119 protein-coding genes (1 of these 119 cut by a window edge) are annotated in these 108,366 nt (G+C 64.6%); 66 read left to right on the forward strand and 53 right to left on the reverse strand.

Annotation, left to right across the window (positions count from 1 at the left end):
- Window positions 1-37, reverse strand: the 5' portion of a protein-coding gene (locus CK219_RS19245; protein WP_095768315.1) for an AraC family transcriptional regulator. 926 nt of this gene lie to the left of the window's left edge; the window shows 37 of its 963 coding nt (coding positions 1-37); it begins with the start codon at window positions 35-37; the stop codon falls past the left edge of the window.
- Window positions 38-293: 256 nt separating this feature from the next.
- Here CK219_RS19245 and CK219_RS19250 point away from each other — a divergent pair, with 256 nt between their 5' ends.
- Window positions 294-1,466 (forward strand): LuxR C-terminal-related transcriptional regulator, encoded by a 1,173-nt coding sequence (locus tag CK219_RS19250; protein ID WP_245340534.1) that lies wholly within the window; start codon window positions 294-296, stop codon window positions 1,464-1,466.
- 251 nt (window positions 1,467-1,717) lie between these two features.
- Window positions 1,718-2,407: an outer membrane protein gene (locus tag CK219_RS19255; protein WP_095768316.1), complete on the forward strand. Its 690-nt coding sequence runs from the start codon at window positions 1,718-1,720 to the stop codon at window positions 2,405-2,407.
- Window positions 2,408-2,569: 162 nt separating this feature from the next.
- Here CK219_RS19255 and CK219_RS19260 read toward each other — a convergent pair whose 3' ends face one another.
- Genes CK219_RS19260 through CK219_RS19270 form a run of 3 tightly spaced genes read right to left on the reverse strand, consistent with a single transcriptional unit; the run spans window position 2,570 to window position 6,341 of the window.
- Window positions 2,570-4,864 (reverse strand): xanthine dehydrogenase family protein molybdopterin-binding subunit, encoded by a 2,295-nt coding sequence (locus CK219_RS19260; RefSeq protein WP_095768317.1) that lies wholly within the window; start codon window positions 4,862-4,864, stop codon window positions 2,570-2,572.
- The gene (locus CK219_RS19265) at window positions 4,861-5,844 is read right to left on the reverse strand and encodes a xanthine dehydrogenase family protein subunit M (RefSeq protein ID WP_095768318.1); all 984 of its coding nucleotides are present in this window, start codon (window positions 5,842-5,844) and stop codon (window positions 4,861-4,863) included. Before CK219_RS19265 ends, CK219_RS19260 begins: the two co-directional genes overlap by 4 nt.
- Window positions 5,841-6,341 (reverse strand): (2Fe-2S)-binding protein, encoded by a 501-nt coding sequence (locus CK219_RS19270; protein WP_176477075.1) that lies wholly within the window; start codon window positions 6,339-6,341, stop codon window positions 5,841-5,843. The genes CK219_RS19265 and CK219_RS19270 overlap by 4 nt, the downstream gene beginning before the upstream one ends.
- A 464-nt stretch (window positions 6,342-6,805) precedes the next feature.
- Between CK219_RS19270 and CK219_RS19275 the strand changes: the two genes are divergently transcribed.
- Together CK219_RS19275 and CK219_RS19280 are read left to right on the forward strand one after the other, a co-directional pair.
- The gene (locus CK219_RS19275; protein WP_095768319.1) at window positions 6,806-7,402 is read left to right on the forward strand and encodes a TetR/AcrR family transcriptional regulator; all 597 of its coding nucleotides are present in this window, start codon (window positions 6,806-6,808) and stop codon (window positions 7,400-7,402) included.
- Window positions 7,403-7,550: 148 nt separating this feature from the next.
- The gene (locus CK219_RS19280) at window positions 7,551-8,381 is read left to right on the forward strand and encodes an aldo/keto reductase (RefSeq protein WP_095768320.1); all 831 of its coding nucleotides are present in this window, start codon (window positions 7,551-7,553) and stop codon (window positions 8,379-8,381) included.
- An 86-nt stretch (window positions 8,382-8,467) separates the two neighbouring features.
- Here CK219_RS19280 and CK219_RS19285 read toward each other — a convergent pair whose 3' ends face one another.
- Together CK219_RS19285 and CK219_RS19290 are read right to left on the reverse strand one after the other, a co-directional pair.
- Window positions 8,468-10,228 carry an alpha/beta fold hydrolase gene (locus CK219_RS19285; RefSeq protein ID WP_245340535.1) on the reverse strand — a complete coding sequence of 587 codons (1,761 nt, stop codon included), beginning with the start codon at window positions 10,226-10,228 and terminating at the stop codon, window positions 8,468-8,470.
- Between the two features lie 385 nt (window positions 10,229-10,613).
- Window positions 10,614-10,913, reverse strand: a complete 300-nt coding sequence (locus CK219_RS19290; protein ID WP_095768322.1) for a hypothetical protein — start codon at window positions 10,911-10,913, stop codon at window positions 10,614-10,616.
- A gap of 145 nt (window positions 10,914-11,058) precedes the next feature.
- Here CK219_RS19290 and CK219_RS19295 point away from each other — a divergent pair, with 145 nt between their 5' ends.
- Together CK219_RS19295 and CK219_RS19300 are read left to right on the forward strand one after the other, a co-directional pair.
- Window positions 11,059-11,958 (forward strand): VOC family protein, encoded by a 900-nt coding sequence (locus tag CK219_RS19295; protein WP_095768323.1) that lies wholly within the window; start codon window positions 11,059-11,061, stop codon window positions 11,956-11,958.
- A 22-nt stretch (window positions 11,959-11,980) separates the two neighbouring features.
- Complete coding sequence (locus CK219_RS19300) at window positions 11,981-12,583, forward strand: sulfotransferase family protein (protein ID WP_095768324.1); 603 nt, start codon at window positions 11,981-11,983, stop codon at window positions 12,581-12,583.
- A gap of 128 nt (window positions 12,584-12,711) precedes the next feature.
- Here CK219_RS19300 and CK219_RS19305 read toward each other — a convergent pair whose 3' ends face one another.
- Both CK219_RS19305 and CK219_RS19310 read right to left on the reverse strand, forming a co-directional pair.
- A complete protein-coding gene (locus CK219_RS19305) occupies window positions 12,712-13,494 on the reverse strand; it encodes a DUF2270 domain-containing protein (protein ID WP_095768325.1) in 783 nt (260 codons plus the stop codon).
- A gap of 103 nt (window positions 13,495-13,597) precedes the next feature.
- The gene (locus CK219_RS19310; RefSeq protein ID WP_095768326.1) at window positions 13,598-13,816 is read right to left on the reverse strand and encodes a hypothetical protein; all 219 of its coding nucleotides are present in this window, start codon (window positions 13,814-13,816) and stop codon (window positions 13,598-13,600) included.
- A 390-nt stretch (window positions 13,817-14,206) separates the two neighbouring features.
- Here CK219_RS19310 and CK219_RS19315 point away from each other — a divergent pair, with 390 nt between their 5' ends.
- Window positions 14,207-16,438 carry a cation:proton antiporter gene (locus tag CK219_RS19315; RefSeq protein WP_095768485.1) on the forward strand — a complete coding sequence of 744 codons (2,232 nt, stop codon included), beginning with the start codon at window positions 14,207-14,209 and terminating at the stop codon, window positions 16,436-16,438.
- Between the two features lie 47 nt (window positions 16,439-16,485).
- Here the strand turns inward: CK219_RS19315 and CK219_RS19320 are convergent, their stop codons facing one another.
- The gene (locus tag CK219_RS19320) at window positions 16,486-17,694 is read right to left on the reverse strand and encodes an MFS transporter (RefSeq protein ID WP_095768486.1); all 1,209 of its coding nucleotides are present in this window, start codon (window positions 17,692-17,694) and stop codon (window positions 16,486-16,488) included.
- 261 nt (window positions 17,695-17,955) lie between these two features.
- On the opposite strand from CK219_RS19320, the gene CK219_RS19325 reads away from it, so the two are divergent.
- Window positions 17,956-18,375 carry a VOC family protein gene (locus CK219_RS19325; RefSeq protein ID WP_095768327.1) on the forward strand — a complete coding sequence of 140 codons (420 nt, stop codon included), beginning with the start codon at window positions 17,956-17,958 and terminating at the stop codon, window positions 18,373-18,375.
- A gap of 3 nt (window positions 18,376-18,378) precedes the next feature.
- On the opposite strand, the gene CK219_RS19330 is transcribed toward CK219_RS19325, so the two are convergent.
- A complete protein-coding gene (locus CK219_RS19330; protein ID WP_095768328.1) occupies window positions 18,379-18,630 on the reverse strand; it encodes a hypothetical protein in 252 nt (83 codons plus the stop codon).
- A 167-nt stretch (window positions 18,631-18,797) separates the two neighbouring features.
- Here CK219_RS19330 and CK219_RS19335 point away from each other — a divergent pair, with 167 nt between their 5' ends.
- Window positions 18,798-20,240, forward strand: a complete 1,443-nt coding sequence (locus tag CK219_RS19335; RefSeq protein WP_095768329.1) for a LuxR C-terminal-related transcriptional regulator — start codon at window positions 18,798-18,800, stop codon at window positions 20,238-20,240.
- Between the two features lie 45 nt (window positions 20,241-20,285).
- Here the strand turns inward: CK219_RS19335 and CK219_RS19340 are convergent, their stop codons facing one another.
- The 5 genes from CK219_RS19340 to CK219_RS19360 form a co-directional block, all read right to left on the reverse strand.
- Window positions 20,286-21,179, reverse strand: coding sequence for a carbohydrate ABC transporter permease (locus tag CK219_RS19340; RefSeq protein WP_095768330.1), 894 nt, complete (start codon window positions 21,177-21,179; stop codon window positions 20,286-20,288).
- Window position 21,180: 1 nt separating this feature from the next.
- Entirely contained in the window at window positions 21,181-22,119 is a 939-nt protein-coding gene (locus tag CK219_RS19345; protein WP_095768331.1) for a sugar ABC transporter permease, read from the reverse strand.
- A 98-nt stretch (window positions 22,120-22,217) separates the two neighbouring features.
- On the reverse strand, window positions 22,218-23,543 hold the full coding sequence (locus tag CK219_RS19350) for an ABC transporter substrate-binding protein (protein WP_095768332.1): 1,326 nt from the start codon (window positions 23,541-23,543) through the stop codon (window positions 22,218-22,220).
- A gap of 37 nt (window positions 23,544-23,580) precedes the next feature.
- Window positions 23,581-24,657, reverse strand: coding sequence for a sn-glycerol-3-phosphate ABC transporter ATP-binding protein UgpC (gene ugpC / locus CK219_RS19355; protein WP_095768333.1), 1,077 nt, complete (start codon window positions 24,655-24,657; stop codon window positions 23,581-23,583).
- A gap of 451 nt (window positions 24,658-25,108) precedes the next feature.
- The gene (locus CK219_RS19360; protein ID WP_095768334.1) at window positions 25,109-25,708 is read right to left on the reverse strand and encodes a DUF922 domain-containing protein; all 600 of its coding nucleotides are present in this window, start codon (window positions 25,706-25,708) and stop codon (window positions 25,109-25,111) included.
- Between the two features lie 112 nt (window positions 25,709-25,820).
- Between CK219_RS19360 and CK219_RS19365 the strand changes: the two genes are divergently transcribed.
- The 4 genes from CK219_RS19365 (at window position 25,821) to CK219_RS19380 (ending at window position 28,346) form a co-directional block, all read left to right on the forward strand.
- Window positions 25,821-26,054 (forward strand): hypothetical protein, encoded by a 234-nt coding sequence (locus CK219_RS19365; RefSeq protein WP_095768487.1) that lies wholly within the window; start codon window positions 25,821-25,823, stop codon window positions 26,052-26,054.
- Window positions 26,055-26,139: 85 nt separating this feature from the next.
- Window positions 26,140-27,237: an NAD(P)/FAD-dependent oxidoreductase gene (locus CK219_RS19370; RefSeq protein ID WP_095768335.1), complete on the forward strand. Its 1,098-nt coding sequence runs from the start codon at window positions 26,140-26,142 to the stop codon at window positions 27,235-27,237.
- A 137-nt stretch (window positions 27,238-27,374) separates the two neighbouring features.
- Entirely contained in the window at window positions 27,375-28,004 is a 630-nt protein-coding gene (locus tag CK219_RS19375) for a glutathione S-transferase family protein (RefSeq protein ID WP_095768488.1), read from the forward strand.
- A 114-nt stretch (window positions 28,005-28,118) separates the two neighbouring features.
- The gene (locus CK219_RS19380) at window positions 28,119-28,346 is read left to right on the forward strand and encodes a hypothetical protein (RefSeq protein WP_176477076.1); all 228 of its coding nucleotides are present in this window, start codon (window positions 28,119-28,121) and stop codon (window positions 28,344-28,346) included.
- 39 nt (window positions 28,347-28,385) lie between these two features.
- Here CK219_RS19380 and CK219_RS19385 read toward each other — a convergent pair whose 3' ends face one another.
- Window positions 28,386-29,387 carry an aldo/keto reductase gene (locus CK219_RS19385; RefSeq protein WP_095768336.1) on the reverse strand — a complete coding sequence of 334 codons (1,002 nt, stop codon included), beginning with the start codon at window positions 29,385-29,387 and terminating at the stop codon, window positions 28,386-28,388.
- Window positions 29,388-29,518: 131 nt separating this feature from the next.
- On the opposite strand from CK219_RS19385, the gene CK219_RS19390 reads away from it, so the two are divergent.
- Entirely contained in the window at window positions 29,519-30,670 is a 1,152-nt protein-coding gene (locus CK219_RS19390) for a hypothetical protein (RefSeq protein ID WP_095768337.1), read from the forward strand.
- Window positions 30,663-31,415 carry an ABC transporter ATP-binding protein gene (locus CK219_RS19395; protein ID WP_095768338.1) on the forward strand — a complete coding sequence of 251 codons (753 nt, stop codon included), beginning with the start codon at window positions 30,663-30,665 and terminating at the stop codon, window positions 31,413-31,415. The genes CK219_RS19390 and CK219_RS19395 overlap by 8 nt, the downstream gene beginning before the upstream one ends.
- A 63-nt stretch (window positions 31,416-31,478) precedes the next feature.
- Here the strand turns inward: CK219_RS19395 and CK219_RS19400 are convergent, their stop codons facing one another.
- The 4 genes from CK219_RS19400 to CK219_RS19415 form a co-directional block, all read right to left on the reverse strand.
- Entirely contained in the window at window positions 31,479-31,976 is a 498-nt protein-coding gene (locus tag CK219_RS19400; protein ID WP_095768490.1) for an N-acetyltransferase, read from the reverse strand.
- A 133-nt stretch (window positions 31,977-32,109) separates the two neighbouring features.
- Complete coding sequence (locus tag CK219_RS19405; protein ID WP_095768339.1) at window positions 32,110-32,289, reverse strand: hypothetical protein; 180 nt, start codon at window positions 32,287-32,289, stop codon at window positions 32,110-32,112.
- 189 nt (window positions 32,290-32,478) lie between these two features.
- Complete coding sequence (locus tag CK219_RS19410; protein WP_095768340.1) at window positions 32,479-33,741, reverse strand: NAD(P)/FAD-dependent oxidoreductase; 1,263 nt, start codon at window positions 33,739-33,741, stop codon at window positions 32,479-32,481.
- The gene (locus tag CK219_RS19415; protein WP_095768491.1) at window positions 33,738-35,270 is read right to left on the reverse strand and encodes a formyl transferase; all 1,533 of its coding nucleotides are present in this window, start codon (window positions 35,268-35,270) and stop codon (window positions 33,738-33,740) included. The genes CK219_RS19410 and CK219_RS19415 overlap by 4 nt, the downstream gene beginning before the upstream one ends.
- A 239-nt stretch (window positions 35,271-35,509) precedes the next feature.
- Here CK219_RS19415 and CK219_RS19420 point away from each other — a divergent pair, with 239 nt between their 5' ends.
- A complete protein-coding gene (locus CK219_RS19420; protein ID WP_095768341.1) occupies window positions 35,510-37,603 on the forward strand; it encodes a Wzz/FepE/Etk N-terminal domain-containing protein in 2,094 nt (697 codons plus the stop codon).
- A gap of 1 nt (window position 37,604) precedes the next feature.
- The gene (locus CK219_RS19425) at window positions 37,605-38,978 is read left to right on the forward strand and encodes a VpsF family polysaccharide biosynthesis protein (protein WP_210200011.1); all 1,374 of its coding nucleotides are present in this window, start codon (window positions 37,605-37,607) and stop codon (window positions 38,976-38,978) included.
- A gap of 22 nt (window positions 38,979-39,000) precedes the next feature.
- Here CK219_RS19425 and CK219_RS19430 read toward each other — a convergent pair whose 3' ends face one another.
- Both CK219_RS19430 and CK219_RS19435 read right to left on the reverse strand, forming a co-directional pair.
- Window positions 39,001-40,272, reverse strand: a complete 1,272-nt coding sequence (locus CK219_RS19430; protein ID WP_095768342.1) for a cellulase family glycosylhydrolase — start codon at window positions 40,270-40,272, stop codon at window positions 39,001-39,003.
- The gene (locus tag CK219_RS19435) at window positions 40,269-41,456 is read right to left on the reverse strand and encodes a DUF1972 domain-containing protein (RefSeq protein ID WP_245340536.1); all 1,188 of its coding nucleotides are present in this window, start codon (window positions 41,454-41,456) and stop codon (window positions 40,269-40,271) included. Before CK219_RS19435 ends, CK219_RS19430 begins: the two co-directional genes overlap by 4 nt.
- Window positions 41,457-41,811: 355 nt before the next feature.
- Between CK219_RS19435 and CK219_RS19440 the strand changes: the two genes are divergently transcribed.
- The 10 genes from CK219_RS19440 (at window position 41,812) to CK219_RS19490 (ending at window position 54,090) form a co-directional block, all read left to right on the forward strand.
- Entirely contained in the window at window positions 41,812-42,996 is a 1,185-nt protein-coding gene (locus CK219_RS19440; protein WP_095768493.1) for a glycosyltransferase family 4 protein, read from the forward strand.
- Window positions 42,993-44,300, forward strand: a complete 1,308-nt coding sequence (locus CK219_RS19445; protein ID WP_095768344.1) for a hypothetical protein — start codon at window positions 42,993-42,995, stop codon at window positions 44,298-44,300. The genes CK219_RS19440 and CK219_RS19445 overlap by 4 nt, the downstream gene beginning before the upstream one ends.
- Window positions 44,301-44,309: 9 nt before the next feature.
- Entirely contained in the window at window positions 44,310-45,530 is a 1,221-nt protein-coding gene (locus CK219_RS19450) for a GNAT family N-acetyltransferase (RefSeq protein ID WP_245340537.1), read from the forward strand.
- 96 nt (window positions 45,531-45,626) lie between these two features.
- On the forward strand, window positions 45,627-45,851 hold the full coding sequence (locus tag CK219_RS19455; RefSeq protein WP_027165877.1) for a hypothetical protein: 225 nt from the start codon (window positions 45,627-45,629) through the stop codon (window positions 45,849-45,851).
- A gap of 265 nt (window positions 45,852-46,116) precedes the next feature.
- Entirely contained in the window at window positions 46,117-48,609 is a 2,493-nt protein-coding gene (gene ligD / locus CK219_RS19465; protein WP_095768346.1) for a DNA ligase D, read from the forward strand.
- 273 nt (window positions 48,610-48,882) lie between these two features.
- The gene (locus CK219_RS19470) at window positions 48,883-49,791 is read left to right on the forward strand and encodes a Ku protein (protein WP_095768347.1); all 909 of its coding nucleotides are present in this window, start codon (window positions 48,883-48,885) and stop codon (window positions 49,789-49,791) included.
- On the forward strand, window positions 49,788-50,906 hold the full coding sequence (locus CK219_RS19475; RefSeq protein ID WP_176477077.1) for a tetratricopeptide repeat protein: 1,119 nt from the start codon (window positions 49,788-49,790) through the stop codon (window positions 50,904-50,906). The genes CK219_RS19470 and CK219_RS19475 overlap by 4 nt, the downstream gene beginning before the upstream one ends.
- Before the next feature lie 211 nt (window positions 50,907-51,117).
- Window positions 51,118-51,771 (forward strand): alpha/beta family hydrolase, encoded by a 654-nt coding sequence (locus CK219_RS19480; RefSeq protein WP_095768349.1) that lies wholly within the window; start codon window positions 51,118-51,120, stop codon window positions 51,769-51,771.
- Between the two features lie 170 nt (window positions 51,772-51,941).
- Window positions 51,942-52,718: an exodeoxyribonuclease III gene (locus CK219_RS19485; protein WP_095768350.1), complete on the forward strand. Its 777-nt coding sequence runs from the start codon at window positions 51,942-51,944 to the stop codon at window positions 52,716-52,718.
- Window positions 52,719-52,899: 181 nt separating this feature from the next.
- Window positions 52,900-54,090 (forward strand): hypothetical protein, encoded by a 1,191-nt coding sequence (locus tag CK219_RS19490; protein WP_095768351.1) that lies wholly within the window; start codon window positions 52,900-52,902, stop codon window positions 54,088-54,090.
- 89 nt (window positions 54,091-54,179) lie between these two features.
- On the opposite strand, the gene CK219_RS19495 is transcribed toward CK219_RS19490, so the two are convergent.
- The 3 genes from CK219_RS19495 to CK219_RS32215 all read right to left on the reverse strand — a co-directional run bounded on the left by CK219_RS19495 (window position 54,180) and on the right by CK219_RS32215 (window position 54,677).
- Complete coding sequence (locus CK219_RS19495; RefSeq protein ID WP_095768352.1) at window positions 54,180-54,269, reverse strand: hypothetical protein; 90 nt, start codon at window positions 54,267-54,269, stop codon at window positions 54,180-54,182.
- 116 nt (window positions 54,270-54,385) lie between these two features.
- On the reverse strand, window positions 54,386-54,484 hold the full coding sequence (locus tag CK219_RS31295) for a putative RiPP precursor (RefSeq protein ID WP_140840615.1): 99 nt from the start codon (window positions 54,482-54,484) through the stop codon (window positions 54,386-54,388).
- 49 nt (window positions 54,485-54,533) lie between these two features.
- The gene (locus CK219_RS32215; protein WP_224710046.1) at window positions 54,534-54,677 is read right to left on the reverse strand and encodes a hypothetical protein; all 144 of its coding nucleotides are present in this window, start codon (window positions 54,675-54,677) and stop codon (window positions 54,534-54,536) included.
- 224 nt (window positions 54,678-54,901) lie between these two features.
- On the opposite strand from CK219_RS32215, the gene CK219_RS19505 reads away from it, so the two are divergent.
- From CK219_RS19505 to CK219_RS19515, 3 genes are all read left to right on the forward strand, one after another.
- On the forward strand, window positions 54,902-56,479 hold the full coding sequence (locus CK219_RS19505) for a transcriptional regulator (protein WP_095768354.1): 1,578 nt from the start codon (window positions 54,902-54,904) through the stop codon (window positions 56,477-56,479).
- Between the two features lie 150 nt (window positions 56,480-56,629).
- Window positions 56,630-57,307 (forward strand): hypothetical protein, encoded by a 678-nt coding sequence (locus CK219_RS19510; protein ID WP_095768494.1) that lies wholly within the window; start codon window positions 56,630-56,632, stop codon window positions 57,305-57,307.
- Between the two features lie 229 nt (window positions 57,308-57,536).
- The gene (locus CK219_RS19515) at window positions 57,537-59,534 is read left to right on the forward strand and encodes an amidase (RefSeq protein ID WP_095768355.1); all 1,998 of its coding nucleotides are present in this window, start codon (window positions 57,537-57,539) and stop codon (window positions 59,532-59,534) included.
- 35 nt (window positions 59,535-59,569) lie between these two features.
- Here the strand turns inward: CK219_RS19515 and CK219_RS19520 are convergent, their stop codons facing one another.
- Window positions 59,570-60,805 (reverse strand): MFS transporter, encoded by a 1,236-nt coding sequence (locus CK219_RS19520; RefSeq protein WP_095768356.1) that lies wholly within the window; start codon window positions 60,803-60,805, stop codon window positions 59,570-59,572.
- Window positions 60,806-60,902: 97 nt separating this feature from the next.
- Here CK219_RS19520 and CK219_RS19525 point away from each other — a divergent pair, with 97 nt between their 5' ends.
- A complete protein-coding gene (locus CK219_RS19525; protein ID WP_176477078.1) occupies window positions 60,903-61,802 on the forward strand; it encodes a LysR family transcriptional regulator in 900 nt (299 codons plus the stop codon).
- Window positions 61,803-61,822: 20 nt separating this feature from the next.
- On the opposite strand, the gene CK219_RS19530 is transcribed toward CK219_RS19525, so the two are convergent.
- On the reverse strand, window positions 61,823-62,350 hold the full coding sequence (locus tag CK219_RS19530; RefSeq protein WP_224544605.1) for a hypothetical protein: 528 nt from the start codon (window positions 62,348-62,350) through the stop codon (window positions 61,823-61,825).
- A 135-nt stretch (window positions 62,351-62,485) separates the two neighbouring features.
- On the opposite strand from CK219_RS19530, the gene CK219_RS19535 reads away from it, so the two are divergent.
- The 4 genes from CK219_RS19535 to CK219_RS19550 all read left to right on the forward strand — a co-directional run bounded on the left by CK219_RS19535 (window position 62,486) and on the right by CK219_RS19550 (window position 65,662).
- Window positions 62,486-63,037, forward strand: a complete 552-nt coding sequence (locus CK219_RS19535) for a cysteine hydrolase family protein (protein ID WP_095768357.1) — start codon at window positions 62,486-62,488, stop codon at window positions 63,035-63,037.
- A gap of 181 nt (window positions 63,038-63,218) precedes the next feature.
- Window positions 63,219-63,674: a GFA family protein gene (locus CK219_RS19540; RefSeq protein WP_095768358.1), complete on the forward strand. Its 456-nt coding sequence runs from the start codon at window positions 63,219-63,221 to the stop codon at window positions 63,672-63,674.
- A gap of 322 nt (window positions 63,675-63,996) precedes the next feature.
- A complete protein-coding gene (locus CK219_RS19545) occupies window positions 63,997-65,202 on the forward strand; it encodes an amidohydrolase family protein (RefSeq protein ID WP_176477079.1) in 1,206 nt (401 codons plus the stop codon).
- Between the two features lie 304 nt (window positions 65,203-65,506).
- Entirely contained in the window at window positions 65,507-65,662 is a 156-nt protein-coding gene (locus CK219_RS19550; protein ID WP_095768360.1) for a DUF1127 domain-containing protein, read from the forward strand.
- A gap of 56 nt (window positions 65,663-65,718) precedes the next feature.
- Here CK219_RS19550 and CK219_RS19555 read toward each other — a convergent pair whose 3' ends face one another.
- Window positions 65,719-66,459, reverse strand: a complete 741-nt coding sequence (locus CK219_RS19555; protein WP_095768361.1) for a sulfotransferase family protein — start codon at window positions 66,457-66,459, stop codon at window positions 65,719-65,721.
- A 276-nt stretch (window positions 66,460-66,735) separates the two neighbouring features.
- On the opposite strand from CK219_RS19555, the gene CK219_RS19560 reads away from it, so the two are divergent.
- Together CK219_RS19560 and CK219_RS19565 are read left to right on the forward strand one after the other, a co-directional pair.
- Window positions 66,736-67,905 carry a PLP-dependent aminotransferase family protein gene (locus tag CK219_RS19560; RefSeq protein WP_176477088.1) on the forward strand — a complete coding sequence of 390 codons (1,170 nt, stop codon included), beginning with the start codon at window positions 66,736-66,738 and terminating at the stop codon, window positions 67,903-67,905.
- A gap of 278 nt (window positions 67,906-68,183) precedes the next feature.
- Window positions 68,184-68,729 (forward strand): YbhB/YbcL family Raf kinase inhibitor-like protein, encoded by a 546-nt coding sequence (locus tag CK219_RS19565; protein ID WP_140840635.1) that lies wholly within the window; start codon window positions 68,184-68,186, stop codon window positions 68,727-68,729.
- Between the two features lie 37 nt (window positions 68,730-68,766).
- Here CK219_RS19565 and yghU read toward each other — a convergent pair whose 3' ends face one another.
- Complete coding sequence (gene yghU, locus CK219_RS19570) at window positions 68,767-69,636, reverse strand: glutathione-dependent disulfide-bond oxidoreductase (RefSeq protein WP_095768495.1); 870 nt, start codon at window positions 69,634-69,636, stop codon at window positions 68,767-68,769.
- 202 nt (window positions 69,637-69,838) lie between these two features.
- Here yghU and CK219_RS19575 point away from each other — a divergent pair, with 202 nt between their 5' ends.
- The gene (locus tag CK219_RS19575; protein ID WP_095768364.1) at window positions 69,839-70,741 is read left to right on the forward strand and encodes a S1C family serine protease; all 903 of its coding nucleotides are present in this window, start codon (window positions 69,839-69,841) and stop codon (window positions 70,739-70,741) included.
- Between the two features lie 13 nt (window positions 70,742-70,754).
- Window positions 70,755-71,705 carry a LysR family transcriptional regulator gene (locus tag CK219_RS19580; RefSeq protein ID WP_095768365.1) on the forward strand — a complete coding sequence of 317 codons (951 nt, stop codon included), beginning with the start codon at window positions 70,755-70,757 and terminating at the stop codon, window positions 71,703-71,705.
- Here CK219_RS19580 and CK219_RS19585 read toward each other — a convergent pair.
- Window positions 71,656-72,384, reverse strand: coding sequence for an SDR family oxidoreductase (locus tag CK219_RS19585; RefSeq protein WP_095768496.1), 729 nt, complete (start codon window positions 72,382-72,384; stop codon window positions 71,656-71,658). The two genes, CK219_RS19580 and CK219_RS19585, sit on opposite strands and share 50 nt — an antisense overlap.
- A 183-nt stretch (window positions 72,385-72,567) precedes the next feature.
- Between CK219_RS19585 and CK219_RS19590 the strand changes: the two genes are divergently transcribed.
- The gene (locus CK219_RS19590) at window positions 72,568-73,164 is read left to right on the forward strand and encodes a YdeI/OmpD-associated family protein (protein ID WP_095768497.1); all 597 of its coding nucleotides are present in this window, start codon (window positions 72,568-72,570) and stop codon (window positions 73,162-73,164) included.
- Window positions 73,165-73,319: 155 nt separating this feature from the next.
- Here CK219_RS19590 and CK219_RS19595 read toward each other — a convergent pair whose 3' ends face one another.
- Window positions 73,320-73,607 carry a hypothetical protein gene (locus CK219_RS19595; protein ID WP_095768366.1) on the reverse strand — a complete coding sequence of 96 codons (288 nt, stop codon included), beginning with the start codon at window positions 73,605-73,607 and terminating at the stop codon, window positions 73,320-73,322.
- 351 nt (window positions 73,608-73,958) lie between these two features.
- On the opposite strand from CK219_RS19595, the gene CK219_RS19600 reads away from it, so the two are divergent.
- From CK219_RS19600 to CK219_RS19625, 6 genes are all read left to right on the forward strand, one after another.
- On the forward strand, window positions 73,959-74,666 hold the full coding sequence (locus tag CK219_RS19600) for an SDR family NAD(P)-dependent oxidoreductase (RefSeq protein ID WP_095768367.1): 708 nt from the start codon (window positions 73,959-73,961) through the stop codon (window positions 74,664-74,666).
- Window positions 74,667-75,034: 368 nt separating this feature from the next.
- The gene (locus tag CK219_RS19605; protein WP_095768368.1) at window positions 75,035-76,243 is read left to right on the forward strand and encodes an ABC transporter substrate-binding protein; all 1,209 of its coding nucleotides are present in this window, start codon (window positions 75,035-75,037) and stop codon (window positions 76,241-76,243) included.
- Between the two features lie 44 nt (window positions 76,244-76,287).
- Window positions 76,288-77,040, forward strand: coding sequence for an ABC transporter ATP-binding protein (locus tag CK219_RS19610; RefSeq protein WP_095768498.1), 753 nt, complete (start codon window positions 76,288-76,290; stop codon window positions 77,038-77,040).
- Window positions 77,033-77,737 (forward strand): ABC transporter ATP-binding protein, encoded by a 705-nt coding sequence (locus tag CK219_RS19615; protein ID WP_095768369.1) that lies wholly within the window; start codon window positions 77,033-77,035, stop codon window positions 77,735-77,737. The genes CK219_RS19610 and CK219_RS19615 overlap by 8 nt, the downstream gene beginning before the upstream one ends.
- A gap of 7 nt (window positions 77,738-77,744) precedes the next feature.
- Window positions 77,745-78,632, forward strand: a complete 888-nt coding sequence (locus CK219_RS19620) for a branched-chain amino acid ABC transporter permease (RefSeq protein WP_095768370.1) — start codon at window positions 77,745-77,747, stop codon at window positions 78,630-78,632.
- 1 nt (window position 78,633) lies between these two features.
- A complete protein-coding gene (locus CK219_RS19625) occupies window positions 78,634-79,617 on the forward strand; it encodes a branched-chain amino acid ABC transporter permease (protein WP_095768371.1) in 984 nt (327 codons plus the stop codon).
- A gap of 33 nt (window positions 79,618-79,650) precedes the next feature.
- On the opposite strand, the gene CK219_RS19630 is transcribed toward CK219_RS19625, so the two are convergent.
- Window positions 79,651-80,343, reverse strand: coding sequence for a helix-turn-helix domain-containing protein (locus CK219_RS19630; protein WP_095768372.1), 693 nt, complete (start codon window positions 80,341-80,343; stop codon window positions 79,651-79,653).
- A 174-nt stretch (window positions 80,344-80,517) separates the two neighbouring features.
- On the opposite strand from CK219_RS19630, the gene CK219_RS19635 reads away from it, so the two are divergent.
- Window positions 80,518-80,844 (forward strand): DUF1330 domain-containing protein, encoded by a 327-nt coding sequence (locus CK219_RS19635; RefSeq protein WP_095768499.1) that lies wholly within the window; start codon window positions 80,518-80,520, stop codon window positions 80,842-80,844.
- 191 nt (window positions 80,845-81,035) lie between these two features.
- Here CK219_RS19635 and CK219_RS19640 read toward each other — a convergent pair whose 3' ends face one another.
- Complete coding sequence (locus CK219_RS19640; RefSeq protein WP_095768373.1) at window positions 81,036-81,509, reverse strand: Lrp/AsnC family transcriptional regulator; 474 nt, start codon at window positions 81,507-81,509, stop codon at window positions 81,036-81,038.
- A gap of 106 nt (window positions 81,510-81,615) precedes the next feature.
- Here CK219_RS19640 and CK219_RS19645 point away from each other — a divergent pair, with 106 nt between their 5' ends.
- From CK219_RS19645 to CK219_RS19670, 6 genes are all read left to right on the forward strand, one after another.
- The gene (locus CK219_RS19645; protein ID WP_095768374.1) at window positions 81,616-82,818 is read left to right on the forward strand and encodes a diaminopropionate ammonia-lyase; all 1,203 of its coding nucleotides are present in this window, start codon (window positions 81,616-81,618) and stop codon (window positions 82,816-82,818) included.
- On the forward strand, window positions 82,815-84,050 hold the full coding sequence (locus CK219_RS19650; protein WP_095768375.1) for a Zn-dependent hydrolase: 1,236 nt from the start codon (window positions 82,815-82,817) through the stop codon (window positions 84,048-84,050). Before CK219_RS19645 ends, CK219_RS19650 begins: the two co-directional genes overlap by 4 nt.
- 202 nt (window positions 84,051-84,252) lie before the next feature.
- Window positions 84,253-85,449, forward strand: a complete 1,197-nt coding sequence (locus tag CK219_RS19655) for a diaminopropionate ammonia-lyase (RefSeq protein WP_095768376.1) — start codon at window positions 84,253-84,255, stop codon at window positions 85,447-85,449.
- A gap of 337 nt (window positions 85,450-85,786) precedes the next feature.
- Window positions 85,787-87,901 carry an EAL domain-containing protein gene (locus tag CK219_RS19660; RefSeq protein WP_095768377.1) on the forward strand — a complete coding sequence of 705 codons (2,115 nt, stop codon included), beginning with the start codon at window positions 85,787-85,789 and terminating at the stop codon, window positions 87,899-87,901.
- A gap of 90 nt (window positions 87,902-87,991) precedes the next feature.
- A complete protein-coding gene (locus CK219_RS19665) occupies window positions 87,992-88,390 on the forward strand; it encodes a hypothetical protein (protein WP_095768378.1) in 399 nt (132 codons plus the stop codon).
- Between the two features lie 166 nt (window positions 88,391-88,556).
- Entirely contained in the window at window positions 88,557-89,060 is a 504-nt protein-coding gene (locus CK219_RS19670; RefSeq protein ID WP_095768379.1) for a hypothetical protein, read from the forward strand.
- A 5-nt stretch (window positions 89,061-89,065) separates the two neighbouring features.
- On the opposite strand, the gene CK219_RS19675 is transcribed toward CK219_RS19670, so the two are convergent.
- Both CK219_RS19675 and CK219_RS19680 read right to left on the reverse strand, forming a co-directional pair.
- Window positions 89,066-89,365 carry an AzlD family protein gene (locus CK219_RS19675; RefSeq protein WP_095768380.1) on the reverse strand — a complete coding sequence of 100 codons (300 nt, stop codon included), beginning with the start codon at window positions 89,363-89,365 and terminating at the stop codon, window positions 89,066-89,068.
- Window positions 89,362-90,105, reverse strand: a complete 744-nt coding sequence (locus CK219_RS19680; protein ID WP_095768381.1) for an AzlC family ABC transporter permease — start codon at window positions 90,103-90,105, stop codon at window positions 89,362-89,364. Before CK219_RS19680 ends, CK219_RS19675 begins: the two co-directional genes overlap by 4 nt.
- Between CK219_RS19680 and CK219_RS31735 the strand changes: the two genes are divergently transcribed.
- Together CK219_RS31735 and CK219_RS19685 are read left to right on the forward strand one after the other, a co-directional pair.
- Window positions 90,104-90,280, forward strand: coding sequence for a hypothetical protein (locus CK219_RS31735; RefSeq protein WP_176477080.1), 177 nt, complete (start codon window positions 90,104-90,106; stop codon window positions 90,278-90,280). The two genes, CK219_RS19680 and CK219_RS31735, sit on opposite strands and share 2 nt — an antisense overlap.
- Entirely contained in the window at window positions 90,277-90,735 is a 459-nt protein-coding gene (locus CK219_RS19685; RefSeq protein WP_040981044.1) for an Lrp/AsnC family transcriptional regulator, read from the forward strand. Before CK219_RS31735 ends, CK219_RS19685 begins: the two co-directional genes overlap by 4 nt.
- Window positions 90,736-90,776: 41 nt before the next feature.
- Here CK219_RS19685 and CK219_RS19690 read toward each other — a convergent pair whose 3' ends face one another.
- The 5 genes from CK219_RS19690 to CK219_RS31740 all read right to left on the reverse strand — a co-directional run bounded on the left by CK219_RS19690 (window position 90,777) and on the right by CK219_RS31740 (window position 92,369).
- The gene (locus CK219_RS19690; RefSeq protein ID WP_095768382.1) at window positions 90,777-91,097 is read right to left on the reverse strand and encodes a plasmid stabilization protein; all 321 of its coding nucleotides are present in this window, start codon (window positions 91,095-91,097) and stop codon (window positions 90,777-90,779) included.
- A 36-nt stretch (window positions 91,098-91,133) separates the two neighbouring features.
- Entirely contained in the window at window positions 91,134-91,331 is a 198-nt protein-coding gene (locus CK219_RS19695) for a hypothetical protein (protein WP_095768383.1), read from the reverse strand.
- A 50-nt stretch (window positions 91,332-91,381) separates the two neighbouring features.
- On the reverse strand, window positions 91,382-91,600 hold the full coding sequence (locus CK219_RS19700; protein ID WP_095768384.1) for a hypothetical protein: 219 nt from the start codon (window positions 91,598-91,600) through the stop codon (window positions 91,382-91,384).
- A 27-nt stretch (window positions 91,601-91,627) separates the two neighbouring features.
- Entirely contained in the window at window positions 91,628-92,122 is a 495-nt protein-coding gene (locus tag CK219_RS31305; protein WP_141245381.1) for a hypothetical protein, read from the reverse strand.
- Between the two features lie 145 nt (window positions 92,123-92,267).
- On the reverse strand, window positions 92,268-92,369 hold the full coding sequence (locus CK219_RS31740; RefSeq protein WP_082056318.1) for a KGG domain-containing protein: 102 nt from the start codon (window positions 92,367-92,369) through the stop codon (window positions 92,268-92,270).
- A 263-nt stretch (window positions 92,370-92,632) separates the two neighbouring features.
- Here CK219_RS31740 and CK219_RS19715 point away from each other — a divergent pair, with 263 nt between their 5' ends.
- Entirely contained in the window at window positions 92,633-93,031 is a 399-nt protein-coding gene (locus CK219_RS19715) for a hypothetical protein (RefSeq protein WP_141245382.1), read from the forward strand.
- 53 nt (window positions 93,032-93,084) lie between these two features.
- Here CK219_RS19715 and CK219_RS19720 read toward each other — a convergent pair whose 3' ends face one another.
- The gene (locus tag CK219_RS19720) at window positions 93,085-93,978 is read right to left on the reverse strand and encodes an alpha/beta hydrolase (RefSeq protein WP_095768387.1); all 894 of its coding nucleotides are present in this window, start codon (window positions 93,976-93,978) and stop codon (window positions 93,085-93,087) included.
- 39 nt (window positions 93,979-94,017) lie between these two features.
- On the reverse strand, window positions 94,018-94,248 hold the full coding sequence (locus CK219_RS19725) for a hypothetical protein (protein ID WP_095768388.1): 231 nt from the start codon (window positions 94,246-94,248) through the stop codon (window positions 94,018-94,020).
- Window positions 94,249-94,411: 163 nt separating this feature from the next.
- Here CK219_RS19725 and CK219_RS19730 point away from each other — a divergent pair, with 163 nt between their 5' ends.
- Window positions 94,412-95,131, forward strand: a complete 720-nt coding sequence (locus tag CK219_RS19730; RefSeq protein WP_095768389.1) for a Crp/Fnr family transcriptional regulator — start codon at window positions 94,412-94,414, stop codon at window positions 95,129-95,131.
- Between the two features lie 4 nt (window positions 95,132-95,135).
- Here the strand turns inward: CK219_RS19730 and CK219_RS19735 are convergent, their stop codons facing one another.
- Complete coding sequence (locus CK219_RS19735) at window positions 95,136-95,435, reverse strand: DUF982 domain-containing protein (RefSeq protein ID WP_095768390.1); 300 nt, start codon at window positions 95,433-95,435, stop codon at window positions 95,136-95,138.
- A 208-nt stretch (window positions 95,436-95,643) separates the two neighbouring features.
- Window positions 95,644-95,820, reverse strand: coding sequence for a hypothetical protein (locus CK219_RS31745; protein WP_176477081.1), 177 nt, complete (start codon window positions 95,818-95,820; stop codon window positions 95,644-95,646).
- Between the two features lie 160 nt (window positions 95,821-95,980).
- On the opposite strand from CK219_RS31745, the gene CK219_RS19740 reads away from it, so the two are divergent.
- Window positions 95,981-97,000 (forward strand): SDR family oxidoreductase, encoded by a 1,020-nt coding sequence (locus CK219_RS19740; RefSeq protein ID WP_095768500.1) that lies wholly within the window; start codon window positions 95,981-95,983, stop codon window positions 96,998-97,000.
- Between the two features lie 19 nt (window positions 97,001-97,019).
- Window positions 97,020-97,325, forward strand: a complete 306-nt coding sequence (locus CK219_RS19745) for a hypothetical protein (RefSeq protein WP_095768391.1) — start codon at window positions 97,020-97,022, stop codon at window positions 97,323-97,325.
- A 23-nt stretch (window positions 97,326-97,348) separates the two neighbouring features.
- Here the strand turns inward: CK219_RS19745 and CK219_RS19750 are convergent, their stop codons facing one another.
- Window positions 97,349-97,534: a hypothetical protein gene (locus tag CK219_RS19750; RefSeq protein ID WP_095768392.1), complete on the reverse strand. Its 186-nt coding sequence runs from the start codon at window positions 97,532-97,534 to the stop codon at window positions 97,349-97,351.
- A 267-nt stretch (window positions 97,535-97,801) separates the two neighbouring features.
- On the opposite strand from CK219_RS19750, the gene CK219_RS19755 reads away from it, so the two are divergent.
- On the forward strand, window positions 97,802-98,905 hold the full coding sequence (locus tag CK219_RS19755; protein WP_095768393.1) for a flavodoxin family protein: 1,104 nt from the start codon (window positions 97,802-97,804) through the stop codon (window positions 98,903-98,905).
- A gap of 9 nt (window positions 98,906-98,914) precedes the next feature.
- Complete coding sequence (locus CK219_RS19760) at window positions 98,915-99,973, forward strand: YihY/virulence factor BrkB family protein (protein ID WP_095768394.1); 1,059 nt, start codon at window positions 98,915-98,917, stop codon at window positions 99,971-99,973.
- A 26-nt stretch (window positions 99,974-99,999) separates the two neighbouring features.
- Here the strand turns inward: CK219_RS19760 and CK219_RS31310 are convergent, their stop codons facing one another.
- From CK219_RS31310 to CK219_RS19780, 5 genes are all read right to left on the reverse strand, one after another.
- Window positions 100,000-100,212: a hypothetical protein gene (locus tag CK219_RS31310; RefSeq protein ID WP_141245383.1), complete on the reverse strand. Its 213-nt coding sequence runs from the start codon at window positions 100,210-100,212 to the stop codon at window positions 100,000-100,002.
- 373 nt (window positions 100,213-100,585) lie between these two features.
- Entirely contained in the window at window positions 100,586-100,873 is a 288-nt protein-coding gene (locus CK219_RS19765) for a DUF982 domain-containing protein (RefSeq protein ID WP_095768395.1), read from the reverse strand.
- Between the two features lie 26 nt (window positions 100,874-100,899).
- A complete protein-coding gene (locus CK219_RS19770) occupies window positions 100,900-101,202 on the reverse strand; it encodes a DUF982 domain-containing protein (protein WP_095768396.1) in 303 nt (100 codons plus the stop codon).
- Between the two features lie 286 nt (window positions 101,203-101,488).
- Window positions 101,489-102,001: a ferritin-like domain-containing protein gene (locus CK219_RS19775; RefSeq protein ID WP_095768397.1), complete on the reverse strand. Its 513-nt coding sequence runs from the start codon at window positions 101,999-102,001 to the stop codon at window positions 101,489-101,491.
- A 203-nt stretch (window positions 102,002-102,204) separates the two neighbouring features.
- A complete protein-coding gene (locus CK219_RS19780; RefSeq protein WP_095768398.1) occupies window positions 102,205-103,515 on the reverse strand; it encodes a divalent metal cation transporter in 1,311 nt (436 codons plus the stop codon).
- Between the two features lie 404 nt (window positions 103,516-103,919).
- Between CK219_RS19780 and CK219_RS19785 the strand changes: the two genes are divergently transcribed.
- Together CK219_RS19785 and CK219_RS19790 are read left to right on the forward strand one after the other, a co-directional pair.
- A complete protein-coding gene (locus CK219_RS19785) occupies window positions 103,920-104,129 on the forward strand; it encodes a cold-shock protein (protein ID WP_095768399.1) in 210 nt (69 codons plus the stop codon).
- A gap of 106 nt (window positions 104,130-104,235) precedes the next feature.
- Window positions 104,236-104,430 (forward strand): hypothetical protein, encoded by a 195-nt coding sequence (locus tag CK219_RS19790; RefSeq protein WP_095768400.1) that lies wholly within the window; start codon window positions 104,236-104,238, stop codon window positions 104,428-104,430.
- A 94-nt stretch (window positions 104,431-104,524) separates the two neighbouring features.
- Here CK219_RS19790 and CK219_RS19795 read toward each other — a convergent pair whose 3' ends face one another.
- A complete protein-coding gene (locus CK219_RS19795; protein ID WP_095768501.1) occupies window positions 104,525-104,725 on the reverse strand; it encodes a hypothetical protein in 201 nt (66 codons plus the stop codon).
- A gap of 349 nt (window positions 104,726-105,074) precedes the next feature.
- Window positions 105,075-105,278 (reverse strand): CsbD family protein, encoded by a 204-nt coding sequence (locus tag CK219_RS19800; protein WP_095768401.1) that lies wholly within the window; start codon window positions 105,276-105,278, stop codon window positions 105,075-105,077.
- Window positions 105,279-105,824: 546 nt separating this feature from the next.
- Between CK219_RS19800 and CK219_RS19805 the strand changes: the two genes are divergently transcribed.
- The gene (locus CK219_RS19805) at window positions 105,825-106,238 is read left to right on the forward strand and encodes an HD domain-containing protein (protein WP_095768402.1); all 414 of its coding nucleotides are present in this window, start codon (window positions 105,825-105,827) and stop codon (window positions 106,236-106,238) included.
- A gap of 33 nt (window positions 106,239-106,271) precedes the next feature.
- On the opposite strand, the gene CK219_RS19810 is transcribed toward CK219_RS19805, so the two are convergent.
- Window positions 106,272-106,778, reverse strand: a complete 507-nt coding sequence (locus tag CK219_RS19810; RefSeq protein WP_141245384.1) for a hypothetical protein — start codon at window positions 106,776-106,778, stop codon at window positions 106,272-106,274.
- Between the two features lie 96 nt (window positions 106,779-106,874).
- On the opposite strand from CK219_RS19810, the gene CK219_RS19815 reads away from it, so the two are divergent.
- Both CK219_RS19815 and CK219_RS19820 read left to right on the forward strand, forming a co-directional pair.
- Window positions 106,875-107,120 (forward strand): hypothetical protein, encoded by a 246-nt coding sequence (locus CK219_RS19815; RefSeq protein ID WP_095768404.1) that lies wholly within the window; start codon window positions 106,875-106,877, stop codon window positions 107,118-107,120.
- 111 nt (window positions 107,121-107,231) lie between these two features.
- The gene (locus CK219_RS19820) at window positions 107,232-108,236 is read left to right on the forward strand and encodes a PAS domain S-box protein (protein ID WP_245340538.1); all 1,005 of its coding nucleotides are present in this window, start codon (window positions 107,232-107,234) and stop codon (window positions 108,234-108,236) included.
- Window positions 108,237-108,366: the final 130 nt, after the last annotated feature.

Consider the following 108,366-nt stretch of genomic DNA (forward strand, 5'->3'; position numbering starts at 1 on the left):
GCAACTGAGCCGATGAAAACACCGTCTTTCGCGACAATCGAACACCTCGAAAAGCTACAGCTTCAAAAATTGTCGAACGCGATGCTTTCCAATCCGGGAATAACAAGCGACATTGATCGCTCGGCGTTCGACCGATCGCATTAGACCCTTAATCGAGTTCAACCAGGCGTGGCGTCACCCCAAAGTATGACGTCGCGAAATCCTTCAAGACGGATCGGCGTTTTTGCGCCGGGCGGCTGTCAATTTGTTGCTGTATTCATCGTTTTTCGCTCATCCCTCATGCGGGGCAGGGCATGTCAGGGGGCGTGGTGGAGAGGCTGGGCAGCGAAGTACTTTATTCGATTATCGGTGAAATTTATGATTGCGTCTTGAATCCGGAAGGCTGGACCGGAGTGATGACCCGGATCACCGAAGCTGTCGACGCTGCCTATACCACTGTCGCGCTGGCCAGCACTGCTGACAATCAGGGCCGTTTCGCGGCTCAATCAGCTTGGGATCCGGTGCAAATGCGCGCGCTCCAGGAGGATTATGACTTTGACGAAATTCCCGGATTGAAGGCCGCGGTCGTCGGCGACATCGACACGCCTGTTGCGACGCTGTCGCATATGAGCGAGGCCGAGCTCCAGCAAACGCCGTTCTTCCAGAATTGGGCCGGACCGCAGGGATTGCGCGAGGCTTGCATCACTAAATTCGTTCACACGCCGGACCGGATTGGTCTCATGGGCTGCACCACGCGTGCCAACAGGGGTATCATAACCGTTGAAGAGCAGCGGTTCCTGGCATTGCTCTCGCCGCATCTGCGTCGCGCTTCCCTGATTGGAGATCTGCTCGATCAGACCCGCATTACCGCCAATTTCTATCGCGAAGCGCTCGACCATCTCGCCGTGCCTATCGTTTTTGCCGGCGCCGACGGAGCAATCCTCCATGCGAATGGGGCTGCCGACCGGATGTTTTCCGGGCAGGGTCCCATTCTTTCCAGGAAGGGCCTGCTCCAACCGCAGAATCCGGTGGTCGCCCGCGCTTTGGCGGAAGCATTAGCCAGCGCTGCCGGCGCAGATGCTTCGCTTGGCTCTCGCGGCATAGGGCTGCCCGTTTCAGCGCCGGGTCAACCGCCCGCCGTAGCCTACGTGTTGCCGCTGACCGAAGGAACTGCGCGCGCGGCTTTCCGGCCCGCCTGCGCTGCCGTCTTCGTATCGACCACGACGTCCTCTTCTCCGCTGCCGGAGGCCGTTCTCACGACGCTGTTCGACCTTACTCCCGCGGAGGCCCGGGTCCTCCTGCGGATCGGCAGCGGATTGCCCGCGTCCAGGAGCGCCTCGTCGCTCGGCATCAGTGAAAACACGTTGAAGACCCATCTCAACCGGATATTCGCCAAGACCGGCACGAGGCGCCAAGCCGATCTCGTCAAACTGATTTCGGACATAGGCATGCCTTTCGTGACTGATCAGGCTGCCGCTCGCCGCTGAGCTGGCCGCGCCGAATTCCTCGTCGGCGCCGGGCGGTGCCAGGTAGACTCACACCCAATCGCTGCGTCCAGACCGGCAATCGACTGAGGCTGTATGGCCACACCGACCGGGAAAGCGTTGCGGCGCTCTCCAGGACAATTCAGGTGCGGTCCAGCCCAAGACGCCGCTGGCGAACAATGCAAAACCTCGACGACACCCGGATCGCCGCCGAGCATTTCGCGGCTGGGGAAGCAACATTGGGGTAGCAAACAGTGAAAACGGTTCTTCTCGCCACAGCCTTCATTCTGGCGCCTGTCGGCATCGCGTCGGCGGCGGACATCAATGAAACCTTGCCCGTTGCCGCCGACTATGACTGGTCCGGCCTCTATGCTGGCGCTCACTTCGGCTACGTCGCCGGAAAGTCCAATCTCTTCATCGCCGACGCTGGCCCTGGGGGTGCCGACGTTAACGCGCCCCTCGACCCGGACGGGTTCATTGGCGGCATCCATATCGGCTTCGATCAGGAAATGGCGAACCGCTTCGTGCTCGGCGCCGAGGCGGACATTGCTTACAGCAATGTGGATGGGGTGGGGACCTTCACCGGTGCCGGTGCGTTGCTCAAGACCGAACTCAAGTGGTCGGGTTCGGCGCGGCTGCGGGCCGGCTACGCTTTCGATCGGACCTTGCCTTACATCACCGCGGGCGTGGCCGCGGCCAAGTATGAAATGACTGTGATCGCCACCAGCGGTTCAATACCGATCCACGATGAAACCCATCTTGGCTGGACGGTTGGAGCCGGCGTCGAGCACGCTTTCACCGACAGGTGGATCGCGCGCGTCGAATATCGCTACTCCGACTTCGGCAAAAAGGATGTTTCGGTGCCGCTGTTCGGTCCTGGCACGGTTGCGAACATCGATCTCAAGACGCACGATCTGCGGGTCGGCCTCAGCTACAAGTTCTGATCTGGCAGGCCGAGCAAAACCCCGGCCTCGCGCCGAGGTTTTGCTCGTGCCGTAAAGGCATTCACGTCCGCCGGCGCGGGCCGAGACGATGACGACGCGCGCTCGGCCCGTCGGCGCGACACCTGCCGCCGGCTAGGGCGGAGGCCGTCGCTGGCGTCGACCTCAGATCAGCTTCTCCAGCGTGATCGGCAGATCCCGCACCCTTTTCCCTGTCGCGTGGAACACTGCGTTGGCAATCGCCGGCGCGATGCCGACGATTGCCAGTTCGCCCACGCCCTTGCCCCCAAGGGCGGAGGAGTGCGGGTCGGGGATGCCGACCGAGATGGTCTGGATGTCTGGGATATCGGCATTGGTCGGCAGCATGTAGTCGGCGAAATTGCCGTTGACGATGCGGCCGTGGCGACGATCGACGATGCCTTCCTCGAGCAGCGCCTGGCCGATGCCCATGATGATGCCCCCCTTCCACTGGCTTTCCGCCAGCTTCGGGTTGTAGAGCCGGCCCGAATCCAGCGCCGACACCACGCGCGACACGCGCACCGTGCCGAAATCCTCGTCGACGCGCACCTCGACGAAATGCGCGCACCAGGAATGGCGCGAATAGTCGCCCTCGGTGTGCGGGATCGACATGGCTATAGTGGTGTAGTTCTTGTAGCGCTCTTCCGGCGTCGTGCTGGCCGGCAGCGTGTCGCCCTTGGCTTCGATTTGGTCGCGGCCGATCGCCATCATGAAGTCGGCGATCGACAGGTCCGGCCCTTCGCCGCGCGGCGAGGCGATGCGGCCGTCCCTCACTTGCAGCGTGTTCGCCTGCAGCTTCTGGAACGGCGAGCGCGGGTCGGAAAGCGCGAGCCCGATCAGCTCGTCCAGCGCCTGGCCTGCCGCCTTGTGGACGGCGCCGGTCATGACGCCGGCAAGTCGCGAGCCGCCGGTGACGCCGGCGCGGGCGAAATGCGAGTCGCCGAGCTTCACCGACACCCGCTCCACCGGCACGCCAAGCGTCTCGGCCGCGGTCTGCGCCAGGATCGTGTAAGTGCCTTGGCCCATGTCGATGGACGAGCTTTCGACTTCGACCGAACCGTCGGAAAGCAGCTTCACCACCGCCTCGCCATGCGCGCGCCGCACCGGATAGGTGCCGGCCGCGACACCCCAGCCGATGAGCTGGCGGCCGTCGCGCATCGAGCGCGGCGCGTTGCTGCGCTTCGCCCAGCCGAACGCTTCCGCGCCGGCGGCAAAGGCCTCGCGCAACTGGCGTGTCGACCACGCCTTCTTCGCATGCGGGTCCTGCTCGGCATAATTGATCAGCCGCATCTCCAGCGGATCGATACCGAGCTCATAGGCAAGCTCGTCGATGGCGCTTTCGATGCCGAAGGCGCTCGGGTTCTCGCCCGGCGCGCGTTTTGCTCCCGGCACCACCGTATTGACCCGCACCACATTCTGCTTCGAGGAGAAGTTGGGCGTGGCATACATGATCGAGGTGACCGACCCGAGCGGCTCAACCCACATGCCGTCGACCGCTGTCTCGTTGACGCCGCGATGCACGATCGACTGGATTTTACCATCCCTGTCGGCGCCGATCGCAACGGTCTGACGCGTCGCCGCGCGACCGCCATAGGACGTAAAATTCTGCGGGCGGGTGAGCACCAGCTTCACCGGCCGGTCGAGCATCCTGGCGGCAGCCGCAGCCACCGCGCTATGCGCCAGCGCCAGCGCTTTGGAGCCGAAGCCGCCGCCGATATAGGGCGAGACCAGCCGCACATTCTCGAACGGCAGGCCGAACCACTCGGCATAGGTGCGCGCCATGCCGTCGAGCCATTGGCTGGGCTCCCAGATGGTCAGCTCGTCGCCCTCCCAGCGCGCGATCAGCCCATGCGGCTCCATCGCGGCTTGGAATTCGCGCGGCGTGTTGTAGGCCGCGCAGATGCGCACAGGCGCTTCGGCGAAGGCGGCTTCAGCGTCGCCCCATTCCTTGGTCATGGCGTCGATCGGGATGCCGTCGCCCGCCTTGCCGTCGCTCAGGTCGACGATGGCCGGCGTCTCGTCATACCATACCTTGACCAGCGCCGCGGCGGCGACCGCCTGCTCGAATGTCTCGGCCACCACCGCCGCGACATGCTGGCCGGAAAAGGTGACCTCGCGCACGAGCGGCGCGTAGGTCGGCTGCGACGGCGGGTTGCCGAGCCAGTCCGATGCGCCCCTCAATTCCATGATGGTGTCGGGCGTCAGCACGGCGAGCACGCCGGGCGCGGTCTCGGCTGCGCGGGCGTCGATCGCCGTCACCTTGCCGGCGGCAATCGTTGCGCCGACCAGCACCGCATGCGTCAGTCCCTCGAGCTGCTGCTCGAAGGCATATTTCGCCGCGCCCGTGATCTTGGCCGGTCCGTCGACGCGCGACAGCCGCCCGCCGACCGCTTCGAGACGCGCGCTGTCGGACGCGGCGTGTTTCATGTCATGAACGGTCATGCCGTCTCTCCCAATTTGAGGATGGCGCGCGCTATCACGCGCGGCGCCAGCGCAATCCTGTAGTGGTTGGCGCCATGATCGACGGCGCCCTCCATGGCGAGCTCGCTCGCCTCGCGGATCATGGCTTCGTCGAGCGGCTTGCCTTTCAGCGCCTCTTCGACGGCGCGCACCCGCCACGGTTTCGTGGCGACGCCGCCGAGCGCGACGCGGATGTCGCGCACGGTGCGGCCGTCGCCTTCAAGCTCCAGCCCGACCGCCGCGCTTGCCGCAGCGAACTCATAGGACTGGCGGTCGCGCACCTTGATGTAGGTCGAGCGTCTGGCCGCGGCCGAGCCTGGGATCTCTACTGCGGTGATCACTTCGCCGGGGCGGATGTCGTGCTCCTGCTCGGCGGTGGCGCCCGGCGCAAGGAAGAAGTCCTCGACCTTCAGCTTGCGCCCGCCAAGATCGACCTCGGCGTCGAAGGCGACGAGCGCCACGGCGAGATCGCCCGGATAGGTGGCGATGCAGGCCTCGCTGACGCCGAGTACCGCATGGCTGCGCGTCGCCCCGCCGATCGCCGAGCAGCCGCTGCCGGGCGCGCGCTTGTTGCAGGCCGGGAAGTTTTGCGGATCGCGGAAATAGGGGCAGCGCGTGCGCTGCATCAGGTTGCCGCCGATGGTCGCCATATTGCGCAACTGCGCCGAGGCCGCCTGCCACAGGGCTTCCGATACGGCCGGGAAGCAGCTCTTCACGGAGGTGTGGTCGGCGACATGGCTCATCTTGGCCAGCGCGCCGATCACGGCGCGGTCGGCGGCGACATCGATGGCGTCGAGCCCTTCGATGTGGCTGATGTCGATGACGGTCGAGGGTTCGGCGACGCCGCATTTGGCGAGGTCGATGAGCGTGGTGCCGCCTGCAAGCAGCATGGCGCCGGGAAGAGCGGCGGCGTTGCGCGCGGCCTCGACGCTGTCGGCACGTAGATAGGAAAAATCTCTCACGAGCGCAGCTCCTGTGCGGCTTGGCGAATGGCGGCGACGATGTGCGGATAGGCGCCGCAGCGGCACAGATTGCCGGCCATGTATTCGCGGATCTCCTCGTCGGAGCCGGCATGGCCCTCGCGGATGCAGGCCACCGCCGACATGATCTGTCCCGGCGTGCAATAGCCGCACTGGAAGGCATCCTGCTCGAGGAACGCGGCCTGCACGGCATGCAGCGTGCCGTCCTCGCCGGCAAGGCCCTCGATAGTGGTGATCGAGCGCCCTTCGACTTGGGCCGCGAGCGTCAGGCAGGCCAGCACGCGCTCGCCGTCGACATGCACGGTGCAGGCGCCGCACTGGCCCTGGTCGCAGCCTTTCTTGGTGCCGGTGAGGTGGAGCCGTTCGCGCAGCGCATCGAGGAGCGTCACGCGCGGTTCGATTTCCAGCGCTTGGGTCCGGCCATTGATGGTGAGATTGAGGGAAAGGGTGGTGGGACTGATGGTGACTTGGTCATTCATGGGGCGTCGGGCTCCGATTGCTGGACGCTTGAGCGGATGGAAATGGGGCTTGGGAGGACAGGGGCAACGCGTGGAAGCTGCCAATCTCCCCCCTCGTGGGGGAGATGCCCGGCAGGGCAGAGGGGGGCGCGAAGGAACGAGGCGTTTTGCGATTTATGTTCGCGAAGAGAAATCTGCCGGAAGGGAGCGCTTGTTATCGATTGATATGACGGCGGGACAGCACCCCCCTCTGTCCTGCCGGACATCTCCCCCGCAAGGGAGGAGATCAGCAGCCTCATCGCCGCGCTCCACCAACCAGGGTGCGCTTCCCGTCCTTCTCTACGTGACATACCGCTTCCCCTAGTTATATGATAAAAGCACTCCACTAAAACGGAGGTGCCTCCGTTTATTTACGTGGGATCTGGCCGGTCATGGTTCAACCCCCCATATTGCGTTCGGTGGAGAAAAAAGTGCCTGACCAGGAAATGACCGCTGAAGCGAAGCGCGACGCGCATGCGCCAAAGCCGCTGCGCGCGGATGCGCAACGCAACCGCGACAGGCTGGTCGAGGTGGCGGCGCAGGCTTTCGCCACCGATGGCGTCGACGCCTCGCTGGAGGAGATCGCCAAGCGGGCAGGGGTCGGCATCGGCACGCTTTATCGCCATTTCCCAACCCGCGAGCATCTGGTCGAGGTCGTCTATCGCCGCGAGGTGGAAGGACTTTGCCACGCCGCCGAGGAACTTGCTCGTGAGCATCCTGCCGATGTCGCGCTGGAGCTCTGGATGCAGCGCTTCGTCGACTACATCGCCACCAAGCGCGGCCTCGCCACCAGCCTGCGCCTATTGCTCACCACCAACTCGACGCTGTTCTCCGACACGTCCGGCCGCGTCTCGGGCGCCATGCGAAGCCTGATCGAGGCCGCCGCCGCCGCGGGAAAAATCCGCGCCGACGTCGACGCCTCCGATGTGATGCATGCGCTGGGAGGCATCTACTCGGCGCCGAACACGCCAGACTGGCGCGAGCGGTCGGGGCGGCTGGTGAAGCTCTTGATGGATGGGCTGCGGTTCGGGGCGAGGGGCTGAGGCGCGGGAACTGCTAATCTCCCCCCTCGTGGGGGAGATGTCCGGCAGGACAGAGGGATTGCTGTCTCGCCAACCTCTCCCCGGCTGGCATTCCCCAACCCGTGGCCTACATAGTCGGCACCACCCTCCCTTCCAAAAGGAACCTCCCATGCCCGAAAAGCTCAAATTGAACGACGGCGCCACCATCCCGCAGATCGGGCTGGGCGTCTGGCAGGTCGATCCGGAGATCACGGCCAAGGTCGTGCGCTGGGGCATCGAGGCCGGCTACCGGCTGATCGACACCGCCGAGGGTTATCGGAACGAGGAAGGCGTCGGCGAGGCGATCGTTGCTGCCGGCGTCCCGCGCGCCGAGCTGTTCATTACCTCCAAGCTGCGCAACGGCGCGCATCAGCGTGACGCGGCGCTGCGCGCCTTCGACGATACGATGCAGAAGCTGGGCATTGACCAGATCGACCTTTTCCTCATCCACTGGCCGGTGCCCAGCCAGAACAAATATGTCGAGGCCTGGAAGACGCTGGTCGAACTGCGGAAGGCCGGCCGTATCAAGTCTGTCGGCGTCTCGAACTTCAACCAGGACCATCTGGAGCGCATCATCGGCGAGACCGGCGTGACGCCGGTCGTCAACCAGATCGAATTGCATCCGCGCTTCCAGCAGCGTGACAAGCGCGATTTTCACGCCAGGCACAACATCCGTATCGAGAGCTGGAGCCCGCTGGGCAGCGGCCGGCTGCTGGCCGATCCGACGCTGGAGAAGATCGCGAAGAAGCACGGCAAGTCGGTGGCGCAGGTCATCATCCGCTGGCACCTGCAGGAGGGGCTGGTCGTCATTCCGAAGTCGATCCACCGGGAGCGCATCGCCGGCAATTTCGACGTCTTCGGCTTCGAGCTGGATGCGGATGACATGCAGACCGTTCACGGTCTGGATTCGGCCGACGGCCGGACGGGACCCGATCCGGCCACGGCGGCGTTCCTGTTCTGAGAGCTGCGCTCCTTTTGGCGCGGCGTCGGAACCGCCAATCTTCACGGATGGGGAAATGAGCAGTTCTGCCGACGACATGCCGCCGCTCATCCGGTGAGCGCAGAGACGGTCTTTCGGGATGTGGATCCGGTGACGAAGCTTCGTATCTCGTCAACCAGACTGTCGCAATCTTCACCCCAGATCACGTGGTCTCTGCCGGCCAGCTCGACGTATCTGGCGCCTTGGATGTGGGTTGCCAAGTAACGCCCTTCCTCTGGGCGCACCCAGCGATCGCCCGTCCTCTGCACGATCAGCGTCGGCACGCGGATCGCCGGCAGGATGTCGCGAACGTCGACTTCGGTACCCCAGCGCCAGAGCGCGATTGCATCGGCGGGCGACGCCGAATTCCTGAGATAGGCGGCGAACCATTCGCGTTCGACCATGTTTTCGGTCAGGCTCGGCGCTGCGTTGCTCATGTCGGCTGGCTTGCCCCATTGTCTCTCGACGGCCGCTACGTCGTCGTCCACCTGCGCCACAGTTCTGGCCCACGGATATTCTTTTGACCAAGTGCCCTTGGCGTAGGTTCCGTTAAGCACCAGCGCGGACGTACGCTCGGGATAGGTGGCGGCGAAAAGCATGCACATCGGACCGCCCTCCGAGCTGCCGAACAGCACCGCTCGTGTGGAGCCGACTGCGTCCAGCACCGCACGCACATCCTCCATGCGCTCTTCCAGCGTCGGCAGGCCGACATTGCGGTCGGATAGACCGGTGCCGCGTTTGTCGAATCGGATCAGGCGTGAAAAGGTGCCGAGCCGCTTGAGCACATGCGCGAAGCGCGGCGAGCCCCAGGCAAGGTCGAGATTGGAGACCCAGCCGGGCACGTATAGGAGGTCAATCGGCCCTTCGCCGGTCACCTGATAGGCGATGTTGATTCCTGCCGATTTGACGTAGTGGGTGGTCGGTGGCATCGGCTCGCCGCCGGAAAGGCTCCCACCGGCATTTGCCCCCGAACCGGCCGCCGGCTCGGCGGCCGCAACCGGACGTGTCGAGTGAGGCGATGAACTCATCCGGCGTGTCCGAAGAGCCTCGTATAGTTGGCGCGTTTCCAATTCTGGCTGCAGCCCAAGATCTCTCTCCAGCGCCTCACGGCAGAGCTCATACTGTTTAAGAGCAAGGTTGATGCGGCCCTGCGCGGCATAGGCCCTCATCAATGCCCGGTGGATATCTTCGCGCAGAGGCTCCATTGCGAGCAGTCGCGCAGCCGTCCGCGCACAGGATGAAAGGTCCTTCGACGCGCTGTAATGCGCCACCAGCCTGTCCAGCGCTGCAACCGCGATCGTTCTCAGGCGCTCGCGTTCAATTCGAAGCCAATCTTCGAACGGCTCCTCTTTCACGCCAAGACCGTCGAGCAGGTCGCCGCGGTAGACGGCGAGTGCCTGCTCGAGGCGTTCGGGCGAGGATCCTGTCGCAAGCGTCTCGAACCGGGCGACATCGAAGTCGATCTCGTCGAGATACAGGCCGACACTGACGCCGTTTGTCAGAAACCGTCCGCTGCCGCACTTGTGCATGGCCTTTCGGATGGCCGAAACGGCTTGCCTGAGGCTCATCCGGGCCTGGGTTTCGCCATTCAGGCTCCAGAGCAGGGCGGCCAGCTTCTCGCGCGATTGTGCCTGTCCGGCTTGCAGCGCGAGATAGGCCATCATCGCCCGTGCCTTGCGGCTCAAGGTTGGAGCAGCCGCGCCAGTACCGGCGAGATCAAATCCGCCCAGAAGATAAAGATGAGGCCCTTTCATTGAGTTTCGGCCCCGGCCACGATTATGGCAATTCTTTCGCTTCGCCCCTGGTAATTCAACCGCTATCTGTCCCAAGCGGTCTTTTTCACGTTTCGATCACGCTGCCATCTCCAGCTTTATCACGGTCGCGCCAGAGAGTTGGCCGAACCTGAAACATGGGAGAACCTCAATGCTGCCATTCAGCCCGACCGACTGGCCCTTCCGGCAAGATGACGGTTTCTACCGGCTCCAAGGCCCACCCGCAATCTTTCGTCACGACATCGCCCAGGCGCGGTACTTGGAGCAGCAGTTAGCGCAACGGTTGCCCGGCGCTCCCAGGATAAGTCTACCAATGCTCGTGAGCAGGCTTTTTGCCGTGGCAGCGTCGGCCCGTGCAGCGCTCTCTCGCCGGCGTGCCGGGCGAGGACCTGCCTCGTTTCGGCTTTGAAAGCCGGCCTTCCGAGCCACGGCGGGCTTGACCTTAAATTCCCTCGCCGTCCACCAGCGGCACGTCATCTCCCTCCCACGGGCTGGGCATTGTCCCGCGTCCTGCGGTCGGCAGCGGCATCCAGCATCTGAGTTCCGGTTCTGCATATTCGACGATGCGGCCGGGCGAGGAGTCCGACGCCCGCCAGCCTTCCTCGCCGAACTGGTCGGCGCGCGACCAGTAGGCCATGTCGACCTCGGCCGGCCCCTGCTCGGAGGAACGCACCGTCACCAGGATGCGGCTGCCGTCCCGCGGCGCGCTCGCCATATTGCGCCACTGTTCGGTCTCGTCCATGCGATCTCCTCCTGCTGAACCAATTCCAGAAAACCGGCCGTCGCAATAGTCGCCGCCCGCCGGGAAGGGGTCAACCCGAACTTGGAGCGCGACAGGCAATTCATTCGAAGCTAATATGTCATTGGCCGCAATCGGACAGACGACGATGGATGATGGATTGCTGTCTCCGGTGACCCGTCTCGGGCCGGTCCATCTCAAGGTGACCGACGTGCCGGCGGCCTTGAATGTCTGGCGCGACGCGCTTGGGTTGGCGCTGCTTGGCGAGGACGCCACCATGGCGAAGCTTGGCGCCGGCGGCCGGACGCTGATCGTGCTCCATGCCGGCGCGGAGGCACCGCTGCCGCAGAAGGCGCGCGATCTCTTCCACGTCGCCATCCATATCACCAGCCGCCGCGATCTCGCGCATACGGCCGCCCGCCTCAAGGCATCTGGCCTACGGTTCAGCGCCCAGGATCACCTGGTTTCGGAATCGCTCTATGTCTCCGACCCCTCCGGTAACGGCATCGAGATTTGCTTCGACACGCCGCAGCGCTTGCTGCGCCGCGAAGTGTCGCCCAATGGCCGCGTGACGCTGATTGCCACCGACGGCAGCGCGCATTCGGGACTCGAGCCGCTGGACGTATCGGGCCTGCTGCGCGACCTAGGCAACTCCGGCGATGTCGAGCCGAAGATGGCGCAGGATGCCTTTATCGGCCACATCCATTTGCGCGCCCGCGCGCCCGAGATGCTGATGAAATTCTATCTCGGTGTGCTCGGCTTCCGGCCGCATATCCAATCCCGGACCTTCGGTATGTTCGACTGCGGCACGGCGCGCCGCGCCCATATGGTGGCCTTCAACATCTGGGCGCGCGACGAGCTGCGCGAGCCGCCGCCGGGTGCAGCCGGCCTCGACCATTTCACCATCGAGCTTGGCTCCGCGCAGGAGCTCGCCGCCGTGGAGCGCAGGCTCGAAGCGGCCGACATACCGGTGAAAAGGGACGGTCGCATTATCTCGACCGCCGATCCGGAAGGCAACCGCCTGCGGCTCGTGGTCCAGGGAGATTGATCGCAACGAAGGAGGAGGGGAAATGTCGCTCAAGGTGATTGGAACCGGCTTCGGCCGGACCGGGACGGATTCGATGCGCGAGGCGCTGACCATGCTGGGTTTCGGCCCTTGCCATCATATGTCGGAGGTGATGGCGCATGAGGAGCAGAAGCTGCTCTGGCGGGCGCTGGCCAAGGGCGCCGCGCCCGACTGGGACAAGCTCTTTGCTGGTTATAAATCCTGCGTCGACTGGCCCTCGGCGCATTACTGGCGCGAGCTGATAGAAATCTATCCGCAGGCGCGCGTCATCCTGACCTGGCGCTCGCCCGAAAGCTGGTGGGAGAGTTTCGAAAAAACCATCCTGCCGGCGATCGTCGGCAGCACGGACCAGGAGTCGCTCGGCGTCGCCCTCGTCTCGAAACAGGTCTTCGGCGGCCGCCCGCAGGACCGCGCGCATGCAATTGCCGTTTACGAGGCCAATGTCGAGGCGGTGCTCACCACCGTGCCGGCCGAGCGCCTGCTGATCCACAAGCTCGGCGACGGCTGGGCCCCGCTTTGCGCCCATCTAGGCGTTCCCGTGCCGGAAGAGCCTTATCCCAGCCGCAACTCGACCCGGGAGTTTCGGACGGCGCTGTCGCTGCAGTGAAGGGAATAGGGGAATAGGGGAGTAGGGGAGTAGGGAGTACGTCAAGAATATCAGGCCGCGTAGACTCCGCGAACTCCCATCGCTAACTTTCTCACTACTCACTACTCACTACTCACTACTCCCCTCCCTCACACATGCACGTCGCCGAAGGACAGCTCGCCGTCATCGGCGCGGACCAGGAACGCCGCGGCGAGCAGCGCGAGGTAGCAGCCGGCCACGCCGCACACGACGACGACGCCGGGGATTGGGCCGAGCGTCGCCACCCGGAACGTGTCGACGAGCGAGGCGCCGAAGCCGATGGGAGAGCCTTCGCGCGACAGGCTCGGCGTGGTGATCTTCAGGATCCAGGCAAGCAGCAGGATCGTGTACATGAAGATGTAGTTGCGGCGCAGCCGGCGGATCAGCGCCGCGCGCTGCGTGATCAGGAAACGCGGCGAGCGCAGGCCTTCGCCGAGGATCGCGAGCCAGTTGGAAGCATAGTCCGGCTGCGGCGAAAAGATCTGCGCGAAGTAGTAGCGCTCGAATTGCCGCACACGGGCGCGGTAGACGTCGAAGAAGCGGTAGCGCCTCGCCTCGATCCACAACAGCAGCGTGATCAGGAGCATGGCGAACAAAAGGACGCCATGATGCGCGCTGGGCGTCGACAGCGATACCGACAGCATCGCCGCCACCACCGTGATCGCCCAGTTGCTGGTGCGGTCGAGCCGGTCGCGCCAGCCCGCCATGCGCGCGATCTCGGCGCGATGGAAATGCGACAGCGTCGTGGTGAATTCAGGGGAGCTGAGCTTCAGCGCCAGCGTGTCGGAAGCGCGCGGCGGCGCGGCCTTCTCGGTGGATCTTGCCGGCGCAGCCGCTTCTGTCGGCCTTGCCACAGCTGCATCTGTGGATTTTGCGGCATTCGTCTGGGCCATTCTGCCGGGCGCCTCCCGCCGCCATGGCCAGTCCTCGCCTTGACATCGACCGGCCACACCCCTGTCGCTTCAACGTGCGGCCGGCCGGAATGTTCCCGCTTTTTCAGGCGGATAAGTCAGGTTGCAAGCAGGGGACACCACCATTCGCGCGCCGCGGAAAGGGCAGCACATCGGCCATCGGCCTGGCATGCTGGGCTGCCGCCACTGCCTCGATCACAAGGTCGAGCGCCGCAAGCGCCGCGCGGCTCGTTTCATCGTCGCCGCGCAGGTAATGGCAGGCCCGGTCGAGGTGCAGGTGGGCGGCGGCAAAGTCGCTTTTCATTAGCTTCTCCTTATTGCCCGCCACGGCGCGAACATCGCCGAGTCGCTTTACCGGGAAGCAAAAATCCGCGGTGGCATTTGATTAGAATTGTAGGAAACGGCGCCGGAACTGCTGATCTCCCCCTTGTGGAGGGCAGAGGGGCGCCGTCTTGCTGCATGTCGCACGCCGGACCTGCAGATGTTAACGCTTCTGGCTGTGAAGCCGCGTTCCTTCGCGCCCCCCTCTGTCCTGCCGGACATCTCCCCCACGAGGGGGGAGATTGGCAGTTCCGACGCCGTGCAACCGAACCACCGGCCAAACCGTTATGACGCGAAATCGAGGGGAGACAGCTTGTCCAAAATACTCAATCGGAGCCGGTCGGTCGTGTTAGCCGCCGCTGCGCTTCTGCTGATGCCCGTCGTCGCCTTCGCCGCCGAGAAGACCGGCATGTCCTCGGAAGGCATTTTCGTCGCCGAACTCATCCTGCTCCTTGTCGTCGGTCGTGGCATCGGCGAGGTTCTGGAAATACTGGGCCAGCCGGCGGTGATGGGACAGCTGATCGGCGGCATCCTGCTTGGGCCTTCGCTGCTTGGCTGGGTCTGGCCGGCGGCCGAGCGGCTGGTCTTTGCCGGTGACGCCTCGCAAAAGTCGATGATTAACGCCATCGCCCAGCTCGGCGTGTTGATGCTGCTCCTGCTCACCGGCATGGAAACGGATCTGCGGCTCGTGCGCCGCGTCGGCCGCGCCTGTTTTTCCATTTCGGCGGCCGGCGTGGCGGTGCCCTTCGCGCTCGGCTTCGTCGCCGCCCAGTTCATGCCGACCACGCTGCTTGCCGCAGGCAGCGAACGCATCGTCGCCGGGCTGTTCCTCGGCACCGCGCTCTCCATATCCTCGGTCAAGATCGTCGCCATGGTGGTGCGCGATATGAACTTCATGCGCCGCGACCTCGGCCAGATCATCGTCTCGTCGGCCATCATCGAGGACACGATCGGCTGGGTGATCATCGCCATCACCATCGGCATCGCCACCCAGGGGCGGATCCAGATCGGCAACCTGGCCTTCACGGTTGCCGGCGTCGCCCTCTTCATGGCGTTTTCCTTCACGCTCGGGCGCCGCATCGTCTTCGACGCCATCCGCTGGACCAACGACACTTTCCGCTCCGAATATGCGGTCGTCACCGTCATCCTCGCCATCATGGGCGCCATGGCCTTGATCACCGATCTGATCGGCGTGCACACCGTGCTCGGCGCCTTCGTCGCAGGCATCTTGGTCGGCGAGTCGCCAATCCTGTCGCGCCACATCGAAGGGCAGCTGCGTGGCATCATCACCGCCCTTTTCATGCCGGTGTTTTTCGGCGTCGCCGGACTATCCGCAGACCTCACTGTGCTTCTCGATCCTCAGCTTGCGCTGCTGACGGTGGCGCTGGTCATCATCGCCAGCATCGGCAAGTTCGGCGGCGCCTTCATCGGCGCCGAGTTCGCCGGCATGAGCCGCGCCGAGGGCGTCGCGGTGGGCTGCGGCATGAATGCGCGCGGTTCCACGGAGGTCATCGTCGCCTCGATCGGCCTGTCGATGGGCGTGCTGTCGCACAACCTCTTCACCATGATCGTCACCATGGCGGTCATCACCACCTTGGCCATGCCGCCGACATTGCGCTGGGCGCTGCGCCGCCTGCCGATGGGCGAGGGCGAGCAGAAAAGACTGGAGCGCGAGGAGATCGACCAGCGCGGATTCGTCGCCAATCTGGAGCGACTGCTGGTTGTGGTCGACGAGGGCGTCGTCGGACGCTTCGCCGCCTATCTCGCCGGCGTCATCGGCGCCGGCAAGCCGACGACGGTGCTGCATTCGAGCGGCGAGACCGATGCCGAGCCGACCGAAGGGTTGCATCTGGAGGAAATCGAGAAAGGCGCCGAAGACAGCCGTGAGGCGGCGAAGCAAGGTGACGAGACGCCGGTGCGCGAAGCCCCGGTCACCCGCCGCCAGCATGAGGAGCTCTCGGCCGAGGCTGTCACCAAGGAGGCGCGCAAGGGCTACGGCATGCTGCTCGTCGGCCTCGGCCGCGCGGTTACTTCCAAGGGGGCCTTCTCGCATCGGCTGAACGAGGTCGCCGGCGCTTTCGACGGGCCGCTCTGCCTGGTGTTGAAGCCGGCTACCGCCGGCCGCCAGATGCCTCGGCTCGGCCCGCGATCGGGCAAGATACTGGTGCCGGTCAACGGCACGGCCGTTGCCCGGCGCGGCGCCGAGTTGGCTTTGGCCGTCGCCGCCGTCACCGGCGCGCCCGTCAAGACGCTCTATGTCGCACGGGCCGGCCGCGACGAGCTGCGCGACACCGTCTCACACCGCCGCAGGGAAGCCGTGCTGAAGGACATCGTCGCGCTTGCCGACCGCTACGGCGTCGAGATCGAGACGGCGATCCGCAGCAGAGCCGCCGCCGCCGACGCCATTGCCCGCCAGGCCGGCCGCAATGTGGCGTTGATCGTCATGGGCGTGGCGCGGCGCCAGGGCGAGGAGCTGATCTTCGGCGAGACGACGACGGCCGTCCTGCGGCGCAGCCCATGCCCAGTGGTGCTGATCTCCGACGAGCGGGTAAAGCGCGACGAGAGCGACCGCGAGGCGGTACGCACGGGCACGGGGACCGGATGAGAGGACTGGCTAATCTCCCCCACAAGGGGGGAGACCATCAGCAGTTCTCAAGCCATCTGCAGTTTCTGCCGGCTCGGCTGCGGCGGGAAGGCGATCGCGATACCGGCGGCGCCCAGCCCAATCAGCGCCGAGCCGATGAACAGCCAGCGATAGCTGGCAGTGGCGTCGTAGATCATGCCGCCGGCGAGCGGCCCGAGCGACATGCCGAGGCTGGAGAGCATCGTGGCCGCGCCGAGGACGGTGCCGATGATGCGCAGGCCGAAATATTCGCGCGCCAGCACCGCGTAAAGCGGCATCACGCCGCCATAGGTGGCGCCGAAGATGACGGCCAGAAGGTAAAACTGCTCGAGCTGGCCGACGGTGAGATAGGCTGCGATCACCAGGCCTTGGATAGCAAGCCCGGCGACCAGCACAGGCTTGACGCCCAGCCGGTCGCCGAGCACGCCGTAGAGCACGCGCCCGCCAAGGCCGGCCAGCCCCTCGACGCTATAGATCGTCACGGCCGCCATCGGCGCCACACCGCAGGACATGGCATAGCTCACCATGTGGAAGATCGGGCCCGAATGCGCCGCGCAGCAGGCGAAGAAGGTGAGGCCCAGCACGATGAATTGCGGCGAGCGCAGCGCCTGGCCGACGCTCATGTCGGGATCGTCGGTGACGGGCGCCGGCGTGCCGTCGCTGGCTGCGACCGCCGCCGGTGGCTGGCGCACCAGCAAGACGGCGGGCAACAAGAGCACCCAGGCCATGACGCCGATGTCGAACATGGCGGTGCGCCAGTCATAGGCCGTGATCAGCCAGCGGGCGAAGGGCGAGATCGTCATCGGCGCCACGCCCATGCCGGCCGAGACTAGTGAGACGGCAAGGCTTCGGTTGGTGTCGAACCAGGCGGTGGTGAGCGCGATCATCGGCGCGAAGAAGGCGCTGGCCGCCAGCCCGACGATGACACCGTAGCTGAGCTGGAAGACCAGCAGCGAGGTCGCCCGGCTCGCCACCACCAGCGACAGTCCAAGCAGCACCGCGCCCGCAAGCACCACGGGCCTGGCGCCGACCCGGTCATAGATCGCGCCCCAGGCGAAGCCGCCGAGGCCCATCACCAGGAAATTCAAGGTCATGGCGCTGGAGATGCCGGTGCGCGACCAGTTCGTGTCGAGCGACATCGGCTCCAGAAAGATTGCCAGCGAAAACATAGCGCCGAGCGCCACGCAGGTCATCAGCGCGCCGGCCGCGACGATGACCCAACGATAGGAATGGTTCATGGTTTTCTCCATGCCGTAAGGCATCCTGTTTGATGCGGCACGGTTTTTCCAGTCCACCGGGCCGCTTGCGTCCGAAGGACGCCGGAGCGGGAGCCGATCCTACAATCTGGTTGCATTTTTTATCCGGATTTTTTTTTGAGGGCCGATTTCGTTGTCCCAGGCGCTGTCCCGCGAGTGGCTGAAGTGTCAGCAGCCGGCAGTACCCCTCATTGACCGCACACCCGTCCCATCTAGATTTACCCTCTCAACCAGGAGCATCCCATGGAACTCTATCGCGGCCGGCTCATCGATCACCTTCACCTGGTGGTGCGCGACATCGAGGCCAGCCGGCGTTTCTACAGCAGCCTATTCGAAGTGCTGGGCATCCCCATCGGCGGTGGCGCTGAGGACCATTTCTGGGCTGACGAGCTGTTCGTCTCGACCCCCGACAGCCGTTCCGCCCAAGGCGTGCTCACCGGCCGTCACCATCTCGCCTTCCAGGCGAAGGACCGCGCCATGGTCGACGCCTTCTACCAGGCCGGGCTCGCCGCCGGCGGCAAGGACAATGGCGCGCCGGGCGAGCGCCCCTACCACCCCGGCTACTATGCCTGCTTCCTGCTCGATCCCGACGGCAACAACATCGAGGCGGTGTTTCATGGGCCGGCGAAGCGGAACGCGGATGCGGTGGTGGTGAGTTTCTGAGGCCTATCGGCGCCAGAACGGTTTAGCGAGCTCCTCCCGCACCTCGTCCATGGTCAGACCGACATCGCCGATCAGATATGGCGTATAGCGCGCCTTGAGCGCCAGCTCCTCGCGGAAGCAGGCTCGTTCGTGCCACACGGCTAAAAGGCCCAACACCCCGGGATGACGCGTCAAGCTTTCTCCGGCCGGCGGGTCGCGGAGGTCGAGCTGCACGGCGCCGTAAAAATCGGAAATCGTGTTCAATATGGGTTTCATCGTTGGCTCCTCGGAAGAACGGCCCTCATCGAGGGCACGCCGGGAGCCTGAACCGCCACGCTCGGTCGATCCATCGGCTGCATGCAGTGTTTTGGGTCCTGCATTTGTAGTATTTTGCGGGGGGCGGGGCGTTGATAATGTCGCCGTCCGCGGGGCAGGGAATTGAGATGAATCACGACGCTGCGTCCATACCGGCCGCGCTTTCAGCGCGCCAGCCTGTGCCGGCCTTGTCCGAGCGCGAGCGTGCGGTGGCGGAAAGGTTCGCGGCTGGCCTGACCTATCGCGAGATCGGCGAGGCGCTGTTCATCGCGCCATCCACCGTGCGCACCCATCTCGCCGCGATCTACGAAAAGCTCGGCGTTCGCAGCAAGATCGCGCTTGCCATGCATATCAACCCCGTCACAGCCATGCCGGCCGTGCCCGACACTTCGCCGGTCCTTGCGATATTTCCCATCGAATGCCTGAGCGCCGACGAGCAATGGCGCCGCTTTGCTCGCGGGCTGTCATCCGACATCACCATCGACCTTGCGCGCTACGCGGATCTGCCGGTCATTGCCTTCCACACCATGAAGGCGCTGGGCAGCAAGCCGGCCGATTTCACTGCCGACGGCAAGGCCCTGGGCGCGGCCTATCTTCTGTCCGGTCAGTTGCGCGCCGACACCCAGCGAGTGCGGCTCACGATGGAGCTGGCCGATACGCGAACCGGCGTCAGCCTGTGGAGCGAACGCTTCGACCGGCCCGTCGAGGACATCTTCGCGCTGCAGGACAGCTTGACCGAAAGCGTGATCAACGTGCTTGCCGGCTGTTTCGGAGCGATCGCCACGGTCGGCCGCAATGCAATCCTTCGCAAGCCGCCGGCCAGCCTGCGTGCCTATGACTGCTATCTGCTGGGCGTCGAGCAGCACAACACCTTCAGCCGCAGCGGCAACAGAGAAGCCATCAGGCTGTTTTCACGCGCGCTCGAACTTGACCCGACCCTGGTCAAGGCCTGGACCGAACTTGCCTACGCCTATTCGATCGAGGCATGCAACGGCTTCGGAGACAATCTGAGCGCCTCGATCGCCAAATGGCGCTGGGCGGCCGAGAATGCGCTGCGGCTCGATCCGAGCGACAGCACTGCGCACAACTGCTTCGGCGACCTCATGGGTTGCCTGGGCGATTTGGAGGCAGCTGAAAGGGCGCACCGGCGCGCCTTCGAATGCGGTTCCAACCATGCCGACACGCTGGCGCTGCTTGCCGGCAGCAAGGCGCTGGTCGCCGGCGATCCGGCGGAAGCCATCCCGCTCATCGAGCGCGCCATGCGACTCAACCCGCTTGCCCCGCCCTGGTATTTCGGCATGCAGGGGCGCGTCCTGTTCACGGCCGGCAGGCACCGGGAAGCCATAGCCGCGCTGCGACGGAGCACGCCGGATTCGCCGCACGTGCTGATCTTCCTGATGCTTGCCCACGCAACACTAGGCGAAGCTCGCGAGGCCGCAGCCATCGCGGACCGTCTGCGCACCGAATTCCCCAGCTTCTCGGTCGAGGGCTTCATCTCTGGCTATCCGGTCAGCAATCCGGGCGCCGCGCGAGCCATCCGCGAAGCAGCGAAGTTGGTGCCGCTCTGCTAGCCCCGGTCACAAGCCCGACGCCACGTGCCAGGCGCTGATGCACGTCTATTCCTTCACCGCGCCCGTCATCGATGAAACATAGTGCTCGACGAAGAAGGAATAGAGCACCACCACCGGCAGCGAGCCGATCAGCGCGCCGGCCATGAGCGCGCCCCATTCATAGACGTCGGAGCGAACGAGTTCGGTGAGCACGCCGACCGGCACCGTCTTCTTCTCCGAAGACTGGATGAAGGTCAGCGCATAGATGAACTCATTCCAGGACAAGGTAAAAGCGAAGATGCCGGCCGAGATCAGGCCGGGCACCGACAGCGGCAGCACGATCTTGGTGAGGATCTGCCAGCGGCTTGCGCCGTCGATGAGCGCGCATTCCTCCAACTCGAAGGGAATCGAGCGGAAGTAGCCCATCAGAAGCCAGGTGCAGAACGGGATGAGGAAGGTCGGATAGGTGAGGATCAGCGCGAACGGCGTGTCGTAAAGACCGAGATTGAACACCATCACCGATAGCGGAATGAACAAGATAGAGGGCGGCACGAGATAGGCGAGGAAGACGGCAAGGCCAACCTGCCGCGCGCCCGAAAACCTCAGCCGCTCGATCGCATAGGCAGCTAGCACTGCAGCCGCCAGCGACAGGAAAGTAGCGGCGGTCGAAATGATAATCGTATTGAGCAACCAACCTGGATAGGAAGTCTCCAAGAGCAAATAACGTATGTGTTCCAGCGTCGGATGAACGACCCAGAACGGATTGTAGTTCACATAGTCGGTCATCTCGATATTGGGCTTAACCGCCGTGATCGTCATCCAGTAGAAGGGGAACAGGAGAACGATCAGAAACACCAGCAGCGGCAGGTAGACCGTCACCACCCGTCGCGGAAGGCTTTGCAGGTAGCCCATGCCGCCTTCGTCGGTCTCCAGGCGCTCGACTTCCTTGATCGCGGCCATGTCAGTCTCCGCCGCCTTGCTGCCATCTGCGCCGTTGCAGCCCGAAATAGCTGAACAGGATCGCGGCCAGCAGGAAGGGAATCATGGCGACCGCGATTGCCGCGCCTTCGCCCAGTTGGCCGCCCGCAATACCGCGCTGGAAGGACAATGTCGCCATCAGATGCGTGGCGTTCACCGGCCCGCCGCGGGTCAGCACATAGATCAGCTGGAAATCGGTGAAGGTGAACAGGACCGAAAACGTCATCGTGATGGCTATGATCGGCGTCAGCAACGGCAGGGTCACGTAGCGGAACAGCTGCCACCGGCTGGCGCCGTCGAGCGTAGCGGCCTCGTAGAGCGATTGCGGAATGGTCTGCAGTCCGGCAAGCAGCGTGATGGCGACGAAGGGAATGCCGCGCCACACATTGGCCGCGATGACCGAGGCGCGCGCATTGGTCGGGTCACCGAGAAAATTGATGCGGTGGTCGATCAGGCCCATCTGCTGCAACGCCCAGGACAGGATCGAAAACTGCGAGTCGTAGATCCACCAGAAGGCAATGGCCGACAGCACCGTCGGTACGACCCAGGGCAGCAGCACGACGGCGCGGAAGAACGACTTAAAGGGCAGCTTCTCGTTGAGGATGAGAGCCAGCCAGAGGCCGAGCACGAATTTTAGGATCGAAGCGCTGACCGTGTAGAGCAGCGTGTTGAATACCGAGAGCCAGAAGACGCTGTCGCTCCACAGATATTCGTAGTTCTCGACGCCGATGAAGATGCCCGGCCGGCCGATGCGCGTGTCGGTGAAGCCGAGCCAGACACCGAGCCCGAGCGGATAGGTGAGAAAGACCAGGAGCAGCGCCGCCGCCGGCAGCATGAAGCCGAAGCCGAGAGCGTTCCTGCTCTCGGCGAGCCTCGAACGGATCGACGGGCGCGTCTGAACGGCAACGGACGGCACGGCCATGGCGCGGGCTCCTTCTTATGCGGGTGGAACTGTGGCTGACCGCGCTTGGCTCGAGTAAGCCGCAAAGCGCGGTCATCCTGCTTCAAACTGCGCCAGGATCAGACGCGGTAGTAGCGATTGGCGCGTTTTTCGGCCTCCTCCATCGCTTCCTGCGGCGTCGCCTGGCCCGTCACCGCCTTGGCGAACATGTCCACCAGTACGTAGTCAGCCATTGTCGCGGCGGATGCATAGCCGAGCGGCCCGGCATAGCCGTTGGGGCGCAGCGTCGCCGAGGCTTTCGCGTAGGCTGCATTGTTAGGATCGGCCTTCCAAACCGGGTTGTTGTCGAAGGCTTTCAGCGTTTGGCAGCAATAGCCTGCCGACGAGGTGATCCAGTCGGACATTTGCGGGTCCTCAAACATGAACTGCAGATAGGCTTTGGCGGCATTGGGGTAGGGCGTGTAATTGAAGATGACGGCCGTGGTCACCTGGAAAAGCTCGACCGATTTCCCTACCGGACCGATCGGCATGTTGGTCGTGCGGATGTCCTTGGCGATCTCGGCCAGCTTCGGGTCCTTGTCCTTGTTGATCTTTGCTGTGTTGTAGGCCGAGATGCCGTTGGCGATCACGCTCACTTCCCCGGCCAGGAATGCGCGGTTGTTGTTGACGTCGAGCCAGCTTTCGGTGCCGGGGATGAAGGTCTTGTAGAGCTCCTGCGCATACTGGATCGCCTTGAGCGTCTCCGGACTGTTGATCGTCACCTTGCCGGCTTCGTCGACCATCTGGCCGCCGTGGCTCCACAGCAGCCAATGCGCGTAATTGTTGCCGTCGCCGACGCCGTGGCCATGGGTGAAGCCGGCGGGATGGCCTTTCGCCTTCAATGCCTTGCAAAGTTCCAGGAAACTGGCCGTGTCCTTTGGGAATTCGGAGAAGCCTGCCTCCTTGACCCAGCTTTCGCGGTAGACGATGGCGTTGCCGATGGTGGCCAGCGGCAAGCCGATGAACTTGCCCTCGCGCGTCGCATATTGTTTCGGGCCGTCGTACCAGCCGCCATACTTCTTGCCGAGATGATCACCCAGTTCCGTCACATCGAGCAGCTTGTCGGGATACTGGTGCGGGTCATCGAACCAGACGAACATCAGGTCGGGGCCGGAGCCGACATTGGCGGCGACCGCCGCCTTGGGACGGATGTCTTCCCAGCTTTCCTTGTCGACGCGCACCTCCACGCCCGTCGCCTCGGTGAACCGCTTGGTATTCTTCAGCCACTGGTCCTCGTCGCCCTGCACGAAGGGCGACCAGCGCAGCAGCCTGAGCTTGGCGCCTTCCTCGGGCTTGTAGGTCACGCCTTCCTGGGCGAAAGCGCTCGAGCCGACGAAGCGGCTGCCCAGGGCTCCGGCCGCCGCGGCTGCGGTCGTGCGGATTACATCGCGTCTGGTGAACTTCATACTCGTTTCCTCCTGTTGCTCTGTCGTTGCCTGGTTTTTATCGCGCCGTCTCGATTCGCTTGCCGGTCTCGCCGTGGAACAGGTGGATCGGACCGGGGTCAACCGACAGCCGAATGGTTTCTCCCGGCGCGAAGGAATGGCGCTCGCGGAAATTGGCGACGATGTCCTCCCCGCCGACCGTGCGGCCGATGATCTGCACTTCCGACCCGGTCGGCTCGATCACCGCCACCTTGACTGGAATGCCGTCGTCGGCCAGCCGCAGATGCTCGGGTCGTACTCCGAGCACCATGGCTTCGCCGTTGCCGATGGAGGGAGGCTTCCGTAAAGGCACGGAAATGCCTCCTGCACCCCTGAACGACGGTGGGCCATCATTGGCGAATGCGCCCTTGAGCAGGTTCATGGCGGGCGAGCCGATAAAGCTTGCCACGAACAGGTTGTTTGGCCGGTCGTAGAGCTCGAGCGGCGGTCCGATCTGCTCGACGAGGCCGTCATGCATGACCACGATCTTGTCCGCCATGGTCATAGCCTCGATCTGGTCGTGCGTGACATAGACCGTCGTGGTCTTCAGCCGCTGGTGCAGTTCCTTGATTTCGGCCCGCATCTGCACCCTCAGCTTGGCGTCGAGATTGCTGAGCGGCTCGTCGAACAGGAACACCTGCGGATTGCGCACGATTGCCCGGCCCATGGCGACGCGCTGGCGCTGGCCGCCCGAAAGCTGGCGGGGATAGCGCGACAGAAGCGGCACCAGCCCGAGGATTTCGGCCGCCCGTTTCACCCCGGCATCGCTTTCAGCCTTCGGGACACCCTTGAGCATGAGCGAGAACGCCATGTTCTCGGCAACCGTCATATGCGGATAGAGCGCGTAGTTCTGGAAGACCATGGCGACGTCGCGCTCCTTCGGCGCAACGTCGTTGACGATACGGCTGCCGATCGAGATATGGCCGCGCGAGATTTTTTCCAGGCCTGCAACCATCCTGAGAAGGGTCGATTTTCCGCAGCCTGAGGGCCCCACCAGCGTGACGAACTCGCCGTCGTCTATGTCGACGCTGACGCCATGCAGGATCTGGGTGGCCCCGAACGATTTGTAGACATCGCCAATCGCGACAGACGCCATCGAACTCCTCCCGATGGTCCCTGCGAATCTCGCGGGGAGCCGTTCCAATCAAGGTGTGGCTGAAACGGGTGCCGGCAAGCACCCACCACTGGCGTCGGCGACGTTTGCCCTACTCCCCCGGTCACGCGACTGTGAGACGGTAGCGCTACCACATCCACCTGTAAAGCGGCGGCGCGCCTTGCTTACTACCATCGTTGAAGACAGTTTGAGCGAAGGCTGCGCTGAAGCGAAGTGGATCCAGCCAGTCGCCGGAGGGCGGCCGATTGATCTTCAAACGCCACCGATGGATATTAGGCATCGTTAATGTAATAGATTTCAGCGTGTCCGAGAAAAGCCGAATCCTGCTGATTTACATCGCCAACGGGATTGGTCGCTATCCATCCAGGACGCGCGCATTACTTCCGCCATGGCGCAGGGAGCGGGGCTGTCGCTGCCGCTCTTGCCTTCGTTCTCAGCCTCCGCCCAGAAACGCCGCGATCAGCTTCAGCATGTTGCCGTCCTGCCCAAACTCGATCTTGTCGAAATCGCGGCTGCCCTGGCGCTGCGCCTTGGAGAGTTGGTCGAGATAGGCTGTCAGCTCCGCCCGGACCTTCTTGCAGCCGGGATCGTTCTGGGCTGTGAGGCCGGTGCTGAAGGCGACGATCTTGTCCACCATGTCGATGATGCCGGCGCCATGCACCTTCTCATGCGCGATCAGCCCGGCGGCGAAGGCGTCCCAGCGCGTTTGCAAGGCTGAGCCAAGTTTCCCCGCCGGCTTGGGCAGCGTGTAGGTGATGATCAGCTTCGGCCGCGCCGTCCTCAGCACGCAGGCGCCGCCTTGCGGCTGGTAGTCGCGCTGCCAGGTCAGCTTGAAGAAAGTGTGCGCGATGACACGCCGTTCGTTGCCGGCCGAATCCTTGCCGATCACCGGGCCTTTCTTGCCGATCGAGAGATAGAGCTGCTCCGCGCTTTCGCCCGAGACGGCATAAGTCTCGATTTTCTCGATAGGTTTCCAATCGGCGACCGCCGGCGTGGACGAAAGCAGGGCGGCGAGGAGGAGGGCGGGCTTCATGGGCGAGCCATAGCATTGGGCCTCGTTTGGTAGAAGCCGGCCCGCGGATTTTCGGAACCGGCTTCACCGGTCGATCGTTTTCCTGGGCAATCGACCCATGGGGAAGGACAAGATGACCCGCAACGAGATCATTTCCGTGCTTGGACCGGTCGACGAGGCCGTCATCGCCGATATCGCGCTCACCGGCGCCAGCCTCGAGGAATTGCGCGAGGCCTTCGCCTGGATCGGCGCCGACGAGGCGCTGGTCAATGAAGGCCGCGCCATGCCCGGCGCCCGTGTGGCGAAACTGATCGAGATCCTCGAACCGCCCGAGGATGAGCCCGAGACGCCGGGCGCGATGGAGTAGGGCGGCTGCCCATAGGTGCTTCTCCCTACTTGCCGCTCGAACCCCTCCTGTCATAGCTTTTGCCGCCTTGGCGGGAGGAAGCCATTTGGATACCAATGTCGTCATCATCGGCGCCGGTCCTGCCGGGCTCGCCGTTGCTGCCTGCCTCAAACAGGCGGGGCAGGACTTCATCATCCTTGAAAAGGCCGATGAGGTTGCGCCGTCCTGGCGCCGGCATTACCGGCGACTGCACCTGCACACGGTGAAATCCTTCTCGTCGCTGCCGTTCGTGCCGTTCCCGAAAAGCCACCCGCGCTACGTGCCGCGCGAGAAGGTGGTCGCCTATCTCGATGCCTATGCCGGGCGTTTCGGGCTCAAGCCGCGCTTCGGCGTCACCGTCAAATCGGTCCGCCGCGAAGGCGAACGCCTGCTGGTCCAGACTGATGCCGGGCTGTTCAATGCCCGCAAAGTGGTGGTGGCCACCGGCAACAATTCCGAGCCGATCACACCAAACTTCCCGGGCATCGAAGCCTTCAAGGGCAAGGTGCTGCACAGCGCCGCCTATACCGAGGCCGCGCCTTATGTCGGCAAGGACGTGCTGGTCGTCGGCATGGGCAATACGGGCGCGGAGATCGCGCTCGACCTGGCTGAAAGCGGCGCCAGGCCCACAATCTCGGTGCGCAAGGGCGTCCACATCGTGCCGCGCCAGCTGTTCGGCGTGCCGATCCAGATGGTGGGGATCGCCAGCCGGGCAATGCCGCAGGCGCTGAACGACTGGGTGTTCCCGAAGATCCTCGATCTGGCGCTGGGCCGGCTGGAGAGATACGGCATCGTGCGGCCGCGGCAGGGCATCATGCAGGGGATCGAAGCCGGCCGCATTCCGGTGATCGACGTCGGCACGGTGGCGGCGATCAAGGCCGGCCGGATCGGCATCGCACCGGATATCGCAGGCTTCACCCGGGACGGTGTGAAATTCGCCGACGGGGTGGAGAAGAAATTCGACGCGGCTATTTTCGCCACCGGCTACCGCCCGGCCTATGACGGCTTCCTGCCGGCGGAGCTCAGGCCGGACAAGAGCGGCGTGAACGCCCGCGCGACGGAGCTCGGCGTGTATCTCGTCGGCTTCTACAATCCGGTCACCGGCCTGTTGCGCGAGATCGGCATCGAGGCGCAGGCGGTGGCGAAGGATATTGCGAGACGGTGAGGGTTCACGCGGCCATTGTGATGGGCCGAGTTCCGTCACGGCGCAGACCTTTCTGCGTTGACCTGCGCCCCGCCTGAATCGGGTGGCGCCGTCATTCGCCGCATGGCAAGCCAATCCACCAGCGAGGAATGCACTCCATGCTCAAGCTCTACGATTATCTCCCGTCGCAAAATGCCTGGAAGGTTCGCGTCCTGCTCGGGCTGCTCGGCATCGCCTACGACACCCGCATCATCTCGATCTTCGAGGGCGAGTGCCGCACCGAGACGTTCCTGAAGCTCAACCCGGCAGGCGCAGTTCCGGTGCTCGGGCTGGACAATGGCGAGGCGATCGCCGAGTCGAACGCGATCCTCGCCTATCTCGCCGAGGGCACACCCTACCTTCCGTCGGACCGCTTTGCCCGCGCCAAGGTGATGCAATGGCTGTTCTTCGAGCAGTACCATATCGAGCCGGTCATCGGCTCGTTGCGCTACTGGACGCTGACCGGTCGGCTGGAGCGTAACCAGGCGATGGTTGCCGGCAAGCGCGAGGCGGGCGTGCGCGCGCTTGGCGCGCTGGAGCGCAGCCTGGCCGACACGCAATTCCTGGTCGGCAACGCGCTCACCATCGCCGACATCGCCGTCTACGCCTACAGCCACCGAGCCGAGGACTGCGGTTTCTCGCTCGCCGACTATCCCGCTGTCGATGCTTGGATGGGACGCGTCAGCGAGACGATCGGCCCGGATTATCCTGTGCATCCTTACAGCATCGATCCCCATTCGCACGCCTGAGCGCCGGAACACAGCGGCGGACAGGGCGTTTTCCAAAGGCAGCGTGTCGTGCGTCGCCCAATCGGCGCCCGCCTGTTTCGCGTTGCGTTCCAACCAGAGCCATGGAGGTCCGCAATGGTTCGCACCATCCTCGCCGCAATCCTCGCCACCGGCATCATGAGCCTATCGGTCATGGCAGCCGAGCAATACTGGGTCGCCAGGGACGCGGTGTCGAAGCAATGCGAGATCGTGCCGAAGAAGCCCGACGGCACGCTTGTGGTCGATCTCGGCAAGAAGAAATACGCCAGCGAGGGTGAGGCGAGGAAGGCGATGGAGGCGATGTCGGACTGCAAGAAAAAATAGGGCCGTTGCCCAATCCTCCCGAGGGAGATTAGCCAGCTTCTACCGGTCCACCAGAGACATCGTCCGCTCGTTGTAGCGCGGCCCTGACACCTTGTCGGGCGTCAGTGCCATGTCGAGCCCCAGCATCTCGGTGGCGTCGAGCGCGATATCGGCCGCCGCGACGTTCTCCTCCAGATAGATCCGGCGCTTGGTGCCGGGGATTGGCACGATGTCGATGCCGAAATCCGGGCCCTTGGCGAGCAGCCAGGCGATCGCGATCTGGCCGGGCTTGACGCCCTTCGCCGCGGCGATGTCGCGCACCGTGGCGGCCGCCGCGACATTCAGGTCGAAATTCTCGCCCTGGTAGCGCGGATCGCCGCGGCGGAAATCGCCTTCGGGATACTCCTCCGCGCGCCTGACGTCGCCGGCGAGGAAGCCGCGGCCGAGCGGAGCGAACGGCACCAGGCCGATGCCGAGCTCCTTCAGCGCCGGGATGATCTCGGGCTCGAGGTTGCGCTCCCAAAGCGAATATTCGCTCTGCAGCGCCGAGACCGGATGCGCGGCATGCGCGCGGCGGATGTTGGCAATGCCCGCCTCCGACAGGCCGAAGAAGCGCACCTTGCCCTGCGCCACCAGTTCGCCGACCGCGCCCGCGACATCCTCCATCGGCACTGCGGGGTCGACGCGGTGCTGGTAGAGGAGGTCGATGCGGTCCGTGGCGAGCCGCGAGAGCGAAGCGTCGACCACCTCGCGTATATGCTCGGGCCGGCTGTCGAGCCCGGCCTGCTTGCCGTCGGCGATGCGGAAGCCGAACTTCGTCGCGATCGTCACCTGATCGCGCCGACCTTTCAGCGCGCGTCCAAGCAGCTCCTCATTGGCGAAGGGGCCGTAGACCTCGGCCGTGTCGAGAAAGGTGCAGCCGAGCTCGATCGCCCGGTGGATCGTCGCGATCGACTCCGCCTCGTCGGCCGGACCATAGGCCTGGCTCATCCCCATGCAGCCGAGGCCGATGGCAGAGACTTCGAGTCCCTGGCTGCCGAGTTTCTGTTTGCCGAGGCTCATGCGTCTTGCTCCGCCGAATTTTCGATCCGGCTAAATTATAGGGCCGGGCATGAATGCGTCCAGCGCTGGCCCTATTGGCGGCGCAATCGTCGCCATCCTTGCCGGTGGCGATTCCACTGTGGTGACGGCCAATGCGGCACGACAGGCTTGTCCTAATATTGCTCTGGCGCGAGTTGGTCGCCGGCCTATGCGCAACGCGGCGCCGCGATCTCGCCTGGATTGCGCTCGGCGGCGGTGGACTTCTGGCCTATGCGATCGCGGATATCGTCGTCGCCCTGCATGCCGCGGGTCCGAAGCTGCGGCACGACCAGCTTCTGTGGATGCTTGGACTGCCAGTCGCTTTCGCCGCGCTGGGATGGCTGGCGGGCAATGCAATGTCGCGCCTTTGCCTTTCTCGCGCCTTTGCCCCCTTCCTCAAGGCACTGCCGCTCGCTTCGGCGGAGCGCCGTCGCATGGCGGCGGTGGGAGCTTTCGCGCTCGGCCTTCCACTCACGCTGATGATCGCCACGGCGGTCGGCTTCGCCTGCGCCGTCATCGGAAAGCCGTTGGCACCGGCCTGGGGCTTGGGCGCGGCCACCCTGTTTGCCTTGAGCTTCGGCACGGCAGGCCTTTGGCGCCTCCGGCGGCCACGCCTTCTCGTCGATGTGGCGGCGAGCGAGGCGGCGCCGGTCGGAAGGCCCTGGCTGCGTCGCCTCGACCGGGCGCGTCCAAGCTGGCTTTCCAGCTGGGCCTGGAAACTGCCGGCCGGCAATATACGGCCGTCTTGGAAGCTGGCGGCCGCCAGCCTGCTGCTCGGGCTCGCCACCATTCTTGGCGCCTGGGCCAGCCTGGCCGGCCATACGGCTGGGCCTGCGGCCGTCGCGGGCCTGGCCGGCGGCATTCTTGTTTTCATGCTCAGCCTGCGCTGCCAGCCGCTCGGCTCGCCGGTGCTGCGCACAGCGCCCATCGGTTTTACACGGGTATGGCTGCGGCTTGTGCGACTGCCGCTGCAATTGTCGCTCGCCTTCTTCCTGCTGCCGGCCGGCGCGGCGCTCGCGGCCGAACCGTCGGCCTGGTCGGTGCCGGTCGCGAGCGGCCTTTGGCTACTGGTGCTGAACGGCGCCTATGCGGTGTTCGGCGCCTTTTTCCTCAACACGCCCTTCGTCGCAATGCTGAGCTTCGCCGGCGCGCTCGCCTATGCCGGCTACGAGACGCTCGAATATGGCCGTACCGTTCTGATCGGCCTGGCCGCGCTGGTGTTTTTCTTGTGGCACCGAACCCGACAGAGATATCGCAATGGCTGAAGTCCTCACCGTTAAAGAGCTCAGCGCCGGCTATCACGGGCGCATTGTCGTTCGCGGCATCGGTCTTTCGCTCCATCGGGGCGATATAGTCGGCCTGCTCGGTGCCAATGGCTCGGGCAAGTCGACGCTCATCAGGGCGATCACCGGCCAGATCCGGTTGATCGGAGGCAGCGTGGTGATTGACGGCATCGACCTCGCCGCCGCGCCGGAACGCGCCAAAGCCGGCTTCGGCCTTGCCATCGAGCCGCACGAACTGCCGGCGCCGCTTTCGGGACGTCAATATATCGAGCTCGTCGCCTCGATCCGTGGCTGCGCGCCAAACGACCTGCCAAGCGGCGACCTGCCGGGCGGCGATCTCCTGGAGCGACTAGACCTTGGACGCTGGATCGACCGCCCGATCGCCGAATATTCGCTCGGCACGCGAGCCAAGATCGCCATCGGCGCAGCGCTTCTCGACGGGCCGCCACTTCTGATCTTCGACGAGACGCTGAACGGCCTCGATCCGGTCGCCGCCTGGGAGGTGAAACGCGTGATCACCGCGCTCTGCGCGAGCGGGCGGCATGCCGCCATCGTCTCGACCCATGTGGTGGAGGCCGTGCCGGCGCTCTGCAATCGCGCGGTGCTGATGGCCGACGGCAGCCTGAGCCGAAGCTGGGATGCGGCCCAACTGGCCGAAGCGGCCAGGGCGCCTGGGGCGTTTGAGGAAAGCGTCATGCAGGCGTTGCGCATGCGGGCCGCCGCCTGATCTAGAGCAATTCCAGGAAAAGTGTGAGCGGTTTTCCGCCTGGAATTGCGGCAAAACAAAGCTCTAAGCCATCGGCAGCATGCGGCGCATGATCAGCGAGGCGTGACCGCCGACACCGTGGGCCGCTTCCCGGCGTTCGACCACCTCGAAGCCGTGCTTGCGGTAGAAGGCGATCGCGCGGTCGTTGCCTTCTATCACCTCCAGCGCGATGCTGGGGATGCCGGCATGCGCGGCAAGCACCGCATGCAGAAGGTCGACCGCGAGGCCGCTGCCGAACGCCTGCGGCTCGATGTGGAGCCGCTGCAGCATCACATCGCCTTTTCCGTCCATTGCCGCCATCGCATAGCCGGCAATCGAGCCATCGGCGCGCTCGGCGACGAAGGACATCTTGTCCTCGTCATCGAGCTCAGCCGCGAGCCTTTCCGGCGCGTGCCTTTCATCGGAGAGCCTGGCCACGGTCTCGTCGCCCATGATCGGCGCATAAGTCCGCCGCCACGATTGGCCGAGCAGCCGCGACACATCGGCCAGGTCGTTTCTCGTCATCGCCCGGATGCGGGTCATGGTCGCCATCCTTGTTGGAGTCTGAAGATAGGGCGAAGCGATGGATACAGCCAATCTCCCCCTTGTGGGAGATGCCCGGCAGGGCAGAGGGGGGCGCTGTCGCGCCCGCCTATCCGTGCTTGGGATCTCCGCTTTACGCCGCGCTCGGCGCTGGCAATCCGTCGCGACGGTGGAACCTGCGCTCAATGATTATCAATTGGCGCGCGGTGTTGTTGCGCAGGCGGCGCAGCCGCCATTCGAGCCCCGTCTCGATGGTGATGCGCTTGGCGTAGATGCTGGAGCGCATGCTGGCTTTGTCGGTCGCGACCTTCACCGGGTCCCCGTAGGATAATCCGCTTTGTGAGAGTCGCCATTCGATAGCCCGCCGCCGAACCGATAAAGGTGGCAGCGGGCCATTGGAGCGACGGGCGTGCTGTCCCGCCGAGCAGGAGACACTGCTCGCCACGATCTAAACCGGCTTTGCCAGGGACCGCGACTTACGGATTGGTAAGATCGCTCACGATCATGTTCCCAGGCCGGCCGGTGCCTTGCTGGTTTGCTCGAAAGCAGGTCCCTCTGGGCCAGGTCCGGCGTCACCCGATTTTCCCGCCTCGCGGAATCGACGGGCAAAGATCATCAAGCGCCGCGCGGTGTTGTTGCGCAAGCGGCGCAGCCGCCATTCAAGCCCCGTCTCGGTGGTTATCCGCTTTGCATAGATGCTGGCGCGCATAGCCCTGGCGTCGGCGGCGATCTTGGCAGGATCGTCGTAGAAGGCGCAGATCTTGTCGGCCGCCATGCCGGGCGTCTCGAGCCAGGCGGGGATATGCGTCGAGCTGAGGCAATAGACATCGGTCAGTACCCGGTGGATGCCGTCGCCTTGCGCCGGGCAGGTCGTGGCGAACGCATCGCCGATGAAGACGACACCGTCGCGCCGATGGCCCTGCGTCGTTGTCAGGCCGACCTGCCTCACCTCGACCTCGCTGGCGACGGCGAAGTTGCCGCATCGAGCCGCGATCTCCGGCATCAACTCCAGGAGCATTTTTTGGGGGTCCTCGCGGAACGACCGCACCCACGGATCGGCGACGGTCCGGTAGACGAACATGTTCGCGCGCACCCGCTCGCCGATCCGGAAGATGGTAAGAAAGGCAATGCGATCGGCGATCCGCCTTCCGTAGAAGGTGAGGGATGGCAAGCCGAATTCCTGCGGCGTGACCGCGAGATCGAACCCCAACGTCAGCGAATGCGCCTTCGATTCCTCGACGCGCTCGACGCCGATCGCGCGCCGCACCGCCTCGCTATAGCCGGTGGCCACGACCAGCAGCCGGGCATCGATCACGGAGCCGTCGGTGAGCACCAGCCGCTGCCGGTCCGGTCCCGTCGAGACCTCCGCGACCTTGCCGATCGTCAGCGGCACTTGCGGAGGCAGCGCCGCGCGCAGGCCGTTGACCAGCGGCGTGTAGGAAAAGGCGTACTCCCAGCTTTGCTTGCGCTCGAACTGCTGGCCGAAGCGGAAGACATGGATGTCTGTCATCGGGGTGACGAGAGACCTGAAAACCGGGCCGAGGCCGAGTTTCTCGAATAGTCCCATCTGCTCCGCCCGGGTTTTCTCGGCCCGGAATTCGTCATGGTGGATACGATGCGGATCGATCAGCGCGATCTTGCGGCCCGCCTTGGCGAGCGACAGCGCCAGCACGGTTCCGGCGAGCCCCGCGCCGACGATCGCCACTTCGACCTCGGCCTGGCCGGCCGGCACGGCGGGTGCTTCGCGGTCCTCTATGATGCTCATTTGTGGTCTCCACGGCCCGCAGGCATGACGTCGCGCCGTTGGATCTGCTTCCAGCGGGGCGCCATTGCCGAACCATCTATGAATTCCAGCCCGCCCGCCTCGTTGAGCGTGTGCAGCTTGCGGCCGGTCCAGCCGGCACCGGGGTTGAGGATCGTTTCGACGACCTGACCAAAGCCGCTCTCGTCAAGCTGAGTGACGCGCGCTATGCCGAGCGCGGCGCCATAGCTCCTGCGGCAGTCCTGCACCGGGCGAAGGAGTTGGCCGCCGCGGCTGACCATGCGGCCCGCCGGCCGCGCCGAGGCGATGTCGATCATAACGGGGTTCTTCGGGTGCGGCGTCCACGGCCCGCGGAAATCCGGCGCCGACCACAGATGCAACTGGTCCGAGAAGGCGCCGCCGCCGTCGCGCACCGTGGCGAACATCCACCAGCGCCCGCCATGCTCGACAAGCGTGGCGTCGCTGGCGATGATGTCCGACAGTAGCGTCGCTTCCTTGACCCAGCCGCCCGGGAAGGCGGTGGCGCGGTAGAGGTCGACGGTCCGGTTGGCGGAGCTTTCCGGCACCATCCACATCTGGCCGTCGCGCTCGAACACGAAGGGGTAGGAGAGGTGGTAGGGCAGCTCCAGAACCGGCTTCGGAGTGCCGACTGGGCCGGACGGGCCAAACGCCACTGCCGACAGGATCGCCTTGCCGGTGCGGTGGATGTAGTCCTCGACGAACAGCGTCACCTGGCCGCGGTAAAGCACCGGGAACGGGTCGGCGTAGAAGCGGCTGCCGTCGTCCGGCAAATCGCGCCAGCCGGATTGCGGATGGGCGCGCAGCTCGTAGAGATCCTTGCCGCCGGTCTCGCGCCAGCCGACCCGCCAATGCGGGGCGTTGTAGCACAGATGGTAGATCTGCTGGACGATGCGGCGTGCCGTCGCCTTGGCCGCACGCACACCGAGCTTCGTGGCCGACGGCATGGCTGGCGGCGCCGTCTCGGATGGCGGTTCGGGCAGCACCGGAAGCGATGAGCGGGCGGCGCCGTTGACCGCCGCGACGATCAGGCTGGCGCTGCGCGCCAGCATGTCCTGGAAGGAAGCCAGCGCGATCCCGTGATATTCGGTGCCGAGCCGTCCCTCGGCGACTGTCGCGCCGTTCTGTTCCAGGCGGGCCAGCGGCGTGCGGCCGGCAAGGATCAGCGCCAGGAGGGCCTCCTCGCCGCAGACGCCATCATAGGCGAGCCGCCAGACCCGTCTGCCCTGCGGCTCGACGTCGCCGATGAGATCGATTGTGAGGTCGGCCGGCGCGGACGCTCTCGCATGGCCGGCCAGTGCCGAAAGCGGCACACGCCCGGCCGTCCCATTGGCGGGCAGGCGATGGATCAGCGTCTCAAGCTGGAACAGCGCTTCGGCTTCGCGCGGCACGCCGCCCGCCGCCGGACGGCCGTCGACCGCAAGCTCCACGCCGGGCAGCAGCGACAACCGCTCGGCCAGCGCCACATGAAAAGCGCGCACGCAATCGCCGTCGAGGCGCAGGGTCAGGCGCATCGCCAGCCCCGGGCACATCCGGTGCCGCCGACCCGGCTGGCCAGATCAAATTCCCGCCGCATGCGCACGATGTCTCCAATTTAGGCTGCACTTAGATTCTACTGCGTTGGTGCAAACTTCGTGCCAGAGCGGCCTCAATTTATGAACATAATTAACAGTGTTTTAATCGTTGCCGGGAATAGCTAGACCAACGCCGCATTTCTCGTTTGCCGGCCGATGGAGCGTTCTCGGAGCGACCTTTGCAATCACCCCTGCTCATGGTGCCTCAGCAGAACGCTCCGGAGGCGATCGCGCCGGCGCCGGCCTATCACGCGCCTGCGCCCGCGCCTGCCACGGTCGAGCTTGGCGATCTCGGCCGCATCCTGCTGCACCGCCGCAAGCTGATCTTCGCCACCGTCGCGTTGCTCACTATCGCGACGCTGATCTACGCCTTTCTGACACCGGCGCTTTATTCCTCGACGGCGCAGATCATCATCGATCCGCAAGACCTCCAGGTCGTCACCAACGATGTCAATCCCAGCCGCATCTCGCCCGATGGCGGCATCACTCAGGTCGAAAGCCAGGTGAGTGTGGCGCAATCGAACGGCGTCCTGCTGCGCGCCATCAAGGCGACCAACCTGACCGAGAACCTGGACTTCAACGGGCAGGGCGGGCTCGGCGGCTGGCTGGGCATGTTCTTCGGCGCCAGCGACGGCGATAGGACGGCTGAAACGCTCGACGCGCTGCGCCGCCGCCTGGCGGTGAAGCGAGACGACAAGGTGCTGGTGCTCAACATCATCATCACGGCCAAGAGCGCCGACCTAGCGGCCGAACTCGCCAACGCCATCGCGCAGGCCTATCTCGACGACCAGGCCGAAGCGCGTTCGAAGGCCGCCGCCGACGCCTCCGACGCGATCAGCGCCCGGCTGGAAGACCAGCGCAAGCGCGTCGAGCAGGCTGCCAACGCCGTCGAGACCTACAAGGCCGAGCACAACATGGTGATGGCGGCCGGCAATTTGGTCAGCGATCAGGAACTGACCGACCTCAACACGCAATTGACAGCCGCCCAGACCCGTACCGCGCAGCTCAAGGCGCAGGTCGACCAGCTGCGCCGGCAGGGCGGCGCGCCGGACGCGACCTCCGAGGCGATGCGCTCGCCAGTCATTGCGAGCCTCAGGGCGCAGGAGGCGACGCTGGTCGACCAGATATCGCAATTCGGCACCGAGCTCGGGCCACGCCACCCCTCGATGATCTCCGCGCAGCAGCAGCTCAGCGATCTGCGCAAGCTGATTTCGCGTGAGCTCGGCCGCCTCGTCACCGCCGCCGAGACCGATTACGAGCGCGCGTCGGCCAACCAGAAGGCCCTGGAGGCCAAGGTGGCGTCCCTGAAAGGCAAGTCGCTCGACACCGACCAGGCCTCGGTGAGGCTGCGCGAGCTGCAGCGCGATCTCGATGCCGTGCGCACCGTCTACGCCAATTACCTGCAACGCGCCCAGGAAACGCGCGAGCAGACCAACGTCAACAGCACCAATGCCCGCATCATCTCTGAGGCGATGCCGGCGCTGAAGAAGAGCTGGCCGCCGAAGGGGCTGCTTATCTTCGGCGCCATCTTCGGCGGGCTGGCGCTGGGCATCGGCATGGCGCTGATCGCCGAATATCTGTCGCCAACCGTGCTGTCCGCCAACCAGATGCAGTCGGCCATCGAGGCGCCGGTGCTGGGCGTTCTGCCGGGCAGGGGGCGCCGCCGCTCCGGCGCTGCCGCCCAGAAGACCGACGCCGTGGCCGGGCTCGCGCTGCAGCGCATCGCCGCCGCCACCAGGCGCCCGCCGGACTGGCCGCTGGTACCCTCCATCCTGGTGGCGTCGCCACCCGAGGATAAGGCTGAGCGGTCGAGGGTGGCATGGCAGCTCGCCAACGCGGCGGCGGCCAGGGGGCGCCGCGTGCTGTTCATCGACATCAATGCCGGCAAGGGCCAGAAGGACCCGCAGCCCGGCGTGCTCGACGTGCTGCGCGGCGAATATCCGCTCGACGCGGTCAGCCGCTATGCACCGGGCAGTTCCGTGGCGCTGGTCAGCCGGGGGCGGCCGACCGCGGTGTTCCAGGAAGCGCAGGCGCTCTATTTCGCCCATCGGATGTTGGCCGAGGCCAATCACAGCTTCGAGCTCGTCGTCATCGACGGCGGCGCGCTGGCGGACGACCTCAACGTCCTGCCGCTGGTCGCCATGGCCGACGAGATCCTACTCGTCGCCAGGCTGAATGCGACGCCGATGCGCGACGTCGCCGCGACCTCGGAAGCGGTCTCCGTCATGGGGCGGCTGCCGACCGGCGCCATGCTGGTCGACGAGGCGGCCTGACATGGCCTCGATCCTGGCTGGTACCGCCCGGCCTGTTTCGGCTTCGGGCTATGGCATGGCGGGCCCGCGCACTGTCCCAGTCGACACGCTGACCCGTCTTGGCCTGACTATCGCGGTGCTGCTTCTGTTTTCCGTCTCCGGCGGCATGCTGTGGCTCGCAGGCTATAATTACGACGGCTTGCAAGGCAGTCCGCTGAGCAAGATCCACCCTTCCACCTATCTCTTCGTGCTCGTCTTCGTCTGGCGCTCCTGCATCTTCGGCAATCCGGTCGGCTATGTGATCCATGTCACGAACAGGCGGCCGGCCACGATGCTGATGGCGGTGATCTCGACCGTGCTTCTCTTCGTCGTCATCCTCAGGCAGCGCCCCGGCATGGCCGGCATGATCGACACTTTCGTCGCCCCGGCGCTGATCGTGCTGCTGCTGAGCGAGGATGACGAGAAGACCTTTGCCTGGCTGCAGGCGGTCATCCATGTCGTCATGACGGCGAACGCGCTGCTGGCGCTGTTCGAGTTCGGCACCAAACATCTGGTGTTCCCCTACAGGTTCGACGGCGCGGTGTTCGTCAACGATCTGCGCTCCACCGCGCTGCAGGGGCACCCGCTCTCCAATGCCACGGTCACCTCGATCTATGTGCTGTCGCTGCTATCCGGCTCGCGTTCCCTGTCGACGCCGCTCAGGCTGGCGCTTGTCGGCCTGCAGTTCTGCGCACTGGTCGCCTTCGGCGGCCGCTCGGGCATGGTGCTGACGATCCTGCTCAGCGGCGTTTATTTGCTGATCCAGGGCCTGGCGCAGCTCAGCACCGGACGCGTCAACCTCTTGGGCGCCGCGCTGGCGATCATCCTCGCCGCGCTGCTGCCGCTGGCCATCGCGCTTGCCGGCTATTACGGCTTCTTCGACGCGCTGCTCGAACGTTTCGTCTCCGACAGCGGCAGCGCCAACGCCCGCGTCGAGATGTTCGATCTCTTCAGGCATCTGGAATTGCGCGACCTGATCGTCGGGCCCGATGTCGACCTGCTCGACAGCATGCGCCGCATCACCGGCCTTGAGCAAGGCATCGAGAACCCGATCCTGCGCCTGACGCTCTACCAGGGAGCGTTCTTCACGCTTTTGATCTTCTTCGGCTTCGCGCTGTTCATGCACGAGGTCGCGCGCCGCTGCCATTCGGGCATCTGGCTGCCGATGCTGGGTTGGCTCATCCTGCTCAACACCTCCGAAAGCATCGCCTCCAAGACGACGCTGATGACCAAATTCGTGGTCATCGCGCTGGCGCTTTATCGGCCGGCGAGGCCTGTTGCGCGTCAAAGGACGCAGGCGAAGGAACGCGGCGAGTCTCGCTACGCATTCGCCGCCAGATGGAAACCAAACTCTTAGCGCGGTTTGGTGATTCAGCAAGTCAAGCGCGCGGCATCCTCAGCCCGAGCGCCTCGACCATCGCGGGATCGAGCGCGCGCGTGGTGTCGTCCATCATGCCCATGCCGTCGAACAGGTCCCAGAACGCCCAGGCAAAGCCGAATGCCTCGGCGCTCTGCCGAACATCGCCGATGTAGCGGGCGCGGTCCGGGTTGGGCGCGGCTGTGTATCGTGCATCGGTTCGCAACGCGCCGAACTCGCCCATGATGATGCGCTCGCGCGCGACGCCATGGGTCTGCGCCCAGTCACTCACCTGCTTGAGGTAGCGGTCGATGAAGCGGCGGTCGGGCTGCGCATCGAAATAGACCTTTAGCACCTTCTCTGTCTCGGCATAGGCGGCCTTCTTGGCTTCGTTGGACCTCTCGGAATCCTGCGCCATCCTTGTCCTGACAGAGGCCAGCGTTCTTTCCAGCGTCCCGGCGGAGGCTGGCCACGGCACATTGTTCAGCGCCCGGTAGACCGGCTCGCGCATCCACGGCGCGCCTTGATGGCTGAACAGGTACGGCTCGTAGAAGTGGAACGTGAACAGGATCGGCTCGAAGGCCGCCAGCGGCGCCGGATCGAGCGCGGCGAGGCCCCGCACCATCGAGCCGCAGCCGCCGGTGGCGAGCAGCGGCAGGTTGCGCGCCGAGACCCGAGCCGCGCTCAGCAGAGCCGCCTGCACCTTGGGCCACAGCCCGGAGGAGCAATCCTGCGGCGGCTCGTTGATCGGCTCCAGCGCTATCCTGCCGGGCGCCATGTCCGCCAGCATGCCGGCAACCTCGCCGACGAAGACCCGGTAGCGCGCGAATTCCGGCGCGCCGGTGCTGGAATACATGCGATCGGGATTCCAGTAATGTGTGGCGCCGTTGGCCTGTATATTGACGATGACGCCGAGATCGGCGCTGAGCGCTGCCTCGACCGCCGCGCTCAGCATCGCCATGAGGTCGGCGCGCTGGCCCGCGTCGGCGGCCAGGAACGGCCCCGGATCGACAGGCAGGCGGATGAAGTCGAGCCCGCTGGCGCGCAGCCGGGCAAGGTCGGCCGGCGTCGGCACCGGCCGTTGCGACTGGAAAGGCGGCCAGTCATAGTCGGTGCGGGGTGCAGGAAATTCGCGCGTCAGCGCAAACCAGGGCCAGGTATTGACGCCGCGCCTGAAAGGCCATGCGCCAGCGGCACGCGCTGGAAATGACAGTGGCGGAAGCGTGCTCGCCAGCGGGGCTATTGCCGCGGCCAGCGCCGCGCCGAGAATCCGGCGGCGCGACCAACCGGTCATGCGTGCTTGGCGCGGTCGGCTTTCGCCGGCGCGGCGGTGGTGACGCCGAGTTGCCGCAGCGCTTCCTTCTCGTAGGCAATGAGCACGTCTTCCCAGCGGAAAGCCTCGCGGGCCCGCGTTCGCGCCGCCTTGCTGCAGCCCGCCACCAGCGCGTCGTCGGCCAGCGCCTCGTCGATCCGCTGGCTCAGGCTGTCGGCATCGCTGAAGTAGATCGCCGCCTCGCCGGCGACCCAGCGATTGTAGCGGTTGTCATGCGCGATCACCATGTTGCCGGCGGCAAGCGCCTCGACCAGCGAGGGATTGGTGCCGCCCACTGTGTGGCCGTGCATATAGGCGCGCGCGTGGTAGCGCAGCGCCTGCACCGTCGCCTGATCGTAGATCGCGCCGGGCATGATCACCGTGCTGCCTGCCGCCGCGCGCACGGCGCGGTGGTAGGGAATGTCGTCGTTGAGCGTGCCGAGCACCACCAGCTTCATGTCGCCGCGATCGCGGCTGCGGAAGGCTTCGATGATCGGCAGGATGTTGTTGTCGGGTTCGATCCGCGCGATCGAGACCAGATATTTGCCTGGCTCGAGCCCGAGCGCGCGAACGGGTTCTTCCGGCGCTGAGGTCACCGGGTCCGCGCCATAGGCGATCGTGGCGATGGAGCCGCGCGGCCGCCTTGTTGCCAGATGGTCGGCGATCGCCGGGTGATCGGCGATGAGCCGATGCGAGACCCAGGCGGCGATCCATTCATTGAGCCAGAACCAGCTGCGCGCCGCCGGCCCCCATTTCGGCCGCCGCCACTCGATGCCGTCCATATTGGTGATGATCTTGCGCCGCATGAGCCTGAGCCAGGTCAGGAACACCGCGCCATTGTAGCCGAGCACCAGGCACACGCCCGGCCGCCTGGCGGCGTTGAGCACGCATTGCCAGTCGAATTCCAGTGTCGCGCGGGGACCCTTGGAGGCCACCTCGATGGTGATGAGCTCTATCCCGCGCCAGGTCTCGCTCGTCACCCTTTGCCCGACGCGCCCGACCTCCTTTTGGCAGTAGACGCCGACCTTCCAGCCGCGTCCGGCCAGGAAAAGTGCCAGCCGCTCGGCGAAGGTTTCAAAGCCGCCGTGAGAAGCCGGAATGCCGCGCGTCCCCAGGATCAGGATCGAAGGCTTTTCGATCAGGGTGGAAGGTCGTTCCGGTTTCAAAATAAAGGAATCCCCAGGGTCCGGTCATAGTTGTTGTTACGGCAATGACACGCCCAGCAACTTCCGTGCCAGGGTACCCCCAAGGGCGAATATTCACATGAAGGTGTAAAATTTCTCTTCAAGCTACATGGCTTGCTTCATCATCGGTCAACTTTCGCGACGTATCTGTATCGATATGGGGCACGGCTGGGGTTCCTGCGTCGCGGCCGGACATTCGAGACCCGGCACGATCCTTGCTCCCGGCCTGCAGTGGCCATCGCCGGGTAGAGCGGCGTGCGGATTTGGCATGAAGTTCCTTCCGCGCTTGAAAGGTCCGGTGCTGAGCGGACTCGGGGTGCAAGGTGGAAAGATAGCAATGCGCATAGCCTGCGTTCATCAGGGCTACGAGCTCTATGGTTCGGACCGCAGCTTCGCGGAGAGCGTGGCTGCGCTGCGCGCCGCGTTTCCGGCCGCCGAGATCGAGGTCGTGCTGCCGCGCGAGGGACCGATTGTCGATATCCTCAAGCCGCATGCCAGCCGCATCGTGTTCGAGCCGCTCTGGGTGCTCAGGCGCCAGGCGATGCTCAAGCTCGCCACCGTCGAGATGGCGCGGTTGCCGACGGCGCTCTGGCGCGCCTGGCGGCGCATGCGGGGCAGCGACCTGACCTACATCAACACCTCGATCATCGCCGACTATGCGCTGGCCGCGCGTCTCCTGCCGCGCAAGGCGCTGCTGCACATCCATGAGATTCCCGAGGGCATCCTGCGCAAGGTGCTTGTCGCGCTGATGCGCTGGAGCAAGGCGGATCTGATCTTCAACTCGCGCGCAACGCGCGCCACCTTCGGCGATCCGCCGGCCCTCGATGCCAAGGGGCGGCGCACGCATGTCGTCTATAACGGCGTTGCCGGTCCCGTCGCGGCACTGCCGATGACTTATGACGGCAACCGGCCGCTCAAGGTCCTGCTGCTTGGCCGCGTCAACCGCATAAAGGGGCAGGAGGTGCTGCTCGAAGCCGTCGCCTCGCTCCCCGCCGAGTTGCGCGACCGTGTCGAGGTCCGCCTCGTCGGTGGCGCCTTCGAAAGCGTCGAGCGCGAGCAGGCGTTGGCCGAGTTGGTTGGGCGCATGGGCCTGACAGGGCATGTCGAGGTGCTGCCTTTCGTCTCCGACCCAACTAACCATTATCGCTGGGCCGACATCGTCGCGGTGCCGTCGCGCCGCCCGGAATCGCTCGGCCGCGTGGCCATCGAGGCGATGGGCTGGGGACGGCCGCCGCTGGTCTCGGCGATCGGCGGACTGGTGGAAGTGGTGGCCGACGGCGAGACCGGCTGGCATGTGCCGCCGGGCGACGCGGCCGCCCTCGCCGGCAAGCTCAGCGAGATCATCCTGCGGCCGGATCTGTGGCGCGGCTTCGCCGCTGCCGGTCGCGCGCGCTACGAGGCGCTCTTCAGCGAGCCGATCGCCGCCGCCGCGATCCTGGCGATCGTGGCCGACAAGCTGAAGGCGACGCCGCCGCGGCAGGGGCGGGCGCGTGTCGCCCGCGAGGCGGAGACGAGCCCGTGAAGTTCACCTTCCCGGCCCATCTGGTGCGGCGCCTCATGTTGATGATCGGCGGCGAGGCGATGCAGAGCGGTTTCCATTTCGCCCTGAACATCGCGCTGCTGCATCTTTTGTCGGCCGAAGGTTATGGGCTCTTCGCGCTGGCCATGGTGATGGGCGGCGTCGGCTTGTCCTATATCCGCTCGCTCACCGCCGTTCCCGCCACCATATGGATGAGCAAAAGCGCCAACAGCGCCGGCGTCGACGCCTACGACGTGACCTTCGGATCGGCGGCGCTTGTGGTGGCGCTGCTGATGGGATTGGGCACCGGGCTGCTGATGCGCCTCCTGGGCGACCCGAGCGGCATCGGCGCCGCCTGCTTCGTCGGGGCCTGGTCGCTGCGCAGCCATATGCGCACCGCCTTCTTCGCGCGCCGCATGCAGCTCGTCGTCTCCATCAGCGACGCCGCGTTCACGATCGCGGGCATAGTGCTCGCAGGAGCGGCGATCTGGTTCTTTGCGGACGCGCTTCAGGTCACCTTCTATGCGCTTGCCGTGGCCAATGTGGTCGGCATCGCCGTGCTGGTGAGACTGGCGCGCCGCAGGCTGCGTATCTCCTTTCGTGCGCCGACCTTGCGGCGCTATGCAAAGCTCTGGCCGCAGCTTCGCTGGTCGGGGTTCAGCGCCACAACCACCAACATCCAGGGACAATGCCTGGCCCTGCTGGTCGCCGGCATCGCCGGACCCGCGGCCTATGCGCCGCTGGCGGCGGTGCTGGTGCTGTTTGCGCCGCTGCGCATCTCCAGCCTTGCCTTCTCCAACATGACCCAGCCGGAACTCGCAAAGCTGGTGCGCAACAAGGAGTTCGACCGCGTGTGGACGCAGGCCAAGATCTGGGCGCTCGTCATGGGGCTCGGCAGCCTGGCCTATGGTTGCGGCATCCTGTTCATCCTGCCGATGATTAAATCCCAGGCGCTGCAGCATGCCTCGGTCGGGTTGATCGGGCTTTTCGCCATCGCCAACTTCGTGCCGATCATGGCCTATATCATGCCGCGCGTGGTCCTCGAGATCCTTGGCGATTTCCGCATCGTCGCCTTCATCACCATGGCCGGCGCGATTATCGGGTTGGCGGCGATCGGGATTCTGTTGGCCGTCGCCCCGTCGACATGGTCGCTGGCCGGAGCCGCGGTCTCCGAGATCTTCGTGCTAGTGGCCTCATGGTATTTCGCTGCTCACCGTATGTGGAATTCCAAGCACCCGAACGAGCAGCGCCCCAGCGTGTTCGGCGCCTGGCGCCGCGCGGCCACGCTGGCAGTGCAGAGACGATAGGAGAATGATGTGGCAAGCCAGGCAATGCCGATGGCCGCGATGACGACCGGCTTGGCCGGTGACGAGGCTGCAGTGCACGCCGCCGGCGGCGCTTATGTGGCGCAGCTGCACACCAGCCTCGAAGCGGTCAAACCGCTCTGGCGGCGTCTCGAGACAGAGGGCGTGTGCACCGGCCACCAGCATTTTGCCTGGGCCGAAGGGATCGTCGAAGGGCTTGTGCCGCCAAAAGCCCATCTCGCCATCGTCGAGGTGAGGGACGCCGCCACGGGCGAGCCGAGGATGCTGGTGCCGTTGATGCGGCGCCGCGCATTCCAGCATTGGGTGATCGAGTGGCTGAGCTGCGGGGTGTGCGATTATTCCGCGCCGTTGCTCGCCGACGCGACGCCCTGGACCAGGCAGTCCGCCGAGGCCGCATGGGCGGCGGTGCTTGCCGTGCTGCCGCCGGCCGACCGCATCCACATCGTCGGTATCCCGAAACAGATCGGCGGCATCGCCAATCCCCTAGCGCTGCTTTCTCCGGCGCGCGATTCCATACATTCCCACTACGGCATCGCCATGGATGGCGATGCCGAAACCGTCGTCAAGCGCATCTGTCGCCCGTCCTTCGTCAAGGCGCTCAACAAGGACCTGCGCCGGCTCGATCGCAATGGCGGCCTGGCCCTGGTCGAGGCCGACACGCCAACCCTGGTGGATTCCACCTTCGACAAGCTGGTCGAGATGCGGCTTAGCCGTTTTCGCGAGCTCGGCCGCTTCGATCTGCTGGCGCAGCCGCCGGTCGTCGATTTCTACCGCAAGGCCGCGCATCGCGGCCTGACCGACGGTTCGGTGCGGATCTTTGGCCTGCGCGCCGGCGACGTCATGGTCGCGGTCCAATATCTGGCGGTCCATCTGGGCACCCTGCACGCGCTGCTGGTCGCGATCGACCAGGGTGCGGTTCCCAATGTCTCGCCGGGACTTTGCATCATGGGCGAGCTGATCAGATGGGGGCGCGGGCAGGGGTTCGACTATTTCGACCTGTCGGTCGGCAACCAGAGCTACAAGGAACATATGGGCGCAGTGAAGTCGGTTCTGTCCGAACTTTGCTACGGCATCACGCCGAAGGGCATGGCGGCGAGCGAGGCCATCAAATACCGTGGCCGGGGCGTGGCTTTCGTGCGCGCCAACCCGCGCCTGTTCAAGGTCGCGCAGGAGGCGATGCAGCGCTGGCGGCGGCTGCGTGCGGGGCGGTGAATGGGCCGCCTTCACCCGGCAAATTGACTCACATCCCGCTCTCCGCCATCCTTATGGGCAGCCGCTATCGGAGCGGCAGCGTGCTCGAGTGAGGCCATGGCCAGTCCCGTTGCCAGAGAAAAGTCCCGCCGCGCCGCGGTGAAGACCGCGCTTGAGCGCCACAAGGTCTATGTCACCGCGCAGCGCTTCTCCGGCGGCTCCTACAGCGCCCGCGTGCTGGTCGACGGCGAGGCCTACTGGGTCGACGAGTTCCGGCTTTCGCAACTGAGGCAAGGGCTGACGCCGGCGGAGCTGGAGCTGACGCCGGCCGCCGACGATTGATCCCGCTCCCTTGCTCCGCATCGATGTAGGAAAATCCGAGATGCTGGCAGGACAGCACCCCCCTCTGTCCTGCCGGACATCTCCCCCTCTAGGGGGGAGATTGGCTGTCACGCCGGCTTTCGCCAATCGCCGACGGTGTAAGGGGAGCGCGAACGCGCGGTCTGCTAATCTCCCCACTAGAGGGGGAGATGTCCGGCAGGACAGAGGGGGGCGCGAAGGAACGAGGCGGTTGCCACTGTCCGCTCTGCGCCTCGGCGTCTGACTCATGCCGGCCAATCTCAAACCCTACCGCGCCAAGCGCGAATTCTCCCGCACCCCCGAACCGGCAGGCACCCTGTCCGCCGGTGCCGGCAACCGCTTTGTCGTTCACAAGCACCACGCCACCGCCGACCATTACGATCTGCGCTTGGAAGTCGGCGGCGTGCTCAAAAGCTGGGCGGTGCCGCGCGGGCCCTCGCTCAATCCGGCCGACAAGCGCCTCGCCGTCGAGACCGAGGACCACCCGATCGAATATATCGATTTCGAGGGCGTCATCCCCGAGGGCGAATATGGCGGCGGGCCGATGATCGTTTGGGACACCGGTACCTGGGCGCCGATGGAGGATGTCGAGAAAAGCCTCAGGACCGGCGCGTTCAAGTTCCGGCTGGCCGGGCAAAAACTCAATGGCGGCTGGATGCTGACCCGGCTGAAGCCGAGGCCGGGCGAGGATGAGAACAAGAAGAACTGGCTGCTCTTCAAAGAGCGCGACCTCGCCTCCGATACAAAGCTCGACATCCTCGAGGCGCGCCCGGAAAGCGTGAAGACCGGCCGCCGCATCGAGGAACTGGCGGCGCCGCCGAGGAAGCGCGAGCGCCTGCCGCCGAAAGCCGGCTCGCTCAAACCGGGCGGGCTGCCCGGCGCAATTAGGGCTGAGCCACCCGCCCGCATCGAGCCGCAACTCGCCAGCCAGGTGCCGAAGCCGCCGGGCGGCACGAGCGTTGCCGAGGACACGGGCGAGCTCTGGTTGCATGAGATAAAGTTCGACGGCTACCGTACCATGGCACATGTCGTAGGCGGCGAGGTGCGGTTGATCACCCGCGGCGGCATCGACTGGACGAAACGCTATGGCGATCTGCCGCAGGCCTTTTCGCGGCTGCCGATCGCCCAAGCGATCATCGACGGCGAGATCATGGTGCTCGACGACAAGGGCATCTCGCGCTTCGCGCTGCTGCAGGACGCGCTGGCCGAGGGCGCCGGCTCCAAGTTGCATTTCTACGCCTTCGACCTGCTCCATCTCGACGGCTGGGATCTGCGCAAGGTGCCGCTGCAGAAGCGCAAAGCCCTGCTCGCCGAGCTGCTCGCCGGTCAGCCCGCCAATTCCGCCATCCAGTACAGCGATCATGTCGAGGGCGACGGCCAAGGCCTGTACGATCAGGCTTCGGACCTTGGGCTTGAAGGTGTCGTCTCCAAGCGCGCCGACGCCATCTACCAGAGCGGCCGCACCAAGAACTGGACCAAGGCCAAGGCGCAGAAGACGGATGATTTCGTCATCGCCGGCTATACCGTCTCCGACCAAGCGGAAGGGCTGGCGGCGCTCGGCATGGCTGAGTTCGAAAATGGTGAACTGCACTATCGCGGCAAGGTCGGCACCGGTTTCGACGCAGACATGGCGACGGACCTGCTCGCCCGTCTGGAGCGGCTGACCGCCGGCGCGACCCCGCCCGAAGGCGTGCCGCGCGAGATCATGCGCGAGATGCATTGGGTGAAGCCGCTGCTGTCGGCACGCGTCCGCTATTCGAACCGCACCGCCGATAATGCGATCCGGCACGGCGTCTTCCGCGGGTTGCGCGATATCGGCGGGCTGACCACGCCGGTGCCGGTCAAGCGAAAACGGCTGATCGCCGAATCCGACCTCGCCACCATCTGGGTCACCAATCCGGAGCGGCGGCTATTCGGTAGGACCGGGCCAACAAAACTCGACATCGCGGTGTATTACGCGCTGGTCGGCGATTTCATGCTGCCGCATATCATCGGCCGACCGGTGTCACTGGTGCGCTGCCCGACCGGCAAGCCGCAGGACTGCTTCTTCCAGCGCCACGCCTTCACCGGCATGCCGCCTTCAGTTGCCGTGTTCGAGTCGATCAATTCGGAAGGCGAGACAAAAACCTATCTCTCGGTCGAGGACGCCAAGGGCTATCTGGCGCTGGCGCAATTCGGCGTGGTGGAATTCCACACCTGGGGCACGCACCGGTCAAAACTCGACAAGCCCGACCAGATCGTCTTCGACCTCGACCCGGGCGAGGGGATTTCCTGGCGCGAGGTGGTTGAAGCCGCGGTCCACATCAAGGCCGGGCTGGAGAGCCTGGGACTGGTCCCATTCGCCAAAACCTCCGGCGGCAAGGGCATCCACATCACCGTGCCGGTGACCCGAAAGCAGAACTGGAAGAAGCTGCACCAAGCTTCGAGCGCGATTTCCACTTTGCTGGCGGCAAGCGCGCCCGACACCTTCACCACCACGATGGGCAAGGAAAACCGCAAGAAGCGCATCTTCATCGACTTCCACCGCAACGCCCGCGGTCACACCTCCGCCGCGCCCTATTCGCTGCGGGCCCGCACCAATCTGCCGGCCTCGACGCCGGTGAGCTGGATCGACCTGGAGACGATCGACGCGCCGGAGGACCTGAATTACGCCTCGCTGCCGGGGCTGTTGGAGACATCCGGCGATCCCTGGGCGGAGATCGACGAGGCGGCGCGGGATTTGCCTGTGTTTGAGCGCTAGTTCCTCGCCCCAACATCGCGGGGGAGAGGAAAAGGGCGACGCCGTGTCCATCGACGCTTGCTACAATTTGAACTATTCTCCGCGCCAACCGTCCCCAGAACGTTTCGCTAGGAATTCGGCACTATCATCAGGGGTCGGTGTAGGATTTCCACGGCGCTGATCGTCCTACGGACGAAGCGCTGCAAACAGCATGGTCCTAAAATGGCCGGAACCGGTTTTGGACAAGACCATGCTCCAACATAGTGTCAGTGCATGGCCGCGTAGGAGTTCATCATGGCGCCCAGGGCAAGTTGGAAAGGTTACCTCAAGCTCAGCCTCGTCAGCTGTCCGGTCCGGCTTTACCCGGCCACCAGCGCGAGCGAGCGCATCTCGTTCAACCAGTTGCATAAGAAGACGCACAACCGCATCAATATGAAGCCGGTCGATCCCGAGCTCGGCCTTGTCGAGCGCTCGGACCTGGTGCGCGGCTACGAATATGAGGACAAGCAGTACATCATCATCGATGATGCCGACCTCGATGCGGTCCGGATCGAATCCAACCACACGATGAACATCGAGGCCTTCGTCGACGAGGACGAGGTCGACGTCATCTACCAGGACGCGCCCTATTATCTCGCGCCCGACGGCGCCATGGCGGAGGAAACCTTCGCGGTGCTGCGCGAGGCGATGCGCAAGTCCGGCAAGCTGGCGATCGCCCGCCTGGTGCTCTCCAGCCGCGAGCGCGTGGTGACGATCGGCCCGCGCGAGAACGGCATGTTCGTCTGCACCTTGAGAAACCCCAACGAAGTGCGCGGCACGGCTGAATATTTCGGCAACATTCCGGCCGGCAAGCCGGATCCGGAAATGCTCGAGCTGGCCCAGGCGTTGATAAAGCAGAAGGAAACCCACTTCGATCCGAAGAACTACGAGGATCGCTACGAGGTGGCGCTGATGGCGATGATCCGCGAGAAGCTGAAGGGCCACAAGCCGATCATCGCGGCTGCGCCCGAGCGCGGCAACGTCATCAACCTGATGGATGCGCTGAAGGCGAGCCTGTCGCAGCAGGCGAAACCCCCGGCCAAGTCGAAGAGCAAGGCCGAGGAAGCGCCGGCGAAGCCGTCCAAGAAAGCGGCCGCGGGGGGCGCGCCTGAGAACCCGCTGAAGGCGAACCTGTTGAAGGCCGTCGGCAAGAGCAAGAAGTGACGGGAAATGCAGGGCCAGTGATCGTTCCCGGCGCCGTCTTCGGCGTCGTCGGCGCGCTGGCTGCCTTTCCATTGCGGCTCGCCGCGCGCGAGGTCGAGCGCCGCCATGCGGAGTTGCGGCGCGGCATCACCCGCCGGACCACTCATGTCCTGTTCGGCCGCACGCTTCTCGCCAAGGCGGCGAAATCCGGCGATGCCGAGATCGAGCGCCGCGTGAAGGCGGAGCGCGAAGCAGGCCGCCAACTCATCAGCGAGAACGGCTTCCTGCGCCTGCTTGGACTAATGAAGGCGCCCGATGCCTCGTCGCTCTCCAGGCAATCGCTCGTCGACCAGTCGCGGCTTGGCGGCGATGACCTCGACATGCTGTCGCTGTTCGACGCCTTCGAGCATGATGGCGAGCCCTATTCATTCCGCGACCTGATCCTGGCGAGGAAATATGCCGGGCTGATCGCCAGCGGCGCCACCTGGGGCGCGATCGCGCGCTCGGTGCATCGCTCCGGCCCGGTCGCCTCGCTCACCGCCAAGTCGCTCAATCTCGGCTCGCAGCATGGCCGCCCGGATGCGATCTATCTCGACGAAGGCAGGAGCGAGCTCGACGGCCAGCTTTTGTTCGACCTCGGTTCACCCGAGGATGACACGCTGGAGGAATTGTTCGCCGAGGCCGAGATGGCAGAAGAGGAGGGGCGCCACGACGATGCGGCCGCGCTCTACCAGCGTTGCCTGGCGATCGATCCCAAGGATGCGATTGCCGCCTTCAACCGCGCCAATTGCCTGCGCGGCGCCGGCCGGGTTACCGAAGCCGCGCATGATTATGCCCGCGCGATAAAGCTCGACCCCGGTTTCGTCGAGGCCTGGTTCAACCTCGCCGGCCTGATGAGCGACGAGGGCAAGGTGGCATCGGCGCGAAGGCACCTTCAGAAGGCTGTTGCGCTCGACAAGAGCTATGCCGATCCGGTGTTCAACCTCGCGCGCCTGGAATTCGATGCGGGCAATCTGGCCGAGGCTCGCCGGCTGTGGGTGCGATATCTGGAGCTGGATGCGGTGTCCGATTGGGCGCGGACTGCGCAGAAGGGCATACAGTTCGTGGATCTGCACATGGCGCGGACGGCGGGGTGAGCGCCTTTTCCTTCTCCCCTTGTGGGAGAAGGTGGATCGGCGCGCCAGCGCCGAGACGGATGAGGGGTGCTGGAAGGAATGAGACGTTGGTGACCTTGTCGCAAGTAGGAGTATTGAAGGGCGTATCCGCCAAGCTGGAGCACCCCTCATCCGTCCGAGCTTCGCTCGGCCACCTTCTCCCACAAGGGGAGAAGGAGAGATTGGCGCTCCCATGACCCACTTCCTCTTCGACGGCTTCGACACCGCCCCCGTCACCATCCTGCTCGCGCACGGCGCCGGCGCGCCGATGGATTCAACCTCGATGGCCGCCACCGCCAAGGCGCTCGCCGTCGCCGGCTTTCAGGTCGCACGCTTCGAGTTCCACTATATGGCCGCCCGCCGCTACGGCCATCGCAAGCCGCCGCCGCGCGCCGAAACGGTGAACCCGGAATATGTGAAGGCGATCGCCGATCTGCGCGCCAAGGGCGTGACCGGAAAGCTGATCATAGGTGGCAAGTCGATGGGCGGCCGCGTCGCCTCCATGGTCGCCGACGAGATGTTCGCCAAGGGCGAGATCGCCGGGCTCGTGTGCCTCGGCTATCCGTTCCATCCGCCGGGCAAGCCGGAGCAATTGCGGACGAAACATCTAATCAACCTAAAGACGCCGACGCTGATCTTCCAGGGCACGCGCGACGAGTTCGGCACCAAAGAAGAAGTTGCGACCTACGGCCTTTCCTCGGCTATAGAGGTGGTTTGGCTGGAGGACGGCGACCACGATCTGAAACCGCGCAAGGCGATCTCGGGGTTTTCGACGGGCGACCATCTGAAGACCGTGGCGGAGACGGTGAGGGCGTGGACAGAACGTCCATCTCGGTCGTCATCCTAGGGCGAAGCAAGGAGCGAAGCGACGCGCGCAGACCCTAGGATCCATGCCGTAACGCTAAGGCGTTGCAACGGTTTAGAATTCTGCCCCGCCGCGTTCAGCGGCGACGGTCACGGCATGGATCCTCGGGTCAAGCCCGAGGATGACGAAGCGCGAAGCGGCGGCACCCGCAAATGAAACTCGCCACCTTCAACATCAACAACATCAACGGCCGGCTGGAAAGCCTGCTCGCCTGGCTGGCGCGCGCAAAGCCCGACGTCGTCTGCCTGCAGGAGTTGAAGGCGCGCGACACGCAGTTTCCGCTGACCCGGTTCGCCAATGCCGGATATGGCGCCGTGTGGAAGGGCGAGCCGACCTGGAACGGCGTCGCGATCCTCGCGCGCGGTGCCGAGCCGGTGCTGACGCGCGATGCACTGCCCGGCGCCGATGCCGACCGCCAGGCCCGCTACATCGAGGCGGCGGTCGACGGCGTCGTCATCGCCTGCCTCTATGCGCCGAACGGCAATCCTCGACCGGGGCCGAAATTCGACTACAAGCTCGCCTGGCACGAGCGCTTCGCCGCGCATGCGGGTGAGCTCCTCGACACCGGCCTACCGGTGGCGCTCGCCGGCGACTTCAACATCGTGCCCGAGCCGCGCGACATCTATGAGACCCGCTCCTATGACGACAACGCGCTGGTGCAACCCGAAAGCCGCGCCGCCTTCGCCGCGCTGATCGCGCAGGGCTGGACAGACGCGTTGCGAAAGGTTTTTCCCAAGGAGGAGAGGCTCTACACTTTCTGGGACTATCGCCGGAACCGCTGGCCGCGCGACGCCGGCCTGAGGCTCGACCACATTCTGTTGTCGAAGAAGCTCGCTCGAAAACTGAAAGGGGCGGGCATCGACCGCGAAGTGCGGGGAGGGGACAATCCAAGCGACCACGCGCCGGTCTGGGTGGAGTTGGCAACCTGACCTTCTCCCACAAGGTGAGAAGGGAAAGCTGGCGCTGTCCCGCCAGCATCTCAATCCTGACTCGTCCATCGCAATGACTTGCGGCATCGATGCCCAACGCTAATCTGCTGCAAACTTGGATGGGGGGACAATTTCATGCACGCGGTCTTGAACGGCGATCTCCAGCCATCGCCTCTCCGCCATGGCTGACACCGCCCTCGTCGCGCTTATCTCAGCCCTCGTCCTTGCCGGCGCCATCGCTCTCATTGCGATCGCGCTGCGCCGGCGCCGCAAGCGCCGCAGGGCGCGCGGCAATCCCGATCCGGCGGGCGACTACGTGCCGCGCGCCCCCTGGGCGCCGACATCCGGCAAGCTCAACTTCTCGTCCTTCGTCTACATGGATGTCGACGGCGACGGCGCCTATGGTCAAGCCGACCGGCCGATGGCGGGCATCGTGGTGCGGCTCTATGACGAGCGCGGCATTTTCCTGGCTTCGGCGCGCAGCAACGCCGCCGGTTTCGCCAATTTCCCGATGTCGTCGAAGCGCCGCAGCGCGGCGATCCAACGGCCCGGCAGCTACCGCTTTTCCGTCTCGGTGCCGTCCGGCTGGCGCGCCAGCAGCGCCAATCAGGACCAGGCGGTGCGTATCGCGGATGCCCCCGGATCCATGGTCGGCCTCGCCGGCGAGGCCTTGCCGAAGCCGGTCGGGCTCGCGCCGGGGCGGACGTTGAACGGCAGGACGCCGGTCGCGACGGGCGTCACGCTGTCGGTCATGGCCAAGGGTCAGTTGCTTGAGAACCGGGCGCTGCCGGCCGACGCGGCCTTCCGCTTCCCGCTCGGCGCCGATGCCGATGAAATCGTTATTGCCGGTTCGGGGCTCGACCGAAGGCTCAAGCTTTCGGCTTACCCGGTCGATCTCGGCCTGTTGGCGCGCGGCGCGCTCGCGCCCGACGCTGCGCTCAACGCCATCTGCTTCGACGACATAACCCCGCGCGGCCTGTGCAAGGTGCCGTCGGGCCATGCCGGGCTCGACTGGCGCAATCTCAACGCCATGGCGCGCGACCACACCGCCAACAGCGAGGGCTATGTCAACGGCAATGTCTCGGGTGCTTACATCGCCTATACCAGCAGCGGCCATCCGGCCGAGTTCGGTCGCGCCACACCCTTCGGCTTTCACTCGGTGATGCTGACGGCGGCCTGGCTGGCCTCGGAAGGCGAGACCGCGCTTGTCGAAAGCTGGTTGGGGGAGGAACTGATCGCCAGCGAGGAGATCGCGCTGTCGGCGCTAGCACCGGTTCAATACGCGCCCATGCTGCAGGCGGTGACGCGTGTCCGCATCTCCACCAGACACCACTGGCAGGCCGTGCTCGACGATCTGATCGTGGCGCTTTGACATATGCCGGCCAAAGCACGGCAATTCTTGCGAGTTCTCAAGCAAGACTAACCCGCGCCGCCTGAAGGCCTGTGCAAGGCGCCTTTGGCTCAGAATACGACGGAAGCTGCGCCGTTAGCGGTGATTGCCGAAAGCCTATCCTTCTTGACCAGCGTCGGCCTCACATAGGTCTTCCTCATCCACGCTCTCCCGAAAATTCCGCCGCATGATCTCATACGCACGTCTGCCGTCAAGCAAACGCCCGAGCAAGCGCTTCCCCTTTGCGTATTCCTGCTACTGCACTGAAATTATATCGTCAGGTAGCGCCATTGGTGATGGCGAGCGACGGACTTGCCACCACCGTCGAAAGCTTGCCCTTGCGGACGAGAATCGGCTTCTCGTAAATCTTTTTCATCCCAAATTTCCCCCGTTAATCAGTGCCGGCAAAAGCACCGATGATTTCATCAAACCGGCGAAGGCAGCGAACCCGCCACAACCGCTGAAAGCTTGCCCTTGCGGATCAAAACCGGCTTCTCGTAAGTCTTCTTCATAAGATTGCTCTCCTGGAAATCCCCGGCGGATAATCTCACATAGGCAATTTCTGTCAATCACCGGCTCCAGCGGGCTGTTCTGCTCCTGGGGATAGCGTTCTATTGACAGAGCCGCCGCTCAATAGTGGGGCGACCGCGCCGGCCGGAACCGGATGCGAAGGATATCGCCCGGCGAAGCTGTGTGACGTCTTGCACTTAGCCTTGGCCGCAAGCTCGGCTAGGATGCCCGGGCCGGCCTGCTGCCGGTTGCAAGGCGGCGGGGTGGCGATGGGGGGAGACCGATGAAGAGATCGACCGAAAGGATGCTGGCGCTGGCGATGCTGATCGTCGGCATTGCCTGTTTCGCCAAGCTCTATGCGGCGCTGGGCGGCAGGCCGCCGGCGACGGCGCGCCTGGAGGTCTTCGGCGCGGCCGGCGTGCTGTCGGTCCTTGCCGGGCTGCTTTTCCTCGCCGGGCTGCTGCCGGCCGCCGAGCACGATCCGGCCGCTCCTTTGTTCGGCCGCGACGCCGGGATCGCGCCGGCCGGCCATCCGCGGCTGCGCCGCGCAGCGCTCGCTTTGCCGCTGTTGGCCCTGATCGTCATCGTCGCCGACCAGTTCGGTTGGCGGGCGCCGGGCGCCGAACCGGCGAAGGAAGTCGCCACCGCGCCGGCAGACTCGGCGCCTCGGCCGCCCGAGCCGGAGGCGAGCGCAAAACCTACCACGCCCGAGTCGAGCATCGAGCCAGCCTTGCCCGCACCCGCACAGCAAGAGGCTGCAAAGCCCCCGTTGCCCGAGCCGGTTGCGGCTCCCGTTCAGCCGGCGCCGACAGCCGCTCCACCGGCCGAGTCCAAGCCGCCGCGGCCTGCCCAGCCGGCAGAGCCGGTCCAGCCAACCCAGCAGACGGCGCTCGCTCCCGCAACGCCGCCGCAGACGGTGGCGCCGCCTCCACCGGCGCCTCCGGCCCAGCCGACCGCGCTGGAAGGCCACCGCGACGCCGTCGTCTGGCTGGCGGTGTCGGCCGACGGCCACCAGATCATGAGCGCCAGCACCGACCGCATGATCAAGCTCTGGGATATCGAGGGCAAGCGGCTGATCCGCGACCTTGGTGAGCACAAGGACATGGCGCGCAGCGCGCTTTTCATGCCCGATGGCAAGACCGTGCTCACCGCCGGCGACGACGGCGAAATCGTGCTGCGCCAGCTATCCGACGGCACGGTGCTGCACGTCTTCTCCTCAGGGGCGAACGGCGGCATCAGGCAACTGAAGATAAGCCTGGACGGCAAGCTCGCCGTTAGCGGTCACGACACCGGTTCCGTCGTCGTTTGGGACCTGGGGAAGGGAGCGGTCTTGCATGTGCTGCCGGGCCACGACTGGTCGGTGAGTTCCGTCGCCATCTCGCCCGACGGCACCAGGGCGCTCACCGGCAGCATCGACGGTGAGCTGAAACTCTGGGACATCGTTTCGGGCAAGCAGTTGCGCAGCTGGCTTGGCCACGAGCGAGGCGCCTATGGCGCGGTCTTCCTGGCCGATGGCCACCACGCGGTGACCGGCAGCGGCGATTACACGATAAAGCTTTGGGACCTCGACACCTTCAAGGAGGTCCGCCGCTTCGAGGGGCATTCCGGCACGGTCTATGCGCTGGCCTTGTCGGCCGACGGCAAGCGCCTCGGCTCCGTCTCGCTGGATGGCACCGCCAGGATATGGAACATGGACACCGGCGCCGAGATCGCCGAATTCGATCCCGGCACTGGTCCCATGTACTCGGTCGCCTTCGCCGCCGACGGCACGCTATTGACCGGCGGCATCGACCGCACCATCCGCGACTGGCCGGCGGCGGGCGGGGACGGCACGGTGCTGTTTGCCGGGGCGCCGGAGTGAGTGTGACGTTAGAGGTGGGCGAAAAGCGGCCTCGACAGCCAATCTCGCCCAAGTGGGGAAAAATGCCCGGCAGAGCAGATGGGGCGCCACGAACGGCGCCTGTCAGAAGGAGACCTGTACAAGGACTCTCCGAGCAGCCATCGTCGCCGCATGAGCAACACTGCCGAATCCACTTATTTTGTCCTGCAGCAGATCGATCCTGCGACCGGTTCGGCTATCGCTGAGGCTCGAATCCGGGTCTTGGACCTGAAAAAGCTTGGCGCGGTTCTGGGTTGCGGCAACACACAACTCTCAGGCTCATGGGAATTGGACCCGGGAGATATTCAAAGGCTGGGCGCGATATGCATCCCACCTCGCGAGCTTGATCCGAGGCTCAATCGCATCGAGCCCTGGCATCCAATCCGCGAGACACCGTATCTCGTTCACACGAATTTCGAGCTGCCGCTGATGCTTGAAGGTCGCAAGCCTCTGGCGGTGTTCCAAGACGCCTATCCGGTGGAGTGGTTGACGGAAATGCTGGCCCGCTTCGACCCGTTCGTCCGTTCGGGTCGGTTGGTGCGCCGCATAATCGACACGCCCTTCACCGAGGCCGAGCGCGCCCGCTTCCCAAAGTTCGAAAGATGGCGGCGCGCCTTCTTCGTACTCCCCGGCGAAGAATGGCGAATAGACGCATATCTGCTGGCATCGAAAGTCTCCGCCAAGACCGGCTGGAACGAAGCCCTCGAACGGATGGAGGGCTCGCTTCTCGGCTATGAGGATTGGCAGAATGATTGGTGGGTTGAGCGTAGAGCACGAGGGCGAGAGGCGGGCATTCGTCCGGAAAAATGAATAGCGCCCTTGGATTACCTGACAGGCCGGCTGGACAGCCCCCCTGGCCTGCCGGGCATCTCCCCGCAAGGAGGAAGATTGGCAGTTCCTGCGACGGCACCCTCTCTGCAGCGTCGCCGATTGGCGAAGCCGTCGCGACATCCAATCTCCCCCCTTGCGGGGGAGATGCCCGGCAGGGCAGAGGGGGTGTGACGGAACGCAGCTTCTGTAAGGGAATTCGTTCGCCATCATGCTCCACATCGTCGAAGCCTCGATCGCCGATCTGCGCCGCGCGCTGGAAGATGGCACAGTCACCAGCGTCGAGCTTGTCGCTGCGTATCTGCGGCGCATCGCCCATTACGACCGCCACGGCATCGCGCTCAACGCCGTGCCCATCCTCAACCCGAAGATGTTCGAGGAGGCCGAAGCGTCCGACCGGCGCCGGCGCGAGGGCAAGACGCTCGGATCGCTCGACGGCATCCCCTACACCGCCAAGGACAGCTACAAGGCCAGGGGGCTGACGGTGGCCGCCGGGTCGCCGGCCTTCGAGCATCTCACGGCGAACGAGGACGCCTTCACCATCGCCAGGCTGCGCGCCGAGGGCGCGGTGCTGATCGGCCTCACCAACATGCCGCCGATGGCCAATGGCGGCATGCAGCGCGGCGTCTATGGTCGCGCCGAAAGTCCGTATAACAAGGATTTCCTCACCGCCGCCTTCGCCTCCGGCTCGTCCAACGGCTCGGGCACGGCGACGGCCGCGAGCTTCGCGGCTTTCGGGTTGGGCGAAGAAACGTGGTCGTCCGGGCGCGCGCCCGCCTCCAACAACGCGCTGGTCGCCTACACGCCTTCGCGCGGCGTGATCTCGGTGCGCGGCAACTGGCCGCTGGTGCCGACCATGGATGTGGTGGTGCCGCATACGCGCAGCATTCCCGACATGCTGGAGCTGCTCGACGTCATCGTCGCCGACGATGCCGGGACGCGCGGCGATTTCTGTCGCGTGCAGCCCTGGGTGAATATCCCGAAGGCGTCCGAGCTCAGGCCGGCGAGCTACACGGCGCTTCCTTTGCACGGCGCACTCAAGGGGAAGCGGCTCGGTGTGCCCAGAATGTATATCGGCAAGGACGAAGGCGCCCACCGCCCGATCGAGACGCGCGCCTCGGTGCTGGAGCTCTGGCGGCAGGCGGCGCGCGATTTGGAAGCGCTCGGCGCCGAGGTGGTCGAGGTCGATTTCCCTGTCGTCTCCAACTACGAACGCGACCGTCCGGGCGCGCTGTCGATGGTCGACCGCGGCCTTGTGCCGCCGGAATTCGCCGAACGCGAGATCTGGGACCTGTCCATCTGGTCCTGGGACGATTTCCTGCGCGCCAATGCCGATCCGGCCATCCCCGATCTCGCTTCGGTCGACGGCGCAAAGATCTTCCCGCAGCCGCCGGGCACGTTGCGCGACCGTTACGGCGAGGCCGATTTCGAGCTGGCGCAGTATGTCGAGCGAGCGAAGCGCGGGGTGGCGTCGCTTGCGGACATTCCCACCATCGAGGCGGGCCTGAAAGGCCTGGAAGCAACGCGCCGCGCCGACTTCGAAGACTGGCTCGATGCCAACCGGCTCGACGCCGTGGTGCTGCCGGCGGTCGCCGATGTCGGTCCGGCCGATGCCGACATCAACGAGGCTTCCGCCCGGCTTGCCTGGCGAAACGGCACCTGGGTCGCCAACGGCAATCTGGTCTGGCGGCATCTCGGCATCCCGACGGTGACGGTGCCGATGGGCACCATGGCCGATATCGGCATGCCCGTCGGCCTCACCTTCGCTGGCAAGGCTTATGACGACGTGGCATTGCTGATGATCGCCGGTGATTACGAGCGCTCCACAAGGCGCCGCACCGTTCCGCCGCGCACCCCGGCGCTGGCCGATGATGTGTTCGAGGGCAGGGGCGCGTCGAGTCGTGTTGGCGATCCCCTGCTCACGCTGGTGCTCACGGCTGAGACGACCCGCGCCGGCGACACCGATGAGATCGCGATCGCGCTGGAGACCGGCGACGCGGCGGTGGTGAAAGTCCACGTCAACGGCGAGCCGGTTTCCATGCAAGGCAGCGCTAACCGATTCACCGGTCGCGTGATCGTACCGGCCGCGACCCATCAAGGCTTCCACAGCGTCTGGCGCGGCGCCTATGGCTCCATCGTCACGGCCATTGTGAGGTCGCAGGATGGGCGCGTCAGCGGGGCGTATAGGCTGACGGGTGGGATTGGATAGCTTCCTCCTTCACAAGCGGAGAGGAGAAGATCGAGCTACTCGGTCCAATCCACCACCAGCGCCACCACCCCGAACAGCGCTCCAACCGCGCACACCGCGTTCCAGCCGCCCCAGGTCCAGGCGATGCCGGCAAGCAGCGAGCCGATCGCGCCGCCGATGAAGAAGATGCCGACGAACAGCCCGTTGATGCGGCCCCGCGCCTTGGGCTGCAGGAGATTAACCGCACGGCGGCCCAGCGTCTGGTCGCCGGTGACGCCGAAATCGAGCAGCACGGCGCTGACACCCATCAGGATGAGCGGCAGCCATGCCCCGGCTTTGGCCGCCCCGGCCCATGCGGCGAGGCCGAGCGCCGCAATCAGCACGAGATGGCAGAGGATCGTGGCGGTGCGCGTAAAGCCGCGGTCGCCGGCGCGGCCGAAGATCGGCGTCACAGCCGCGCCGCCGGCGCCGACAAATGCGAACAGCGCAATGCCTTTCTGGCCAAGGTCGAAAGGCGAGGCGGACAGGCGTAGCGCCACCGCCGTCCAGAACACGCTGAAAGCCGCCATCACTAGGCTCGCGGTGAAGGCACGACGCCGCAGCACCGGTTCCTGACCCAGAAGTCCGACCAGAGAGGCGATGAGCCCCGCATAGCTCGCATGCGCCAGAGGCTTGCGCCTTGGCAAGGCGAGGCCGAGCAGGATGGCGAGCAGCCCAAGTGCCGCGGCGCTGATGCCGTAGAAGGCGCGCCAACCGAAGGCGTCGGCGACGAGGCTGGCGATCGGACGCGAGAGCAGGATGCCGATCATCAGCCCGCTCATCACGTCACCGATAACGCGCCCGTCCTGTCCCGGAGGCGCCATCGAGGCCGCGACCGGCACCAGCACCTGAATGCAGGAACAGGCCGCCCCAAGCACGAACAGCATGGCAAGCAGCGAGGCGGCCGACGGCGCGAATGAAGCGACCGCCGCCGCCAGCGCGGCCGCGCACAGCATGCGCAGCGCCAGCACACGGTTCTCGACCAGGTCAGACAGCGGAACCAGGAAGAACAGTCCGGCCGCATAGCCGAGCAGGGTGGCCATCGACACCAGGCCGCTTTCCGATGCCGCCGCGCCCAGCGACGGTCCGATCAGCCCGACCAGCGTCTGCGGCGCGAACAGATTGGTGACGATGATGCCGACCGAAGCGGCGAACAGCAGCGTCTGGGATCGCGTGATCGTGCCGCCGCCGGCATGCGGCGACGGATCGGCGAACTCGGCCGTCGCGATCCGGGCGTTGTCTGTTCCGTTCATGGGTAGCCTCGCTGTTTGCATATCTCGCGAGGACTTTATTCGCGCTGATCATAATGCTACAATTGAAATTATTTGATAATGATTATGCGAGATACGCATGAACATCCATGACCTTGAAGCCTTCGTCGCCGTCGTCGAAACCGGCTCCATCGTCGGCGCCTCTGCCAGGCTCAATCTCACCCAGCCCGGCGTGACGCGCCGGGTGCAGAATCTCGAGGAGCGGCTGGCGACGCCTTTGCTCGACCGCCAGTCGAAGCCGCTCAAACCCACCGCATCGGGTCGCGAGGCCTATGAGCATAGCCGTCGGCTGCTGCGCTCGCTGGAGGATCTGAAGGCGGGCGTCTCGCCGGCCGGCGAGGTGAGGGGCGAGTTCCGCCTCGGCATCATGCCTTATCTGTCGACCAGCGCGCTGTCCGAGCCGCTCGACAGTCTTCGCGCGGCCTTCCCGCAATTGACGCTGAATATCACCTCCAGCCTGTCGCCGCGCCTGGTGGAGCAGGTGCTGCACAGCGAGATCGACGCGGTCGCCGTCTGTCTGGCCGAGGGCGTCGCGCCGCCGCCGGAGCTCGTCGGCGACGATCTCGGCGTGCAGGCGGTGCTGCTGGTGGCTTCGCCAGGCCTCGGCGTGCCGAAGCCGGCCGAGCTCAACGATCTCGCGCGCTACCCCTGGGTGCTCAACGAAACCGGCTGCGGTTTCCGCGCGTTCATCCGCCATCGCTTCGAGGCGGCGCGGCTGCCGTTCCATGTCGGCGTGGAGGCGCAGGGCGCGGATCTGAGAATGTCGCTGGTGGCGCGCGGCCACGGCATCGGCGTCGTCACGCCGGGCGCGCTGTCCGGCAGCCAATGGCGCGACGCGGTCGAGGTGGTCGACTGCCCAGGCTTCAAGCCGCAGGTGCGCTGTTGGCTGCTCCACCGCCCGCCGGCCGGCAGGCTGGCGCGTCCGATCGCGGTGTTCCGCGACGCGCTGGCGGAGGCGCTGAGGGGCCGATGCCGCTGATGTCGTAGAAGCCAGGTGCCTTATCTTCCCCCTGACAGTGGAAAAAGCGATTTCAACATCTTGGCAAAGCGAAGTGTTAGAGACTGCCAGAGGGAGTGGGTTGCACCGTCCGTCGAGTTCGCTATCTCCGGGTCTTGTGATCGGGGCAGGGAGGCGAGCCACGAATCCCAAAACTTCTGCTGCATCGAGACGAACACGGGCATCACGTCATAGCCATCGTCAAATATATTGACTAAGTCGCTCTTCTTGGGACGCTCGCCCGTTTTCACTTTGCAGACCACCAATCCTCGACTCATCTCTGTCACGGTGCCTTCAGGGAAAACATTGGCGCTCGCGCCATAACAAAAGGGTAGTAGTCCTTCCACTTCGAGCTGATTGCGGATTTGGCATAGGGCTTCGAAATAGTCGTCTTCTTCAGCAGCGATGACTTTATTGCGATAGCTGCAGGTGAGCCTGCATCGGGTCCCCGCATCGTGCGGCGTGAACACCGCCTGCTCGTCACCTCCCGTGCCTCCTCCGATCAGGAATACGGTGTATTGTTCATCCATTGTCATCCCCCGATCTCTCGATCATCTTAGTTGTGATTAATCCTGAATGCAACTCAAAATTGTTTTGCGCCAGTTGCTGCTTGTTGGCTCCTGCCTCGTCCTTGACCCGCCCCCCACCCACGCTATCTTCGCGCCATGCCAGACACAGCCCCCTCCGCCGCCGCGCCGCTGATCGTCATCGACCTGCAGACCGGCATGTTCGACGGTCGGTTCGATCCGCCGATCCATGACGCCGACACGATCGCCGAGCGTGCCCGTCGGCTGATCGACTGGGCACGGCGTTCCGGCCGCAAAGTGGCGTTCATCCGCCATGACGGACCGGAAGGCGATCCGCTGGCGCCGGGCGCTTCCGGTTGGCCGGTATGGCCGCTGCTCGGTCAGGCCGCCGACGAACCGACCTTCGGCAAGACCGTCGGCAACGCATTCTCGAATCCCGAACTCGTTGAATGGGTGGCGGGACACGGCGCGAAGGACGTCGTGCTCCTCGGCGCCCAGACTGATTTCTGCGTCGCCGCCACCGTGAAGGGTGCCTTTGCCGAGGGATTTGGCGTCACCGTGGTTTCGGACGCGCATTCGACGCTGGATTCTTTGGAGGAAAACGCGCCCGACATCATTGCCCGCCACAACAAGGCTTTCGCGGGGCAGGGCGTGCGGATGGCGACGACGGCGGAGTTGATCGAAGGCTGAGCGCGCCTTCCCCTTCTCCCCTTGTGGGAGAAGGTGGCCGCAAAGCGGCCGGATGAGGGGTGTTCCAGGGAATGCCAGCGTCTCACTCCGCTGGAACACCCCTCATCCGTCTTGTCGCTACGCGCCGATCCACCTTCTCCCACAGGGGGAGAAGGGAGACCCCCAACCTCAGGAGCCCATCTTGCCAAGTCTTTCTCTTCCCGCCGAAGGAGGCTGCCGCTGCGGCCGCGTGCGCCTGAAAATCTCGGCAAAGCCGCTGCTCACCATGGCCTGCCATTGCACGGGTTGCCAGTCGATGTCGTCCAGCGCCTATTCGCTGAGCGCGGCGATCCCCTCGGAAGGTTTCGAGGTGATGAAGGGCGAGCCGGTGGTCGGCGGCCTGCATGGCGCCTCGAAACATTATTTCTGCGGCTACTGCATGACCTGGATGTTCACGCGGCCGGAAGGGATCGACTGGTTCGTCAATCTGCGCCCGACCATGCTCGACGACCATACTTGGTTTGCGCCCTTCATCGAGACCTGGACGTCTGAGAAATTGCCCTGGGCGGCGACATCGGCCGTGCACAGCTACGCGACGTTGCCTGCCTTCGAGGAATATGAGCCGCTGGTCGCCGAATACGCCGGCACCCAAGGCTGAGTAAAAGCGGCCGGTCGAAAAGGCGACCCAAGGCGCGGTCGCCGTTGGCGTTTCCGGTCATGGTCGACGCGGCCGTTGGGGGCGCATTGTTGGGGATGTGCTTGGGCGTCCGCGTCGACCACGGCGGCCTCATACCGCGGGCTTCACCATGGCACATTTGCCGCCCGCTGAAACTTCCGCGAAAACGGTATATGGCAGCCGTTGAACTTGCCTTCTTCCATAAGGAGAGAAGGCAAGGCGAAACACTTTCTATCCCTTGCCGCATTGACCTCGTCCGTTCGACCGGCGACGACTGACGCCTTCCTTGTCAACGGATTGCATCGTGGATCAGACTCATTTTCTCAACGCCAGGCTTGCCGATGGCTCGCTCCGTGACCTCACCGTTGCCGGTGGCCGCTTCAGCGCCATCGCGCTTGCAGCCAATGCGACGATGCCGCCGTCCGGCGCTATCGACCTCGCCGGCCAGCTCGTCCTGCCGGCTTTCGTCGAGGGCCACATCCATCTCGACACCTCCTTCTACGACGATGTCTGGCGCCCGCACATTCCCTGCACCAACGGCTTCGACGTGCGCGAGCGGGTTGCCTTCCAGACGCGCAACCTCGAGCAGGCAGCACCCATGGCGGAGCGGGCGAGAAACCAGCTCGAGCTCTGCGTTGGCAATGGCAGCCTCGCCATGCGCAGCCATGTCATGGTCGACGCCGCGGTCGGGTTGAAGCATGTGGAGGCGATCCTTGCGGTGCGGGAGAAATACCGCCACCTCATCGACATCCAGCTCGTCGCCTTCCCGCAGAGCGGCATTCTGTCCTCGCCAGGCACCGCGGAGTTGCTCGACGAGGCGCTCAAGCTCGGCTGTGACCTGATCGGCGGGCTCGACCCGGCAAGCTTCGATCGCGACGTGAAGGGCCATCTCGATGTGGTGTTCGGCCTTGCCGAAAAACGCGGCGCCGGTATCGACATCCACCTGCATGACCGCGGCACACTCGGCCTGTTCGAGATCGAGGAGATCGCCGCCCGGACCGCGACAATGGGCATGCAGGGAAAGGTTGTCGTCAGCCACGCCTACGGGCTGGGCGACATCTCCGCCGATGCATTGGCCAAGGCTGGCGAGCGGATCGCCGGCGCCGGCGTCGCCATCATGACCAACGCGCCCGGCGATCATCCATTCCCGCCGGTGGCGGCGCTGCGCAAGGCTGGCGTCACCGTCTTCGCCGGTTCCGACAACATCCGCGATTCATGGTGGCCCTATGGTGATGGCGACATGCTGAACCGCGCCAACATGATCGGCTACCGCTCCGGCTTCTACGAAGATTGGGAGCCGGAGGCCGCCTACGACGTGGTCAGCCACGCCGGCGCCAAGGCGCTGGGGCTCGAAGGCTACGGCATCGCTGTCGGCGCCAAGGCGGATTTCGTTGCGCTGAAGGCCGAGCATGTCCCGGAAGCGGTGGTGGCGGTGCCAAAGGATCGCACCGTCTATCGCGCGGGCAGGGAAGTGGCGCGAGGCGGGAAAGTGGGGCCGAAAACCAGGTGAATTAGAAGCCGTTAATTTGTTGCCGAGCTACAACTCGCGCTATCGCCTCCCTCTCGGAGACGTGAATCAACCCATCAAGGCGACCAGCCCAAGCGTCTGACATGCAGGTCATGCAAGCTCCTGGTTTTCATGCAGACCGCGTGGCCGATCCCGCAAATTAGTTTGCATGCATATGTTTCAAGCCGTTCCGGCTTCGTGAAGCATTTCACCGTTCGCGCGCAATCCACCGGTTACAGACGCATCGCAAAAGCGACGCCGGGAAGAGGCGGCACCGGTTTTCCGCCGCTGATTTAGGAGGTTTTTCATGTTCAAAAGTCTCAACCGAATCCGCGCCGCCTTCGCGCAGGCCAGCAAGCGCCGCCGCACGGCGCGCGAGCTTAACGAGCTGCCGACGGAGATTCAGAAGGACATCGGCTGGCCTGACAGGACCGAGCCTGACGAGATCCGTTTGCCGTTCTAATCGCGCGGCCGCCGGAGCCGGAGCGCCGCGGCCCTGGCGGCCGATCCGGGTGGCCGCTACGCCAGCCACCACCACAGGGCGCCGATGGCCAGCGCGATCAGGACCGCCACGCCGGCAAGCATCAGGTAAGATCCCACGATCATCTCGTTGATGATCTTCTTGATGCTGGCGCGGTCATTGAGGTTAGGGAAGGGTTCGTTGGGCAGCGCGACGCCGAGGAAATCGCAGAGCGGCGCCCAGCCGTCGCTGACCTTGAAGACAAGCAGCTTCTCAGGCGGCACCGCCGCCTTCACCTCGTCGACATAGGAATTGTAGCGCGCCACCGCTTTGTCGCGGTCGTTCATCACGCCCTTCAGCGTTCGGCCCCAGACCAGCTTGCGCGACATGTCGCCGAACTTGCGGCCGAACGGCGTCAGCCATTCCAGCACCCTGAACTGCCAGACATTCTCGGTGAAGTAGATCGTGTCGATGGTGCTGTCGTACCAGGCTTCGGCGCCGCGCGGATGCAGGGTCAGAAGCACCTTGGCTTCCGGATAGGCGGCCATCAGCTCGCGCCATACGCAGCAGCCCGGATTGTCGACGGTCGCCCGATAATTGGCGAAGACCCGGTTCCAGTCATGCTGCGCGCCGGGCGGGCTGTTCGCCACCTTGCGCCAGAAGTCGAGATGGCCCTTGTTGGCCTTGTTGATGATGACTTCCTGCATGTGGTAGCTCGGAAAGCCGAGCCTGTTCAGCGCGGCGAAAGTCGACCACGTGCCGGTGCGGCCGAAGCCGGCCCCGATGACCTCGAGCGTCATACGCGTTCCCCCATTTGCTCCGGATTGATTTTCTATCAACTTCCAGTTTCTGGTCATAATCGTGCGCTGGCCTTGCCGAGCGTGCAATGGCTTTTCATTAGCATTTGCGAAAATCTGTGGGCCAAATGTTGCCTGGACGATGAGCCATGACCGTTTTGTGTATTCACGCGAAAGGCCAGGCCTGATAATAGGTCAACTAAGCTGACCTAAATAGAAGCACGCTGCGGGAGGTGCGTCTTGACCCTGTTGAACCTTCTGGCCTCGCGTTCCTCGCGCATGAAGGCTTCGGAAATCCGCGAGCTGTTGAAGCTGCTCGACCAGCCCGACATCATCTCCTTCGCCGGCGGCATTCCCGACCCGTCGCTGTTTCCGGCCGAAGCCATCGGCGATGCCTACCAGGCCGTGCTGGGCGGCAAGGAGGCGGGCGCTGCGCTGCAGTACCAGGTCAGCGAGGGTTTCCTGCCGCTGCGCAAATGGCTGGCCGCCTATATGGGCAAGCTTGGCGTTCAATGCGACGAGGGCAACATCTTCATCACCTCCGGCTCGCAGCAGGCGCTCGACTATCTCGGCAAGCTCTTTTTGTCCCCCGGCGACACTGCGCTGGTGACATGGCCGACCTATCTCGGCGCGCTGCAGGCCTTCAACGCCTATGAGCCGCGCTACGACCGGCTGAACCCCGCCGGCGGCAACATGACGCCCGAGGCTTATCGCGCTGCAGCGGCGGCAAATGGCGGCAAGGTGAAGTTCGCCTATCTGGTGCCGGATTTCGCCAACCCGACCGGCAATACGCTGGATGCCGAGCAGCGCGAGGCGGTGCTCGACCTCGCCGGCGAGCTCGACATCGCCGTCATTGAGGATGCCGCCTACCGCGCGCTGCGCTATGACGGCGAGGGCGAACCGCCGATCCTTGCGCTCGATTGCGCCCGCTCCGGCGGCATCGATCATGCACGCACGCTCTATTGCGGGTCGTTCTCGAAGATACTGTCGCCCGGTATGCGCGTCGGCTGGGTCTGCGCGCCGCGCCATGTGGTGGAAAAACTGGTGCTGATGAAGCAGGCGTCCGACCTGCACAGCCCCTCGATCAACCAGATGGTCATGCACCGCGTCGCCGAAGCCATTTTCGACGCCCAGGTGGAAAAGCTGATCGGCGCCTACCGAAAGCGCCGCGATGCGCTGCTTTCCGCGCTGGAAGCCGACATGCCCCCCGGCATTTCCTGGAACCGTCCGGACGGCGGCATGTTCGTCTGGCTGACGCTGCCGCAAGGCACGGATGCCACCGAGCTGCTGGCGCGCTCGATCAACGAGGCGCGCGTCGCCTTCGTGCCGGGCAACGCCTTCTACGCCGACGGCACCGGCCGCAACACGCTGCGCATGTCATTCACGCTTGCCGACGACCGCGCGGTGAACGAAGGCGTGCCGAGACTGGCAAAGCTGCTGCGGGGCTGATCCTCAAGGAGAGATCAGCAGCCGGCCGTCCACTCGCGCAGGCGTGATTGGTCGTGCGCAGGCGTGATTGTCCGCGCGCCCGATTCCTCGGCTAGTGTCGCGACCGATCCAACCCCCTGGATCGACCCGGCCGTAGGGTCCCACCTCCACGGTCCGAACGAAAGAGCCCCGACGGCCTCCACCGGCGGGGCTTTTTCATTGTCCCGGCAGGCGGCCGCGCTAGCTTGCCCTTTTTCGGGCCGCTTTTCGGCTACGCTGCGTCATTCAGGGAGGATCAGATGACCTTGCGCCTCGGCTTCACTTTGCTTGCCCTTGTCGCCTTCGCCAGTCAGGCGGCGGCCTTCGAGATATCCAGCCCGTCGGTGTCGAACGGCAAATGGGACGCGAAATATCTCGGCGACAAAGCCGGCTGCGGCGGGCAGAGCGTCTCGATCGCGCTTGCCTGGAAGGATCCGCCGGCCGGAACGAAAAGCTACGCGCTGACCATGTTCGACACCGATGCCAATGGCGGCAAGGGCTTCTGGCACTGGCTGGCCTGGAACATCCCGGCGAGCGCCAAGGGTCTGCGCGAAGGCGCCGGCGCGCAGGGTGGCAAGCGCATGCCCAAGGGCTCCGTGCAGGGCAAAGGCGGCGTCGGTCGCGCCGGCTATTTCGGCCCGTGCCCGCCGCCCGGCAGCGGCGACCATCACTATGTCTTCACGCTCTATGCGCTGGGTGAAAAGACATTGCGCATACCGGCCAACCCCTTGCCGGAGATGATCTCGGTCGCCGCTAAAAGCTCTGCGCTCGGCCAGGCGACCGTGACATACACATATGGGAGGTAACGGGGCGGCCAATCTCCCGCACGAGGGCGAGATTACATTACTCCGCCGCTTGCAGCTTATCCTGCGTCTTCGTCTCGAAGTCGCTGGCGTCGTGGCGCTCGCGCAGCTGGAAGGCCGGATCGCCGGACATGCGGTTGACCATGCGGCCGCGCTTCACCGCAGGCCGCGCGTCGATCGCGTCGGCCCAGCGCTGCACGTTCTTGTATTCGTGCACCGAGAGGAACTCGGCGGAGTTGGTGTAGCTGCGGCCCTTGGCAAGCCCGCCATACCAGGGCCAGACCGCAATATCGGCGATCGTGTAGTCGGGACCCGCGAGATATTCGCTCTCCGCCAGCCGGCGGTCGAGCACATCCATCTGCCGTTTGGTCTCCATGGCGAAGCGGTCGATGGCGTATTCGATCTTTTCGGGCGCATAGGCATAGAAATGGCCGAAGCCGCCGCCGAGATAAGGCGCCGAGCCCATCTGCCAGAACAGCCATGAGAAGGTTTCCGCGCGCGCCGCGCGTTCGGTCGGCAGGAATGCGCCGAACTTCTCGGCGAGGTAGGTGAGGATCGAGCCGGATTCGAACACGCGCACCGGCTTCGGCTCGCTATGGTCCATCAGCGCCGGGATCTTCGAATTAGGATTGACCTCGACAAAGCCCGAGCCGAACTGGTCGCCGTCGCTGATCTTGATCAGCCAGGCATCGTATTCCGCACCCTTGTGGCCGAGCGCCAGAAGCTCCTCCAGCATGATCGTCACTTTCTGGCCATTGGGCGTGGCCAGCGAGTAGAGCTGCAGCGGGTGCTTGCCGACCGGCAGTTTCTTGTCATGCGTGGGGCCCGCGATCGGCCGGTTTATCGAGGCGAACTCACCGCCATTTGGCTTGTTCCAGGTCCAGACTTTCGGCGGGACGTATTGGTTCATGTTGAAGGCCTTGTGTTTCGTGAAGGGCGGCATCTGCCACCGATGCCGATAGACTTAGGTGCGGTTCCGCGCGCGTCAAAGAAAAAAGTTCAATCTTCGTTGAACTAGCGCTTATGCCAGCTTGGGCGAGGGGAAATCCGCCCTTGCACGGCGCTCCTTCGGCCATACTTATAGGCAGAGACCCGCAACGCAGGATGGATCGATGACCATCGAGAAAATTTCGCGCTCCGTTGTTGCCGTGCGCGCCACGGTTCCGGACGACGCCTTCACCGCCAATGCGCTGGGCACGCGCCGCGAGGGCAGCGGCGTGGTGATCCGCGACAATGGGCTGGTGCTCACCATCGGCTACCTCATCACCGAGGCCGAGGAAGTGTGGCTGACCGACCAGGATGGCCGTGTGGTGGCCGCGCATGCGCTGGCTTACGACCAGGAGACCGGCTTCGGCCTCGTGCAGGCGCTGTCGCCGCTCGGCCTGCCGGCTGTCCAGCTCGGCAATGCCAGGAAAGCCAAGATCGGCGATGCCGTGACGCTCGCCGACGGAATCGGCCAGCAGGTCGATGCCCACATCGTGACCAAGCAGGAATTCGCCGGCTATTGGGAGTATCTGATCGACGAGGCGATCTTCACGGCGCCCGCGCATCCGTCCTGGGGCGGCGCCGCGCTGTTCGACCGCGCCGGCAAGCTGCTCGGCGTCGGCTCGCTGCGCCTGCAGATGAGCCGCGCCGGCGAGGTAGCCGACATCAACATGGTCGTGCCTATCGATCTTCTGACGCCGATCCTCGACGATCTGATCAAGCGCGGCCAGGCGGCGAAGGCGCCGCGTCCGTGGCTCGGCGCCTTCTCGGCCGAGTCGAACGGCATGGTGGTGGTGATGAGCGTCGCCGAAGGCGGCCCGGCCGCACAGGCGGGCTTGCGCCAGGGCGACATCATCTCCGATGTGCGCGACGGCGAAGTCGATGGTCTGGCCGATTTCTACAGGAAACTCTGGCAGAACCCGGCCGGTGCGGAAATTCCGCTGCGCGTCGTGCGCGACGGCCGCGAGACATGGCTGCGCGTCAAATCCGCGGACCGCAATTCCTTCCTGAAGAAGCCGCAGCTGCAGTAGGCTCGGAGCGCCGGTGCATCCCAGGCTGCTGAAGACCTTTCTCGCGGTCGCGCGTACCCGCAACGTCACGCGCGCGGCGCAGGAGATCCATCTCGCCCAGTCGAGCGTCAGCGACCAGATCCAGGCGCTGGAGACTGAGCTTGGCGCCAGTCTCTTCACCCGCTCGCGGCAGGGGCTCACCCTGACGCCGGCCGGCGAGGCGCTGAAACCCTATGCCGAGGAGCTGCTGGCGCTCGCCGGCGACGCGCGGGCCGCCATCGATGCCACGAGGGCCGGGACGGCCGGCACAGTGTCGATCGGCGCGCTGGAAACCATCGCCTCGGCAAGGCTGGCCGGCTGGCTTGCCGGCTTCCGCGCCGGTCATCCGGACATCGACATCAAGCTGAAGATAGCCGGAAGCGGCGAGTTGCTGCGCAGGCTGGGCGACGGCGAGATCGACGTCGCTTTCTGCTTCGAGCGGCCCCCAGAGATCGATGTTGGTGAGACGGACCGCCGCCTTGCCAGGCGCGTCGTGGCGGTCGAGCCGCTGGCGCTGATAGCGCCGCCCGGCGACAATCGCGCGGATGTCGATCTGGCGACGCTGGCCGAGAAGCATTTCGTCGCCACCGAGACAGGCTGCGTCTACCGCGCCATGGTCGACAAGGCATTCGCCGAGGCAGGCCTCGGCAATCCCAACCTCGCCGCCGAAGCCGGCAGCATCGACGCAATTGCCGGGCTGGTGGCGGCCGGCGCTGGCTTTGGTCTCGTTCCGCGGATCGCGGTCGCCGCCGCGATCGATCGCGGCGAGGTGGCCGAGCTTGCCTGGCCTGGGGCGGTCCGCTCGGCGGACGTGGTGATGATCTGGCGCCGCCGGCGCGTCCAGCCGCCGGCGCTAAAGGCACTGCTCACCGCTTTAGGGGAGGGCTTCACCTTGGTCACGCCAGGCGGTGCCCGCCCTCGACATGCAGCGTCTCTCCCGTCGTAAAGCCATTGCCGATCAGGAAGCGGATTGCGTCGGCGATGTCCTCCGGCTTTCCGACCCGACCCACCGGCAGTCGTTTCGCCATCGCCGCAAGCGTGTCGTCCTTTTTGTCGCCGGCGACGAACTCCCAGATCGGCGTGTCGACCCAGCCGGGCGAGACGGCGTTGACCCGGATCGGCGCCAGTTCGACGGCCAAAGCCCGCACCAGCCCGTCCAATGCGGCGTTGACGGCGGCGACGACCGAGCCGCGCGCCGCCGGCCGGTGGGCGGCAATGCCCGAGACGAAGGTGAGCGAGCCGGCTGGCGGCAGCTTCGGCGCGCCGTGCTTGGCGAGCAAAAGCGGCCCGTAGAACTTGCTTTCCACCACCTTTTGCGCGGCTGAAAGCTCGATCTCGGGCAACAGCCGGTAGGCGCCCTCGATATCGGCCGCCGTGCTGACGATGTGGTCAAGCCTGCCGATGCGCTGAAACAGTGCGGCGACCTCATCCTCGCGGCTGATATCGACCACGGCTGTTTCGAGCGTGCCCGGCTGGCCCAGTCCTTCCCGCGCCGCGTCCAGCTTCGCTTCGCCGCGCCCGGCGATGATGACGTGCGCGCCTTCCTCAAGGCATCGCCTGGCGAGCGCCAGCCCCATGCCCGAGCTGCCGCCGACGATGAGGATTTTTTGCTTCTCCATGTCCATGCCTTTCCTTTGCATGGAGGAGGTTTGGCAGACCCAGGCGCGAAGCGGAAACGGAAGAAATCGATGGTGGTATCGGAGCCTCCGATGGCATCATGTACCGCCTGCTGACAGAAACTGGCACCAGGGCAGCGCTACAAAAGCATCGGAATCATCCACACTGTTGCGACGAAAGACGAGGTGACGATGGCGCCGATCAAGGTCGATCCGAACAAGGTGCGCGAATTCGCGGATGCCGAAAGCTTCTATGCCTGGCTTGCCGACAACCACGCCAGCGAAAGCGAGGTCTGGATCAAGATCCACAAGGTCGGTTCTGGTCTCGCCTCGATCACGCCAAAGGAGGCGATCGACGTCGTGCTTTGCTTCGGCTGGATCGACGCGGTGCGCAAGTCGCTCGACGAGAGGAGTTTCCTGCAGCGCTACACGCCGCGCGGCAGGAAGAGCATCTGGAGCAAGATCAACATCGACAATGTCGCGCGCCTGATCGAGGCGGACCGCATGACCGAGCATGGCCTCAAGCAGGTCGAGGCCGCCAAGGCCGACGGTCGCTGGGACCGCGCCTATGGCGGATCGAAGGAGATGACCATCCCGCCCGACCTGCAGGCCGCGATCGATGCCGAACCGAAGGCGAAAGCGGTGCTGGAGAAGCTTTCGGCACAGAACCGCTTCGCGCTCGCCTTCCGCGTCCACAACATGAAGACCGAGGCCGGCCGCAAGAAGAAGATTGCTGATCTGGTGGCGATGTTGACGCGCGGCGAGACGATCCACCCGCAGAAGAAGTAAGACATGATCCCGAAATGGTTGCAGGGTTGCCCACTAAGTCCGCAAACAAAAACGCCGCCCGGGAGGGAGGGCGGCGTTTTCGGGAAGCGATGATCCTGAACCCTTAGCAAGCGGTCTCGGATCATCCGGTCATGAAGGCCGCAACGCGTCAGGCCTTATGCGGCCTTCTTCGCAACATGCTTCTTCATCACATGGTGCTTGCGCACGTGGTGCTTCTTCACGTGATGATGCTTGCGAGCATGATGACGGTGGTGCTTCCTGAGCTTCTTGTGCGGGCCATTGGCGGCAGGCTTCGCCGTCTCGGTGGCCGAGGCCGGAGCAGTGGTCGTGGCGGTCGTCGTGGTCGCAGCGGGTGCGGCGTTGGCTTCGGTGGTGCCGAGCGCCGGCACCGCGAAAGCGAGGGCGATGGCCAGGCCGAGTGCGGAAAGAAGGGTCTTTTTCATAATCGGCATTCCTTGGGTTCGGATCAATGTCTGTTGTTGCGCGCCGTAGTGGGTCGGCTGCTGCGGGTACCGTTATGACACCGGCTCTTTTCGGGAGTTTTTCCCGACTGTTGAATCTTGTTTCCGGATTGTGTCTGGCGCTTTCCTCTTGCGGAATGGGATGGCCGCTTCGCAAGCGCGGGCCGCAACGGTCGCCTGGCGATCAAGCACCCACTTGTGATGAAGGCGGCGGTGCACCCGGCTGGGAGCTTTCATGAACCCAATCGCACGACGCGTGCGAATTCCGCGCCCTAATCATTCGATCCGATCGATGCCATCTTGCTGCCGACATACCCAACAGGAGCAGGAACAATGACCACCAACACAGATCATTCCGGCAAGGTGGCGCTCGTCACCGGCGGCAATCGCGGCATCGGTCTGGAGACGGCGCGCCAGCTTGCGGAACTCGGCTTCACCGTGCTCATCGGTGTGCGCGACCTCGCCAAGGGCGAGACGGCGGCAAGGACACTTGGCGGCGCCGTCGAAGCCATCGAGCTGGATGTCGCCGCGTCCGAGGCCGCAGACCGCGCCGCGGCCGAGGTCGAGAGCCGGTTCGGCCGGCTGGACGTTTTGGTCAACAACGCCGCCATCCATTACGACCCTTCGGCGCAGGCGCTCAGGCCCGACTGGACGGTGATCCGCGAGGCATTCGAGACCAATGTCTTCGGCGCCTGGCGCGTCGCTGCCGCCTTGGCGCCGCTGCTTGGCGCTTCCGGCCACGGCCGTTTGGTCAACGTCTCGTCGGAAGGCGGCTCGCTCGCTTCGATGGGCGCCGGCGCGCCTGCCTATTCGACCAGCAAGGCGACGCTCAACGCGCTGACCCGCATCCTGGCGGCTGAGCTGCGCGGTGCAGGCGTCCTGGTCAATGCGATCTGCCCCGGCTGGGTCGCGACCGATATGGGCGGCCCCGGCGGCAGGCCGGTCGTGCAAGGGGCGGCCGGCATCGTCTGGGCCGCTACCCTGCCGGACGACGGTCCGACCGGCGGCTTTTTTCGCGACGGCAAGCGGCTGGCGTGGTGAGCAGAAAATAGAAGCTTAAGACAAGCCGTTGAAAAGTATAAATTTTCCACTCGGGCGTCGAAAAGTGAGCGTGAGGGTGGAAAAGCCAGCCAATGCAAGCACTTAGCCTGCATATCGCCTGTCTGTTTGGTAAACGCTGGTCTGCCGATAGCCATGCTACGAAAATAGCATTCTCGGCCCGCGACATGTGGTGCTAGGCTCGCGCCCGTGCACCCAAGGCACGCTGCGGTCCAGCCCGCAAACAGGAGGGCCCGCGAGAGGAGGAGCGGCAGAGCGGGATCGAGGCTCCAATCCAAAATCCGAAGGAACTGTTGAACCATCGCGAGGCAGCCGCGTTTCCCGTGGTTGCCACATGGGAGGAACCACCAGTGAAATCATCCTATCTCGTCTCGGCCGCGCTCCTTGCGGCATCCGCAGTGCCGGCCGCGGCTGGCGAAATCTCCGATGGCAAGGTCAAGATCGGCATCCTCAACGACCAGTCGGGCGTCTATGCCGATTTCGGCGGCAAGTGGTCGGTCGAGGCCGCCAAGATGGCGGTCGATGATTTCGGCGGCAAGGTGCAGGGCGCGCCGATCGAGATCGTCAGCGCCGACCATCAGAACAAGCCTGACATTGCCTCCAACATCGCGCGCCAGTGGTACGACACCGAGCAGGTCGACGCGATCATGGAGCTCACCACCTCGTCCGTGGCGCTGGCCGTGCAGGGGCTTTCCAAGGAAAAAAAGAAGATCGATATCGTCACCGGGGCGGCTTCCACCGACCTCACCGGCAAGCAGTGCTCGCCCTATGGTTTCCATTGGGCCTACGACACGCACTCCCAAGCGGTCGGCACCGGCGGCCAACTGGTCAAGCAGGGCGGCGACAGCTGGTATTTCATCACCGTCGACTATGCATTCGGCTATTCGCTGAAGGACCAGACCGCCAAGCTCGTCGAGGCGAGCGGCGGCAAAGTGCTGGGCGAGGTGCGCTATCCGCTCGGTTCCACCGACTATTCCTCCTTCCTGCTGCAGGCGCAGTCCTCCGGCGCCAAGATCGTCGGGCTCGCCAATGCCGGCCTCGACACCTCGAACTCGATCAAGCAGGCAGCCGAATTCGGCATCGTCGCCGGCGGCCAGCGGCTGGCCGCGCTCCTCTTCACGCTCGCCGAAGTGCATGGGCTGGGCCTGCAGGCAGCCCAGGGCGTGGTGCTGACCGAAGGCTTTTACTGGGACCGCGACGACAAGAGCCGTGAATTCGCCCAGCGCTTCTTCAAGCGCACAAACCGCATGCCGAACATGATCCAGGCCGGCACCTATTCGGCCGTGACGCAGTATCTGAAGGCCATCGACAAGGCCGGCACCGACGGGACCGAGGCGGTTGCCAAGGAGCTGCATGAGATGCCGGTCAACGACGTCTTCACCGCCAACGGCAAGGTGCAGGCCGACGGCTCGATGGTGCACGACATGTATCTCTACCAGGTCAAGAAGCCGGAAGAGTCGAAGAAGGACTGGGACTATTACACCTATCTGGCGACCATTCCGGGCGACAAGGCCTTCATGAAGGCCGAGGACAGCGGCTGTCCGCTCGTCGCCAAGTGACGCTCGACACCGCCACCGCTGTCCGCCCGGACAGCACGGACCAGATGCCGCGGGTGGTGCTTTCCGCCCGCGGCCTGCGGCGCGACTTCGCCGGCTTCGTCGCGGTGAAGGATGTCGACCTCGACGTCCATCACGCCAAGATCCATGCGCTGATCGGCCCGAACGGCGCCGGCAAGACCACCATCTTCAACCTCTTGACCAAATTCCTGCAGCCGACCAGCGGCAGGATCGAATTGCTCGGCACCGACATCACCCGCACGCCGCCGGCGAAAGTGGCGCGCATGGGGCTCGTCCGCTCCTTCCAGATATCGGCGATCTTTCCGCACCTCTCCGTGCTCGACAATGTTCGCGTGGCGCTGCAGCGTCCAAGCGGGCTGGGCTACCAGTTCTGGCGCCCGGCCTCGGCGTTGGATCGGCTTACGCCGAGGGCGCGCGAGCTGCTCGCCATCGTCGGCCTCGATGACGCCGCGCATCGTCTCGCCGGCGATCTCTCCTATGGCCGCAAGCGCGTGCTGGAGATCGCCACCACGCTGGCTCTCGAACCGAAGGTGCTTCTGCTTGACGAGCCGATGGCCGGCATGGGGCATGAGGATGTCGGCACCATCTCCGGCATCATCCGCGCGCTGGCAAAAGACCGCGCCGTGCTGATGGTCGAGCACAATCTGACCGTCGTTGCCGATCTCTGCGACTGGATCACCGTCATGCAGCGCGGCCAGGTGCTGGCGGCTGGCGACTACGCCGCCGTCAGCCAGGACGAGCGCGTCCGCGTCGCCTACATGGGGACCGAGCATGAGTGAGCCGCTGCTTGCCGTGCGCGACCTCCACGCCTGGTATGGCGAGGGCCATGCGCTGCATGGCGTCAACCTCGACGTCATGCGCGGCGAGACCGTGACGCTGCTTGGCCGCAACGGCGTCGGCAAGACGACGACGCTGCGCGCCATCATGGGCCTGATCCGCAAGCGCACCGGCTCCGTCACCTTCAACGGCAAGGACCTGATCCGCCTGCCGTTGCACCGCGTCGCGCATCAGGGCATCGGCTTCGTGCCAGAGGAGCGCGGCATCTTCGCCACTCTTACCGTCGACGAGAACCTGATCCTGCCGCCGGTCGTGGCCAAGGGCGGCATGAGCGTCGAGGAGATATTCGAACTTTTCCCGAACCTCAAGGAACGCCGCAACAGCCAGGGCACGAAGCTGTCCGGCGGCGAGCAGCAGATGCTGGCCATCGCCCGCATCCTGCGGACCGGCGTCGAGATGCTTTTGCTCGACGAGCCGACGGAGGGCCTGGCGCCCGTCATCGTCCAGCGAATCGGCGAGTTGCTGGCGACGTGGAAGAAGCGCGGCATGACCATCTTGCTGGTCGAGCAGAACTTTCGCTTCGCCGCCCGCATCGCCGACCGCTTCTACCTGATGGACCACGGCAAGGTGGTGGAGGGTTTTGCCGTCGGCCAGCTGACGGCGCATACCGACAAGCTGCACGAGGTGCTGGGGGTATGATGGTGCCATGACCATGATCTTCGGCATCCCAATCCAGGCACTCCTCGGCCAACTCCTCGTTGGCCTGATCAACGGCTCTTTCTACGCCATGCTCAGCCTCGGGCTCGCCGTCATCTTCGGCCTGCTGCGCATCATCAATTTCGCCCATGGCGCGCTCTATATGCTGGGCGCCTTCATCGGCTATCTGCTGCTGGTGCATTTGGGCATCGGCTACTGGCCGGCGCTGGTCCTGGTGCCGCTTGCCGTCGGCCTGTTCGGCATGGCGATCGAGCGCATGGCCCTGTCGCGGCTCTACCGCCTCGACCCGCTCTATGGCCTGCTCTTCACCTTCGGCCTCGCCTTGGTCATCGAAGGCGTGTTCCGTTATTATTACGGCGTCTCCGGCAATCCCTATGCCGTGCCGACGCTGCTCGCCGGCGGCACCAATCTCGGCTTCATGTTCCTGCCCAATTATCGCGGCTGGGTGGTGGCGGCTTCGCTCATCGTCTGCATCGGCACCTGGCTGCTGATCGAGAAGACCAGGCTAGGCTCCTACCTGCGCGCCGCCACCGAGAACCCGGAACTGGTCCAGGCCTTCGGCGTCAACGTGCCGCTTCTGCTCACGCTCACCTACGGGCTGGGCGCGGCGCTTGCTGGGCTCGCCGGCATTCTCGCCGCTCCGGTCTACCAGGTCAGCCCGCTGATGGGCTCGGACCTGATCATCGTCGTCTTCGCCGTCGTCGTGGTCGGCGGCATGGGCTCGATTCTCGGCGCCATCGTCACCGGCTACTTGCTCGGCCTCGCCGAGGGCCTGACCAAGGTCTTCTATCCCGAGGCCTCGAACCTCGTCGTCTTCGTCATCATGGCGATCGTGCTTTTGCTCAGGCCCGCCGGCCTGTTCGGAAGGGACGCCTGAGATGAGCCAAGCGACCCTTCACGCAGAACGCGCCGCCGCCTCCTTGAGGCTCGAACGGGCGCTGGTGGTGCTGGGCATCGTGGCGCTGATCGCCGCGCCCTTCGTCATCTACCCGATCTTCGTCATGAAGATGCTGTGCTTCGCGCTGTTCGCCTGCGCCTTCAACCTGCTCTTGGGCTACACCGGCCTGCTTTCCTTCGGCCATGCCGCCTTCTTCGGCGGCGCGGCCTATTTTTGTGCCTATGCGGTGAAGGCCTGGGGCTGGCCGCCAGAGGCCGGCATCCTGCTCGGCACCGCAGGTGCCGCGGGCATGGGCCTCGTCATGGGCTTCCTCGCCATCCGCCGGCAGGGCATCTATTTCTCTATGATCACACTGGCGCTGGCGCAGATGTTCTATTTCTTCTGCGTCCAGGCGCCCTTCACCGAGGGCGAGGACGGCATCCAGGGCGTGCCTCGCGGCCACCTGTTCGGCGTCGTAGACCTCAACGTCACGATGAACATGTATTTCTTCGTGCTCGCCGTCTTCCTGATCGGCGTCCTCGCCGTCTGGCGCATCGTCAACTCGCCTTTCGGCATGATCCTGCGCTCCATCCGCGAGAACGAGAACCGCGCCATTTCGCTCGGCTATTCCGTCGGCCGCTACAAGCTCGCCGCCTTCGTCATGTCGGCCGCGCTTGCCGGCTTTGCCGGCGCGACCAAGGCGATCGTCTTCCAGTTCGCCACGCTCACCGACGTCACCTGGCAGATGTCTGGCGAAGTGATCCTGATGACGCTGCTCGGCGGCATCGGCACCATGGCCGGCCCGGCGGTCGGAGCCGGCCTCGTCGTCGGACTGGAGAATACGCTCGCGACATCCGGCTTTCCGGTGACCATCGCCACGGGGCTGATTTTCATGGTCTGCGTGCTGGTATTCCGGCGTGGGATTGTCGGAGAGATCTATGCAAGATGGCTGGGGCGCGTCGATGCCGGCAGCGACAAGCCTTGATGCCCTGAGCGATCAACTGGCGAACACCTGGAGCTACGCCGCGCGCTTCGGTTCAACCGCGAACGGGCTGAGCCCGAGCCAGCTTTGCATCTTCCTGCCAATGGCCTTGTCGCCGGTCAGGACGACCTTCACGCCGGCCTTCTCGACAGTCAGCACGCCCATCCAGATTGCGGTCATCGTGTGGAGATCGGTCGAGACGTAGAGGTCGACCTCGAAGCCCGGATCATACCAGCACAAATCGACCTCGCCATGCTTCTCGACGATCAGCCACCACGAGCGTTTCGAGACTGGGAGGTCCTGATACAGAAATTGTATCACGGTTCTTCCCTCGGGCAGCGGCGAGGGGTTCAGATTGCGCCGCATATCCCACATCAACAGCGACGGATCGAGGTTCTTCAACGACAGCCGGGACTCGACCCATTTCTGTCCCCAAAAACCCATCGCCTCGACAACAGGGCGCAAGTCGCGTCCCGCCTCGGTCAGCCGGTAGTCGAAGATACCCTTCTCGCCGGGGACTTCCCGGCGCTCCACGATCCCCGCCAACTCCAGCTCCTTCAGCCGTTGCGACAGAAGGGTCGGCGACATTTTCGGCACACCGCGGCGCAGATCGTTGAAGCGGGTCGAGCCCGCCACCAGCTCGCGCATCAACACCATCGTCCAGCGGGTGCACAGCACCTCGGCGGCCATCGATAGCGGGCAGAACTGCTTGTAACCGTGCTGGGCCATGATCGGCGCCTCCTCCAGAGTTGGCCGGACATTAGACCTTCATGAATGAAGCGGCGAGTACAGAAACTGTACCGGGCCGGTACAGATCCAAGACTGGTTGGCGCGAGCCCTGCCGTGCGAGCCGTTTGGCTGACGCACGGGATCTCCCTGTGCGCAGCAACCAGGAGAATGACCATGACCGCTTACCTTATCGCGGACATCAAGGTGAAAGATCCGAAATGGATACCGGACTACGCCGCTACCGTGCATGACCTCGTTCACAAGCACGGCGGCAGGTATCTGGCGCGCAGCGGCAATGTGAAGACGCTCGAGGGCAAGCCGCTCGACACGACGCTGATCGCGCTGATGGCCTTCCCATCGGAAGCGGCGGCGCACGCCTTCACCGATGATCCGGCCTACGCCCCCTTCGTGTCGGCCCGCCAGGGCGGCAGCGACAGCCGCTTTCAGCTGATCGACAACACCGACCTAGCCGGAACGATTTCATACCTGCCGAAGGGATGATCGGCGGCCGCCGCATCGAACCCGGGATCATCAAGCACAAACAGCCACGGCGCTTGCACCTTCGCCGACATGAACCCGAAAGTGTCGTGCGAACACGCGGCGTCGCCGACCCAGTAGAGGTTGGAGATTGGCGAAAACCAGGACGGCAGCCGATCTCCCCACTTGTTGGGGAGGTCGGCAGCTTCGACGCCTCACCCCACCGGCACCTCCATCCCCACCTTCACCCGGTCCATCGCCACGAACGTGCGAAACCTTTTGACGTTGTTGTTCTCAAAGAACAGCCGCCTGGTCAGCGCCTCGTAATCGGCCATCGTCGCCACCGTGACGACGAGGATGAAATCGGCCTCGCCGGTGACGTAGTAGCATTGCTGCACTTCGGGCACTTGGGCAAAGCCGCGCTTGGCGGCGTCGATCAGCTCGGCGCGTTCGCTCTCCACCTCGACCTCGACGAAGATCGTGATCGGGTGGCCGACCTTGGCCGGATCGACCAGCGCTACATTGGCGCGAATGACGCCGGTCTCCTCCATGCGCTTGATGCGCCGCTGAACGGCGGGCGCCGACAGGTTGACCCTCTCGCCGATCGTGCGCTGCGGCGTGGCGTTGTCCTTCTGCAGGATGGCGAGGATGGCGCGGTCGAAGGCGTCGAGTTCGGGCGAAATAGACATGGCAGCGTTTCCCAACGAAACAAACTTGCAATTCAAGCGCCAAAACAGAGCGCCTTTCTCGCTTGGCCTGCAATAAATTTCAGTCGTCAAGAGGAGAAAGCCGACCATGTTCCTGCTCAACCGCCACCCGGACCATCGCCATCCGCTGACCGAGGAGGACGCCGCGACGCTTGGGCTCGCCGGGGCCGACGAGGCCGAGCGCTTCCTTGCCGCGCGCGACAACCATGCCGAGACGCCGCTGCACGCCCTGCCGGCGCTGGCGGGCGAACTCGGCATCGGCGCGCTGCACGTCAAGGACGAGGGCAAGCGCCTCGGCCTCGGCAGCTTCAAAGCGTTGGGTGGCGCCTATGCCGTCATGCATCTGGTGCTGGAGCAGGCAGGCAGGCAGCTCGGCCGCGCCGTCGCGGTCGAGGACCTGCACAAGCCTGAGGTGAAGGCGATGGCCGGGCAGATGACTTTCGCCTGCGCCACCGACGGCAATCATGGACGCTCGGTGGCGCAGGGTGCCGGCCTTGTCGGCGCGCGCTCCGTCATCTTCGTCCACTCCGGCGTCAGCAACGAACGCGTGGCGGCCATTGCCCGCTTCGGCGCCGAGATGGTGCGCGTCGCCGGTGATTACGACCAGTCGGTCAGGGAAGCTGCCCGCGTCGCCGCCGAGCGCGGCTGGACCGTCGTCTCCGACACGTCCTGGCCGGGCTATGAGAGCATACCCGGGCTTGTGATGCAGGGCTACACAGTGATCGTGCGCGAGGCGCTGAGGCGCTTGCCGCAGCCGCCCACCCACGTCTTCCTCCAGGCCGGCGTCGGCGGCTTCGCCGCGGCGGTCGCCGGCCATCTCGCCATCATGCTTGGCGAGGATCGCCCGAAGGCAATCGTGGTCGAGCCGGCGCGGGCAGCCTGCGTCTATGAGACGGCCAAGGCCGGACGCCCGGTCACGATCGCGCACAGCAAGCCCACTGTCATGGCGATGCTCGAATGCTACGAGCCGTCTCTGGTCGCCTGGCGCGTGCTGTCGCGGATCGGCGATGCTTTCATGACCGTGGACGAGGAAGATGCCGTCACGGTGATGAACCGTCTGGCGAGACCTGCCGGCAACGATCCGGCGATCGTCTCGGGCGAGAGCGGCGGGGCAGGGCTCGCCGGGCTGATCCGCGCCGCTCGCGACAAGAAAATGCGGGCGGCGCTCGGCCTCGACGGGAACTCCCACGCGCTGATTATCAATTCCGAGGGCGCGACGGATCCCGGCCGCTATGCCGAGCTCGTCGGCATGGTGCCGGAAGAGATTGCGCAAGTGAGGCAGCCGGCATGAGCAATCTGATGATCAACGCCGACCGGCTTCTAGGCCGCATCCAGGAACTCGGCGGAATCGGCCGCGATGCGCAGGGGCGGCTGGTCCGCGTCGCCGCCTCCGAGATGGACCGGCTCGGCCGCGACCGCTTCGTCGGCTGGCTGGAAGAGGCAGGGCTCGAGGTCGCCGTCGACCGCATCGGCAACATTTTTGGCATCTGGCGGGACGACGCCAATGCGGGCCAGCCGCCGGTCATGCTCGGCTCGCATATCGACACGGTGATCGACGCCGGCATCTATGACGGCTGCTATGGCGTGCTTGCCGGCCTCGAAGCGATCGAGAGCCTGAGGGAGGCCGGCTTCGCGCCGGCGCGCCCGATCGTGGTTGCCGCCTTCACCAATGAGGAGGGCGTGCGCTTCTCGCCCGACATGATGGGCTCGCTGGTCTTTGCCGGCGGTCGGAACCTCGAGGAAGCGCTGGCCTCGGTCGGCACCGACGGCACGGTGCTGGGCAAGGAGCTGGAGCGCATCGGCTATGCCGGTCGGCATCAGCCCGGCTTCCTCAAGCCGCATGCCTATGTCGAGCTGCATGTCGAGCAGGGGCCGGTGCTCGAGCGCGAGGGCATCGCCATCGGCGCGGTCGAAAACCTGCAGGGCATTTCCTGGCAGCGCGTTACCATCGACGGCGAGGCCAACCATGCCGGCACCACGCCGATGTCGATGCGAAAGGACGCAGGCGTCGCCGCCGCCCGCGTGATCGGCTTCTTGGCGGACCGGGCCAGCGCCTCGTCGACGCGCACCGTCGCCACCGTCGGCACCATCGCGTTCGAGCCGAACGCCATCAACGTCATCTCGTCGCGGGCGATCTTCACCATCGACCTGCGCGATCCCGACGAAACGCATCTTCGCGAAGAGGAGGCGGCGCTTGCCGCCTTCCTCGACAAGCTGGCCGCAAGCGCCGGCGTCACCGTCCATGCCGAAAGCCTGGCGCGTTTCGAGCCGGTGACCTTCGATGCCCGCATCGTCTCGCTGATCGAGGACGGCGCCAGGGCCGCCGGCCTTTCGTGCCGGCGCATGACCTCGGGCGCCGGCCACGACGCGCAGATGATCGCCCGTATCGCGCCGTCCGCGATGATCTTCGTGCCGAGCCGGGGCGGCATCAGCCATAACCCCACCGAGTTCACCGCTCCCGACGAGCTGGTCGCCGGCGCCAACATCCTGCTTGGCGTCGCCGCCCGGCTGGCGGCCGACTGATCGCGGGAGGAATCAGATAGGCGTGCCGCTGGGGTGAAATACCACCAAAAATAGTCATGCTGGCTGTATCTGGTCGTCCCGAAGCGAATATCCGGCGACATCCAATCGAAACAAACTTCAATCACTTAGCCAATTAAAGCATCCAAAATCGCGCCCGAATCGCGCCCGCCGACAGAGTTCAGTGCCTCGCAGGAAGACTAGCATGTTGCTTCTCAACCAACGTCCCGAACACAACCAGCCGTTGGTTGCCGCCGATGCCGAGTCGCTCGGCATCGCGGGGGGCGAGCGGGCCGAGCGTTACCTCAAGGCGCGCGACGATCATGCCGAAACGCCGCTGCACGCCTTGCCGGCGCTGGCCGATCACCTCGGCGTCGCGGCGCTTTATGTCAAGGACGAAGGCCAGCGTCTCGGCCTTGGCAGCTTCAAGGCGCTGGGCGGCGCCTATGCCGTCATGCGACTGGTGCTGGAGGAGGCGGGCAAACGCTTCGGGCGCGATGTCGATATCGGCGAGATCAACGATCCCAAGCTGCGCGCCATCGCTGCTCAGATGACATTCTGCTGCGCAACGGATGGCAACCATGGCCGTTCGGTGGCGCAGGGGGCCGGCCTCGTCGGCGCGCGTTCGGTGATTTACGTCCATGCTGGCGTAAGCCGCGAGCGTGTCGCGGCCATCGCTCGCTTCGGCGCCGAGATTGTCGAGGTCGAGGGCGGCTATGACCATGCGGTGCGCGAAGTCGCCCGCGTCGGTGCCGAGCGCGGCTGGAAGATCGTCTCCAACACGTCCTGGCTGGGCTATGAGCGCGTCCCCGGACTGGTCATGCAGGGCTACACGGTGATCGTGCGCGAGACGCTGCGGCGCTTGGCCGAGCCACCGACGCATGTCTTCCTGCAGGCTGGCGTCGGTGGCTTCGCGGCGGCGATCGCCGGCCATGTGGCGGTCATGCTTGGCTCCAGGCGGCCGAAAGCCGTGGTGGTCGAGCCGCGGCGCTCGGCTTGCGTCTACGCCTCGGCTGAGGCCGGACGTCCGGTGACGATCGCCCAGCAGCAGCCGACCGTGATGACGATGCTCGAATGTGCCGAGCCGTCCTTGGTCGCCTGGCGCGTGCTGGCGCGCGTCGGCGATGCCTTCATGACGGTCGAAGAAGAGGACGCGGTCGCCGTGATGAAGCGGCTGGCGCGGCCCTTGGGCAACGATCCGGCCATCGTCTCCGGCGAGAGCGGCGGCGTCGGGCTCGCCGGACTGGTCCGCGCCGCGGGCGACGGGCAGATGCGCGCGGCGTTAGGTCTCGATGCCGGCTCCCGCGTGCTCGTCGTCAACTCGGAGGGCGCCACCGACCATGGCCGCTTTGCCGAGCTGGTCGGGATGGCGCCGGCAGAGGTGTTCCTGCAGACTGCGTGAGAGCAATTCCAGGAAAAGTTGCGACGGTGGTGCGAAGAAGGTTCGCAGTGGCTAGGCGATCGGCGACGGCGGTCGAGCGCTAAATTCCCTCCAAGAGGGGAGATGCCCGGCAGGCCAGAGGGGGCGCCGCCCCGCCGGCGCTTCAGGTTTTGCAGTCACAGCCAAGCCGGTAGCGACCAGCTCCACCCCAACAAAATCAACGCCGCGATCCTTCACGCCCCCTCTGGCCTGCCGGCCATCTCCCCCTCTTGGGGGGAGATTAACTGAACCACTCCCGGTAACCCTTTTTTCTCTGCTTTCATGCAATATTGCCCGGACGGGATGGCAAGAACAAAGAATGGCGGACGACGATAAACGCAACGGTAAGTTCTGGGCGCTGGCGCTTGATCGCGCTCATCTCGGCCTATGGGACTGGAATTTGTCGACCGGCGATTGCTACTATTCGCCGACCTGGTCGAAGATGTTGGGCTATGAGGCGAACGAGCTCGCCAACACGCCCGATCTCTGGCTGAAGTTGACCCATCCCGACGATCGCCGGCGCGCGCAGGAAAGCGGCGACCGGCATATTGCGGGCCTCGTCGAATCCATCGAGACGGAGCTGCGCCTGCGCCACAAGGACGGCCACTGGGTCTGGGTGCTCGACCGCGGCGGCATTGTCGAGCGCGACGCCGACGGCAAGCCGCTTCGGATGATGGGCGTGCAGACCGACATCACCCGGCAGAAAGAGGCCGAGGCGGCGCTCGAGCAGGTCAACATCCGCTTCCGCCTCGCGATTGCCGCCAGCGGCACGGGCATCTGGCACCACGATATCGGTACGAAGAAGAGCTATTGGGACGCGCGCACGCGCGAGATCTTCGGCCTGATTGCCGATACCGATGAGGTGACGGCCGACCTCTGGCACACCTACCTTCATCCCGACGACAAGGAAGCTACCGAGCGAGCGCATCTGATCGCCCCCGGCTCGAACAGCGTCGTCGCCTCGCAATACCGGATCGTCCTGCGTGACGGCCAGGTCCGCCATCTCGAGTCGCTGGTGCGTTTCATTGCCGGCGTCGGCTCGGCCGGCCAGATTTTGGGCACGGTACGCGACATCACCGAGGAGAAGACGCGCGCCGAGGAGCTTGCCTTCGCCGCGCGTCACGACGCGCTGACCGGGTTGTTCAACCGTTCGGCCTTCGACCGGCTGCTTGCCGAGAACATTGCCATGGCCGGGCGGCTGCCGCTTGCCGTGTTCTATGTCGATCTCGACTACTTCAAGGCGCTCAACGACTATGCCGGCCATGCCGCCGGAGACCTCGCGCTGAAGAGCGTCGCGGCGGGCATCCTCGCCAGCCTGCCCGCGTCGGCGCAGGCGGCGCGCCTCGGCGGCGACGAATTCGCGCTTTTGGTGCCGAACTGCAATGACGCCTGTGCCGAGCACCTTGCCCGCGCGGTGCTTGCCGCGGTGCGCGACGCCGATATCGGCACTGCCGTCACCTCGCGCAGGCTTGCCGCCAGCATCGGCATCGCCTTCGTGCGCGACCCCAACATGAGCGTGGCCGACGCGCTCGCCTGCGCCGACGATGCCTGCTACGCCGCCAAGGCCGGCGGCCGGGACCGCTTCGCGGTGTTCTCGCCGGAAACGACGTCGGGCGCCGGCCTCAATGCCGCACGGTTGGCCGCGGACCTTGTCGATGCGATGGAGGACGGCCGGTTGAAGCTGTTCGGTCAGCAAATCCATCGGCTCGGCCAGCCATGGGAAGATAGCCGCCACGTCGAGGTGCTGGCCAGGCTCGAGGCCCGCAACGGCAAGATGATCCCGCCCGGCGATTTCATGCCGGTCGCCGAACGCTTCGGCCTTGCCGCCCGGCTCGACCGCTGGATCATCCGCACCGCGCTGACGCGCCACGGCGAGGCGATGCGCGCGGGCGCCATCTCGCTCGACTTCAACCTGTCGGCGCAGACGCTTTCCGATCCGCAGCTCTGGGATTTCGTCGACGAGGCCATCGCCGACGGCGGCGCGCCGGCCCCAGCCATCGGCTTCGAGATCACCGAAACCGCCGCCGTCACCAATTTCGATGCCGCGGCCGAGTTCGTGCGCAAGGCCAGGCAACGCCGCTGCCGCGTCAGCCTCGACGATTTCGGCGCCGGGATGAGTTCGTTCGAATATCTCAGGCGCTTCCCCGTCGATGCTATCAAGATCGACGGCTCCTTCGTCGAGCACATCGCCGAAAGCCGGTTCGACCGCGAGATCGTTTCGGCGATCACCGGTATCGCCCGCTCGATGGGCGCTGCCGTGGTTGCAGAGAAGGTCGAGGACAGGAACGCGCTGGATATTCTCATGGACATGGGCGTTGCCTATGGCCAGGGCTATTTCCTGCACCGGCCCGAGCCGCTGGAGGCGATCGTGGCGAGAGCCGCAAGCGGCACTGCGTCACCGTCGCGGCCGCATGCTAGGTCGGCACAAAAATAAGACGTTCCTAAAATTGCAATCACTCATTTAAGGGCGCCGTAATCCGGCGCGACGATGATCCGATCTCACAAAATGGACCGGAGCGCGTGGATGAAAACCCTTCCCTTGTTTGCGGCAACTGCAATCGGCCTGCTCGGCATCTTCGCCACGCAGCCGTCTTATGCCGGCTCGGACCACGGTGGCGGGGCGACGCCATCCACGATCGAAGGTGACGACGATCAGGTCAATACATCCAGCGTCAGCGACGATCATGAGGCCGCGGAGAATGACGAGGCCGGGCACAAGGGTGACGGCGCCGCTAACGGCTCGCATGAAGGCGACCAGGACGGCGATCATCAGGGCGAGGATCATGACGGCGACCACGAAGGCGGGGACAGTGCCAGCCATGACGGCGGCGCAGACAGCGGCGGCCACGACGGTGGCGGCGACAGTGGTGGCCACGAGGGCGGCGGGGGCAGCGGCGGCCATGACGGTGGCGGGGACGACTGACTCTTGGGGTGATAACGCGCCCATCGTTAAAAAGTGAGCCATCCTTCTATCGAACTCTTAGGACAACTGGGCTTATTGCCTGTGAAACGCTTTGCTCGGGACATGACGTCTTGGCTCGACTATCCGGCGTCCGAACCATGACGGAGGGCCGCCTGCGAGACCCGTAATGTCCTCGACCGTCAACATCGCCATTGTGACCCTGCAGCCGCAGCGCCCGTTGTCGACGGCCAGGCCGGCTGCCAGTAGCCACAGCGCCGTCGGCACCGCGGCTTCGCCGCTCATGCAGGCGGAGCCCACGGCCCCAGCATCCAAGTTCAGCCTCGACAACCTCAATATCACGGCGACGAAGGTCCGACTGATGGAACGTGCGGGCAAGGAGTTCCGCATTGATCAGGCCGAATACGACTCAGTGTCGTCCTACGGTACAGCGGTCAAGAACGCCGTCGAAGCGTTGAAACGGCAATCTCCGTCGGCGATCGCCGAGATCGAGAGACAGCTTGGCCTGGACCAGCTTGGCGTTTCTCTCGATAGTCTCGTCGACGCGATAGCCGATCCGCGAGGCAGCGATAGCAAAAGGCTGGATGCCGCGTTGAAGCAGCATGCGGACGGACCGGGCGCAGGCGACGCCGCATCGATCCAGTCGGACGAGCTCGGGCTTTACGGCGGCTGAGGCAGCTAGCCCATCAGCCATCTCAGCACGCCCGCCGAAGCCACCCCGATCACCACCGTCGGCAGCATCGACAGCCGTGTCGCCGCCAGCACCGTTATGGCAAGCGCCGCCAGATCGGCCGGATTCTTCGAGACGAAATCCGGCGCGATCACCGAGATCAGCACGCAGCCGGGCGCGGCTTCCATTACCGCCGTGGCGCGTGGGCCGAGCGCGCGGTTTCTCAGCACCACATAGCCGCCGATGCGGGTGAGATACGTCACGCCGGCCATCGCCAGGATGGCGAGCACGGTCATCGGATCGATCATCTCTCACCTGCCAGGAACCACGCGGCCACCAGGCCGGACAAGGCACCGGCCGCCACATACCAGGCGCCGGGCACGACGAGATAGGTGAGCGCCGCCATCGCCAGGCTGACCAGCCAGGGCCGCGCCGCGGCAAAGCCCGTCCACATGCCCCGAAGCAACACCAGGAAGACAGCAGGGAAAGCCAAGGCAAAACCATAGGTCTCGACGTCGCCGAGCAGCGGCCCGAGTGCCGCGCCGCAGGTCGTGAACGCCACCCAGGCGAGATAGAAGGGCAGGGCGGCGCCCAGATAAAAGGCCAGGCTGAAGGCCGGCCGCATGCCGGCGTCGGCGCGCTGCCGCGCATCCGCGAGGCCCACGGCCCAGCTTTCGTCGCACATCAGGAACAGCGCCGGAAAAACCTGCCGCTTCGGCAGATGGTTGATGAACGGCGCGAGTGCGGCGCCCATCAGGAAATGCCGGCTATTGACCAGAAAGGTGAGGGCGGCGATCAACAGGATATGCGGCGGCGAAGTCCAGAGCTGGATCGCGGCGAATTCTGAGCCGCCGGCGAAGTTGAGGCCGGTCATCAGCGGCACCTCGGCCACGCTCAGGCCCTTCTGCGCGGCCTGCGCGCCGAGCACCAGCGCGTAGGGGATGATGCCGAGCAGCACCGGCGTCGAAGCGGCGAGCCCGCGTCGGAACTCGCCGCCGCGTCCATCGGTGCTTTGACCCTCGGCGAGGGCGATCTCGGAAACGCTCATGGCTTTGCTTTCGGCTGGCCTCGCGGCCGCCGTTCTCCCGCTCGGTTGTGGGTTGCTATCGGTGGGGCACTATAGCCGAATTGCCTCGCAATCGGGTTGCGAAGATGCCTCGCTTCTGCCAAAATTTAGCATTGAATGGCGCATTCAAGAAAAAGATTGGAATTTGGCACTATGAAGCTAGATGAGATCGACAGGCGCATCCTGCGCGCCTTGCAGCGCGACGGGCGCATGGCCAACAACGATCTGGCCAAGGAAGTCGGCCTCTCTCCGTCGCCTTGCCTGCGGCGCGTCAAGTTGCTGGAGGAGGCCGGCGTCATCGACCGCTACGTCGCGGTGCTCAACCCGGCCAAGATCGGCCGCGGCCAGACCTTCTTCACCCGCATCTGGCTGAAGCAGCAGGATGAGGACACGATCGAGCATTTCGCCGCCGAGGTGGCGAAATTCCCCGAAGTGATGGAGTGCTATCTGATGCTGGGCGACTGCGACGCGATGGTACGGATCGTGGCGGCCGGCATCGACGACTACCGCCGCTTCCAGTCGGAGCATCTGAGCCGCATCAAGGGCGTGCAGAACGTCAAGACGGATGTGCCAAGCCAGACGATCAAGCAGACCTCGGAGATGCCGCTGTGAGGCTCTTGCCTTCTCCACAAGAAGGGGAGAAGGCAAAGTCCTCAATGATGGGCGTGGTGCTCCGCATTGCGCTTGCGCGTGGCCGCTGCCTTCTTCGCGGAAGCGGAGCGCGCGGCCGCGGATCGCTCGCCCGACGCCTTGCCGCCAGCCTTCCCGCCCTTATGCGCCGCCGGATGACCGGTATGCTTGCCGCGGCCGGAGCCGCCTGCCTTCTTGCCCCCGGCATCGTCCTTGTTGACCGTCGCCCAAGCGCGCCGCTCGGCTTCCTTCTCGGACACGCCGCGCTTTTCATAGCCTTCGGCGATATGGTCGGCCTTGCGTTCCTGCTTGTCGGTGTATTTCGATTTATCTCCGCGTGGCATTGTCCTGCTCCTTGTTGCGCTGAGTGATTGAGAGTCTCAGGAACTCTTTTTCTTGGCGACGTCGCCGAGGTCAGCCCGTTCCGGATCCTTGTTGTTCTCGTCGGCCGCGTCGCGATCCTCGTCGGGATCATCCTTGGCCGGCAGATAGCCGCGCGGCTTGTTGGCCTTCGGGCCTTCCCAGCGCGGCCATTGATCGGAGGTTCCGGGACGTCCGGTATTGGGTGAATTGCTCATCTTAACCTCGCTTTCGAGAAAGCCGTTTGCCCTCCATCCTTGGAGAACCGTCAGCCTTCCGCTTTCATGGTCCGTGCGATCTTCAAGAGTTTGTCGCGGTCGTGCCCGTGCTCCCGGATCAGTTCGCGCGCCTGCTTCGGCGACAGATCGGTGTTCTCCGCCAGGAAGCGCACGTCGGGATCGTCGCCGCCCTTGGTCGGCAAATGGCCGGTCGCCGCCGCATCGGCGGCGCCCGGCCGGTTCGGTATATTGTCGTTCGCCTGGGTCATCGCAGGCCTCCTTCGATTTCCGCCGTATCAGTTCGCTGTCTGGGACTGTCTGCGGCGTGCTTCCTTCTTGCGGCGCAGCACCTCGTCGGTGCCGACGATGTCCTTCGAGCCGCCGGTGATCGCGGTCGAGACCACGGCCGGCGGATCGCTTGCCGGAAAGGAGTCCTCAAGGCCGGACTGCAACTGCTCCTCCAGCGTATCCGGGTCTTCCGAACGGCCTTCGGCGCGACGTCCGTCGATCTCTTCCAGATCTTGCTTGGCGTCGGGATGCTCGCGCACATTGCGCAGCGTCGACACGACGAGTTCGACGGCGAATTCCTTCATCTCCTCGCTGTGCGGGGCGGCGACGTCGGTCTCCTCGACCAGGCGAACAAGCGATTGTTCGAGCTTGTCCAACTCGCGCATGCCCTGGCAGTGCCCAAGTTTCTGCGCCAGAGCTTGGATCAGCAACGGACCGAAAGTCGAGTAGGCTTGCATGCGGGTCTCATCGACCTGTTCGGGATGAAGCGTTTGCAGCGACATTGATGCCTCCGTTCAAACATCTTGCGGCGGCAGCCTGGGCAACCGACTGAAGAGGAACTGAAGGGCAGGGCAGAAGTTCCATCGCGGGGGAGATCCCGCGGGCAGATGAAATGGCGTCCGTGAAGGACACGGACGCCATTTGAATTCAGCGCTGACCGCCTTTACGGCCGGCCTCGGAGGCGCGCTGGCGGTCTTCGGCGAAGTTGCCGCTGCCACCTCGGTGCTGGCCGGCGCTCCGCTGACCCATGTTGCGGTCCTCGGCCTGCTGCTGCCCGCTGCCGCGATGCTGGTCTTCGCGGTTCTTGTGGCTCTGCTGGCCGGCCTTGACGTGCTGTTCGTGGGTTCCGCCTTGATTGGGCATATCGAATCTCCGTTAATTCGGATTTTTCTTGAGGGTGAATTCAAGGACGCGTCCAACATCCCTGAGTAAGGGCAACAGGCGCCGGCGATCGATGTTCCGGTCGAAACATTTTGTGACTCGTCAGACTGAAGTCCGATCCGGCCAGCGCATTGGGCTGGCTTGTGCAACCAAATCTCTTTTTGCGAATTGGTGAGCGGCCGACGAGAAAGCCCCCTCCATCGCCGGCTATCATGGTGCCCGCCGGTCAGCCCCGCGCAATTCCGGCGGGCACCGTTATTCATAAACAGAAGGCCGCGCAGCCGACTTCGGAGCGAGACGACGTTTTGACCTATATCTCTGCAAAGCCCGCTCGGCAGGATGCCGAAAGCCTGCCTGCCAATGACAACCAGCGTACCACCCTTGCCGATCTTTCGTTCCTCGACATCATCAACGACGAGGACGAGGTCGCCGATATTGCCAGGCGCGCCGAGCGTCTCGGCCATGCCGCGCTCATCGCAATGGCGATCGGCCTGGCGGCCCTGCCGTTGCTCTGGCTGATGCTGAGGTGAGCCAGCCGACCGGCCGCCTGGCCGGCCGGCGCCATCTGCCGGAAAGGATTGTTCTATCTTCCGGAAAAGAAGGCGTCGAGCGTGGCCGCCGTTTCGATCGGCGATTCCTCCGGAAAGAAATGGCCGCCGGGCATCGCCCCGCCGCTGGCATCGTCGGCCCAGTTCCGCCATATGCCCAGCGGTCCGTCTTCGTCCCGATACCATTCGGCCAGCGCGCCATGCTCGCTCCACAGCGCCAGCACGGGGCAGGATATACGCCGGCCGGCCTCGCGGTCCGCATGGTCGTGCAGCCGGTCGAGCGAAGCCGCCGCGCGATACTCTTCGCAGATGGCGTGGATATGCGCCGGATCGCGCAGCGCATCGACGTAAGCCTGCCGCACGCCGGGCGGGAACACGTCGGCTGCGGATCCCCAGCCGGAAAGCGCATTGTCGACGATTGCTTCGGCCGTCGCCGCCAATATCGTCTCCGGCAGCGGCTCGGGCTGCGCCAGCAGCGACCATGGCCAAAAGCCTAGCGCCAGCTTGGCATCGGCCCGGTCCCAGACCTCGGCGGTAGGGACGATGTCGAGCACGGCGAGCTTCTCGACGCGGCCCGGATGATCGAGCGCCAGCCGGTAGGCGACGCGCCCGCCGCGATCATGGCCGGCGACCAGGAAACGTTGGAAGCCGAGGTCCCCCATGAGCGCCGCCATGTCGGCCGCCATGGCGCGCTTGCCGTAGGGCGCATGATCGGCAGCCGATGGCGGGCAGGAGCTTTGCCCATAACCCCGCAGATCGGCACAGACGACGCTGAAATCCCGCGCCAGGCTGGGCGCCACGTCGCGCCACATCGCATGCGTTTCGGGAAAGCCGTGCAGCAGGAGCAGGCCAGGCCCGCTGCCGCCATGGCGGACGAAGATACGCGCCTCGCCGGTGTCTACTTCCAATGTGTCAAAATCGGCGAACATGCTTGGCTCCGGCGGGATGCGATGCTGATGGCAAAGGCCTCACTTCCAGGCCGAGTCCAGCGTCAGCGACGCCTCGAATATCTGCTCCTTCTCGGTGCGCAGCTTCACGGTGATCTTCAACTGTTCGGTCCCGGGCGCCTCGTCGCGGGCAATGTCGTGCAGGATGCGCAACGCCTCAAGACGGGCACGCTCGCGGTCGGCAAAAAGCTGCCCGTGGTCGTCAATCTGGCCATGCTCGGCGTTATGGAGGTCGAAATAATAGCGTTCCATCGGTGAAGCACTCCGGGCGTTTGGCAAGTTCAATCCCTGGCCCCGATCATGGTTCCAAGCGGTTGATCCTCAGGGAAATCCGCGGCGCGCCGGCCCTTGCTGCGCGGCCGCCTGCAACCGGCCCAGCCCTGCGGCGTTAGCTGTTGCCCATGGAGAACCGCGGATGCTGGAATCGCTTTACCTCAACCTCGGCCAGCATGACGTCCTGTCAGAAGAAGAGAAGGCGCTGCTCGCCGGCGCCATGTCGCTCGAAAGATACGTCGCCGCCGGCGAGGATATCGTCACGGAAGGCACGCGGCCGACCTACAGCACGCTCATCATCGACGGGTTTGCCGCCCGCTACAAAGTGTTGGAACACGGCGGCCGCCAGTTCACCTCGCTGCAGGTCGCGGGCGATTTCGTCGACCTTCATGCGTTTTTGCTCAAGACGATGGACCATGGCATCGTCGCGCTATCTCCCTGCCACGTCGCCGCAGCGGAGCATAGCAAGCTCAAGACGATTACCGAGCAGGCGCCGCACCTTACCCGGCTGTTGTGGCTGGACACGCTGGTCGACGGCGCCATCCACCGCGAATGGATCGTGGCCATGGGCCGGCGCTCCAAGACCTCCCATCTCGCGCATTTGATATGCGAGCTGTTCGTCAGGCTGCAGGTGGTGAAAAAGACGCGCGAGATGAGCTTCCATCTGCCGCTGTCGCAGGCCGAGCTCGCCGACGTGCTCGGCCTCTCCGTCGTCCATATGAACCGGGTCATCGGCACGCTGCGCCGCATGAACGTGGTCAGCTGGACGAACCATATGATCACGATCCTCGACTGGGAGCGGCTAGTTGCGATCGCCGAATTCGACCCAACCTATCTCAGCATGACGCGCGAGCCGAGATAGGCATCTAGCTGCGCGGGGTCTTGGATCGCGACCACAGCTCATCCAGCATGGTAAGGGCGGCACTCGGCTGGGCAGGCCTCAGCAGGCCCTGCTGCGCGGCGACCTTCTTGAAGGCGGCAAAGGCGATGGCCGGACGGCAGGTGCCGGCGATCGCGTCGTCCACCAGCCGGGCCGCCTCGAGATAGGCCGGCGCCTCCTTGTTCTTCCATGCGCCTCCGAGCGCCTTCTTGGCCTCGGCGACGGTGGTGACCACCATCGTGCCGCCGCTGACGAAGCGTATGGTGAGGGGCAGGAAACGGCTCATCGGTCCTTCACCATCCGAGCCATTCGCGCGTGCGCCAAGCAAGACCGACAAAGGGCGCGGCCGTGATCATGGTGGCGGCGAGAATAAAAAGCGGACTGTTCGTACGCATGGATTTCATGTTTCACCGTAAAAATTGCGAATGGCAGTAAACGATGACTTCGGCAGTCGGTTGCATCCGGCCGGCTGGTCCGAGGTTGCAAATCCGAGGCTACATATTGCTCGCGGGCCGGGCCGGCGGCGCCGGGCGGTGCGGCGGACGCGGGCGCGGCCTGAGCGGCACTTCGGCCAGCGAAGCGCGGATCACCCTGACGGGGACCGGCGGCGCTGCGGCGCGCCGGCGCAGCATTGCGGCCGAGAGACTGCCGATGAGAGTTCGAACGTCCATGTGGACTCCTCCTGAAGAGTCCCCCAGTGACCAAGCGTTAGCACCGCGGCCGGGCGGCCGCATTTAACTTTGATGTACGCGCAGGCATCTCGGCGAGGTGCGGCGATCCAAGGGCCAACCTTTTCCGTTGGCATGCGTTGTCCTCCGAAAGGAGACCACCATGCCGACCAGCACCCGAACGAAAACCGACACAGCCAGAAAATCAGCGACCGCCAAGAAGACAGACACGGCGAAGGCCGCGAACAGGCAGCGCGGCGTGCAACGCAAAGTCGACGCCACCGACCGCAGCAAGCCGAAACCCAAATCGCCGGGCGCCATGCAGGCCGGAGCACGCCCGTACCCGGTACCGCCTTTTCCCAAGCAGCACCACCCAAAACCCGGCGAGGAATGGGCTATCGAGCCGGCGCCGCTTTATGATGCGCCGTTCTGGCAAGGGTCGGGCAAGCTCGAGGACAAGGTTGCGCTGATCACCGGCGGCGATTCCGGCATCGGCCGCGCGGTCGCCGTGCTGTTTGCGCGCGAGGGCGCCGATATCGCCATCGCCTATCTCAGCGAGGACCGTGACGCCAAGACGACAAAGCAGGCGGTTGAGGCGGAGGGGAGGCGCTGCATCACCTTGCGCGGCGACGTGGCCGAACGCGCCTTCTGCCGCAAGGCGGTGGCGGAGACGCTCAAGGCCTTCGGCAGGCTCGACGTGCTGGTCAACAACGCTGCCTTCCAAATCCACTCGGCCGATTTCGCCGATCTGACGGAGGAGCATTTCGATACCACGCTGAAGACCAATCTCTACGGCTATTTCCATATGGCTCAGGAAGCCGTGCCGCACATGGCGCCGGGTTCTGCCATCATCAACACCGGTTCGGTCACCGGCATCGAGGGTTCGAAGGAACTGGTCGACTACTCGATGACCAAGGGCGGCATTCACGCCTTCACCCGCGCTCTCTCCGGCAACCTCATCTCGAAGGGCATCCGCGTCAATGCCGTGGCGCCGGGTCCGGTCTGGACGCCGCTCAACCCGTCCGAAAAACAAGCGGAAGACGTTTCGCAGTTCGGCGCCAAGACGCCGATGAAGCGGCCCGCCCAGCCGGAAGAGATCGCGCCGGCCTACGTGTTCCTGGCCTCGCCGCAATGCTCAAGCTACATCACCGGCGAAATCCTGCCGATCATCGGGGGTTACTGACACCCATGAGGAGGATCTCATGAAGAAAGCGCTTCTCATTGCAGTCGTCACCCTGATCCCGGCCCTGCCGGCGGTGGCCCAGAATGCCGCCCAGCCGAACGACCAGCAGGCGCAGAACTGCCAGGCCAAGCCCGACGCCAACGACCAGCAGCAGAAACAAAAGCAGCAGGCCGACACGGATGAGCTGTCGAAAAAACTCGGCAATTGCGGCGGCGTGCTGAAGCCGCCGCCGACCGGCGACAAGAACGCGACGCCGCCGCCCCCGACAGGCAGCGACATGCCGGTGATCAAGCCGGGCGAAATTCCGCCGCAGACCGGCCAATGAGGCCCGTCTTCAACAACAAGGGTTCAATGCTTGCGCTTCTCGCCCTCGGTCGCCTTGGCGGCCGGCAAGTTGTGGGCCTCGCGTATCATCTGCAATGCCTCCTCACGCGTGAGGCCGCATTTGCGGGCAAAATAAGCCGCTTCGAGGATCTCGGCCTCGGAAGCCGCCGAAACAGTGGAAGCCGGCCGTCTGTGCTTCTTCTTGGCCATCGGTTCACCGCGCCATGAATCACTTAGTCAGCTAAATATAGGCCCGTTGTTTCTCATTGCAAATTCACCGCTGCTTTTGGCGATCCTGCTGGGCTGCCTGTGCATTGGGGAACCATTGCACCGGCACAGGATTGTGACTTGCGGGCCGCGTCAGCCGGACCTGGTGGCAAAGAGAACAGGGCTGGTTTCTCCGGCTTCCCGCCCTGGCCAACGAAAAGGCAGTCGAGCTCTTGTCCCACCCGGCCCGCTCCGAGCTTGGGGCAGTACATGGCAGTGGATACGGAATTAAACGGTGGCGGCGTCGAACCGCGCAAGGGCATGCCCAGCCCGCGTCTCGGCGAGAGCGAATTCAAGCAACGCTACAGGAAGCTGTTCTACGATCCGGCCTTCGAGCCGGAGGCCGAAGCCATAGGCAGGCTGGCCGAAATCGCTTGGCAGGCCTATAGCGAGGAACGCAAAAGTCCGGTGACCCGCAAAGCGGGAGAGGGTTTTCACGACCCAAGCTACGATCTCTCCGTCGAATGGATCGCCGCTCACGATGCGGTCAAGGCCGCGCAACGGCGCCACGAGGACAGAACTGCACCGTCGCGCATCCTGATCATCAACGGCTCCTCACGCAGCGAGCATACTTGCCCGGGCGAAATGTCGAAAAGCTTTCGTCTCGTCGAACTGGCGCGCCGCGCCATTGCCGGCAGGCCGGGCTTTTCCGTTGAAGTGCTCGATCTGTCGCGGCTCGCTTCCGAATATGGCCGCAGGATCTACCCTTGCAAGGCCTGCTTCTCGACAGCGGCGGCGCTCTGCCACTGGCCGTGCTCGTGCTATCCGAACCATTCGCTCGGCCAGGTGCACGACTGGATGAACGACATTTATCCCCTTTGGGTCGAGGCGCATGGCGTGATGATCGTCACGCCCGTCAACTGGTACCAGACCTCCTCGCCAGTGAAGTTGATGATGGACCGGCTGGTCTGCGCTGACGGTGGCAATCCCGATCCGTCTTTGACGCAGGGCAAGGATGCAGCGCTTGCCAAGCAAGCCGAACTCGCTGGCTGGAGCTATCCCCGCCATCTCGAAGGCCGGTTGTTTTCGGTTGTCGTTCATGGCGATACGGAAGGCGCTGCGAACGTGCGGCATGCGCTTGCCGACTGGCTGCGTTCGATGAAGCTCGATCCCGTCGGCGAGATTGCCGAACTCGACCGCTATATTGGCTACTGGAAACCCTATGCAACCAGCCATGACGAGCTCGACGCTGACAAGGACGTTCAGGTTGAAGTAACCAACGCCGCGCTAGCCCTGGCCGAAGCGGTGGCGAGGCGCCGGGCAGGGGAATTCCCCACCATCGGAGCCGACCTCAAGGATCCACGCCCGAAATAGAGGAAGAAGATGCCGCGCTGGGCCAACGAAGGCTGGACAATCCTCAAGGAAAGCGCCTCCGGCTATATTGCCGACAATGCGCTGAGCCACGGCGCGGCGATGGCGTTCTACGCCACCACCTCGCTGGCGCCGATCCTGCTGATCGTGGTCGCGATTGCCGGGTTCGTCATCGGCAATGATGCTGCGCAATTGGCGCTCTCGGCACAGATATCGGGCGTCATGGGACCGCAGAGCGCTGATCTTCTCAAGGCAACGGTCGAGACCGCCTCGCAGCGCGGGTCCGGTACTTTGGCCGCCTTGATCGGGCTGATCACGCTTTTAATCACCGCGTCCGGCGTCTTCGGCGAGATGCAGCAGACATTGAACGAGATCTGGAAGGTCAAGCCCACCAGCGTGTCGTTTTCGCGCCTGGTGCGGGCGAGGGCGGTGAGCCTCGGACTTGTGGCGGCGCTCGGCTTCCTGCTGCTAGTGTCGCTTGCAGCCAGCACTGCAATCGCCGCGCTTGGCGAAGTCATTAACCGCAGCCTGCCGTTTGGAACGCTGATCGTCAGCGGCATCAACACGGTCGTCTCCTTCGCATTGATCGCTCTGCTCTTCGCCGCCATCTACAAGGTCCTGCCGGACCGGGAGCTCAAATGGCGTGACGTGGGCGTCGGGGCGTTGGTCACGGCGCTGCTCTTCACCATCGGCAAATCGCTGATCGGCTGGTACATCGGCACCAGTGCCATAGCGACGTCCTACGGAGCGGCGGGCGCACTGATGGTGGTGCTGGTCTGGGTCTATTATTCGGCACAGATTTTTCTTTTCGGCGCCGAGATTACCCGCGCCTATTCGGTACGGCGCGGCAGCCGGCGCGACCTCGCGCCGGTCGTTGCGAATGCAACCGACCGGGCTGCGCCGCACCATGCCGAAGAAGTAGCCAAACCGGGGACGACGATGCCGGCCGACGCTGGTGCAAGTGTCGGCGCGGCGGCGCCTCGGGCATCCGGCGGCGGGATCGTCCTATGGATTGTCCTCGGCAGCCTGATCACTCTGCTTGTCACGCGGGTCTTACGCCGCTCAGGCTGACACGACCTCGTCGCCGGGCTCGGGCCTTACCGTCGTTCTTCCTGCCGTTTCTCGATTTCGTAGGACAGCCAGCGGCAGAACATGCCGATAACCGAGGTAGCGGCTCCGCCGAGCAGACAAGCAATCAACAACGGACTTTTCGAGGCACCGTCCCAGCTGACGATCGCCAGCAGCGCCACGCTCACTGTGGAAATCAGATACCCTGTACCCTTGAGAAGATGAAGCGACGATCTGGTCATGTTGGCCCGCCTTCCAATGAACAGACAATCAGGATCGAAGTTCCATTTAGCCGATGTTCCTCCAGACGGTGGAGGCACTTGCTGGAAACCGGGAAGGCAGGCTGGCCCGGCCGCGACATACAACTCACTTGGGACTGAAGTCGCACGCAGCGCCGCTTTGGTCCAAGCAGTGAAACCTCAGCCCGCCGTTGGTGGTTGTGGGACGATTTGACGGATATTTGAGTCCCTTCATCGTCAACTGTTTGAACGCCCATCATTCCCGCGACTGGTGGGCGTTCATTCGAGGCCAATGATCCAGTGCCAAGGGGCGGACCGGATGACATGCGGCACGCTGTGAGGCGCCCCGACAGCGGTCGCGGGGCGCGCCCGATCCTCATCGGTAATCTGACGGCCGAGCTTTTTCTATCGCGGGGGGGATTGGTCCGTCCTCGACAAGGATATCCTTCTTGCGCGCGAATGCGGCGAAAATGCCTCGCGCGGTTTCCGCGTCGACTTCGCCGACCAAAGCCGCCTTGCAGGCACGGATAGCCGCTTTCTGCTCCGGGCTATTGCCGCACCAGTCGGTCGCGAACTGATAGGCATCGACGACGGTGTTCAGTTGCCGGGGAAAGCCCAGTCCGACCCAAACGCGAAGGGGTTTCTCGAAAGGTTTGGAAAGCATCGCGAACTCCCATAACCGCGAAACTTTCAAACAGTCAGTCCGCCGCCGCGGCCGCCTTTGCCGGTCATCCATGGCAAGGGCATACTCACGTCCTCGAGAATTTTGACCGACCTTGCGAAACCGCTAAAAGCATCTCTGGCGGCAGTCAGCGGATAGCCGCCGTCGAATGCCCGCTGGCAGGCACGAAGTGCCGTTTCAAAGATGGTTCCGCGCCTGTTCTTGGGCCACGCGTAGAGAAATTCCAGGGCATCTTCCAGACACGCGATTTCCTGGATGAGGCTGTCTCCGCTCTTCACGAAAACAGGGCTGTCGAACATGCGATCGTTCATAACGTCCTCCAATCGAACGAACAATTGAGTTCAGGCAACGGCTTGGTGCCGACAGCGGCCCAAGCTCAGCGGCGATATGGGTTTGTAGATCTTGACCGTCAAGAGGCCCGGGGTCGCTGCAAGAACCGGCGCGCCAATTCTGCCATCCAGGACGAATTATCGGTCCAACAAACAGCTAAGATCGTTGGTGGCGAGGGCAGCGGCCGCCGTCGTTCGATTAGACCTGCAATGTGGCAGAGAGCCCTGGCAAGCTGCCGGGGCTCGGCGGCCGTCAGCGGATCGTCCGCTATGCGGCTTCAGCCGCGACGTTGACCGCGGATTCGGCAAGCTGGGTAAGCGCGGCGTCCGTTTCCTTTTCTTCGTTCAGCGTCTTGTCGAGCAAGGTGACGGCCTCCGTCAGGCCGAGTTCCTGCGCCCAGGTCCTGAGCGTGCCGTAGCGAGAGATCTCGTAATGCTCCACGGCTTGGGCGGCAGCCAGCAGGCCGGCGTCGAGCGAGGGCGAGCCCTTGTACTCGTCCATGATCTCGGCACCTTCCTCGGTGATGCCTATGATGGCGGCACAAGTCTTGCCCGCCGGTTTCTTATCGATTACCTCGAACACTTCCTCGAGACGGGCGACATGTTCCTCCGTCTGGTCGCGATGCTTCTCGAAGGCCATTTTCAGCGCGTCATCGTGCGCCGCCTTCGCCATCTTGGGCAGCGTTGTCAGGATTTTCTTCTCGGCGAAATAGATATCCTTCAGCGTGTCATGGAAAAGTTCGTTGAGGCCCTTGTTCGAGGCCGCTTTCGTCGTCGCCATTCTGAATCTCCTGGTGCGGTTGGATTACCACCAACACGGCCCGACCAAAGTTGTTCCAGAAAGAAATACATGCGGCGACACAGCTAAAAGCATCAATTGTTATTGACGGCGACGAAGCACCGCCGCGGCCAGGCAATTGGCCGGACCGACGCATGAACCGCCCGACTGTCGCATCTGAAAGGCCGCTTTCCCCTGCTCAGGATTCACGCAAACCACTGCGCGATAAGGCCCACCGACGAGGCTGCCATTGTGATTGTCGTTAGCCATCCCATCGCGCGCAGCCAACCCTGAACCGGGAATTCACCCATGATGTCCTTGCGGCCGGCCATTCGCATCATGACGATCAGCACGGGAACGGCGCATATGCCGTTGATGACGGCGCTCCAGTAAAGCGCCTTGATCGGATCGATCGGGGTAAACATGATCCCGGTGCCAAGAGCGGTCGCGGCGGCGAGTGTGACGTAAAACGCCAACGCTTCCTTCGGCTTGCGCTGCAGCCCCACCGTCCAGTGCAGGGCTTCGCCGACGGCGAAAGCCGCTGACCCCGCCAGCACCGGCACAGCCAAAAGCCCGGTGCCGATAATTCCCATCGAGAAAATGATGAAGGCGAACTTTCCGGCGGCTGGCTCCAGAGCCTTGGCCGCGTCCGTGGACGAAGCAATATCGGTCACCCCCGCCTTGTGAAGCGTGGCGGCCGTGGTGAAGATGATCGCGACGCCTATCAAATTCGAAAACGCCATTCCGACCAGCGTATCGGCGCGTATCCGCCGGAATGCCCTGGAAGCTTGCCACGGCGCCCATCGGAGCGGCTTGGCGCTTGGCTTGAGTTCCTCCTCCTCGACCTCCTGCGAGGCCTGCCAGAAGAACAAATAAGGCGAGATGGTCGTGCCGAGGATCGCGAGCAGCGTGGTGAAGAAAGCGCCACTCCATTGAATGTGCGGAACAAGCAAGCCTTTGGCCGCATCGGCCCAGGCTACATTCGCGGCGAACATGGCAATGACGTAGGCGAAGAGGCTCAAAGTTGTCCATTTGAGCACTTTCACGTAGCGGGTGTAGTCGATGAAGACGATCGCGCAGATACAGATGATCGCGAATGCGATGACATAGAGCGGGCTCGGCCCGCCGATGAGCAGCTCCAACGCGTCCGCCATGGCGCTGAGGTCGGCACCGATATTGATGACGTTGGCGACGGAAAGCAGCACCACCACGACGCAGAGCAGCGAGGCGGGATAGTGTCTGCTGAGATTGCCGGAAATCCCCTTGCCGGTGGTGCGGCCGATGCGGGCGGCGATCTCCTGGATCGCCGCCATCAGCGGGAACGTGAACAGCATGCTCCAGCCGATATTGAAACCGAGCTGCGCGCCAGCTTGGCTGTAGCTTCCGATGCCGGAGGGATCGTCGTCGGATGCGCCGGTGATAAAACCGGGGCCGATCGTACGCAGGAACCGTTGCAAAGGTCCCTTCGCCGACGTGTTGCTTCGTTCTCTCTCGATGTGCGAACCGACTTCGGCCATCCTTGGTTCTTCCATGCCCGGCCGAGCGCTAGCGCAATGGCAGCCGAGGCCAGGGTTAATCGGAGCGACTTGCACGACAGGCTCGGACAGGTGTTTTGCGTAGATAAGCAAGAGCTAACGAAGATGGTGGGTAACTGGCGGCGATGACGTCGGTTCCGCCGTCATCGTCACTTTCGCATCAGAGGGCGGATCCGGTCGGGTGCCGAAAAGGGTCCTACATAAATATATCGGGGGTTGTCTTGCCGGGAGTCAGTTTAAACGCTATATGTGTGATATCGATCTTGTTGAACGAACGTTGTTTCAGGGCCTTTGCGCCCGACGATCTTCCCTCTCAATTTCGAAAACCGTGACGTTTGGCATTCGGCCAAGCGGCGGTAATTTGCGTCGATTTGAAAGGAAATCGTATGACTACTGGAACCGTGAAGTTTTTCAACGCCACCAAGGGCTTTGGCTTCATCGAACAGGGCGGCGGCCAGCCGGACGTGTTCGTTCACATCTCCGCCGTGGAGCGCGCAGGGATGCGTTCTCTCGTCGAAGGCCAGAAGGTAAGCTTTGACGTCGTCAAGGACGCTCGCAGCGGCAAGAGCGCCGCGGAGAACCTCCAGGCAGCCTAAGCCATGCGTCGGCGCCTTTGACCACGGATGTACCGGCACAGGCGCTGGGGCTTTGAGGGAAGGTCGGGTTCGCCCGGCCTTTTTCGTTTGCATAGCGAGGTAGCACATGGCTGATACGAATGTGTTCAAGCCGAAAGGCGACGCCAAGAACGAGGCCACTACAAAAACCGCGCGCGCCATCATCGACAGCGAGGCGGCGGCCAGGATTGCCAAAACGGCGCGTCTTCGCAAGGCCAGGCTTGCGCAGGAGCCGGTGGAGGAGCCGGTAAAGAAGGTGAAGAAGAAGGCCGCCGCCAAATAGGGGCGCGGCGTGAGCGGCGCCGTGGCGGCCGGGCTGGTTCACCCTTTCCTGAGATGGTCGCCCCGGCTGCGGGAAAATCTCGATAAGCCTTTGATCAGTGCCGTCCCTTGAGGAACCTCGCCTCTCTCACCAGTGAAGTCCAGTCAGGGCCGATAAGCTTGATCAGTTCGCGAGCTTCGTCCTCCGAGATGTCCGTATCCTTTGCCAGGCGGCGGGCAAGCAATTCCACATCGCCCTGTGCTGGTTGAGCCGCTTTGCCATCGCCGGGTTCGGCGCCGTCGCCTCGGTTGATCATGAGCCAACTCCTTCCGGGTAGGAACTTTCGAGGCGGCGGCATGTTTCATGCGTTTCTGCAATTTGATGTCCGGGGCGTCCCGCTGGCGGCGGACCATAAGGTCCGAGGCTGATCCCCGATGCCGCGCCTTTCTGGAACCGGCGCAAGGCGGCGCGCCCGCGGCCTCCCGAAGGCAAGCCGATCCGGATAATCCAGCGCGCCTTCGGCGCGTGCGGAACTCGGCCATGGTAGCCCATCAGAGCCATTTATGCCGTTTCGACCTGCAGGTCGAAACGCCGTCGCGCAGGCTTGACCGGCTTACTCAAAGGCGCTGCCGCGAGGCAACGCCCTTCGTTTTGGGAGCCGGCTGTTACCAGCCCTGCATCCTGTACCAGTCGTCGATGTCGCGGCGCACGCGATCCTTCTCCAGGCCGTAGCGTTCCTGGATTACGCCTTCGAGCTGGTCGCGCTTTCCGGCGATACGATCGAGATCGTCGTCGGTCAGCTTGCCCCACTGTTCCTTCACCTTGCCCTTCACCTGCTTCCAATTGCCTTCGACGCGGTTCCAGTCCATGGCCGGACCTCCTGTTGGATACGGAGGGCTAACGGCAACACGACCGCGAAGTTCCTGTCGAAAGCTCTTTCTGCGTCGAGGCAGACGCTGAGCACAACGAAACGGACGAATGTGCCTTCATCTGGCCGTCATAATGAACCGCCAAATTAGCAAACGCTGAACGTGACCCCGGTCAGCATGTTCCCAAGACCTCTCTTGCCCGGCTCCTGGTCCGGGCTTCTTTTTAATGCATGTCGCCCAGAATGCGCAGCGGTTCTGGGACGACGGGCATCAAAACAAAGACTTAAAGCGTGTCGTCTGAATTCATTTCAGCGACGCGCCTCAGGTGCTGGCATCCCGCCTGGAACGGGTGGCGCGGATTGGCGATGGCGCATCCTCAAAAATCCGGCAGCGTTGGAACATTAGGCCGGTGCCGAGGTTCTTGCATGCATGGATGGCGCGCAGTTTCCCCGAAGCCCGTCATCCGGACCGGGTTCCGACCCGAGCAAGCCCGCCTCGGCCGTCCCTCGCCGGGACGGGCTTTATCGTGACGAGATCGGAAGGACCATGCTTCACCAAGCCGCCAAAATCGCCGAGCAGGCCCATCGGGGTCAGAAAGACAAGACCGGCAGACCCTACATCGAACATCTGAGACGGGTTGCCGATGCGGTCGAAACGCTGGACGAAAAGACGGTTGCCTATCTGCATGACGTGGTCGAGAAAGGCGAGGGTTGGAGTCTCGAGCGGCTGCACGGCGCCGGCTTCGGCCTGCCGGTGGTGGCGGCGGTCGATGCGCTGACCAGGCGCATGGACGAGAGCGAGGAGAGTTTCATTTTCCGCGCCGCCTCGAACGAGCTTGCCCTGCCGGTTAAGATAGCCGACCTGCGCGACAATCTGTGGCAAGCTCATCAGGCGGGCGTTGCGCCGGACCGGTATGAGACGGGGCTCGACATTCTGGGCGAGTTGGCCGCCAGGGACTGAGCGGCGCACTGGGCTGCTGCCGGCGGCGCCCCGCTATTCGTCGAGCTGCAGCAAATCGAGCCGCGCGTCGGGCAGCGCGTGCTCCCACAGGGCCCTTTCGAGGTCGTTGCGGTTGTCGCCGCCCGTGGCTTCCGGCAGGTCGAGCGCCGTTAAGGCCTGGTCGTCGAACTCGATCGGCGCCCCGTAAAGTTGGGCGATTTGCATCACCAGGCTTTCGATGTCCTCGCGGGCGATGTTCTCGGCGAGGTTCTTGAGCCTGATTTCTTCCGCAACCCGGATGATGTTGACGATGCCGTCGATCCGCAGGGCCTGCTGGACCTTGCAGTGAGAGTCGTCGCGCAGCCGGTTGGAAAATCCTCGCATCATTGGAAAACCCTCCTTTCGCGGGGGTCTATCCCTCTGTTGCAACCATGCGCTGGAGTAGTGCGGTTGGCAATACACAAATTTTAAAAACAATAAATAAATCAGCCGGTTAGCAAAGTAGATCAAACGCGGTTTCACCGCATCCTTAGCATCGTTGGCTTCATTGTCGGTCGGCAAATCATCCCCTCTTGACGCCTTATGGCCGCTTCCTATTTCTACTCACAGTTAGGCACATACTAACTCACAAGCATTCGGCTCGGGTGGAGGCGGAAAGTGGTTGAGCTTGAACGGCCGCAAAGATTGCAGATCATGCTGACCGACGAGGAATTGGCGGCGCTGGAAAACTGGCGTTTCGAAAAACGCATGCCAAGCCGCTCGGCCGCCGTGCGCGAGCTTTTGCGCCGTGGGCTGGCGTCCGATGGGTTTCTGACCGCTGACCTGGGCGCGAAGTCGCAGGATTTCGGCGTGATATCGCTGGATCGGAAGGTCGCAGATGGCTCCAGCGACTCGAAACCCTGAGCAGATGCACGCTCGCTCGCGGCAGATTGCCTTGACCTCGGCCGGCCCTAATTACCGTCCATGACCAATCCCGGGGGGACGTTCCGACACGATCCGAACGCCGATGCGCGCTTGGCCGCGATCGTCGATTCTTCCTACGACGCCATCGTTGGCAAGACTCTGGACAGCGTGATCACCGACTGGAACCACGCGGCCGAACGGATGTTCGGCCATACAGCCGAAGAGGCCATCGGCCGGTCGATCCTGATGCTGATCCCAGAGCATATGCAAGACGAGGAAACCGAGATCATCGGCCGCATTCGCAAGGGGGAGCGCATTCCGAGCTTTGAGACGGTGCGCAGGCGCAAGGACGGCTCGCTGATCACCGTTTCACTGACGATTTCGCCGATCAAGAACAATGCGGGCGAGATCATCGGCGCCTCGACGATCGCCCGCGATATCAGCGCTGCCAAGGAAAGCGAGCGCCGCATCCGGCTCTTGATGCGCGAGGTCAATCACCGCGTGAAGAACCAGTTCGCCGTGATCCTGTCGATGATCAGGGAAACCAGCAAGCGCTCCACCGATCCGGGCGAGTTCGAGGAACTGATCCGTTCGCGCATCATGGCGCTGTCGCGCTCGCACGATCTCCTGGTCACCTCCGAATGGGCCGGCGCCAGCCTGTTCGACCTGATCCAGGAGCATCTGAAGCCTTTCGGCCATGAGGAGCGCATCTCGCTTTCCGGGCCGCTCCTGAAGCTGCAGTCCAACGCCGTGCAGAATCTCGGCATGGCCTTCCACGAGTTGGGCACCAACTCATCCAAATATGGCGCGCTGGCGGGCGAAGGCGGCCGCATCGAAATCACCTGGCAGGTCGAGCCCGGCCCGCGAGCGCAGCGGCGCTTTCATCTTCTGTGGCACGAGACATCCGGCGCGACGGCCGTTGGAGCTGAGCAGAAGACGAGTGAGCGCAAGGGTTTTGGCACCGTGGTGCTGCAGCGGGTGGCGCCGCAGTCGCTGAGCGGTTCCTCAAGCCTCGAACGCTCGCCCGGCAGCGTGAAATGGACGCTCGACGCGCCGCTCGAGGCGATCGTCGTTCCGCAGCTGGGGGCAGAGGGCGACACCGACTTCGGCGTCTGAGCGGCAGGCGGCGGGATTTCTGCCGTCCCACGCCGGGCGACGCGCAGTCCGGGCCCGCCTGACCGCCACTTGCAGCCTGATAGAAACGTAATTACATCAATCGCTAAGCGTGCAATGTCCACGCGGATAC

It is taken from the genome of Mesorhizobium sp. WSM4313, assembly GCF_002294725.1.
In the GTDB taxonomy this organism is placed as follows: Bacteria; Pseudomonadota; Alphaproteobacteria; order Rhizobiales; family Rhizobiaceae; genus Mesorhizobium.

Excerpts from the sequence above, each read along its gene's own strand:
- CK219_RS19795 (WP_095768501.1), bottom strand. The coding sequence starts at position 104,725 with ATGATCAACCGAGGCGACGGCGCCGAACCCGGCGATGGCAAAGCGGCT.
- CK219_RS19790 (WP_095768400.1), top strand. The coding sequence starts at position 104,236 with ATGGCTGATACGAATGTGTTCAAGCCGAAAGGCGACGCCAAGAACGAG.
- CK219_RS19565 (WP_140840635.1), top strand. The coding sequence starts at position 68,184 with ATGACCTTGCGCCTCGGCTTCACTTTGCTTGCCCTTGTCGCCTTCGCC.
- CK219_RS19270 (WP_176477075.1), bottom strand. The coding sequence starts at position 6,341 with ATGAATGACCAAGTCACCATCAGTCCCACCACCCTTTCCCTCAATCTC.
- CK219_RS19695 (WP_095768383.1), bottom strand. The coding sequence starts at position 91,331 with ATGAGCAATTCACCCAATACCGGACGTCCCGGAACCTCCGATCAATGG.
- CK219_RS19410 (WP_095768340.1), bottom strand. The coding sequence starts at position 33,741 with ATGAGCATCATAGAGGACCGCGAAGCACCCGCCGTGCCGGCCGGCCAG.
- CK219_RS19380 (WP_176477076.1), top strand. The coding sequence starts at position 28,119 with ATGGTTCGCACCATCCTCGCCGCAATCCTCGCCACCGGCATCATGAGC.
- CK219_RS19510 (WP_095768494.1), top strand. The coding sequence starts at position 56,630 with ATGAGCAACACTGCCGAATCCACTTATTTTGTCCTGCAGCAGATCGAT.
- CK219_RS19775 (WP_095768397.1), bottom strand. The coding sequence starts at position 102,001 with ATGGCGACGACGAAAGCGGCCTCGAACAAGGGCCTCAACGAACTTTTC.
- CK219_RS19340 (WP_095768330.1), bottom strand. The coding sequence starts at position 21,179 with ATGGCCGCGATCAAGGAAGTCGAGCGCCTGGAGACCGACGAAGGCGGC.
- CK219_RS19505 (WP_095768354.1), top strand. The coding sequence starts at position 54,902 with ATGAAGAGATCGACCGAAAGGATGCTGGCGCTGGCGATGCTGATCGTC.
- CK219_RS19555 (WP_095768361.1), bottom strand. The coding sequence starts at position 66,459 with ATGACGCTCGAGGTCATCGGGGCCGGCTTCGGCCGCACCGGCACGTGG.
- CK219_RS19360 (WP_095768334.1), bottom strand. The coding sequence starts at position 25,708 with ATGAAGCCCGCCCTCCTCCTCGCCGCCCTGCTTTCGTCCACGCCGGCG.
- CK219_RS19700 (WP_095768384.1), bottom strand. The coding sequence starts at position 91,600 with ATGACCCAGGCGAACGACAATATACCGAACCGGCCGGGCGCCGCCGAT.
- CK219_RS31295 (WP_140840615.1), bottom strand. The coding sequence starts at position 54,484 with ATGAAAAAGATTTACGAGAAGCCGATTCTCGTCCGCAAGGGCAAGCTT.
- CK219_RS19330 (WP_095768328.1), bottom strand. The coding sequence starts at position 18,630 with ATGAAACCCATATTGAACACGATTTCCGATTTTTACGGCGCCGTGCAG.
- CK219_RS19635 (WP_095768499.1), top strand. The coding sequence starts at position 80,518 with ATGACCGCTTACCTTATCGCGGACATCAAGGTGAAAGATCCGAAATGG.
- CK219_RS19375 (WP_095768488.1), top strand. The coding sequence starts at position 27,375 with ATGCTCAAGCTCTACGATTATCTCCCGTCGCAAAATGCCTGGAAGGTT.
- CK219_RS19310 (WP_095768326.1), bottom strand. The coding sequence starts at position 13,816 with ATGAAAAGCGACTTTGCCGCCGCCCACCTGCACCTCGACCGGGCCTGC.
- CK219_RS19415 (WP_095768491.1), bottom strand. The coding sequence starts at position 35,270 with ATGCGCCTGACCCTGCGCCTCGACGGCGATTGCGTGCGCGCTTTTCAT.
- CK219_RS19765 (WP_095768395.1), bottom strand. The coding sequence starts at position 100,873 with ATGCTTTCCAAACCTTTCGAGAAACCCCTTCGCGTTTGGGTCGGACTG.
- CK219_RS19600 (WP_095768367.1), top strand. The coding sequence starts at position 73,959 with ATGACCACCAACACAGATCATTCCGGCAAGGTGGCGCTCGTCACCGGC.
- CK219_RS31305 (WP_141245381.1), bottom strand. The coding sequence starts at position 92,122 with ATGTCGCTGCAAACGCTTCATCCCGAACAGGTCGATGAGACCCGCATG.
- CK219_RS19315 (WP_095768485.1), top strand. The coding sequence starts at position 14,207 with ATGCCCGTCGTCGCCTTCGCCGCCGAGAAGACCGGCATGTCCTCGGAA.
- CK219_RS19320 (WP_095768486.1), bottom strand. The coding sequence starts at position 17,694 with ATGAACCATTCCTATCGTTGGGTCATCGTCGCGGCCGGCGCGCTGATG.
- CK219_RS19680 (WP_095768381.1), bottom strand. The coding sequence starts at position 90,105 with ATGAGCGTTTCCGAGATCGCCCTCGCCGAGGGTCAAAGCACCGATGGA.
- CK219_RS19275 (WP_095768319.1), top strand. The coding sequence starts at position 6,806 with ATGACCGCTGAAGCGAAGCGCGACGCGCATGCGCCAAAGCCGCTGCGC.
- CK219_RS19610 (WP_095768498.1), top strand. The coding sequence starts at position 76,288 with ATGCCGCGGGTGGTGCTTTCCGCCCGCGGCCTGCGGCGCGACTTCGCC.
- CK219_RS19675 (WP_095768380.1), bottom strand. The coding sequence starts at position 89,365 with ATGATCGATCCGATGACCGTGCTCGCCATCCTGGCGATGGCCGGCGTG.
- CK219_RS19525 (WP_176477078.1), top strand. The coding sequence starts at position 60,903 with ATGAACATCCATGACCTTGAAGCCTTCGTCGCCGTCGTCGAAACCGGC.
- CK219_RS19660 (WP_095768377.1), top strand. The coding sequence starts at position 85,787 with ATGGCGGACGACGATAAACGCAACGGTAAGTTCTGGGCGCTGGCGCTT.
- CK219_RS19300 (WP_095768324.1), top strand. The coding sequence starts at position 11,981 with ATGTCGCTCAAGGTGATTGGAACCGGCTTCGGCCGGACCGGGACGGAT.
- CK219_RS19655 (WP_095768376.1), top strand. The coding sequence starts at position 84,253 with ATGTTGCTTCTCAACCAACGTCCCGAACACAACCAGCCGTTGGTTGCC.
- CK219_RS31310 (WP_141245383.1), bottom strand. The coding sequence starts at position 100,212 with ATGACCAGATCGTCGCTTCATCTTCTCAAGGGTACAGGGTATCTGATT.
- CK219_RS19530 (WP_224544605.1), bottom strand. The coding sequence starts at position 62,350 with ATGGATGAACAATACACCGTATTCCTGATCGGAGGAGGCACGGGAGGT.
- CK219_RS19440 (WP_095768493.1), top strand. The coding sequence starts at position 41,812 with ATGCGCATAGCCTGCGTTCATCAGGGCTACGAGCTCTATGGTTCGGAC.
- CK219_RS19520 (WP_095768356.1), bottom strand. The coding sequence starts at position 60,805 with ATGAACGGAACAGACAACGCCCGGATCGCGACGGCCGAGTTCGCCGAT.
- CK219_RS19365 (WP_095768487.1), top strand. The coding sequence starts at position 25,821 with ATGACCCGCAACGAGATCATTTCCGTGCTTGGACCGGTCGACGAGGCC.
- CK219_RS31745 (WP_176477081.1), bottom strand. The coding sequence starts at position 95,820 with ATGGACGTTCGAACTCTCATCGGCAGTCTCTCGGCCGCAATGCTGCGC.
- CK219_RS19755 (WP_095768393.1), top strand. The coding sequence starts at position 97,802 with ATGGCAGTGGATACGGAATTAAACGGTGGCGGCGTCGAACCGCGCAAG.
- CK219_RS19650 (WP_095768375.1), top strand. The coding sequence starts at position 82,815 with ATGAGCAATCTGATGATCAACGCCGACCGGCTTCTAGGCCGCATCCAG.
- CK219_RS19250 (WP_245340534.1), top strand. The coding sequence starts at position 294 with ATGTCAGGGGGCGTGGTGGAGAGGCTGGGCAGCGAAGTACTTTATTCG.
- ligD (WP_095768346.1), top strand. The coding sequence starts at position 46,117 with ATGCCGGCCAATCTCAAACCCTACCGCGCCAAGCGCGAATTCTCCCGC.
- CK219_RS19595 (WP_095768366.1), bottom strand. The coding sequence starts at position 73,607 with ATGAAAAAGACCCTTCTTTCCGCACTCGGCCTGGCCATCGCCCTCGCT.
- CK219_RS19670 (WP_095768379.1), top strand. The coding sequence starts at position 88,557 with ATGTCCTCGACCGTCAACATCGCCATTGTGACCCTGCAGCCGCAGCGC.
- CK219_RS19575 (WP_095768364.1), top strand. The coding sequence starts at position 69,839 with ATGACCATCGAGAAAATTTCGCGCTCCGTTGTTGCCGTGCGCGCCACG.
- CK219_RS19630 (WP_095768372.1), bottom strand. The coding sequence starts at position 80,343 with ATGGCCCAGCACGGTTACAAGCAGTTCTGCCCGCTATCGATGGCCGCC.
- CK219_RS19535 (WP_095768357.1), top strand. The coding sequence starts at position 62,486 with ATGCCAGACACAGCCCCCTCCGCCGCCGCGCCGCTGATCGTCATCGAC.
- CK219_RS19260 (WP_095768317.1), bottom strand. The coding sequence starts at position 4,864 with ATGACCGTTCATGACATGAAACACGCCGCGTCCGACAGCGCGCGTCTC.
- CK219_RS19290 (WP_095768322.1), bottom strand. The coding sequence starts at position 10,913 with ATGGACGAGACCGAACAGTGGCGCAATATGGCGAGCGCGCCGCGGGAC.
- CK219_RS19425 (WP_210200011.1), top strand. The coding sequence starts at position 37,605 with ATGGCCTCGATCCTGGCTGGTACCGCCCGGCCTGTTTCGGCTTCGGGC.
- CK219_RS19495 (WP_095768352.1), bottom strand. The coding sequence starts at position 54,269 with ATGAGGAAGACCTATGTGAGGCCGACGCTGGTCAAGAAGGATAGGCTT.
- CK219_RS19345 (WP_095768331.1), bottom strand. The coding sequence starts at position 22,119 with ATGGCCGTGCCGTCCGTTGCCGTTCAGACGCGCCCGTCGATCCGTTCG.
- CK219_RS19615 (WP_095768369.1), top strand. The coding sequence starts at position 77,033 with ATGAGTGAGCCGCTGCTTGCCGTGCGCGACCTCCACGCCTGGTATGGC.
- CK219_RS19430 (WP_095768342.1), bottom strand. The coding sequence starts at position 40,272 with ATGACCGGTTGGTCGCGCCGCCGGATTCTCGGCGCGGCGCTGGCCGCG.
- CK219_RS19800 (WP_095768401.1), bottom strand. The coding sequence starts at position 105,278 with ATGGACTGGAACCGCGTCGAAGGCAATTGGAAGCAGGTGAAGGGCAAG.
- CK219_RS19725 (WP_095768388.1), bottom strand. The coding sequence starts at position 94,248 with ATGGAACGCTATTATTTCGACCTCCATAACGCCGAGCATGGCCAGATT.
- CK219_RS19560 (WP_176477088.1), top strand. The coding sequence starts at position 66,736 with ATGAAGGCTTCGGAAATCCGCGAGCTGTTGAAGCTGCTCGACCAGCCC.
- CK219_RS19760 (WP_095768394.1), top strand. The coding sequence starts at position 98,915 with ATGCCGCGCTGGGCCAACGAAGGCTGGACAATCCTCAAGGAAAGCGCC.
- CK219_RS19720 (WP_095768387.1), bottom strand. The coding sequence starts at position 93,978 with ATGTTCGCCGATTTTGACACATTGGAAGTAGACACCGGCGAGGCGCGT.
- CK219_RS19455 (WP_027165877.1), top strand. The coding sequence starts at position 45,627 with ATGGCCAGTCCCGTTGCCAGAGAAAAGTCCCGCCGCGCCGCGGTGAAG.
- CK219_RS19390 (WP_095768337.1), top strand. The coding sequence starts at position 29,519 with ATGCGGCACGACAGGCTTGTCCTAATATTGCTCTGGCGCGAGTTGGTC.
- CK219_RS19735 (WP_095768390.1), bottom strand. The coding sequence starts at position 95,435 with ATGAGCCGTTTCCTGCCCCTCACCATACGCTTCGTCAGCGGCGGCACG.
- CK219_RS19740 (WP_095768500.1), top strand. The coding sequence starts at position 95,981 with ATGCCGACCAGCACCCGAACGAAAACCGACACAGCCAGAAAATCAGCG.
- CK219_RS19780 (WP_095768398.1), bottom strand. The coding sequence starts at position 103,515 with ATGGCCGAAGTCGGTTCGCACATCGAGAGAGAACGAAGCAACACGTCG.
- CK219_RS19490 (WP_095768351.1), top strand. The coding sequence starts at position 52,900 with ATGGCTGACACCGCCCTCGTCGCGCTTATCTCAGCCCTCGTCCTTGCC.
- CK219_RS31735 (WP_176477080.1), top strand. The coding sequence starts at position 90,104 with ATGGCTTTGCTTTCGGCTGGCCTCGCGGCCGCCGTTCTCCCGCTCGGT.
- CK219_RS19745 (WP_095768391.1), top strand. The coding sequence starts at position 97,020 with ATGAAGAAAGCGCTTCTCATTGCAGTCGTCACCCTGATCCCGGCCCTG.
- CK219_RS19685 (WP_040981044.1), top strand. The coding sequence starts at position 90,277 with ATGAAGCTAGATGAGATCGACAGGCGCATCCTGCGCGCCTTGCAGCGC.
- CK219_RS19395 (WP_095768338.1), top strand. The coding sequence starts at position 30,663 with ATGGCTGAAGTCCTCACCGTTAAAGAGCTCAGCGCCGGCTATCACGGG.
- CK219_RS19730 (WP_095768389.1), top strand. The coding sequence starts at position 94,412 with ATGCTGGAATCGCTTTACCTCAACCTCGGCCAGCATGACGTCCTGTCA.
- CK219_RS19665 (WP_095768378.1), top strand. The coding sequence starts at position 87,992 with ATGAAAACCCTTCCCTTGTTTGCGGCAACTGCAATCGGCCTGCTCGGC.
- CK219_RS19585 (WP_095768496.1), bottom strand. The coding sequence starts at position 72,384 with ATGGACATGGAGAAGCAAAAAATCCTCATCGTCGGCGGCAGCTCGGGC.
- CK219_RS19280 (WP_095768320.1), top strand. The coding sequence starts at position 7,551 with ATGCCCGAAAAGCTCAAATTGAACGACGGCGCCACCATCCCGCAGATC.
- CK219_RS19640 (WP_095768373.1), bottom strand. The coding sequence starts at position 81,509 with ATGTCTATTTCGCCCGAACTCGACGCCTTCGACCGCGCCATCCTCGCC.
- CK219_RS19325 (WP_095768327.1), top strand. The coding sequence starts at position 17,956 with ATGGAACTCTATCGCGGCCGGCTCATCGATCACCTTCACCTGGTGGTG.
- CK219_RS31740 (WP_082056318.1), bottom strand. The coding sequence starts at position 92,369 with ATGGGTCAGCGGAGCGCCGGCCAGCACCGAGGTGGCAGCGGCAACTTC.
- CK219_RS19295 (WP_095768323.1), top strand. The coding sequence starts at position 11,059 with ATGGATGATGGATTGCTGTCTCCGGTGACCCGTCTCGGGCCGGTCCAT.
- CK219_RS19590 (WP_095768497.1), top strand. The coding sequence starts at position 72,568 with ATGGCGCCGATCAAGGTCGATCCGAACAAGGTGCGCGAATTCGCGGAT.
- CK219_RS19750 (WP_095768392.1), bottom strand. The coding sequence starts at position 97,534 with ATGGCCAAGAAGAAGCACAGACGGCCGGCTTCCACTGTTTCGGCGGCT.
- CK219_RS19805 (WP_095768402.1), top strand. The coding sequence starts at position 105,825 with ATGCTTCACCAAGCCGCCAAAATCGCCGAGCAGGCCCATCGGGGTCAG.
- CK219_RS19620 (WP_095768370.1), top strand. The coding sequence starts at position 77,745 with ATGACCATGATCTTCGGCATCCCAATCCAGGCACTCCTCGGCCAACTC.
- CK219_RS19350 (WP_095768332.1), bottom strand. The coding sequence starts at position 23,543 with ATGAAGTTCACCAGACGCGATGTAATCCGCACGACCGCAGCCGCGGCG.
- CK219_RS19385 (WP_095768336.1), bottom strand. The coding sequence starts at position 29,387 with ATGAGCCTCGGCAAACAGAAACTCGGCAGCCAGGGACTCGAAGTCTCT.
- CK219_RS19515 (WP_095768355.1), top strand. The coding sequence starts at position 57,537 with ATGCTCCACATCGTCGAAGCCTCGATCGCCGATCTGCGCCGCGCGCTG.
- yghU (WP_095768495.1), bottom strand. The coding sequence starts at position 69,636 with ATGAACCAATACGTCCCGCCGAAAGTCTGGACCTGGAACAAGCCAAAT.
- CK219_RS19770 (WP_095768396.1), bottom strand. The coding sequence starts at position 101,202 with ATGAACGATCGCATGTTCGACAGCCCTGTTTTCGTGAAGAGCGGAGAC.
- CK219_RS19305 (WP_095768325.1), bottom strand. The coding sequence starts at position 13,494 with ATGGCCCAGACGAATGCCGCAAAATCCACAGATGCAGCTGTGGCAAGG.
- CK219_RS19485 (WP_095768350.1), top strand. The coding sequence starts at position 51,942 with ATGAAACTCGCCACCTTCAACATCAACAACATCAACGGCCGGCTGGAA.
- CK219_RS19645 (WP_095768374.1), top strand. The coding sequence starts at position 81,616 with ATGTTCCTGCTCAACCGCCACCCGGACCATCGCCATCCGCTGACCGAG.
- CK219_RS19550 (WP_095768360.1), top strand. The coding sequence starts at position 65,507 with ATGTTCAAAAGTCTCAACCGAATCCGCGCCGCCTTCGCGCAGGCCAGC.
- CK219_RS19625 (WP_095768371.1), top strand. The coding sequence starts at position 78,634 with ATGAGCCAAGCGACCCTTCACGCAGAACGCGCCGCCGCCTCCTTGAGG.
- CK219_RS19690 (WP_095768382.1), bottom strand. The coding sequence starts at position 91,097 with ATGCCACGCGGAGATAAATCGAAATACACCGACAAGCAGGAACGCAAG.
- ugpC (WP_095768333.1), bottom strand. The coding sequence starts at position 24,657 with ATGGCGTCTGTCGCGATTGGCGATGTCTACAAATCGTTCGGGGCCACC.
- CK219_RS19470 (WP_095768347.1), top strand. The coding sequence starts at position 48,883 with ATGGCGCCCAGGGCAAGTTGGAAAGGTTACCTCAAGCTCAGCCTCGTC.
- CK219_RS19480 (WP_095768349.1), top strand. The coding sequence starts at position 51,118 with ATGACCCACTTCCTCTTCGACGGCTTCGACACCGCCCCCGTCACCATC.
- CK219_RS19785 (WP_095768399.1), top strand. The coding sequence starts at position 103,920 with ATGACTACTGGAACCGTGAAGTTTTTCAACGCCACCAAGGGCTTTGGC.
- CK219_RS19400 (WP_095768490.1), bottom strand. The coding sequence starts at position 31,976 with ATGACCCGCATCCGGGCGATGACGAGAAACGACCTGGCCGATGTGTCG.
- CK219_RS19335 (WP_095768329.1), top strand. The coding sequence starts at position 18,798 with ATGAATCACGACGCTGCGTCCATACCGGCCGCGCTTTCAGCGCGCCAG.